The organism is Paraburkholderia sp. 40 (assembly GCF_050434105.1).
Classification (GTDB): Bacteria; Pseudomonadota; Gammaproteobacteria; order Burkholderiales; family Burkholderiaceae; genus Paraburkholderia; species Paraburkholderia tuberum.
The window spans coordinates 461,371-576,393 of the sequence record NZ_JBNPVY010000003.1; the positions used below are offsets into that span (position 1 = coordinate 461,371).

General features: G+C 60.2%; 103 protein-coding genes and 16 pseudogenes (2 of these 119 cut by a window edge). 56 read left to right on the forward strand and 63 right to left on the reverse strand.

Annotation, left to right across the window (positions count from 1 at the left end; translation table 11 throughout):
* The 3 genes and pseudogenes from OKW28_RS17455 to OKW28_RS17465 all read right to left on the reverse strand — a co-directional run.
* On the reverse strand, window positions 1-1,302 hold the 5' portion of the coding sequence (locus tag OKW28_RS17455; RefSeq protein WP_429447586.1) for an OpgC domain-containing protein. 30 nt of this gene lie to the left of the window's left edge; only the first 1,302 of its 1,332 coding nucleotides appear in the window; its start codon is at window positions 1,300-1,302; its stop codon lies beyond the left edge, outside the window.
* Between the two features lie 58 nt (window positions 1,303-1,360).
* Window positions 1,361-1,861: pseudogene (locus OKW28_RS17460) on the reverse strand (DDE-type integrase/transposase/recombinase).
* 48 nt (window positions 1,862-1,909) lie between these two features.
* Window positions 1,910-2,986 (reverse strand): aldo/keto reductase, encoded by a 1,077-nt coding sequence (locus tag OKW28_RS17465; protein WP_429447588.1) that lies wholly within the window; start codon window positions 2,984-2,986, stop codon window positions 1,910-1,912.
* Between the two features lie 209 nt (window positions 2,987-3,195).
* Between OKW28_RS17465 and OKW28_RS17470 the strand changes: the two genes are divergently transcribed.
* Entirely contained in the window at window positions 3,196-4,110 is a 915-nt protein-coding gene (locus OKW28_RS17470) for a LysR substrate-binding domain-containing protein (protein WP_018421971.1), read from the forward strand.
* On the opposite strand, the gene OKW28_RS17475 is transcribed toward OKW28_RS17470, so the two are convergent.
* From OKW28_RS17475 to OKW28_RS17490, 4 genes are all read right to left on the reverse strand, one after another.
* The gene (locus OKW28_RS17475; RefSeq protein ID WP_429447590.1) at window positions 4,085-4,342 is read right to left on the reverse strand and encodes a hypothetical protein; all 258 of its coding nucleotides are present in this window, start codon (window positions 4,340-4,342) and stop codon (window positions 4,085-4,087) included. The two genes, OKW28_RS17470 and OKW28_RS17475, sit on opposite strands and share 26 nt — an antisense overlap.
* Window positions 4,343-4,573: 231 nt before the next feature.
* Window positions 4,574-5,455 carry an amidohydrolase family protein gene (locus OKW28_RS17480; RefSeq protein WP_429448756.1) on the reverse strand — a complete coding sequence of 294 codons (882 nt, stop codon included), beginning with the start codon at window positions 5,453-5,455 and terminating at the stop codon, window positions 4,574-4,576.
* A complete protein-coding gene (locus OKW28_RS17485; RefSeq protein WP_429448758.1) occupies window positions 5,365-6,009 on the reverse strand; it encodes an amidohydrolase family protein in 645 nt (214 codons plus the stop codon). The genes OKW28_RS17480 and OKW28_RS17485 overlap by 91 nt, the downstream gene beginning before the upstream one ends.
* Window positions 6,010-6,055: 46 nt before the next feature.
* On the reverse strand, window positions 6,056-6,298 hold the full coding sequence (locus tag OKW28_RS17490) for a hypothetical protein (RefSeq protein ID WP_429448760.1): 243 nt from the start codon (window positions 6,296-6,298) through the stop codon (window positions 6,056-6,058).
* Window positions 6,299-6,353: 55 nt separating this feature from the next.
* Between OKW28_RS17490 and OKW28_RS17495 the strand changes: the two are divergent.
* Window positions 6,354-7,352: pseudogene (locus tag OKW28_RS17495) on the forward strand (glycogen/starch/alpha-glucan phosphorylase); the annotation flags it as partial.
* 18 nt (window positions 7,353-7,370) lie between these two features.
* On the opposite strand, the pseudogene OKW28_RS17500 reads toward OKW28_RS17495, so the two are convergent.
* Together OKW28_RS17500 and OKW28_RS17505 are read right to left on the reverse strand one after the other, a co-directional pair.
* Window positions 7,371-7,558, reverse strand: a pseudogene (locus OKW28_RS17500) (transposase zinc-binding domain-containing protein); the annotation flags it as partial.
* 374 nt (window positions 7,559-7,932) lie between these two features.
* Window positions 7,933-8,172 (reverse strand): hypothetical protein, encoded by a 240-nt coding sequence (locus tag OKW28_RS17505; RefSeq protein WP_429447592.1) that lies wholly within the window; start codon window positions 8,170-8,172, stop codon window positions 7,933-7,935.
* Between the two features lie 841 nt (window positions 8,173-9,013).
* Here OKW28_RS17505 and OKW28_RS17510 point away from each other — a divergent pair.
* Together OKW28_RS17510 and OKW28_RS17515 are read left to right on the forward strand one after the other, a co-directional pair.
* Window positions 9,014-11,692: a DEAD/DEAH box helicase gene (locus tag OKW28_RS17510; protein ID WP_429447593.1), complete on the forward strand. Its 2,679-nt coding sequence runs from the start codon at window positions 9,014-9,016 to the stop codon at window positions 11,690-11,692.
* Between the two features lie 22 nt (window positions 11,693-11,714).
* Complete coding sequence (locus tag OKW28_RS17515) at window positions 11,715-12,737, forward strand: hypothetical protein (protein ID WP_429447595.1); 1,023 nt, start codon at window positions 11,715-11,717, stop codon at window positions 12,735-12,737.
* Window positions 12,738-12,860: 123 nt separating this feature from the next.
* Here the strand turns inward: OKW28_RS17515 and OKW28_RS17520 are convergent, their stop codons facing one another.
* On the reverse strand, window positions 12,861-13,226 hold the full coding sequence (locus OKW28_RS17520) for a hypothetical protein (protein ID WP_429447596.1): 366 nt from the start codon (window positions 13,224-13,226) through the stop codon (window positions 12,861-12,863).
* Window positions 13,227-13,490: 264 nt separating this feature from the next.
* Between OKW28_RS17520 and OKW28_RS17525 the strand changes: the two genes are divergently transcribed.
* Window positions 13,491-14,921 carry an IS1182 family transposase gene (locus tag OKW28_RS17525; RefSeq protein ID WP_429443949.1) on the forward strand — a complete coding sequence of 477 codons (1,431 nt, stop codon included), beginning with the start codon at window positions 13,491-13,493 and terminating at the stop codon, window positions 14,919-14,921.
* Window positions 14,922-15,168: 247 nt separating this feature from the next.
* Here OKW28_RS17525 and OKW28_RS17530 read toward each other — a convergent pair whose 3' ends face one another.
* A complete protein-coding gene (locus OKW28_RS17530) occupies window positions 15,169-15,459 on the reverse strand; it encodes a CopD family protein (RefSeq protein WP_429448762.1) in 291 nt (96 codons plus the stop codon).
* Window positions 15,460-15,553: 94 nt separating this feature from the next.
* Window positions 15,554-15,811: pseudogene (locus OKW28_RS17535) on the reverse strand (IS6 family transposase); the annotation flags it as partial.
* A gap of 54 nt (window positions 15,812-15,865) precedes the next feature.
* Here OKW28_RS17535 and OKW28_RS17540 point away from each other — a divergent pair.
* Window positions 15,866-17,013, forward strand: a pseudogene (locus OKW28_RS17540) (IS3 family transposase); the annotation flags it as partial.
* A gap of 173 nt (window positions 17,014-17,186) precedes the next feature.
* On the opposite strand, the pseudogene OKW28_RS17545 reads toward OKW28_RS17540, so the two are convergent.
* A pseudogene (locus OKW28_RS17545) lies at window positions 17,187-17,669 on the reverse strand (IS6 family transposase); the annotation flags it as partial.
* Window positions 17,670-17,712: 43 nt separating this feature from the next.
* On the opposite strand from OKW28_RS17545, the pseudogene OKW28_RS17550 reads away from it, so the two are divergent.
* Window positions 17,713-17,823, forward strand: a pseudogene (locus OKW28_RS17550) (PDDEXK nuclease domain-containing protein); the annotation flags it as partial.
* Window positions 17,824-17,871: 48 nt separating this feature from the next.
* Here OKW28_RS17550 and OKW28_RS17555 read toward each other — a convergent pair.
* Window positions 17,872-19,659 carry a Rieske (2Fe-2S) protein gene (locus OKW28_RS17555; protein ID WP_429447598.1) on the reverse strand — a complete coding sequence of 596 codons (1,788 nt, stop codon included), beginning with the start codon at window positions 19,657-19,659 and terminating at the stop codon, window positions 17,872-17,874.
* A gap of 276 nt (window positions 19,660-19,935) precedes the next feature.
* On the opposite strand from OKW28_RS17555, the gene OKW28_RS17560 reads away from it, so the two are divergent.
* Window positions 19,936-20,310 (forward strand): DUF7685 domain-containing protein, encoded by a 375-nt coding sequence (locus OKW28_RS17560; protein ID WP_429447599.1) that lies wholly within the window; start codon window positions 19,936-19,938, stop codon window positions 20,308-20,310.
* Window positions 20,311-20,606: 296 nt separating this feature from the next.
* On the opposite strand, the gene OKW28_RS17565 is transcribed toward OKW28_RS17560, so the two are convergent.
* The 4 genes and pseudogenes from OKW28_RS17565 to OKW28_RS17580 all read right to left on the reverse strand — a co-directional run.
* Window positions 20,607-21,218, reverse strand: coding sequence for a LysE family translocator (locus OKW28_RS17565; RefSeq protein WP_429447601.1), 612 nt, complete (start codon window positions 21,216-21,218; stop codon window positions 20,607-20,609).
* On the reverse strand, window positions 21,215-21,886 hold the full coding sequence (locus OKW28_RS17570; protein ID WP_429447603.1) for a B3/B4 domain-containing protein: 672 nt from the start codon (window positions 21,884-21,886) through the stop codon (window positions 21,215-21,217). The genes OKW28_RS17565 and OKW28_RS17570 overlap by 4 nt, the downstream gene beginning before the upstream one ends.
* Window positions 21,887-21,976: 90 nt before the next feature.
* Window positions 21,977-22,786 (reverse strand): AraC family transcriptional regulator, encoded by an 810-nt coding sequence (locus tag OKW28_RS17575; RefSeq protein WP_429448763.1) that lies wholly within the window; start codon window positions 22,784-22,786, stop codon window positions 21,977-21,979.
* Window positions 22,787-22,824: 38 nt separating this feature from the next.
* Window positions 22,825-23,067: pseudogene (locus OKW28_RS17580) on the reverse strand (transposase); the annotation flags it as partial.
* Between OKW28_RS17580 and OKW28_RS17585 the strand changes: the two are divergent.
* A complete protein-coding gene (locus OKW28_RS17585; RefSeq protein WP_429447605.1) occupies window positions 23,066-23,461 on the forward strand; it encodes a hypothetical protein in 396 nt (131 codons plus the stop codon). The pseudogene OKW28_RS17580 and the gene OKW28_RS17585 sit on opposite strands and share 2 nt — an antisense overlap.
* Before the next feature lie 117 nt (window positions 23,462-23,578).
* A complete protein-coding gene (locus tag OKW28_RS17590) occupies window positions 23,579-23,854 on the forward strand; it encodes a hypothetical protein (RefSeq protein WP_429447606.1) in 276 nt (91 codons plus the stop codon).
* Window positions 23,855-23,931: 77 nt separating this feature from the next.
* Here OKW28_RS17590 and OKW28_RS17595 read toward each other — a convergent pair whose 3' ends face one another.
* The 9 genes from OKW28_RS17595 to OKW28_RS17635 all read right to left on the reverse strand — a co-directional run bounded on the left by OKW28_RS17595 (window position 23,932) and on the right by OKW28_RS17635 (window position 31,735).
* Entirely contained in the window at window positions 23,932-24,714 is a 783-nt protein-coding gene (locus OKW28_RS17595) for an ABC transporter ATP-binding protein (protein WP_429447608.1), read from the reverse strand.
* The gene (locus OKW28_RS17600; RefSeq protein ID WP_429447610.1) at window positions 24,711-25,589 is read right to left on the reverse strand and encodes an ABC transporter ATP-binding protein; all 879 of its coding nucleotides are present in this window, start codon (window positions 25,587-25,589) and stop codon (window positions 24,711-24,713) included. The genes OKW28_RS17595 and OKW28_RS17600 overlap by 4 nt, the downstream gene beginning before the upstream one ends.
* A gap of 1 nt (window position 25,590) precedes the next feature.
* The gene (locus OKW28_RS17605; protein WP_429447612.1) at window positions 25,591-26,505 is read right to left on the reverse strand and encodes an ABC transporter permease; all 915 of its coding nucleotides are present in this window, start codon (window positions 26,503-26,505) and stop codon (window positions 25,591-25,593) included.
* Window positions 26,506-26,569: 64 nt separating this feature from the next.
* Window positions 26,570-27,640, reverse strand: a complete 1,071-nt coding sequence (locus tag OKW28_RS17610) for an ABC transporter permease (protein ID WP_429447614.1) — start codon at window positions 27,638-27,640, stop codon at window positions 26,570-26,572.
* 55 nt (window positions 27,641-27,695) lie between these two features.
* Window positions 27,696-29,303, reverse strand: coding sequence for an ABC transporter substrate-binding protein (locus OKW28_RS17615; RefSeq protein WP_429447616.1), 1,608 nt, complete (start codon window positions 29,301-29,303; stop codon window positions 27,696-27,698).
* 64 nt (window positions 29,304-29,367) lie between these two features.
* A complete protein-coding gene (ddpX, locus tag OKW28_RS17620) occupies window positions 29,368-29,931 on the reverse strand; it encodes a D-alanyl-D-alanine dipeptidase (protein WP_429447617.1) in 564 nt (187 codons plus the stop codon).
* 33 nt (window positions 29,932-29,964) lie between these two features.
* On the reverse strand, window positions 29,965-30,852 hold the full coding sequence (sapR, locus tag OKW28_RS17625) for a sap1 transcriptional regulator SapR (protein ID WP_429447619.1): 888 nt from the start codon (window positions 30,850-30,852) through the stop codon (window positions 29,965-29,967).
* A 300-nt stretch (window positions 30,853-31,152) separates the two neighbouring features.
* Window positions 31,153-31,287 (reverse strand): hypothetical protein, encoded by a 135-nt coding sequence (locus tag OKW28_RS17630; RefSeq protein WP_429447621.1) that lies wholly within the window; start codon window positions 31,285-31,287, stop codon window positions 31,153-31,155.
* Window positions 31,288-31,405: 118 nt separating this feature from the next.
* Window positions 31,406-31,735: a trehalase family glycosidase gene (locus OKW28_RS17635; RefSeq protein ID WP_429447623.1), complete on the reverse strand. Its 330-nt coding sequence runs from the start codon at window positions 31,733-31,735 to the stop codon at window positions 31,406-31,408.
* 165 nt (window positions 31,736-31,900) lie between these two features.
* Here OKW28_RS17635 and OKW28_RS17640 point away from each other — a divergent pair, with 165 nt between their 5' ends.
* From OKW28_RS17640 to OKW28_RS17655, 4 genes and pseudogenes are all read left to right on the forward strand, one after another.
* Complete coding sequence (locus OKW28_RS17640) at window positions 31,901-33,688, forward strand: PQQ-binding-like beta-propeller repeat protein (RefSeq protein ID WP_429447625.1); 1,788 nt, start codon at window positions 31,901-31,903, stop codon at window positions 33,686-33,688.
* 377 nt (window positions 33,689-34,065) lie between these two features.
* Window positions 34,066-34,404: pseudogene (locus tag OKW28_RS17645) on the forward strand (alpha/beta fold hydrolase); the annotation flags it as partial.
* Between the two features lie 442 nt (window positions 34,405-34,846).
* Entirely contained in the window at window positions 34,847-36,013 is a 1,167-nt protein-coding gene (locus tag OKW28_RS17650; protein WP_429447627.1) for a hypothetical protein, read from the forward strand.
* Between the two features lie 151 nt (window positions 36,014-36,164).
* A pseudogene (locus OKW28_RS17655) lies at window positions 36,165-36,306 on the forward strand (UDP-galactopyranose mutase); the annotation flags it as partial.
* Here the strand turns inward: OKW28_RS17655 and OKW28_RS17660 are convergent.
* From OKW28_RS17660 to OKW28_RS17700, 9 genes are all read right to left on the reverse strand, one after another.
* Window positions 36,294-36,596: a recombinase family protein gene (locus OKW28_RS17660; protein ID WP_429448765.1), complete on the reverse strand. Its 303-nt coding sequence runs from the start codon at window positions 36,594-36,596 to the stop codon at window positions 36,294-36,296. The pseudogene OKW28_RS17655 and the gene OKW28_RS17660 sit on opposite strands and share 13 nt — an antisense overlap.
* Window positions 36,597-37,056: 460 nt before the next feature.
* Window positions 37,057-38,169, reverse strand: a complete 1,113-nt coding sequence (gene glf, locus OKW28_RS17665; RefSeq protein ID WP_429447628.1) for a UDP-galactopyranose mutase — start codon at window positions 38,167-38,169, stop codon at window positions 37,057-37,059.
* Window positions 38,159-39,424: a flippase gene (locus OKW28_RS17670; protein WP_429447630.1), complete on the reverse strand. Its 1,266-nt coding sequence runs from the start codon at window positions 39,422-39,424 to the stop codon at window positions 38,159-38,161. The genes glf and OKW28_RS17670 overlap by 11 nt, the downstream gene beginning before the upstream one ends.
* Window positions 39,425-39,634: 210 nt before the next feature.
* The gene (locus OKW28_RS17675; RefSeq protein WP_429448767.1) at window positions 39,635-40,615 is read right to left on the reverse strand and encodes a glycosyltransferase family 2 protein; all 981 of its coding nucleotides are present in this window, start codon (window positions 40,613-40,615) and stop codon (window positions 39,635-39,637) included.
* A gap of 71 nt (window positions 40,616-40,686) precedes the next feature.
* Entirely contained in the window at window positions 40,687-40,917 is a 231-nt protein-coding gene (locus OKW28_RS17680) for a hypothetical protein (RefSeq protein ID WP_246530000.1), read from the reverse strand.
* Window positions 40,918-41,149: 232 nt separating this feature from the next.
* On the reverse strand, window positions 41,150-41,593 hold the full coding sequence (locus tag OKW28_RS17685; RefSeq protein ID WP_429447632.1) for a hypothetical protein: 444 nt from the start codon (window positions 41,591-41,593) through the stop codon (window positions 41,150-41,152).
* Complete coding sequence (locus OKW28_RS17690) at window positions 41,593-41,796, reverse strand: galactose oxidase early set domain-containing protein (RefSeq protein ID WP_429447634.1); 204 nt, start codon at window positions 41,794-41,796, stop codon at window positions 41,593-41,595. Before OKW28_RS17690 ends, OKW28_RS17685 begins: the two co-directional genes overlap by 1 nt.
* A 153-nt stretch (window positions 41,797-41,949) precedes the next feature.
* Window positions 41,950-42,372 carry a hypothetical protein gene (locus tag OKW28_RS17695; RefSeq protein WP_429447636.1) on the reverse strand — a complete coding sequence of 141 codons (423 nt, stop codon included), beginning with the start codon at window positions 42,370-42,372 and terminating at the stop codon, window positions 41,950-41,952.
* 322 nt (window positions 42,373-42,694) lie between these two features.
* Entirely contained in the window at window positions 42,695-44,224 is a 1,530-nt protein-coding gene (locus OKW28_RS17700; protein WP_429447637.1) for a class I adenylate-forming enzyme family protein, read from the reverse strand.
* Window positions 44,225-44,611: 387 nt separating this feature from the next.
* Here OKW28_RS17700 and OKW28_RS17705 point away from each other — a divergent pair, with 387 nt between their 5' ends.
* The 13 genes from OKW28_RS17705 (at window position 44,612) to OKW28_RS17765 (ending at window position 60,105) form a co-directional block, all read left to right on the forward strand.
* Window positions 44,612-45,193: a flavin reductase family protein gene (locus tag OKW28_RS17705; RefSeq protein WP_429447639.1), complete on the forward strand. Its 582-nt coding sequence runs from the start codon at window positions 44,612-44,614 to the stop codon at window positions 45,191-45,193.
* 45 nt (window positions 45,194-45,238) lie between these two features.
* Window positions 45,239-46,462 carry an acyl-CoA dehydrogenase family protein gene (locus OKW28_RS17710; RefSeq protein ID WP_429447641.1) on the forward strand — a complete coding sequence of 408 codons (1,224 nt, stop codon included), beginning with the start codon at window positions 45,239-45,241 and terminating at the stop codon, window positions 46,460-46,462.
* Window positions 46,463-46,908: 446 nt separating this feature from the next.
* Entirely contained in the window at window positions 46,909-47,601 is a 693-nt protein-coding gene (locus OKW28_RS17715) for an alpha/beta hydrolase (protein WP_429447642.1), read from the forward strand.
* 619 nt (window positions 47,602-48,220) lie between these two features.
* Window positions 48,221-50,413, forward strand: a complete 2,193-nt coding sequence (locus OKW28_RS17720) for a 3-hydroxyacyl-CoA dehydrogenase NAD-binding domain-containing protein (RefSeq protein ID WP_429447643.1) — start codon at window positions 48,221-48,223, stop codon at window positions 50,411-50,413.
* A 29-nt stretch (window positions 50,414-50,442) separates the two neighbouring features.
* On the forward strand, window positions 50,443-50,736 hold the full coding sequence (locus OKW28_RS17725; RefSeq protein WP_429447645.1) for a hypothetical protein: 294 nt from the start codon (window positions 50,443-50,445) through the stop codon (window positions 50,734-50,736).
* The gene (locus OKW28_RS17730; RefSeq protein ID WP_429447647.1) at window positions 50,729-51,850 is read left to right on the forward strand and encodes a thiolase family protein; all 1,122 of its coding nucleotides are present in this window, start codon (window positions 50,729-50,731) and stop codon (window positions 51,848-51,850) included. The genes OKW28_RS17725 and OKW28_RS17730 overlap by 8 nt, the downstream gene beginning before the upstream one ends.
* Before the next feature lie 777 nt (window positions 51,851-52,627).
* Entirely contained in the window at window positions 52,628-53,998 is a 1,371-nt protein-coding gene (locus OKW28_RS17735) for an MFS transporter (RefSeq protein WP_429447649.1), read from the forward strand.
* 395 nt (window positions 53,999-54,393) lie between these two features.
* The gene (locus tag OKW28_RS17740; RefSeq protein ID WP_429447650.1) at window positions 54,394-55,632 is read left to right on the forward strand and encodes an ABC transporter substrate-binding protein; all 1,239 of its coding nucleotides are present in this window, start codon (window positions 54,394-54,396) and stop codon (window positions 55,630-55,632) included.
* A 104-nt stretch (window positions 55,633-55,736) separates the two neighbouring features.
* On the forward strand, window positions 55,737-56,555 hold the full coding sequence (locus OKW28_RS17745) for an ABC transporter ATP-binding protein (protein WP_429448768.1): 819 nt from the start codon (window positions 55,737-55,739) through the stop codon (window positions 56,553-56,555).
* Window positions 56,539-57,255, forward strand: a complete 717-nt coding sequence (locus OKW28_RS17750) for an ABC transporter ATP-binding protein (RefSeq protein ID WP_429448770.1) — start codon at window positions 56,539-56,541, stop codon at window positions 57,253-57,255. Before OKW28_RS17745 ends, OKW28_RS17750 begins: the two co-directional genes overlap by 17 nt.
* Window positions 57,256-57,257: 2 nt before the next feature.
* Window positions 57,258-58,130: a branched-chain amino acid ABC transporter permease gene (locus tag OKW28_RS17755; protein ID WP_429447651.1), complete on the forward strand. Its 873-nt coding sequence runs from the start codon at window positions 57,258-57,260 to the stop codon at window positions 58,128-58,130.
* Window positions 58,131-58,132: 2 nt separating this feature from the next.
* Window positions 58,133-59,122 (forward strand): branched-chain amino acid ABC transporter permease, encoded by a 990-nt coding sequence (locus OKW28_RS17760; protein WP_429447653.1) that lies wholly within the window; start codon window positions 58,133-58,135, stop codon window positions 59,120-59,122.
* 203 nt (window positions 59,123-59,325) lie between these two features.
* On the forward strand, window positions 59,326-60,105 hold the full coding sequence (locus tag OKW28_RS17765; RefSeq protein WP_429447655.1) for an SDR family NAD(P)-dependent oxidoreductase: 780 nt from the start codon (window positions 59,326-59,328) through the stop codon (window positions 60,103-60,105).
* A gap of 179 nt (window positions 60,106-60,284) precedes the next feature.
* Here the strand turns inward: OKW28_RS17765 and OKW28_RS17770 are convergent, their stop codons facing one another.
* The 7 genes from OKW28_RS17770 to OKW28_RS17800 form a co-directional block, all read right to left on the reverse strand.
* Entirely contained in the window at window positions 60,285-60,671 is a 387-nt protein-coding gene (locus OKW28_RS17770; protein ID WP_429447657.1) for an NADPH-dependent F420 reductase, read from the reverse strand.
* 57 nt (window positions 60,672-60,728) lie between these two features.
* The gene (gene tnpC, locus OKW28_RS17775; protein WP_116117423.1) at window positions 60,729-62,309 is read right to left on the reverse strand and encodes an IS66 family transposase; all 1,581 of its coding nucleotides are present in this window, start codon (window positions 62,307-62,309) and stop codon (window positions 60,729-60,731) included.
* 30 nt (window positions 62,310-62,339) lie between these two features.
* Entirely contained in the window at window positions 62,340-62,696 is a 357-nt protein-coding gene (tnpB, locus tag OKW28_RS17780) for an IS66 family insertion sequence element accessory protein TnpB (protein WP_090812713.1), read from the reverse strand.
* Complete coding sequence (locus tag OKW28_RS17785; RefSeq protein WP_429442848.1) at window positions 62,672-63,235, reverse strand: transposase; 564 nt, start codon at window positions 63,233-63,235, stop codon at window positions 62,672-62,674. The genes tnpB and OKW28_RS17785 overlap by 25 nt, the downstream gene beginning before the upstream one ends.
* A 28-nt stretch (window positions 63,236-63,263) precedes the next feature.
* Complete coding sequence (locus tag OKW28_RS17790) at window positions 63,264-63,692, reverse strand: NADPH-dependent F420 reductase (RefSeq protein WP_429447659.1); 429 nt, start codon at window positions 63,690-63,692, stop codon at window positions 63,264-63,266.
* Window positions 63,693-63,916: 224 nt separating this feature from the next.
* The gene (locus tag OKW28_RS17795; protein ID WP_429447660.1) at window positions 63,917-65,344 is read right to left on the reverse strand and encodes an aldehyde dehydrogenase family protein; all 1,428 of its coding nucleotides are present in this window, start codon (window positions 65,342-65,344) and stop codon (window positions 63,917-63,919) included.
* Between the two features lie 183 nt (window positions 65,345-65,527).
* Window positions 65,528-65,938 (reverse strand): winged helix-turn-helix transcriptional regulator, encoded by a 411-nt coding sequence (locus OKW28_RS17800; RefSeq protein WP_429447662.1) that lies wholly within the window; start codon window positions 65,936-65,938, stop codon window positions 65,528-65,530.
* 100 nt (window positions 65,939-66,038) lie between these two features.
* On the opposite strand from OKW28_RS17800, the gene OKW28_RS17805 reads away from it, so the two are divergent.
* Both OKW28_RS17805 and OKW28_RS17810 read left to right on the forward strand, forming a co-directional pair.
* Complete coding sequence (locus tag OKW28_RS17805; RefSeq protein ID WP_429447664.1) at window positions 66,039-67,157, forward strand: NADH:flavin oxidoreductase; 1,119 nt, start codon at window positions 66,039-66,041, stop codon at window positions 67,155-67,157.
* An 81-nt stretch (window positions 67,158-67,238) separates the two neighbouring features.
* Window positions 67,239-68,000: an SDR family NAD(P)-dependent oxidoreductase gene (locus tag OKW28_RS17810; protein WP_429447665.1), complete on the forward strand. Its 762-nt coding sequence runs from the start codon at window positions 67,239-67,241 to the stop codon at window positions 67,998-68,000.
* A gap of 550 nt (window positions 68,001-68,550) precedes the next feature.
* Here the strand turns inward: OKW28_RS17810 and OKW28_RS17815 are convergent.
* On the reverse strand, window positions 68,551-69,228 hold the full coding sequence (locus tag OKW28_RS17815; protein ID WP_429447667.1) for a nitroreductase: 678 nt from the start codon (window positions 69,226-69,228) through the stop codon (window positions 68,551-68,553).
* Window positions 69,229-69,498: 270 nt separating this feature from the next.
* Here OKW28_RS17815 and OKW28_RS17820 point away from each other — a divergent pair, with 270 nt between their 5' ends.
* The 12 genes and pseudogenes from OKW28_RS17820 to OKW28_RS17875 all read left to right on the forward strand — a co-directional run bounded on the left by OKW28_RS17820 (window position 69,499) and on the right by OKW28_RS17875 (window position 81,151).
* Window positions 69,499-71,034 (forward strand): class I adenylate-forming enzyme family protein, encoded by a 1,536-nt coding sequence (locus OKW28_RS17820; protein ID WP_429447669.1) that lies wholly within the window; start codon window positions 69,499-69,501, stop codon window positions 71,032-71,034.
* 566 nt (window positions 71,035-71,600) lie between these two features.
* Complete coding sequence (locus OKW28_RS17825) at window positions 71,601-73,217, forward strand: flavin-containing monooxygenase (RefSeq protein ID WP_429447671.1); 1,617 nt, start codon at window positions 71,601-71,603, stop codon at window positions 73,215-73,217.
* A 24-nt stretch (window positions 73,218-73,241) separates the two neighbouring features.
* Window positions 73,242-74,207, forward strand: coding sequence for an NAD-dependent epimerase/dehydratase family protein (locus tag OKW28_RS17830; protein WP_429447673.1), 966 nt, complete (start codon window positions 73,242-73,244; stop codon window positions 74,205-74,207).
* Between the two features lie 555 nt (window positions 74,208-74,762).
* Entirely contained in the window at window positions 74,763-75,473 is a 711-nt protein-coding gene (locus OKW28_RS17835; protein ID WP_187637104.1) for a TetR/AcrR family transcriptional regulator, read from the forward strand.
* 834 nt (window positions 75,474-76,307) lie between these two features.
* Window positions 76,308-76,823, forward strand: coding sequence for a porin (locus OKW28_RS17840; RefSeq protein ID WP_429447675.1), 516 nt, complete (start codon window positions 76,308-76,310; stop codon window positions 76,821-76,823).
* Window positions 76,801-77,887: pseudogene (locus tag OKW28_RS17845) on the forward strand (DNA-binding protein). Before OKW28_RS17840 ends, OKW28_RS17845 begins: the two are co-directional and overlap by 23 nt.
* 5 nt (window positions 77,888-77,892) lie before the next feature.
* The gene (locus OKW28_RS17850) at window positions 77,893-78,108 is read left to right on the forward strand and encodes a hypothetical protein (RefSeq protein WP_429447677.1); all 216 of its coding nucleotides are present in this window, start codon (window positions 77,893-77,895) and stop codon (window positions 78,106-78,108) included.
* 23 nt (window positions 78,109-78,131) lie between these two features.
* Entirely contained in the window at window positions 78,132-78,752 is a 621-nt protein-coding gene (locus OKW28_RS17855) for a hypothetical protein (protein WP_429447679.1), read from the forward strand.
* 25 nt (window positions 78,753-78,777) lie between these two features.
* Window positions 78,778-79,026, forward strand: coding sequence for a hypothetical protein (locus tag OKW28_RS17860; protein WP_429447680.1), 249 nt, complete (start codon window positions 78,778-78,780; stop codon window positions 79,024-79,026).
* 178 nt (window positions 79,027-79,204) lie between these two features.
* Window positions 79,205-79,525 (forward strand): toxin-antitoxin system TumE family protein, encoded by a 321-nt coding sequence (locus OKW28_RS17865; protein ID WP_429447682.1) that lies wholly within the window; start codon window positions 79,205-79,207, stop codon window positions 79,523-79,525.
* Window positions 79,518-79,886, forward strand: coding sequence for a MarR family transcriptional regulator (locus OKW28_RS17870; RefSeq protein WP_429447683.1), 369 nt, complete (start codon window positions 79,518-79,520; stop codon window positions 79,884-79,886). Before OKW28_RS17865 ends, OKW28_RS17870 begins: the two co-directional genes overlap by 8 nt.
* Window positions 79,887-80,081: 195 nt before the next feature.
* A pseudogene (locus tag OKW28_RS17875) lies at window positions 80,082-81,151 on the forward strand (IS5 family transposase).
* On the opposite strand, the gene OKW28_RS17880 reads toward OKW28_RS17875, so the two are convergent.
* The 3 genes and pseudogenes from OKW28_RS17880 to OKW28_RS17890 form a co-directional block, all read right to left on the reverse strand.
* A complete protein-coding gene (locus OKW28_RS17880; protein WP_429447685.1) occupies window positions 81,130-82,152 on the reverse strand; it encodes a YncE family protein in 1,023 nt (340 codons plus the stop codon). The pseudogene OKW28_RS17875 and the gene OKW28_RS17880 sit on opposite strands and share 22 nt — an antisense overlap.
* A gap of 223 nt (window positions 82,153-82,375) precedes the next feature.
* Window positions 82,376-82,567: pseudogene (locus OKW28_RS17885) on the reverse strand (LysR substrate-binding domain-containing protein); the annotation flags it as partial.
* A 233-nt stretch (window positions 82,568-82,800) separates the two neighbouring features.
* The gene (locus tag OKW28_RS17890; protein ID WP_429447686.1) at window positions 82,801-83,094 is read right to left on the reverse strand and encodes a DUF4148 domain-containing protein; all 294 of its coding nucleotides are present in this window, start codon (window positions 83,092-83,094) and stop codon (window positions 82,801-82,803) included.
* A gap of 249 nt (window positions 83,095-83,343) precedes the next feature.
* Between OKW28_RS17890 and OKW28_RS17895 the strand changes: the two genes are divergently transcribed.
* Entirely contained in the window at window positions 83,344-84,699 is a 1,356-nt protein-coding gene (locus OKW28_RS17895; RefSeq protein WP_429447688.1) for an integrase catalytic domain-containing protein, read from the forward strand.
* A gap of 233 nt (window positions 84,700-84,932) precedes the next feature.
* Here the strand turns inward: OKW28_RS17895 and OKW28_RS17900 are convergent.
* A protein-coding gene (locus tag OKW28_RS17900; protein ID WP_429447690.1) for an IS6 family transposase occupies window positions 84,933-85,651 on the reverse strand; the annotation gives its coding sequence in 2 pieces (ribosomal slippage) (window positions 84,933-85,447 and window positions 85,447-85,651; 720 coding nt in all).
* Between the two features lie 343 nt (window positions 85,652-85,994).
* Complete coding sequence (locus tag OKW28_RS17905; RefSeq protein WP_429448771.1) at window positions 85,995-86,783, reverse strand: hypothetical protein; 789 nt, start codon at window positions 86,781-86,783, stop codon at window positions 85,995-85,997.
* A 994-nt stretch (window positions 86,784-87,777) separates the two neighbouring features.
* Here OKW28_RS17905 and OKW28_RS17910 point away from each other — a divergent pair.
* From OKW28_RS17910 to OKW28_RS17965, 12 genes and pseudogenes are all read left to right on the forward strand, one after another.
* On the forward strand, window positions 87,778-88,800 hold the full coding sequence (locus OKW28_RS17910; protein ID WP_429447692.1) for a hypothetical protein: 1,023 nt from the start codon (window positions 87,778-87,780) through the stop codon (window positions 88,798-88,800).
* Between the two features lie 234 nt (window positions 88,801-89,034).
* Window positions 89,035-91,200 (forward strand): TonB-dependent receptor, encoded by a 2,166-nt coding sequence (locus OKW28_RS17915; RefSeq protein ID WP_429447694.1) that lies wholly within the window; start codon window positions 89,035-89,037, stop codon window positions 91,198-91,200.
* 175 nt (window positions 91,201-91,375) lie between these two features.
* A complete protein-coding gene (locus OKW28_RS17920) occupies window positions 91,376-92,161 on the forward strand; it encodes a YncE family protein (protein ID WP_429447696.1) in 786 nt (261 codons plus the stop codon).
* Entirely contained in the window at window positions 92,142-92,438 is a 297-nt protein-coding gene (locus OKW28_RS17925) for a hypothetical protein (RefSeq protein WP_429447698.1), read from the forward strand. Before OKW28_RS17920 ends, OKW28_RS17925 begins: the two co-directional genes overlap by 20 nt.
* Before the next feature lie 62 nt (window positions 92,439-92,500).
* On the forward strand, window positions 92,501-92,794 hold the full coding sequence (locus tag OKW28_RS17930) for a hypothetical protein (protein WP_429447699.1): 294 nt from the start codon (window positions 92,501-92,503) through the stop codon (window positions 92,792-92,794).
* 46 nt (window positions 92,795-92,840) lie between these two features.
* Window positions 92,841-93,248, forward strand: a complete 408-nt coding sequence (locus OKW28_RS17935) for an ExbD/TolR family protein (protein WP_429447701.1) — start codon at window positions 92,841-92,843, stop codon at window positions 93,246-93,248.
* 125 nt (window positions 93,249-93,373) lie between these two features.
* The gene (locus OKW28_RS17940) at window positions 93,374-94,063 is read left to right on the forward strand and encodes an energy transducer TonB (protein ID WP_429448772.1); all 690 of its coding nucleotides are present in this window, start codon (window positions 93,374-93,376) and stop codon (window positions 94,061-94,063) included.
* A gap of 51 nt (window positions 94,064-94,114) precedes the next feature.
* Window positions 94,115-94,705: a MotA/TolQ/ExbB proton channel family protein gene (locus OKW28_RS17945; RefSeq protein WP_429447703.1), complete on the forward strand. Its 591-nt coding sequence runs from the start codon at window positions 94,115-94,117 to the stop codon at window positions 94,703-94,705.
* 240 nt (window positions 94,706-94,945) lie between these two features.
* Window positions 94,946-95,740, forward strand: coding sequence for a TetR/AcrR family transcriptional regulator (locus tag OKW28_RS17950; RefSeq protein WP_429447705.1), 795 nt, complete (start codon window positions 94,946-94,948; stop codon window positions 95,738-95,740).
* Between the two features lie 464 nt (window positions 95,741-96,204).
* Window positions 96,205-97,611: a sensor histidine kinase gene (locus tag OKW28_RS17955; protein WP_429447707.1), complete on the forward strand. Its 1,407-nt coding sequence runs from the start codon at window positions 96,205-96,207 to the stop codon at window positions 97,609-97,611.
* On the forward strand, window positions 97,608-98,342 hold the full coding sequence (locus OKW28_RS17960) for a response regulator transcription factor (protein ID WP_429447709.1): 735 nt from the start codon (window positions 97,608-97,610) through the stop codon (window positions 98,340-98,342). The genes OKW28_RS17955 and OKW28_RS17960 overlap by 4 nt, the downstream gene beginning before the upstream one ends.
* 82 nt (window positions 98,343-98,424) lie before the next feature.
* Window positions 98,425-98,734 (forward strand): annotated as a pseudogene (locus OKW28_RS17965) (IS110 family transposase); the annotation flags it as partial.
* 226 nt (window positions 98,735-98,960) lie between these two features.
* Here the strand turns inward: OKW28_RS17965 and OKW28_RS17970 are convergent.
* The 3 genes and pseudogenes from OKW28_RS17970 to OKW28_RS17980 form a co-directional block, all read right to left on the reverse strand.
* Entirely contained in the window at window positions 98,961-99,344 is a 384-nt protein-coding gene (locus tag OKW28_RS17970; protein WP_429447710.1) for a hypothetical protein, read from the reverse strand.
* Window positions 99,345-99,738: 394 nt separating this feature from the next.
* Window positions 99,739-100,894 (reverse strand): annotated as a pseudogene (locus OKW28_RS17975) (IS30 family transposase); the annotation flags it as partial.
* 291 nt (window positions 100,895-101,185) lie between these two features.
* Window positions 101,186-101,896 (reverse strand): endonuclease NucS domain-containing protein, encoded by a 711-nt coding sequence (locus tag OKW28_RS17980; RefSeq protein WP_429447712.1) that lies wholly within the window; start codon window positions 101,894-101,896, stop codon window positions 101,186-101,188.
* Window positions 101,897-102,322: 426 nt separating this feature from the next.
* Here OKW28_RS17980 and OKW28_RS17985 point away from each other — a divergent pair.
* A pseudogene (locus tag OKW28_RS17985) lies at window positions 102,323-102,379 on the forward strand (AAA family ATPase); the annotation flags it as partial.
* 107 nt (window positions 102,380-102,486) lie between these two features.
* Here OKW28_RS17985 and OKW28_RS17990 read toward each other — a convergent pair.
* Window positions 102,487-103,002 carry a transposase gene (locus OKW28_RS17990; RefSeq protein WP_429447714.1) on the reverse strand — a complete coding sequence of 172 codons (516 nt, stop codon included), beginning with the start codon at window positions 103,000-103,002 and terminating at the stop codon, window positions 102,487-102,489.
* Window positions 103,003-103,130: 128 nt separating this feature from the next.
* On the opposite strand from OKW28_RS17990, the gene OKW28_RS17995 reads away from it, so the two are divergent.
* Window positions 103,131-104,036, forward strand: coding sequence for a LysR family transcriptional regulator (locus OKW28_RS17995; RefSeq protein ID WP_429447716.1), 906 nt, complete (start codon window positions 103,131-103,133; stop codon window positions 104,034-104,036).
* A gap of 72 nt (window positions 104,037-104,108) precedes the next feature.
* Here the strand turns inward: OKW28_RS17995 and OKW28_RS18000 are convergent, their stop codons facing one another.
* The 10 genes from OKW28_RS18000 to hydA form a co-directional block, all read right to left on the reverse strand.
* The gene (locus OKW28_RS18000; RefSeq protein ID WP_429447718.1) at window positions 104,109-105,608 is read right to left on the reverse strand and encodes an amidohydrolase family protein; all 1,500 of its coding nucleotides are present in this window, start codon (window positions 105,606-105,608) and stop codon (window positions 104,109-104,111) included.
* A gap of 39 nt (window positions 105,609-105,647) precedes the next feature.
* Window positions 105,648-106,496, reverse strand: coding sequence for an ABC transporter permease (locus tag OKW28_RS18005; RefSeq protein WP_429447719.1), 849 nt, complete (start codon window positions 106,494-106,496; stop codon window positions 105,648-105,650).
* Complete coding sequence (locus OKW28_RS18010; RefSeq protein WP_429447721.1) at window positions 106,489-107,340, reverse strand: ABC transporter permease; 852 nt, start codon at window positions 107,338-107,340, stop codon at window positions 106,489-106,491. The genes OKW28_RS18005 and OKW28_RS18010 overlap by 8 nt, the downstream gene beginning before the upstream one ends.
* 6 nt (window positions 107,341-107,346) lie before the next feature.
* Window positions 107,347-108,405, reverse strand: a complete 1,059-nt coding sequence (locus tag OKW28_RS18015) for an ABC transporter substrate-binding protein (protein WP_429447723.1) — start codon at window positions 108,403-108,405, stop codon at window positions 107,347-107,349.
* A gap of 86 nt (window positions 108,406-108,491) precedes the next feature.
* The gene (locus OKW28_RS18020; RefSeq protein ID WP_429447725.1) at window positions 108,492-109,679 is read right to left on the reverse strand and encodes an ABC transporter ATP-binding protein; all 1,188 of its coding nucleotides are present in this window, start codon (window positions 109,677-109,679) and stop codon (window positions 108,492-108,494) included.
* Window positions 109,676-111,034 (reverse strand): amidohydrolase family protein, encoded by a 1,359-nt coding sequence (locus OKW28_RS18025; RefSeq protein ID WP_429447727.1) that lies wholly within the window; start codon window positions 111,032-111,034, stop codon window positions 109,676-109,678. Before OKW28_RS18025 ends, OKW28_RS18020 begins: the two co-directional genes overlap by 4 nt.
* 21 nt (window positions 111,035-111,055) lie before the next feature.
* Window positions 111,056-111,889: an amino acid ABC transporter ATP-binding protein gene (locus tag OKW28_RS18030; protein WP_429447728.1), complete on the reverse strand. Its 834-nt coding sequence runs from the start codon at window positions 111,887-111,889 to the stop codon at window positions 111,056-111,058.
* 22 nt (window positions 111,890-111,911) lie between these two features.
* Window positions 111,912-112,559 (reverse strand): amino acid ABC transporter permease, encoded by a 648-nt coding sequence (locus tag OKW28_RS18035; protein ID WP_018421907.1) that lies wholly within the window; start codon window positions 112,557-112,559, stop codon window positions 111,912-111,914.
* Window positions 112,560-112,572: 13 nt separating this feature from the next.
* Window positions 112,573-113,430, reverse strand: a complete 858-nt coding sequence (locus OKW28_RS18040) for a transporter substrate-binding domain-containing protein (protein WP_429447730.1) — start codon at window positions 113,428-113,430, stop codon at window positions 112,573-112,575.
* Window positions 113,431-113,539: 109 nt separating this feature from the next.
* Window positions 113,540-115,023 carry the 3' portion of a dihydropyrimidinase gene (gene hydA, locus OKW28_RS18045; RefSeq protein WP_429447732.1) on the reverse strand. 7 nt of this gene lie beyond the right edge of the window, so 1,484 of the gene's 1,491 nt are visible here — the last part of the coding sequence; the start codon falls outside the window, past its right edge — the gene reads right to left on this strand; its stop codon occupies window positions 113,540-113,542.

Genomic DNA, 115,023 nt, shown 5'->3' on the forward strand with positions numbered 1-115,023 from the left:
GCGCTCTGACCGTAACCCGGGGCGACCCACGCCACGACCCGAAAGCTCTCTTGGAGACCGGCCGGCTGGGCGCGATACCCCGCGGAACTCGAACCGATACCGTGAAGAAGAAGTGCGGCGCGTCTCCCAGACACGGCGCCCCGCTATTGACCGTTCTTGTTTCGGAGCAACGGCTCGGCATCCGTATTGTCCAGTTCTGTGCTGCCGCTGTGATATCGGGCGATTCGCTTTGAGCCTGGCAGTAGCGATGGCGACGGCGAGTACCGCTGCGATCGTCAGCAAGTCGGCCGATAGCGCCGCGGCAACCGCTTGCGTGCGTGTATGGAAGGCGGACGCCGCGACCTGCAGCGCGGTGTCGGCAACGATCGAAATGAGCGTTCCCCAGATAAAACAGGTCAGCCCCTGGCGACCGACCGTGACCACTGGCGGTAGCGCCGCGGCCAGCCGGTCGATCCAACCGAGCCGGCTCAACTGGGCGACCAGCCAGGCGATCGAGACGAAGCTGACAACTCTCAGGGAACTCAGGTGCTGTTTCAAATAGCCGGGTTCCGGCTGGTTGTCAATCAGCAACCTGTAAGTGGCAAAAGCCAGCGCGACGACAAGCGCGATCCAGGTCAGCCGCAGTCCGGCGCGCGAAGCCTGGAACACGGCGGACACCGGATGCAGTCGGCATAGCATGCCAAGCACAAACATCAACTGCCACGCGAACGGATCGAATGACCAGCCGATCGGGTCGGCGCTCGGCAGCAGATGCGCAAGCGAAGGTGCGCACAGCCACAACGCCAGGCTCGCCAGCAACGCGGTGGCCGGCTGGCGGCGAACGACCGGCGCGACCAGCGGCACACACAGCGCGAACCCGATATACATCGGCAGCACCGCAGCCAGATCAGGCTGGCGCCGTAGTGTGGCGATATCGAGTAGCGTTTGGAACGGCCGGACCAAAAACAGTGGCGCATCGGTGTAGGTCAGTACGGCGGTGTGAATGTGCAACGCGATCATTGCCAGGCCGCACAGCAGCATCAGAGCGGCCGTCAGGAGATAGCCACGATAGATTTCCCAACTGCGTTTTAGAAAGCGGCGCTGAGCCTGCGCTGCGCCACCGCGCGCTGTCATCGCGCAATAAGCGGCGGCGCTCGCATAGCCGCCGAGAAAGACGAAGACTTCGGCCGCGTCGCAAAATGCATAGGTATGCAGTGTCAGATGCGAGAGAGCGCTGTGCGAGACGTGGTCGAGTGTAATCACGATCAACGCCAGGCCGCGCAGGAAATCGACGCTCTTTGAACGAGTGGAATCTCGACTCACGGTGGTTTTGTCGCAGTAAGGAATGCTGGGCGAAGGAGATCGATATGCACAGTACTGCTTATATTGCGAGGTCGTAAAATGGGCCGGCGGTGGACAGATGGGTTCGGCGAGCACACTTCATCTGTGCCTTGCCGATCATGTGCGTTACTTCGATGCCGCCCAGCAGGATCCGGGCGCAGCGGAATGTCTTGAATCCCAGCATGGATCGCGTGCGTCGCCTGATCGCCCGACGGTCCTGTTCGACGAGGTTGTCGAGGTATTTGGACTGGCAGATCTTGATGGACGTTTCATACGCACGGGCCTTGTCGACGGCGCGGTACAGATATTTCCATTGGCCCTTGACCTTGATGTAGGTTTCATCGAAACGTCAGCTCTTGCCGACGGGACGCTGCGATGGCGAAACGACTTCTCCACAGCACCGGCAACAGTTTTATCGCCCAGCGGTGCGCGGTGCGAATGATGCACCGAGATTCCACGCTCAGCCATCATTTCAGGATTACATCCAACCGATAGTGAAGGCGTTTGAGCAACTTGCTACGCCGGCGTTTGGCGTCTTCATCGTCGGTTACATCGTTCGTTTCAAGGACGCTCACCATCGCAGATCGTCTTACTGCGACAGAGCCCGACCCTGTGCGTCGAGATACGGTCCCAGTAACGACAGGTCAGGCGCCCCAAGGCGATCATGGGCCGTCTGTAGCTGATGCCAGTATGGATAGAGCAGGGGCGGCGCGCTCACCGTGTCGAGCCGCTCGCGCTGCTGGGCGGTCAGCGTAAGATTCGCGGCGCCGAGGTTGTCGAGCAGTTGTGCTTCGTTACGTCCGCCGATAATGACCGAGGTGACGGCGGGGCGTCCGAGCGTCCACGCAAGCGCGACCTGCGCGGCCGAGACATCGTGCTCGCCGGCAATCTCGACCAGTGTGTCGACAATCGACCACAGGCGCTCCGCGTCGCGGATCGGCGGCTCGGTCCAGCCGGCGAGCTGGCGCGTTCCCTCGGGCGACGTGTCGCGGCGATGCTTGCCGGACAGCAGGCCACCTGCGAGCGGGCTCCAGACAAGAATGCCGAGCCCTTGATCGAGCGCGATCGGCGCGAGTTCGTATTCCGCTTCGCGTGCTTCGAGCGTGTAGTGAATCTGTTGGCCCACAAAACGCGGCAGACGATCGCGTTCGCTCACGTGCAACGCCTTCATCAAATGCCAGCCGGAGTAGTTCGAGCAACCGACATACCGGATCTTGCCGTGCCGAACCAGCAGATCGAGCGCTTCAAGCGTTTCTTCCAGCGGCGTGAGTCCGTCCCATTCGTGCACCTGATAGAGGTCGATCACGTCGGTCTTGAGGCGCCGCAGGCTCGCTTCGCAGGCCTCTATCAGATGATGCCGCGACAGACCCCGATCGTTCGGACCGTCGCCCATCGGGAAGCGGGCCTTCGTGGCGATCAGCACGCCGCCTTTGCGTTTGCCGCCGAGCGCTTCGCCGACGATTTCCTCCGACGCGCCATTGGAATAGACATCTGCCGTATCGATCAGGTTGACGCCCGCGTCGATGCACATGTCGATCTGCCGGCGCGCATCGTCGAGGCCAACCTCGCCGACGCTCGCGAATTTGCCCTTGCCGCCCATCGTCATCGTGCCTAGCGTGATGGTGGACACCTTCAGGCCCGAACGGCCCAGTTGACGGTATTCCATGATGAAGCAATCTCCATAAATGTTGCCCGGAATCCACGGCCGCGGTGCGGTCGTTAAGTCCCCACTGCGCGAGCACTTCGTGCCCGGTGGTCCTCTGACGCTCCGGAGCATCCGACAATATCGAAGATCGGCTTAACATTCCAATAGAAAGATATGATCCAATTGTGCGGTTTTCGTGATTAATCGTCTGTGGTGAGAAGGGTGCTAACGTGGACTTGAAGCAGCTGGAACATTTCGTAGCGGTCGCAGAAGAGCGGCATTTCACGCGCGCGGCGCGGCGACTTAACCTCGTTCAGTCCGGCTTGTCCGCATCGATCCGCTTACTGGAGGACGAGCTGGGCGGACCGTTGTTCATCCGCAGCACGCGGCGAGTCGACTTCACCCCTGCCGGCGAAGTGCTGTTCGCGCAAGCGCGGCGGGTGCTCGCGGCCGCACGCGACGCGCGCCACGCCGTGACGCAAGTGCATGGGCTCGCACGCGGCCGGCTCAGCATTGGCGCCATTCACGGTCTCGCGCCTTATGTCGATCTGCCTGCTACCTTGGGGCGGTTTCGGGCCGCGTTCGGCGGGATCGATATCCACCTGACACTCGATGGCTCGCGCGCGTTGATCGACGAGGTGCGGGAAGGACGTCTTGACCTCGCTTTTACCCAGCCCTCGGATTCGCCACCGGACGGTCTCGGATCGCAAATGTTCGCGTGTGAGGGAATGGTCGTCGTCTGCGCGACGCATCATCGACTGGCGGGGGCTAACGGGCTAAAGCTCGCGGATCTTTGCGAAGAAACGTTCGCCGATCTGCGTCCAGAATGGAGCGTGCGACGGCTCGTCGATCGAAGCTTTGCCGCCGCGGGGCTGCAGCGGCAGATCAGCTTCGAGGTCAACGACATGCCGATGTTGCTTGAATTGGCGGCGCAGGGGCTTGCGATAACGATCGTGCCGGAATCTGTCGCCTCCGCCAGGGTGCGCGACACGCGTGGCGCGCCGATCGCCACGGCGACTCTGCGCGAAGCCGAGGAGCCGTGCTGGGAACTCGCGGCTGTTTTCAAGGGCAGCGCCGCAGAACCACTCGTGCCCGTCGCCCGTGCTTTTCTGGATTTGCTCAAATTACCCGCAGTGGCGACCTGACACTCCACTGCATCAGGGCAATTATTGGGAATGTTCGCAAGCAAAGCCAGGCAGCAACACCGTATCGGGCGAGGCGCAAGGCTTCGATGTGATGGGTTCGAAGGCGGTCCAGGATCGCATCGATCAAGCCGAGATTTAATCGGCTGCTCGTCGTATCGTAGCGAATCAGTTCGTCGGCCAACGCGAGATAGGCGGGGCGTTCGTTAGTATCCAGTGCTGGCTTATCAAACATGACGTGCGCCCTCGGGCTCTCCTGGCAACATCGAGCGATTGTCGGCGGACGAAATTCACAACATGCACGTGGTATTCGAGTCCAGCGGCGGGGAAGAAGGCCGTGGCCAAAGCGGGCGGGGCGAACCGATGCGTGGAGCGCACTATCAATCGTTCGGCGCGGAGCTACATTAAGAACTCCGACGCAGACCGGCAAACTTACGCTCGCAACTCGCGCCTGCCACATCGCACATCAGCGAGCTAGCTTCGCCGCACAGGTTTTCCAGTCCGCATGCAGCGTCTGGGCCCGCGCGTACACCTTTTCCATTTCGGCGCGCAGCGGCGCGACCGATTCATCGGCGAGATCAAACTCGGCGCTGAGCGCCCCGTAGGCTGCGCTGATTTCACGCAAAAGCGCCGGCTCGTCGACGCGGGTGAGCCTTCCGTTGCGCAATACGGCGTCGCTTGCGACGAAGACGCTGTCGATCGACGCGCCACGTTCGGCGTAGACCAATTGGCGCACCGGGTCCGTCAGCGGCGTGAAGCTGATCGTATCGGTGCGATACGCCACCAGGTCGGCACGATAACCCGGCGCAATCGCGCCGAGCTGGCCGCCGAGTCCGAGCGCGCTCGCTCCGCCCCCCGTGCCCGCGCGCAGCGCTTCGGATGCCGATAACCAGCGCGAATGGTCGTTGCCGCGTATCTTTGAAAGCGCTGCGGCGCTGCCCAGCACGTTGAGCATATTGCCGGTGACGGTCGACGCGCAGCCGTCGGAACCCAGGCTCACGTTGACGCCTGCGTCGAGCAGCGCGCGCACCGGTTGCACGCCCGAGCCGAGCATCAGGTTGCTCCACGGGTTGTGCTGCACGCTGGCGCCCGGCTGAGCGAGGCACTCGATCTCGGCATCCGAGAGCCACACCGCGTGAATCAGCGAGGTGCCGGCCGCAGAAAGCCGAGTTCGGCGAGACGCATCACCATGGGTTTGCCGTAAAAGGCCTGCGCCGTGACCACCTGCATGCAGCCATGTTTCCTGCACATGGATAATCACCGGCAGCGCATGCGCATCGGCAAACGCGCGGCAACGCGCAAGAAATTCAGGCGTGCAGCGCTGCGGCGCCGAAGGCGAAATCGCAATGCCAACCCGGTTGTGGTGCGGATGGTGTTGTGCGAGTCGGGTTTCCAGCAGAGCAAAGAACGCGTGTCGACGTCCGGGAAGTTGTCGACGATCGCACGGTCCATCATCGAAAAGCCGACCAACGCGCGAATGCCCGCGTCTTCATAGGCCTGGAAAATCGCTTCGACGGTGGCGGGGTCGATCGACTGGCCGAGGCTTACGTCATCCACCAGTGTGGTCGCGCAGCTGCGCAGCGCCTCGAGCGCGCACACCATTGTGCGCAGATAGGCCTGGCGCGGCGTGAGCCTGGCCGGACGAGGCGCGCGGACATAGTGCATCCACAGTTCGAGCGGCAGGTTTTCGAGCCGTCCTTTATGAAAATGCTCGTGCGAATGCTGGTGGCCGTTCACGAGCCCCGGCACCAGCAGGCAGCCGTCGAGCGGCACGCGCTCGCCGTCGGTGGCGCTGCCGCCGGCCACGACCGCTGCGATCCGCTCGCCTTCAATCACAACGTCGACGGGACGCGGGACGTAACGCTGCTCGGCGCCGAGCACAGCCTTCACGTTGGAGAGCATCTTGCGCACGTTTTTCACCTGATTGGACAAAGACTCGTTGCAGCGGTTAGCGAAACTGCCGGGACAGTCCGGCGAGCCGCTCCATCAACAACATCGAAATCAAGGTCACGACGATCAGCACACCCGAGGCTGCGGCCACCCGCACGTCCAGGCTGTCCTCGATGATGTGCCACAGATGGATCGGCAACACTTCGGAGCGCGCATCGGAAAGGAACAGCGACAGCGCGACGTTATCGAACGAACTCATGAACGCGATGAATGCGCCCGACGCGATGCCGGGCACGAGCACCGGCAATACGACGAGCCGGAACGTGAACCAGCCGCTCGCCCCGAGGCACCTGGAGCTGGCGATCGAGGAAGAGCCGGGATTGGGCAATGGAGGTCTCGGGAGGCTTGCTGCCTGTTACCTGGATTCGCTTGCGACGCTCGAAATCCCTGCCATCGGGTACGGCATCCGCTATGAGTTCGGCATCTTCCACCAGGATATCCGTGACGGTTCACAAGTCGAGTTGACTGACAAGTGGCTCCAGTGGGGAAATCCATGGGAATTCGTTCGCCCGGACGTGAGCTTCTATGTTGCCTTTGGCGGGCACACCAAAAACGAGATCGACGCGCAGGGCCGTTTTGTCGTTCGGTGGATACCGGCGCATCAGGTCAAAGGCGTGGCCTGCGACATGCCCATACTAGGTGACCGGGTCAACACGTGTAACGCGTTGCGTCTGTGGAAGAGCGAGGCGGTCGAATCATTCGACCTGCAGGATTTCAACGCCGGCGACTACTATGAGGCGGTACAGGAGAAGGTGATCTCCGAGACGCTCTCAAAGGTGCTGTATCCCAACGATGAGCCCGAGGCCGGCAAGCGATTGCGCCTGGCCCAGCAATATTTCTTCGTATCCTGCTCGCTGCAGGACATGCTGCGCCTGCTTGACCGCAGGCGGGAACCGGTGGAGCACTTCGCGAACATGTTCATCGCGCAGTTGAACGACACCCACCCGTCCATCGCGGTAGCCGAACTGATGCGCCTGCTGGTGGACGAACGTCTCGTGCCATGGGACGAGGCGTGGGACATCACCCGCCGCACGTTCGCCTATACCAATCACACACTGCTACCTGAGGCACTTGAGACGTGGGGAGTACCACTGTTTCAAAGCCTGCTGCCGCGGCCGCTCGAGATCATCTACGAGATCAACCGCCGGTTCCTCGACGAGGTTCGGCAAAGGCATCCCGGTGACGATGCCCGCGGCGCGCGAATGTCGCTGATCGACGAGAGAGGGGAGAAGAGGGTCCGCATGGCCCATCTGTCGACGATCGGCAGCCATGCTGTCAATGGTGTGGGCGAGCTTGCAGAGCGCGATTCGTCCGCGATTGCAACAGGAGTTGTAGGCGACCTCGATCTGTGCGTAGCCGGAACAGCGCAGCAAGTGTCCCCCCAGCGCCGCGCTGCGGCACAGTTCGATGGCCGACATGACCTTCAGCTGCCCCAGGCTCAGCGACACCGTGCGTCGCCATACTGGCCCTGGGCGCGGAAGATGTCCGCGACCTCCAGCATGGGGTACTACACTGCGCCCACGTTACTCGGAGGGCGGACGCTCCAGCGGACTGGTAACTTCGCGCAGCAGGTCGGTGGCCACCTGCACGTACTTGAAATGTGCCGCAGCGCATTTCATCTACCTGCACGGAGATGATGTCAAGCGGGCACGACAGATGGCTGGCATTCGGCACCAGAAAAAGAGGTTGCGGACGTTCGAGGGGCGAAGTCCACAGACGGATCATCGGCCAAACCCGCCATTCGGGTAACCATAAACTTGACGCGCGTGAGTGGCAGCTTACGCGAGGACCGTATGATCTGATCGCCGTTGCCCCACCTTCGACACTCGAGAGAATCGACAACTCGATGACGCAGAGCAGCCTTTGAGCGACCGCTTACAGGTGTCGGCATTGTCGTTGGCCCAACGCGGTCTGATCTATGACGCGCGCCAAAGCGCGTGACGGAACCCATTGGCCTCCCTGTGCAATGAATCGGGAAGTCGCGTCGACGACCGTTTGATAGATGTCTTCATCGAATACGTCAAAGACAGGTGCGACGACCGACTCCGCGAGGGCAAATTGCTGCTTTTCGAATCTGCTCGCGTCGATGCGACCTTCCGCATCGAAAGTGAGCATGGAAAACGTGCTCCGAACGACGCGCACCGGGTTTCTGGCCACGAGTTCGACTACGACGCTGGCCATTCGCGCTCGTTGCCCCGCAAAAACGGGCAGACTGTGGCTTGCCGGATCTCGCAGCATCCTGTTGAACCTGGTGCCTGAGAGCCGCGAGAGGGTATCGTCGCGAGCGATCAGAAACGTTCGGCAAGAAAATCCCATGGTTCTGCCCCTTGCATTAACGGTGATGCTCACCACGCCCGGCGAGATTCCGCAACGCGCATCCGAGCAGGCTATTCGCCGCTGTACCTTACACCGCGCGCGTGACCAGGCTTCGGGGCGTCCGGGTCGATGCCCGGCTCCGGAGGTTCAAGGAGCAGCGTTGAACGTCCGCAGGTCCAACAGGACACTCTGCCATTTGGTCGTTTGTAACAAGCGCAACTGATTTTCGGCGGGCGGGTGGGAGCGCCATCGGCATCCCATCTCGTATGAGTCAGGTTTTGGTACCCTTTCATCGTGAGCCCTGCTTCCCTAGCCGGATTCGAAAATTCACGGGGACCGCCGTGAAGGTTGAAGGTCGGTCAGCCGGTGGCAGAGCGGGGGCGAGCTTCCGTGAGTTGATACGTAGCAATCAGGTTGTCCTACAGCAGATGAAAAGACAGTTCACAAGACATGCTCAACGCAGCGACCAGGCATACCCCGGACGCTTGGCCCGCCCCACAATCCCGGCGAACCAGGCGCAGACGGAACTTCGCCCAGTTCGCACTGGGCCGGCGGGCCTGCCGGTTGTTTCCGAGGCCGCTTTCCGTGAAAACAGGCCGCTTCAGCGCTTGTTGCAACAGTGCCATGAGGACGGGCGTTTTTGACTGCTTCCGACATTCTCGCGCCACACCTGACGCCCGGTGGTCACCTGCTTGCAGTTCCAGAGGACGACGCGCCACTATTGGCGGATGAAATACGACCGCGGCTAGGCAGTTCTTTTGCGCTTGGCGCAGGACATGGCCTGCTGCATCTGGGAACGGCGGAAATCGGCCGCGTTTTGCCGCCCGCCTGGGCCTGGTGGCGAGATTTTGCCGCGCGCTATGTCACCGCCTTGTGCGCCACACCCGAGGGCGGCGAGATTGCGGTCGTCACGCCCGCTGCCAAGGACTTCGATGCCCTGATTGCCGATGCGCCGCCGATGACGGGCGGGGAGTATCTAACGCCAGATGTGCTAACCACGCTGTGGGGCGAGATCGATACTGCCTTGCACCAGGAACTGGCGACCGCAATGGTCTCGCTTCAGGATTTCCTCAAGTTGCGCCACCCGGCCTGGAATCTGGTCGGCCGTGTGCATTTCAACCTCGCTGAGAACCGCAAGGACACGGAGTCACCGTTCGCCTTCCTTGCGACTTACACTTCGCGCCTGTCGGCCCATGGCAAAGCGCAACACCAGCCACTGTCGCAAGCCCTGGCGGAATTTTCGGGAGCCAGGAGCAAGGCGCAGCTCCTGTCATTACTGCTGCCGGTGCAGCGCGCCGCGGAACACTGTGATTGGCTTCGCGAAATGGTGGATACCGGCGAGATATACCATCCGCTGCGCTGGACGCCGCTTGACGCCCATCGCTTTCTCTCGGACCTGTCCCAACTGGAGGCCGCCGGGATTGTCGTACGCACGCCAGGCGTCTGGCAGGCGGGCCGCCCTGTTCGCCCCGTTGTGAAAGCCAGCGTCGGAGCACGACCGCCTTCGCTCCTGGGCAAGGATGCGTTGCTCGATTTCAGCATGGAGGTCTCCCTCGACGGCGAGCGTCTCAGCGCCTCCGAGGTCAGGGATCTGCTCAAAGGCGCCGATGGCTTGCAACTCATCCGTGGTCGCTGGGTCGAGGTGGACAAGAAAAAGCTCAGTCGGCTCCTGAAGCGATTCGAGGCCATGGAAAAGGCGGCACAAACCGGTCTGCCTTTTAATGAGGCCCTACGCCTTCTGGCGGGTGTTTCGCTCGACGATAACGCCGACCCCGCTGACCTCGACTGGTCGCAGCTTGTTGCAGGGCCCTGGCTGGCCGACATGCTGCAGGAATTGCGTCAGCCGGAGGGGTTGGCGCAGATCAGTCCGGGACCGGAACTCAAGGCGAACCTGCGGCCCTACCAACGGGCCGGCGTGCGGTGGTTGTACCTGCTCACCCGGCTCGGACTGGGCGCTTGCCTGGCGGACGATATGGGCCTGGGCAAGACCATGCAGGTACTCTCGCTGCTGCTCGTGCTGAAGCGTGAAAGCACCGAGGTGCGGCCCAGCTTGCTGGTCGCCCCCGCATCGCTGCTGGCCAACTGGGCGGCAGAGGCCGAGCGCTTCGCCCCGGGCTTGCGCCTGCTGATCGCCCATCCGTCGGTCATGCCGGCGGCCGATTTGCGTGCGCTCGACGCCGCGCGGCTTGCGGACATCGATCTCGTCATCACCAGTTTTGGCTCGCTGCTTCGCCAGCCGGTACTGGGGACCATCCAATGGCGCCTTGCCATCGTTGATGAAGCACAGGCGATCAAGAATCCGGGCGCCAAGCAAACGCGACAGGTCAAGCAACTCCAGGCACAATCGCGCATCGCGCTGACTGGCACCCCCGTGGAAAACCGCCTGTCGGACCTGTGGTCCATTTTCGATTTTACCCACCCCGGTTTGCTGGGCTCGGACAAGGTCTTTGCCAAATTTACCAGGCGGCTGGCGAAGGCCGAGCACTTCAGCCCGCTGCGAACGCTCGTACGGCCCTACATCCTGCGCCGCCTGAAGACCGACAAACGGGTAATCGACGACCTTCCGGACAAGACCGAGCTCAAGGCCTGGTGCCACCTGAGCCCGACCCAGGCGGCGCTTTACCAGCGTGCGGTGAAGGATCTGGCCGCCGCGCTTGAGGACGCCGAAGGCATCGGTCGCAAAGGTGTGGTGCTGAGCTTCCTCATGCGCTTCAAACAGATATGCAACCATCCGTCGCAGTGGTTGGGTGACGCGGCCTGGAAGGCGGAAGACAGCGGCAAGTTCGCCCGCCTGCGCCAACTGGCCGAAGTCATTGCCGCCAAGCAGGAAAAGGTGCTGGTATTCACCCAGTTCCGCGAGACCACTGAGCCGCTGGCGGCATTTCTGGGTTCGATCTTTGGCCGCGAAGGTCTGGTGCTCCATGGCGGCACCCCCGTAGCCCGGCGCCGGGAGCTGGTCAAGCGATTCCAGGACGATGAGTTGACGCCCTTCTTCGTGCTCTCGCTCAAGGCCGGTGGGGCGGGGTTGAATCTCACCGCTGCTTCGCATGTGATCCATTACGACCGCTGGTGGAACCCGGCCGTGGAAAATCAGGCGACTGACCGTGCGTTTCGTATCGGCCAGCAGAGGAACGTCCTGGTGCATAAGTTTATCTGCCGTGGCACGATCGAGGACCGTATCGACCAGTTGATCGAAGTGAAGCAGCAATTGGTGAAGGATGTGCTGGAGGGCGGCGCGGAACTGCTGCTCACCGAGATGAGCGATCGTGAATTGCTCGATCTCGTGAAGCTCGACGTTTATGCCGCGCAAGAAAACTGATCGTCAGGAGAGAGGAAGCGCAATGGGTTACGGTTACGGGGGATGGAAGCCCTATGTCTCGGTCGCCGAGCGCAGAAAAAAGGCTGAACGGGCCGCCGCGAAGGCTAGGAAGGCTGGTGCGGTCCTGTCGCCAATCGCGTCGTATCGAGGCGCCATCGCCAGGACCTTCTGGGGCAAGGCCTGGTGTGACAATCTGGAAGGCTATAGCGACTATGCCAACCGCCTGCCGCGCGGCCGTACCTATGTGCGCAACGGTTCCGTGATTGACCTCCAGATTACGGCAGGCGAAGTGCGAGCGCAGGTAATGGGTTCGAGCCTCTACACGGTCGGCGTGAGCGTGAGGGCGTGTCCGGCAAAGCAATGGCGAACAATTGGTGCCGACTGCTCGGGGTCGATCGATTCGATGGTAGAACTGCTGCAGGGCAAATTCTCGACTGCCGTGATGGAGCGCATCTGCAAACCCGGAACGGGTCTTTTCCCAGTGCCGAAGGAAATCAGGTTCAATTGCAGTTGCCCGGACTGGGCGTCGATGTGCAAGCACGTAGCTGCCGTACTCTACGGCGTCGGCGCGCGGCTCGACCAACAGCCGGAATTGCTCTTCGCCTTGCGCCGCGTCAATGCCAATGATCTCGTCAGGCAGGCCGGCGCTGGCCTGCCCAAATCCACAAAACGACCCGCTACCAGCAAGGTGCTCGACGACGCGCTGGTGGCCGATGTGTTTGGCATCGAGATGGCCGACGCCTACTCACCGCCGAAGCCTGTTGCCGGACGTAACAAGCCACCGGCAGGTAAGGTGACAGCAAGGAAGGCGACCAGGTCGGCTGTCTCGACAACCCGCAAGCCACCGGCGAACGCAAAGACCGCGGAGGACAATAAATCGATAACAAAGAAGTTACCAGTCAAGCCATCCGCTGGGCCACGTAAATCAACATCGGGCAACATCGTTGCAGGTAAAGCAAACGTGGCGAACTCGCCTGCAACCCCGAAAGAGGCTGCAACAAGGAAACGCGCCATTACTAGACCGGTGAAAGGTACGTCCCGCTAAACTCGGATTCCATCTCGCATGGCTACGCGCGAAGCGATTGACGTCGATGAATGAAATTCTTTTCATCGATGCATCTAGGACTGCGCATCGTCATCGCGTCAACTGACCTGATCTCATAACTCGTTAGACGCCCAATAGCCGAATCCGACCATCATAGTTCATCTGGATGAGCACCTCTCGCATGGCCTTGACCTCTCGCTCGTCGACCTTTCGAATATCCAGATCATAGTTCCGCAGGCTGGTTGTCAGGCGCACTACGGCTGATTTTCTGTCAAGGTGGAGTTCCTCCAGCAATTCCTCCTCGTCTTCCACGTACCGTTCAAACGAAACTGTCACCCCTCGCTCCCAATCTCCCAGCAGGTGTTCGTATTTCGGCGTGCGCAGAAGGGTAAGGCTTTCGATCTCAGTCGCATCCGCGGGGGCGATGACCGCAAAGGACACAATCAAGTCGTCCCCGTACTCAGTCGAGATAAACGCGACAGTTTCCATAATCTTCGGTCCATGATTTCCGCAGTCACAACGCACAATCATCGCGCCGCGATGATCTTTTTCCGACGAGGAGGTCAAGCACCAGCAACGATAGCATGGCGCATGACAGCGGGCGGCCGTCTGACTCGATCGCCCCAGCTTCTTTGAGTTACCTCGGATTGACCGGCGCCCACCCCTCATCTGGGGCAGTAACCGGCCCAGACTGTGTCAAAACGCCATTTTGACAGGTTAAAATGGCTCATCCGATAGCGGAGGATGGGCGAGATGAAGCGGTTCGTTCAAGGCGACAGTCGTACACAAAGCTTTCTCCTCCCTGAAGCACTTGACGACTACGTGACGGACACCAATCCCGTGCGTGTAGTCGATGTTTTTGTAGATGAGCTTGATCTTCAGAAGCTTGGGTTTGAAGGTGTTGAGCCAGCGCTGACAGGGCGGCCTTCGTATCATCCGGAGGTGATGCTCAAGATCTACATCTACGGTTACCTGAACCGTATTCAATCCAGCCGTCGCCTTGAACGCGAGGCTCAGCGCAACGTCGAACTGATGTGGCTCACGGGCCGCTTGGCGCCGGACTTCAAGACCATTGCTCGGTTCCGTAAAGACAACGGCAAAGCAATCCGCAGCGTCTGTCGTCAGTTCGTCATGCTATGCCAGCGTCTGGACCTTTTCGCTGAAGCGTTCGTTGCGATCGACGGCAGCAAGTTCAAGGCGGTGAACCATCGTGATCGCAACTTCACAAGCGCCAAGCTCGAACGACGCATGCGCGACATCGAGTCAAGTATCGCTCGCTATCTCGAGGCGATGGACACAGCCGATCGTCAGGAGCCTGCAATCGCGAAGGCCAGAACAGAGCGACTGCAGGACAAGATCGCGGCCTTGAAGGAACAGATGCGAAGCCTCAAGGAAATCGAGGTTAAGCTGAACGAAGCACCGGACCGACAGGTGTCGCTCACGGATCCCGATGCCCGTTCGATGAAGACACGAGGAACGGGAGTCGTCGGCTACAACGTCCAGACGGCGGTTGACACGAAGCACCATCTGATCGTCGCGCACGTCGTTACGAATGATGGCATTGATCGTGATCAGTTGACGTCGATGGCGAAGCTGGCGCGTGATGAGATGGCCGTCGACAAGCTCACCGCAGTTGCGGATCGCGGCTACTACAAGAGCGAGGAGATACTCGCATGTCATGAGGCTGGAATAAGCGTGCTCGTTCCCAAACCGGTGACATCGAGCGCAACGGCTAATGGCCGCTTCGGCAAGGATGACTTCATTTACAACGCACAGACGGACGAATATCGGTGCCCGGCGGGCCAGCGGCTCATCTGGCGATTCTCAACTGTTGAGCGCGGTCTGAAGATCAGTAAATACTGGAGTTCAAATTGCCAGCAATGCTCACTAAAGGGGGATTGCACGCCGGGTCCTCAACGTCGCGTGACACGCTGGGAGCACGAGGCTGTTCTCGATGAGATGCAGGCGCGACTTGATCATGCGCCTGAGATGATGCGCATCCGGCGACAGACTGTCGAGCACCCGTTCGGCACGATCAAGGCATGGATGGGCGCCACTCATTTCCTGACACGGACCATCGAGCGGGTGAGTACGGAGATGAGCTTGCACGTGCTGGCGTACAACATGAAGCGAGTGATCAAGCTACTCGGTTCAGAAGCGGTTATGAAGGCGATGCGGGCGTGATGCCCGTACGGGGTTGTTGAGCCTTTGCGATATGTTCGGTTGTGGTTTGCGTTCAGATTGCCGCAAACGACAAGCCGCGACATGCGCCGGAACAGGTTTCGTCAATTCCCAGTGGCCACGCGTTTTGACACAGTCTGGGCCAGTAGGTGTCACTCAGACCGGACCTGCGGCCATCCCTTCTCACTCCGACATGGAACGGTCGCCGGGAATGCTCATTTGCACCCTTGATCCCGGCCGGCCAATCCCCTTAGCTGCTCAAAGGCGACGTGTGCCCGAGCACAGCGGCCAACATCAGCACAGCGACCATTGCAAGCGCTTCCACGGCCAGCAGCCGGTTGAAGCCTCGCTGTGCACGGCGAAAGGCTGCGATGTCGCCAGTCACCGCCGACTCCAGGCGTGGCAGATAGATCATCCGGTTGTGCCCCCCCAGCAGCACCGCCAGCGTGACGAACACGAGTTTGAGCGTCAGCATCTGGCCATACAGCACGCTAAACAACGGCGCGCCGAGGTGAGCCGTATTCCGCATCGCGTTATAGATGCCCGGTCACGATCACCACACCGAGCGCGACGGTCGCCAAGGCGTTGTCACATTACCGATCACCCGGCGAATCATGGGCAGGTGAGTCAATCACTCAGAAGACTGCAGACGGATTCTGGGCAGTCTCGGTGAATTCGCGCCATGCGACAAACCGCGCGGCGAGCCGCTTGCGATAAAACGAAGCGCGCAGCAAATGACGCTTGAGCGCAAAGTGTTGCCGGATTGGTCCGAAGCACGAGAGGAAGACCTGCGTGCGTTCGGGTAGCCGGAACCCTCTCATGCGTCGCTCGCGTTCGCGCGTCGGCTGATGGCTGTTCTCTGCACGGTTGTTGACGCGGGCAGCCGCCTTGACTGAAGTTGACCCAGAAAAACGGACATCTATCCTTTGGAGAAGGAGGTGCCGATTATGGGCAAGCATCGTACCCCGTACCCGGCGGAATTTCGGGCGCAAATAGTCGAGTTGGTGAAGGCCGGACGCAGGCCGGAGGAACTGGAAAAGGAGTTCGAGCCGACTGCACAGACCATCTACAACTGGGTGGTGCAGGCTGATCGCGACACAGGTGTGCGGTATGACGGTCTGACCACAGCCGAACGGCAGGAGCTCACACGGTTGCGTCGTGAAGTCCGGCAACTGAAGATGGAGCGCGACATCCTCTCTCACGCGGCAGCCTGGTTCGCGAGGGAGACGGGATCCATTCCACCGAAGGGCGGTACGGGTTCATGAAAGCGAACCGGGCCCGCTGGCCCATTGCGATGATGGCGCGGCTGCTCGGCGTCTCGACGAGCGGCTATTACACGTGGCTGGTGCGTGAGCCCGCGATGCACACACGCAGCGATGCGCAACTGCTCTCGCGCATCCGCACGCTACATGCGAGCTCGCGCGGCACGTATGGGGCACCGCGTATCCATGCGCAGCTCGCGCGCGAAGGCGTACACGTGGGGCGCAAGCGGGTGGCGCGCCTCATGCGTATGGCGGGTCTGTGCGGGGCAAGCCGGCGGCGCTGGCCGCGCACCTCACGGCCACGCGCAGGCGCCCGGCGTGCGCCTGATCTGGTGCGCCGGCACTTCAGTGCCGACGCGACAAACGTGCTGTGGGTCGCAGATGCGACCTATGTACCCACGGGCGAAGGATTCCTCTATCTGGCGGTCGTGCCGGATGTGTTCAGCCGTCGCATCATCGGCTGGGCGATGTCCAGCCATCTGGATACCGAACTGATGTTACGCGCGCTGGACATGGCGTTGCAGCAACGACGCCATGACGGTGTGATTCTACATTCCGATCAAGGCTGTCAATACACGTCCATTGCCTTTGGACGGCGCTGCCACGAAGCAGGCGTACAGCCGTCGATGGGCACGGCCGGCGATGCCTATGACAACGCGATGTGCGAGTCGTTCTTCGGCACACTCGAAGCCGAACTGCTCTGTCGCGAACACTTCGCGACTCACGAACAGGCACGGCGGCGTCTGTTCTCGTTTCTGGAGAGCTGGTACAACATACGCCGCCTGCACAGCAGCATCGGCTACTGTTCGCCGCTCGAGGTCGAAAACCTGCATGCGCAAGGTCAAAGCTTATCGACGCGCGGGTTGTCCACCGCCAGGCAGCGTCGTGGTCGTGACAGGCGACCCGCCGCCCGACCGTGGACAACCCGCATTTCAACCTTATCGGGAGGTGCCACACCGAATTAAAACTCAACTGCAAATCTATCCGTCGAACCGGGTCAACCTCAGACGAACACATGCTTTATGTTCGCGAGTTCCGGGATTTCGGCCTTTTCCGCAGGGTAGCTGCGCAACTGGTCGGTGACGATTTTCTTCGGCACCTTGTGACAGGCCGCCAGTACGCGTTTGAAGAAGCGTTTGGCCGCAGCCTTGTCGCGGCGCTTTTGCAGGAGGATGTCGAGTTCGATGCCGTGCTGGTCGACCGCGCGCGACAGCACATAAGGCTCGCCGCGTAATGTCACGAACACCTCGTCAAGATGCCAGGTGCTGCCCGGCTGGCGCCGCGCAGCCTTGACGCGATGTGCGAAGCCGGCGCCGAACTTATCGGCCCACCTGCGGATCGATTCATGGCTGACGACCACGCCACGCTCGAACAGCAATTCCTCGATGTCGCGCAGGCTGAGCTGGAAGCGAAAGTACCACCGAACGGCGTGGCTGATGATTGACACCTGGAACCGGTGACCGTGATAGAGCGATTTCGTCTTCTTCATCACGACGTCTTAGCGACCGGCCCCGCGAACGTGACAACGCCGGGTGGCCGAGTACCAGCTGCTTCGGCAGGTGCCAGAATCATGGGGAACGAAGCTGCCGTCAATCGACCAGATTGAAGCCGAGCTTCGGCCAGATCTGCACTACGACGCGTAGCAGACACTGCCGATGGACGAGCCCATGCGAAAGCCAGGACGGTTAGCGTCACGCGTTACGCGATCCAGCTACCTGATGTATTTCTCCGCCCCTCATCAGGCGCCGCGCGATGTCGGCCGTTTGCAGCGTTGCGCGTTCGGTCGGTGAATGGGCCGCGAGATAGCGGGCGACCGCAATGAGAACGTGCCGTCCCTCGGCAGTATTGCCGCATGCAGCAAACTGGCGGACGCCGGCCTCCAGCATCTGATAGGCATGAAAGCCCGCATCTTCGCGCAGTACCGCAACCGCAAGTGTGGCGATCAGTGCCTGGGGCGGATGGCCACGCGTGAGATGGCGCGCCACGAGCCTTGCCGCAAGATCGACCTGTCGCTGCCGGTCGAAGGCGTCGAGCAGGGCGGTCCGGATCGTCTCCTCATCGGCAGGAAGGTCGTCGAGCGGATCGTTGCCGTCGCCCGGGATTCGGGCCGGTGGCACATTCAGATACCGCGCAAGGTAGAGCGCCATGGCGGCGTGCAAGATGCCGCGAGCGGGCGCGGCGTCACTGTCGATACCCGCGGTCCCAATGCGCCTGAGCATCTGGTGGAGCGCGTTGGCATGGGTAAAAACGTGATGCGCGGTCTCCCAGTCGGCGTGCTCGTTGGCATCGCCGAAGCGAGCCATGCGAAGCGCCGCTCCATACGCGAGGGATTGTCCCAGGTCAGCCGGAGCGGCGCCTGCGAGAATCGCCGCCTTCAGCGCGTCAATAATCTTCGCCGGATCGTCTCCAAGCAGTTCCCGGGCGAGCGCGGCGTGCTGCGACCAGCCTTGCAGAGCGCGCCCGGCAGCGAAAAGGCGTGACATCTGGCTGGCTGCTTCGTCGCACAGCGCGACAAGATCAGCGGGCTGGCGCCAGGCGGTCGACTCCTCGGCGCCACGGGCGCTCACCATCTGGGCGACAACAGTGGGCAGCAAGGCTGACGCGTGCTGCCAGCCGATCAGGTCGAGGCACTCGAACGCCTTGTTGATGAAGTCGAGCAGATGACCGGTGTCGGCAAAAGCCCGCTCGGTCCCGGCGGACAGCAGGGCATCGGCGAGCACGGCCGGTGAAAGACCGGCGGCAATCGCCGTCAACAGCGTGCGCTCGGCCGCCTCGCGATGGCGCACGCTGGTCCAGAGGCGCTGCCAGCGCCTGAGCACGGCGAGCTCCGGCCGACTTCCCAGTGGTGCGCGCTCCCGCCGCGGTGCTTCGCCGTTGCAGTCCGCCGCCACATGACGCGCGCCGTGAAATAGGGCGAGATAGGCATCGTCCGCTGGCAGTACGGACAACAGGTTGGCGAGCGTCGTCAATATCGTGAGACCGACGCCCCAGCCATCACGGTTCTGCGCGCCGAACAGCGCGACCTGTCGCACAATATCGGCCACGGGGACGCCGGCCGCGAGCTGACCCTGCACGGCTTTGGCGATGACTAGTCCGAGCTCGTGTGCGAGCCCGTCCGCAAGTCGCTGATGCCAGTGCGTTGCAGGATCGGAGTATCCAAACGTGGTCGCCACCCAAACGTCGCCATTGCGGACCTCGACCGCGCAGGCCGGTACGTCGTCTGCCCAGAGGTCGAACGTGCAGCCGCTTTCCAGATCGAAGCGGGCGTGGTGCCAGTGACAGGTCAGGATGCCGTCTTCAACAGTGCCCCGCTCGAGTGGGAAGCCCATATGGGGGCAACGATTGTCGATGGCGAAGACGCGCCCGCGCTCATGGATAACGAGGATGGGACCATGGCTGCCCTGCACAATGCGCCGCCCCTTCGCTCGCAGCTCTTCAAGGCTTCCCGCGAGCACGAATCCGTCATCGGGTGCATCCATATTCGGCCTCCGGCATTCCTCCTTGCACGGGCGTCACAGGTACGTGCGCTCGCGTGCAAACACAAGCATACTCCGGGCAAACGCCGAGACGTGCGTGAGACCGGAATGCGAACGCTCCGTTTCCAGAGCCGGAGCGAATGTAAGCTTATCGAGTACCGCGATACTGGCTTGAGTGCCTGGCGGCCAGCCGTTGGGTAGGGCGCGCGTCAACGGAAATCCCATTATTGGAGATTGGACAATGCTTGCCGTCCAGTAATTGCAGCCAAAGGAGTGCCGATGACCGATGTCACGTGTGCCCAGTGCGGAGCAGCCACGTCACCGCACGACGTTGTCAGCGTCGCGTCACCGGATGGCACCTTCCGGTTGCTCTGCAGCCGCTGTTTCAACACCGAAATGGCCCGTCTTGCGGATGTCGACGCATTCGAACATCCGGAATTCACGCCCGTGCGCCTGCCCGATGCAGATGGTGTCGCTCACGAGTTTCATTTCCGCAGCCTGCTATTCGGCGATCGGCTTTCACTGGAGGCGTTCGAACTGGCTTGCGGTGACGAAGACTGCGGGGGCTTCCGCTTCCAGCTTTTGGGCGATCCGCGGACTACTCTGTTCGCCGCCGCGTCCGATCAAACATTTTTGCTATTCGGCCATAACTGACGTTGGACCGGGCCGGGTTCTATGTTAGCTATGCGGCGGCTTGCCGACGTTGGCGGCATCGAGCAGAGGGCCGATAGCTTCCTGCATCGGGAACTCACACTTTCGACCCAGTTCGGTCGGTCAACTTTCTACAAACCAGCCATTCAATTGCCGTAGCGAGAATCGTCGAATAGTGGGCACTCCAGATTGAGCCGGAAGGTAGTCGCTCAATGGACCCCTCGCCGGGGATCTCATTGGAGCGATCACGCTCCGATGCCCGATGATGCTCAAATGCTGACGCACTGCCGGGAAGGGGCCTATCGCGACACAAGGGCCAGCTTGACCCCGACTGCGACGAACGCCGCGGCGAAGCTCCGGCGCATCCACTTGAGAACTCGGGGTCGCGAAAGGATTCGGTCACGAACACTCGCCGCAAATACTCCATATGCCCCGAATACGACGAACGTCATCGTCATGAAGACGAGCGACAATTCCAGCATACGAAACCCGGGCCGGGTTTCGCCGCGATCAATGAATTGCGGCAGAAACGCAAAGAAGAAGATCGACAATTTTGGGTTGAGTATATTTGCCAGGATCGCGTGCGAGATCACTGGCCCATCAGAGTGCTCGGGGTCGTGCAACTCGATCTTCAATGGTCCATCTTCCTCGAGCGTCTTCCACGCCATATAGAGTAGGTACCCTACGCCCGCATACCTGATCGCTTCGAACGCGACGGCGCTCGCATGCAGGAGCGCAGCCAGACCGGTGATCGCCACCGCCATATGGGGCAGGATGCCCAGTGTGCAGCCCAATGCTGCGACAACCGAAGCACGCGCCCCACGCGACAAACCTGCGGCCAGAGTAATGAGAGTACCTGTTCCGGGCGAAGCTACGATGATCAGCGAAGTGAGCAGAAATCCGACGTTCATCCCGCACGCAGCTCCAACACAGATGCAGAAGGCCAAAGCTCAGAGACCGTCGCTCGAAGCGTCAAGATTAGCCGCGCGACGTCTGCGTGTGCGGTTTCGTGCGTGGCTTCGGCAATGACGAGCGCAGTCATGGTCCTTTCTCTCACCGCCGAAAAGCCGCTCTGACGGTTCGTCCATCGCCGCGCGTGGGCGCGATGACTATCGTCGGCGAAGATAACCTCGCCCACGTCCGGATACTCCAAATCACCCGCGAACGTCTCAAACGTCTCCGTACCTAGCGCGGGTCGCACCTGAAGATCGCCAGTCACCCTGTCGAGGTCTATGGCAGCTATCGGAATGGCGAAAGCCATCGACATGGCGTTGCACAGGTCGACCAGCGGATGAACCGAGGGCAGGTCTCCCGTTTGACGCAACCGGCGAAGCAGCGCCTCCGAGGCGCAGCGATATTGCGTTGGCTTCAGGCCCATCTTTGCGAAAGTTCGCCGCCACGCCCGGATTTCCGGCAAATCGCTTTCCATTGCAGGCGCAATGCGCTGCCTGGCGAGGGTGACGAGTTCAGTGACCGGATTTGATATTGGCGCGACAGGCCCCAACTCGTCCAGAAGAAGCAAGCCTGTTGCAAGTTCCGGGAAGTCGCGATGAATAGAAGGTGCATAGGAGAACTGCAAGATCGTACCTCGCGTCAGGAAAAGAGATTCTGTCTCGATTCTCAGCCTCCGTTTTCCGATCGTCTTGAATGAAATTGCACGCCTGCGCGGTCAGCCAACCACCTTCGCGTACGCACCCGGCGTCACGCCGAAACTGCGGACAAACAACCTCGTCATGTGACTTTGATCGGAGAAACCGCTCTGCGCGGCCGCATCGGCGAGCCGCGTGCCGCAACGGATCAGTTGCCGCGCTCGATGAATGCGGCGCTGCAGGATGTAGGCATGGGGCGTGAGGCCGGTCGCTCTCGCGAAACTTCGCAGAAACTGATAGCGGCTCAACCCGGCTTCGTCTGCCAGTGCGGTGAGCGTCAGAATCGCCAGGGGATCGTCATCGATCAAGGCACGCGCTGAAGCGATTCCAATCGGAACGGATCGCTGCCTGGGGGATCCGGGCTGCAGCAAGCTACCCAGCACGAGTAGCAAGGTCTCGTCCGCCTTGAGTCCGTGCGGGTCTACAATGCTGCTGGTCATTGCCCGGAAGAGCTGATCAAATTGGCCTGCAATGCGCTTGTCGCTGACTTTGGGTTGAGTGAACTCGCAAGCCATTCCTCCCCGTCCTTCGGTGATGTCAATGGCTAGTTCAGCAACGATCGGAGGGTCCAGGTACAGCATTCGCCATGAGCGCCCGCCGTCGCCGATCGGTGCCCCGTCATGCACTTCACCAGGGTTGACAGTGATCACGTCGCCCGCACCGGCTTCGACGAGACCACGGCCGCTCGCCGATTTCTGCGCGCCGCGCTCGATCAGACCCACACCGAATTGCTCATGGGTATGGCGCCCAAAGACGAGTGTCGTGTTCGCCTCCACGGCTTCGATGCCGCTTCGCCGGCAGTTCGACAGTCTGAATCCAGTGCCTTTCATTTCTTTCATGTCCTCCGGGGTGCCTATCGATTAAATGGTTCACATAGCCGTCGCTCGGACCGGACGCCGAAGCAGTAACCCACAATCAGCATGCGGATCATGAGCTCAGGGTCGATCGATGGACGACCCATTGAGCTATAGAACGGTGCGAGGTGCTGGCGCAGATCTCGAAGGTCAAGGAAGCGATCGATGCCTCTCAACAGGTGCGATTGCGGGACGTGGTCGTCGAGGTTGAAAGAGTAGAAGAGCTTGTCCTGTCCGCTATCCAGTCGACCCATCATGACGATTCACCCCCGTCGCTTGATGTTTCCCAGGATACCCAACATTTCGCGTCTACAGCGACTTTTTCAACAGAATCGGCCGGTTGTACGCATTCAGCCCCCTTCATCGGCAGCCGCCGGCTCGGTCGATCTGCGAGAGCTGCAGGCGTTTCAGTTCATCTGCTGGCTGGCGTGGGGGCCGAGCATTCCGATTTGCACGTGCTCGCGGTGGCGAGGAAAAGTCGGGTTTCAGTTCGGTTACGGCGACGAGAATGACTCGATTCCGTTGTTCAAGTCAGAAAATGACGACGGCTCGTGGGCCGTTCAATATCTGAATCGGTCCGTCAACAAGCACTCGGAGAACGGTGCCAGCCCGCTGGCGTTCCAGGCCTCGGTGACCGGGCAGTTGCGGTGAGACTCGCACGACGCGATCCTGCCCGATGCCCAGCGTCACCATTCGAATGCCGACGGCAAGCGCGGGCGGCTGCTGCTCGAATGCCTGCATGGGCCCGTCCAGCCGCGACCGGACGGCGTGGCATCGACTCACCGCTATTTCTCGGCCTACGTGTGGGTCCTGTTCGTGATCTGCGACAAAAAAGGTGACGCGGTCTGGCCGCGCGCCCCGAGGGCGAGCCCGGTCCACGCGGGGAGCGAGGCGCAGGTTTGGCGTGGGCTGCTGCCGTTCTTCGGGCATGCGAATAGCGACAACGGCGACAACTACCCGCTACTCAAGAAACAGGTCGCAAGAAAGGCGCTGGCCGTGTCGCCGACGTTTGCGGCGACAAGCGGTGGGACGCCGTTGCGCTGAAGCGGCGTTCCTGGTGACTGTTGAACGTGCTCAGTTCGCGAATACGCACGGCGACGAAACCTCGCCGCTACTGACATTTATGACAGCGCGTCCGCTCCGTCTACCGCGACCGACTTGCGCCGGTAGCCCGTGGTCGCGAGCAGCAGGCTGCGCGTGTATTCGTGCTCGACCTGCTGCGCGCGAATGGATGCGATATCGCGTTGCTCGACAATCTCACCATTACGCATGACCGCGACGCGCGAGCAGAGAAAGCCCACCACCGCCAGATTGTGGCTCACCAGCATCATTGTCAAATTGCGTTCGCGATGAAGCCGTCGCAGCAGGTTGAGGATTTCGGCCTGCACGGACACATCGAGCGCGGACGTCGGCTCATCGAGCAGCAGCACGCGCGGTTCGACGATCAGCGCCCGTGCAATTGCGACGCGCTGCCGCTGCCCTCCCGACAACTGATGCGGATAGCGGAAACGATACGACGGACCCAAGCCGACTTCGCGCAGCGCATCGACAATGCGTTCTTCCTGCCCGCCGATGCCGTTGATGGTCAGCGGCTCGCGCAAGGTCTGATCGATCGTGAAGCGCGGATGCAGCGAGCCGTACGGGTCCTGAAACACCATCTGCACGTCGCGTCGGAAGGAGCGGTCGAGTTTTTCTCCCAGCACGTGCGAACCGATTTTCATACGGCCGCCGGCGACGGGCGCGAGACCGGTCAACGCGCGCAGGATCGTCGACTTGCCGGAACCGGATTCGCCGACCAGCCCGAACACCTCACCTTCGCCGACATGAAAGCTCGCCTCGCGCACTGCGTCGAAGTGACCGGTCCTGGTTTTAAAGCGTACCGTCAAAGCGTCGACATCGATCATGCTGATTCTCCTGCCGGTTGTGTGAGCCATGCCGCGTCCCGCTTCAGCACGGGCAGTTGCTCGGGCGGATCGATAAGCGGTGGATTCGCCGCGAGCAGGGCACGCGTATAGGGATGCTCGGCGTGGACGAGATCGCGCGCCGCGCAGGTTTCCACGACACGTCCCGCGAACATCACGACGACGCGGTCGCAGAACGACATGACGAGGGGCAGGTCGTGGCTGATAAAAATGAGGCCGGTGTCATGCTTTTCGATCATCTCGTCGAGAATCCCGAGCACCTGCATCGAGACGAGCACGTCGAGCGCGCTGGTGGGTTCATCGGCGATCAGCAGACGCGGCCGGGACGACACCATCATGGCGATCATCACGCGCTGCCCCATGCCACCCGACAACTCGTGCGGGTAGGAATCGGCGACACGCTCCGGATTGCGGATATGCACCGCTGCCAGCGCCTCGATGATCTTCTCGCGTATCTCGCGGCGGCCGAACTTCGGTCCGTGCAGTTCAAACGCTTCGCGCATTTGCTGCGCGACGGTCATCACCGGGTTCAGTGAGTATTTCGGATCTTGCAGGATCATGCCCATCTGCTGGCCGCACAGTTGCCGGCGCTTGCGCACCGGCATGGCAAGCAGATCCTGACCGTCGAACTTCATCGCCTTCGCATGACATTGCGCCTCGGGCGGCAGCAGGCCGAGCAGCGCACGCCCGGTCAGCGACTTGCCGGAACCGGATTCGCCGACGATGCCAAGCCGCTCGCCGCGCTGCAGCGTCAGCGAAAGGCCACGCACCGCCTCGGTCAATTCGCCGCCATGACCGCGAAAGCCGATTCGCAGGTGGTCGATTTCACACAAAGGATGGGCCATATAGACTGGCATGTCAGCCTCCATGGCGTGGATCGAAGACGTCCCGCAGACCGTCGCCGAGCAGGTTGAAGGCGAGACTCACCAGCAGAATGGCGAAGCCGGGAATAGTGGCCACCCACCACGAATCGAGCAGCACGTTGCGGCCCGACGCGACCATGAAACCCCACTCGGGGCTGGGCGGTTGCGCGCCGAGGCCAAGGAACCCGAGGCCCGCGACAGTGAGAATGATGCCGGCCATATCGAGGGTCGCGCGCACGATCACCGACGACGAGCAGAGCGGCATGATATAGAGCAGGAGGATGCGCTTGCGCGAGGCGCCCTGCAAGCGCGCGACGTGAATGAAGTCGGCTTGCACGAGCCGCAGCGTTTCCGCCCGCGCGAGGCGGGCATAGGCCGGCCAGGCCGTAATCGAAATGGCGATCACCGCGTTGATCACACCGGATCCCAGCGCGGCCGCGAAAGCGAGCGCGAGCACGATCTTCGGAAAGGCGAGCGCCACGTCAGTGATCCGCATCAGCACGTTGTCCACCCAGCCGCCGAAGAAGCCGGCGGTGGTGCCGATCAAAAGCCCCACCGGAACCACGATCACCACGACGAGAATCGCAATCGAGAGCGTGAGGCGTGAGCCGTAGATCAGACGCGAGAGGATGTCCCGGCCAAGCTGGTCGGTGCCGCACCAGTGCGATGGCGAACCCGGCGGCAGCAGGCGGTCGGAGAGGACTTGCTGCAGCGGATCGTGCGGTGCGATCAGCGGCCCGATCGCCGCGATGATGATCAGCAAGGCCAGGATCACGAGGCCGAAGGACGACAGCGGATTGCCCGCGAAGCGTCGCCAGCGCCGGTAAGCGAGGCCGAGCGCGGCCTGCATGCGTGACGCGGGCGTGTCGCTCAGCAGCCAGTCTTTCCATCGTCGGGGCGCGGCATTCATCGGCCAGTCCTGTGTTTGCATAGATTCATCGGTAGGGGGAAGCACGAAAGAGACCTCTGCAGTGTCAGCGGGCGCGTGGATCGAACACGCGATAGAGCGCGTCGGTCAACAGGTTGAGCGCGATGAACGTGACGCCGATCACGAGCGTGCTGCCGAGCACGGCGTTCATATCGGCGTTCAGGAGGGCGCCCGTCAGATACGAACCGATACCGGGCCAGGCGAAGACGATTTCGGTCAGCACCGAGCCTTCGAGCAGATAGCTGTACGTGAGTGCGATCACGGTCAGAAGCGGCACGGCGATATTGCCGAACGCGTGGCGCCAGATCACCCGGCGCTCGGGCAAGCCTTTCGCGCGCGCCGTGGTGATGTACTCCTGGCTGAGTTGATCGAGCATGAACGAACGCGTCATGCGGCTCAGATAGGCGACCGAGTAGTAGCCGAGAATGGCCGCGGGCAGCGAGATATGCGAGAACGCATTGAAGAACACGTCCCATTCGCCGGCGATGAGCGAGTCGATCAGCAGGCTGCCTGTGCGCGTATCGACCATGCCGTCGAATACCGGATCGACGCGTCCCGGCCCCGCCACCCAATGCAGCTTCGCGTAGAACAGCAGGAGGCCCATCAGCCCGAGCCAGAACACCGGGACCGAACTGCCGACGAGGCCGACGAAGCGCGCGACGTGATCGATCCAACGGTTGTGGCGCACGGCGGCGATCACGCCCAGCGGCACGCCGATTAGCACGCCGATGATGGTCGACAGGGTCGCGAGTTCGAGCGTCGCGGGAAACACCCGCTGGATGTCTTCGATCACAGGATGCGCAGTCAGCAGCGACATGCCGAAATTGCCATGCAGCACATCGCGCACATAGATCAGGAACTGCACTGCGAGCGGCGCGTCGAGCCCGAGTTGAAGACGCGCCGCCGCGTAGGCTGCGGCTGACGCGCGATCGCCGAGAATCGCCAGCACCGGATCGATCGGTATTTTGCGGCCGATCACGAACGTGACCGCCAGCAACCCGGCGAAGGTGATCACCAGCGTGATGATCCAGCGCACGAGGCGCAAGGTCCAGCGCACGCTGGGGCTTTCAACCGAAAGCGCGCGCATGCGCTCGAAAGTCGTGAGGGGAGTGGACATGGTGAGTTCCTCGGTCGAAGGCGAAGCCCGGACAGTCTCGCCTTCGCCGCAAACGTTACTGCTTCTTCAGATCACGATACGACACGAGGTCGTTGATCGGACCCACCTCGAGACCCGTCACGCCCGGTCGCGCGGCCACCTGCGAGACCTGCTGGAACATGATCACGAAGGGGGAGTTCGCGAGCACCTGCTTCTGCATGGTCTGGTACAGCTCGGCGCGCTTCGCTGACGACGATTCGGCGAGCGCCGCGTTGGTTTCCTTCGTCAGGCCGGGGATGTCCCATGAATTGCGCCACGCGAGCATCTTATAGGCCGACTTGTCGGAATTGTCGGGATTCCAGGTGAATCCTTGGGCATTGCTGTGCGGGTCGATGTAATCGGCCGACCATTCGCCGATATAAATGTCGTGCGAGCGCGAGCGGTACTTAGCGAGCGTCTGCTTGTTGTCGCCGGGGATGATCTGAACCTTGATGCCGCCCTGGGCAAGATTGGCCTGCACTGCCTCGGCGATTTCGCTGTAGGGGTAGCCGTTACGCACGTCCATCGTCACGGAAAAGCCGTTCGGAAGCCCGGCTTTTGCCAGCAGTGCCTTGGCCTTGGCGACGTTCTGCTGGTAGGGGTCGGTGTTCAGCGCGCCGAGGAAACCTTCGGGGAGGAAGGTTTCGTGCACCTTGTAGGTGGTTTTCGCGACGTTGCTCTGAATACCGTTGTAGTCGATCAGCCACTTCATCGCTTGCTGGACTTCTGGTTTGGCCAGATTCGGATTCTTGACGTTCAGGCCGAGGTACAGAAGCGTCGCTTGCGGCACCGCGCTCACATGCGCCTTGCCGGACTTCGTCAGGGCGACGAGATCATCCGGACTCAGGTTGCGCGCCACATCGACGTCGCCGTTCTCGAGCAGCAGGCGCTGGCTCGATGCTTCCGGCACGTGACGCAACACGATACGCTTCATCGCGAGCGGTAAGCGATAACCGTCGAAGCGCTGCAGTACGATGCTGTCGTTGGCGGTCCATTTGACGAGCTTGTAGGCGCCGGAGCCGGCCTCGTTGGTGCGCAGCCAGTCGTTGCCGAAATCATTGCCTTTCTGGTGCGTGAGCAGCAACTGCTTGTCCACCACCGATGCAGGCCACGCGCCGAGTACGTTCAGGACGAACGTCGGCGCGTATTTCTGGTCAGTCGTCACACTGACGGTTGTGTCGTCAACCTTGTTCACGTTGGCCAGCACGTTGTCTTTGGTCAAACCGATGCCTTGCAGCACGGCCGCCGCGCCTTTGTCGAGCAGGACGGTGCGCTGGATCGACCACGCGACGTCGTCGGCGCTCAACGGGTTGCCCGAGTGGAACTTGAGACCCGGACGGATCTTGAACGTGAAGGTCAGGCCGTCGGGGCTCACGGTCCATGATTGCGCGACATCGCCGTTGAATTTCGACGGGTCTTTCAGATCGACCCGCACCAGCCGGTCATAGGTATTCGCCACATATTCTTCCGGCACCAGTTCGTAGACTTCGCCCGGATCGAGCGTGGTGAATTCGTCGAGGAACGTGGCCATGACGAACATGTCTTTCGGCGTCGCCGCCGCAGCGGGGCCGGCGGCTGTGAACGACAAGGTCAAGGCGGAGGCGATCGCCGCCGCCGTCAGTGCATTGCGCAATACCAGTTTCATTGCCGCTCCATAAGGAATGGGATAGAGCCTGTCAGGGAACAACGGATGGAGAAATCGAACGCCACTACATGAGACGCAACGGACCGCTTTCGCTGTTATCGATCAACGGCAGCGCGCGGGAGGCAGGCAACTCGTAATGCCACCATTCGCTCTTGATGTGGATGAAGCCGGCGGCGTGCATGATGCCGAGCAGTAACAGGCGGTTGCGCTGCACATGCGCGGGCAGGCCGGTATGGAAGTGTTCGGACTCGATCGTCATGGCGTCGAAGCCCGTGCCCATGTCGAGTTCGTTGCCGTCGGCGTCGAGCAGCGTCAGATCGATCGCCGTGCCGCGGCTATGGTTCGAACCACGGCCAAGCTCTGCGATGTAGGTGGGGTCGGGCAGAAAATCCCACAGCACCTGTTGCGCCTGGGGCGGACGGTACGCATCGAAAATCCGCACGGTCAGGCCGGCGTTGCGGGCAATCTCCACTGCCTTGCGCAAAGCGGCTTCGGCGGGTTCGAGCAGCAGGCAGTGAGCTTCCTTGTAGATGGGCTTGCCGGTCAGGTTGCGCTCGGTGGCATAGACGAGGTCGATGTCCACGCTATGCGTGGCGGCGGTGATTTCGATGAGTCGCGGTTGTGTCATGGCGGGCGCGTTGAGATGCCGGATGTGAGAGGTTTAGAGATCGAACTGGTTGAATTCGCCTTGCAGCTCGCGATTGCGTGCGACGCGTTCGTCGATCGTGGACCCCAGTTGTGCAACGATCGCGGTAATCAGCAGGTTGAACAGACAGCTGAGTGGCGCCAGCGAGTCCCAGAACTGGCCGACATCGGTTTTGACCTGCAACAGGTCGCAATCGAATTCACGAGCCCACGGGCAATAGATGTCGGTGACCAATGAAAACGGCACGCCACGATGCGCCGCGGCTTCACAGTAGCGGCGCGCGATCATCGAGTAGGCGCGCGTGTCGGTAATGACGAGGTACGGTGCGGCAAACTCCGAGTTCAGCGAATCGACGTATGAGCCGGACATCCCGTCGGAGTAGAACACGCGCGCACGGATGTATTCGAGGTAGCTGTAGAACGCGTTGCTGATGCCGCGCGTCGACTGGATGCCGAGGATATACACGGCGTCCGCATAGGAGATGCGCTCCGCGATGCGGGCGAACATGGGCGATAGCGCCAACTGGTACACATGCTGGATCGCGTCGATTTCGAGTTGCAGCGAGCGGGTCAGGGCGCCGGTTTGGACGTTTTCGCCGTGGTGCGGGGTGTTGGCGAACTGCCCGAACACACGCCGGTATTCGTCGAGCCGGTCGGTAATCATCCACGGGCGCCCCTGCGCGCCGCGCAGTTCGCGCTTGAGGTCGTCGAGATTGCGATAGCCGACGCTGCGCAGGAAACGCCCCACGGAAATTCCGCTGGTGGCCGTTTGCTGCGCAATCTGATCAGCCGTTTCGAGGCCTAGTCGCTCGAGATTCGCCAGCATGTAACTGGCAATGCGCTGGGACGTGGGAGTGAGGTCGGCAAAGTGGGCCTCGACGGTCTGTGCGAAAGCGGTCGGCATGTCAGCGCGTGTGGATTTAGGTAGTTACCTGTCATTTATTTCGTCAATGACATACATCTAACAAAGCCAATAAAGTCAGCGCCAGCTTAAAAAGTCAATTGGATGCCGCTGTCCGATAGTTTTGGGCGCGACTTCCGCTCACGGTGCTCCGCGCGCTGGTTTGATGCCGCTATTCGATGCCCTCATTCTGTGGCTCTAAAGTTTTGCCCACTGTCAGGGGCGGAGCCGCCGCCTGAACGTCGTGACGACGGGGCGGGCGAACGGCTCCTCGTGGAGCCGACTGTACGCGTCGGACTCCGTTCATCGGAAGCCGCAGTTCGCAAACACGCATACGCCAAGATTGCGCTGCCAGTGCGCGGTGGCTTCTTCGGCCGTCGTGGCCTGCGCTTGCGGCGGCAGCAGTTCCGCCGATGGGACGTCGAGCTTGCGATTCATCTTTGGGAGTTTCCAGGTTGACTAGAAGCCGGTCGAGCTATCGAAAGCATCGTAACGGCGTGCGGTGCCATCAGGCAGTCAACCCGTCATCCTGGTATCGCTAATACCTCCTCCATAACTAATGGCCCGCGCGCGACGTACTGTGCGACGTCTGCGGCGCGGCCGCCGTCGATACCGCCGCATCCGATACCCCGACCGCACCGCCCGGCAGATCGGCCCGCTTCGTCGAACTCACCGCATCCGGATAGAGCTGCATCAGCACGCGCAGCACGCCATTGGTCCAGCCGAAACCGTCCTGTAACGGATACTCGCCGCCGCCCGCGGACTTGTCGCTCGCGTCGCCGCCGAAGCGGGTGTTTATTGCCCCCATTTCTTTAAAAGCGCTAGCGACTAGCGCTCGGGACGGGGTCGCCGGGTGTGCCGATCTGCTTCCAGCGAAATCGCGCATTCGGATGAAGCAGCCGAACGGTGTGTGAGCCTTGCATTACTCAATAGGGACAATTCTTTGTCCGCCAGATCGTAGTCCTTAGCGGACATTTCTTGCGCTTGATTTTTGATGGCCTAGGAGTAACCTCACGTTATGCTAATAGCAATATTTCCAAGAGGTGGCTACATGAATAACGCACACAACGTTATCGGCGCTTCTCGGCTCGTTGCAGCTTTGATCCTCGCCGGCATGGCGGCCTCGGGCGCACAAGCGCAAAGTTCGAACGCGGCACCGGCTGCGGCATCTGCGCCGGGTCTTGCAACAGCCGCTCAGGCGTCGTCAAACGCACTGAACCCATTCCCTCATGGCAGGCACCCGTCTGGCGTCGGACCGAAAGTGCCGCCAGCCTTCGCCCTCGATGGATCGGACGTAGACAAACAGAACGGCGGAGACAAGATCAATCCGAATAAATTCCTCGACGATACCGGGCCGGCGGTGGATACGCCGTACCAAGCTCCCGAAGCAGCGACTAAAGCTACATTGAGCCGGACACCAGGGGCCGTCGCCGCGCCAACCTTTACGACGACCGACTGGCCGACGTATGGCATGAACAGGCAGCGGACTGGGTATAACTCAGTCGAGACGGTGCTCACCCAGACCAACGTGGGGACGTTGACAGAGCACTGGTCACGTCACCTGGACGGTGCCATCCTGACTCAGCCGGTACTGGCTACCGGGGTGACAATCAAAGGGGTGCCAACCGATGTCGTCTATGTTGCGACAGAGGGGAACACTACATGGGCACTGAATGCCGCGACAGGGGAGGTCATTTGGCAAAGCGCCCCTATCCCTCAAGCTATCTTGACGTCGAACTGCACCGGGCTGTTCCAAGGCAAGATCGGGGTGCAGGGCACGCCCGTCATCGACCATGCCAACAACCGGATTTTCGTTGTGAGCGGGCGAGGCTACCTGCATGCGTACGACCTCCAGACCGGCGTGGATCTCCCGGGCTTCAACCTGCCACTTCTAGACGCAGCCAACGCTTCTCCAACAACGATGGTCTATGGCGGCTTGACGCTCAGTCCCGATAGTTCGTCGATATACGTGGCGACAGCCGGCGACCCCTGCGATACGACGCCGTACCATGGACAGGTCGTCCGCGCGTCCACCACCAACCCAGCTGCGATTCTGCAACGCTGGTACCCAGACGGCGCAAGCGGGCCAGACGGGGGCGGTATATGGGGTGTGGGAGGCGTATCGATTCCGCCTGATGGGACGGTCGTCTATGCACTCACGGGCAACGCATTCGCCATTCCGGAAAATGCCGCGTTCGCGGAGCACGTCGTGAAGCTCACGCCGACCCTGCAGGTAGCCGCGTCGAACTCGCCGCTTTCTCCGCCCAGCACGGACTCCGACTTCGGCGCTACAGCATTGCTCTTCCAGCGTCCCACCTGCCCGACGATGCTCGCGGCCTACAACAAGTCCGGCGACCTCTTCATTTATAACCGAGCCACTATTCAGCGGCAGGGCCCCATTGAAAAGTTGACGATTTCCGTTAGTTCAGTCGAGGGCAGCAACATAGGCCTTCCTGCATTCGACCCGGTGCTAAATCGGCTTTACGTCGTGTCCCCTGCGAGCAACAACTTATACCAACACGGGGTCATTGCACTGTCGGTCGACAGCAACTGTACTGTGAACCCCAAACCCGTGTGGACGGCGCAAGTCGGCTTGGACCAATCCTCGTTCAACCCGGCTATCCCGCCCGTCGCCGCAAATGGTGTGGTGTATTACGCAGACGGTTTGGGCAACGACTTTTACGCATTGGATGCAGCGAACGGGCACGTACTCTTCCACCGCCAATACACGCCAGTTCAATCCGGCGAGGGTAACTTCGCGTCGCCGATGGTCGTGAACGGGCAAGTCTTCGTCGCTGGTAGCGACCACGTGGTTCATGCCTATGGCCTCCCCCCCTGACTGCTAAATTCGTTAGGAATACGGTACCTTTTTCGCAAGAGTAACCACTCTGCCCTTATTGCGCGCAGTGATTCGCAGTATCGCGCCGCTGCGCGCGTCCTGCGGACACATCGCAATTCGATGTCGTCGACGCAGGCATTGCCGCGAGCGCTTCACGACATCGCGAATCTTTTTTAATAGTTGATAGCAGCGCGTTCCTTCGCGCTCGGGTCCTTTATTCACAGTGCCCTGACATCGAGTTCGACGAGCCTATCGTCTTAGCTCACTTTGTGGCTGCCATGAAAATGGAAGAAATATTTCGATGTACGAATAACAGCGTCGCAGATTTGACTGCACTCCTTAAAAATCAGATTGAAAAGATAATTTCTCCAACCGATACCGGTGGGACCAGCACGTTCGTTCCCCAGCCGACAGAAGGGATCAAGCTACTGAATTTCGTTTATCGAGAGCCCACGCTGGAAAACGTCAAACGCATGATGAATGTGATTGTTTATGATCCTTCGGCACTGACCGATGACCTGCTGCAACAGCGTGTCAATAACTTGCAAGCCAACAAGCACCACGTCGAAAACTGGGTGGCGAGTATGGCAGCAAACCCCAGGCAGTTCACAGACTACCAACTGCGATTGTCGGAGATCAAGGCGCCGACACTGATCGTCTGGGGTAGAGAAGATCGATTTTTGCCCTTTGACATCGGGTTGCGTCTGCTATCCGGATCGCAGGACGGGTCGCCGGCCCGAAGCGTGGGTAGCATCACGGGTAGGAGGCGGTCGGGAACGGTTGAGGTGGCACATGGCGACGCTTTCCGGGCGGCAGTCGGCGTTTGCTGCCATCCGCCATGATGGTTTGGCGGATTTTAGCGCACTGAAATGTCCGATAATTCATAAAACGTCCTCCCCGCAGTTGATTGGCTTAGAACAGCGACGCGCTATGGAATACGGCTTCACTTCATCTTCGCTTGTACTATGATGAACCGGTGTGTTCCGTCCTGTCTCTTGAGTAGTCGCGATCGGTGCTGCGACCGGAGGCGCGGTTATAGCATCGGCACCGTTGGTGTTGGCATATTCGTGATGCACGTGATGCCAGGTTCGGTGCCTTCCGATATTCGCATGTATGTTCCTTGGGCAATGTGCTCGTCGCTACCTACGAAGGAGTAGCATGACTGCATCCGGTTCTAACGTGGCATCGAGGCGAGTCGCCATTCTGGTCCTGCTCTGTCGCGACTACGCAGCGCTCGAACTCACCCTCGCCAGTCACATGGCGTACCGGCCAACAGGCGTCGAGTTCATCCTGCTTCAGAACTGCCGGGGCGGCTATGACGCGGAACGCACGCTTGCCGTCGCGCGGCGCTACGCAAGACTTTTTCCGGGCATCGTTCGGGTCGTCGACGACATTCCGCCTGGCCCACCCTATCGCACGATCAAAAAACTACTCTCGCAACCGGCGCTCGCCGAAATCGACTTGATCTGCAAGGTGGACGACGACGCGTTCCCGATCGCCGGCGAGTGGCTCGACAAGATGCTCGCCACGTACGACGCGGCGGAAAATGAAAGCGCGAACGAGCTTGCCTACGTCACCCCGCTGATCAACAACAACAACTGGGGCTTCCCTGAGGTGATGCGTGTGATGAACCTGGAGCGCGAGTACTTCACGAGCCAGGCGCATCCCCATTTCGTCGGAGCCGACGGGGACAAGCGCTTTCCGATGCGAATCATCCCTGCGGAGCAGATCGAGATCGGCACCAATGGCACGATATGGGGCTATCCGCACATCGCGCGCTGGCTGCATGAACGGACCACGCTTCAGCCTGATGCTTTCATCGCTGCCACGCGGGACCTCGAACCTTGCGAAGTGCCGTCAGAATCGCGCTATTCGATCGGCTGCATTCTTTTTCGCAAGCGGTTATGGGACATGATCGACGACGGTGGGCAAGACGACGAGCACATGATGCATGTCTACTGTGCGCGGAACCGGTTGCGAATCGTCTGTGCGCGCAGCGTGCCATTCGTGCACATCGCGTACTTCTCCCAGCGCGAGGAGAACCGCGATATCGTCGATGCCGCTCGCGCGCTTTACGACGCGAGGCTTGGCCATCCCTTCCCGATTGCACTCTACGCGGACCGTGAACGCGATATCGAAGCACGGCTGCGCTGGCTCGAAGATCACCCGCCGCAGGCCACCAAGGGGACGCTTGAAGCGTCGAAGCGTGTGAGCCGCGCGATCTATCGGCGAGTGCGCGCGCTGTTGAAAAACGGTCGCCGAGCGTGGTATGTCGTGACTGGCAAGCGCGATGCGACGAGCGGCCGACGCTCTCCGTCGCCATGACGATGCGCAAGATCCATCCCCGGATCTTCTATTGCTTCGTGAGAAGCCTCGATAGCCGCTGACCCTGCGAAATGCGCCATCTGGCACATAACGCAGAGCGCGCTGCTATCTATCGAATCGAGTGCGCACTGCGCTTGTTCATGGCGGTGACTCTGGTGCCGTCAACTATCCGAAACGATCACGAATACACGAGGATTACGGAGTTCAAGTACCTCACCGGGCAGCAGCATCAGGGAACCTCGATCGTCAGGGAGTATCCGCGAGCCGAAGGCGAGTCGTACTATCCGATTCCACTCTGGCGGCTCAGGCGGTCAAGGTTTTCGACGATCAGCGTATCGCCGGGTACGACGTCACCGGCCTTGATACGCTCGATGAACGCGCCGAGCGCGCCGCCTTTCTTTACGTGCTCGCCCTTGTGAGCGGACTTGCCGCGGTCCTCCATGCGTAAAGAGCGATCGAGTATCAGGCCGTGCTGCTTGGCCCACGCTTCCGCGTAGGCATCCTGCCGCGCGATCGAGCTACCGTCTGCCTGCTGTGAACTCGAAAAACGGGCGCATGTATAGATTCCTGGCGTGTTGCTTATCGCGCTTTGCGCTTTCGTTGACCTGGTTCATCTATCCTGTGGCGTATTAGGGTCTGTTTACATATGGAACGCACGTGCGTTGCCGCGAGAAGGGCCGCTCGCAAGGACTGCGACGCCGCGAATACTCGACGTATTCGCAAGGAGCATGACGTAGCGAGCGGCCCTTCTCGCGGCAACCCCATTGCCTGGATTTCATTCCAGGGGAATGCCCGCTATCGGCCGCATGGCGGCGTCGCGCGTCGCTCACGTGGCGCGGCCACGCAGCGCTCCTTACTCCTTGCCCTGCGGCCGATAGCGGGCATTCGCACGTGCGTTCCATATGTAAACAGACCCTAGCTATATTCAGCAAATCTATTCGCGGCAATCGAGCTTCGTCGAACTCATCGCGTCCGGATTTCCGAACTCCCTATGCGATGCTCCGAATCTTCCAGTCAGTCCCAGGAAAGCTCTCAGGTGCCCGCTAGCACTCGCTGATTGCTGCGCCCTGGATGAGCCCTTCCGCAGCTTTAAGCGCTGCACCAACGACCTGGTCCATGTTGTAGTAGCGATACTGCGCGAGCCTGCCCACAAAAGTAATATCGGCAACTGTCTCCGCAAGCGCGTTGTAGCGCAGGAACAATGCCTCGTTTTCCTTGCGTGGAATCGGGTAGTACGGCTCACCTTCGGCTCGCGGATACTCCCTGACGATCGAGGTGCCCGGATGCTGCTGCCCGGTGAGGTGCTTGAACTCCGTAATCCTCGTGTATTCGTGATCGTTCGGATAGTTGACGGTACCTGTCGTCTGAAAGCGCTCCACGTCGCTCAGATGCTGGTGCTGAAAATCCAGGCTGCGGTACGGCAGCTTGCCGAAGCGATAGCCGAAATACGCGTCAATCCGTCCTGTGTACACAAGGTGTCCGCATTCGATACTCGCTTTCACCTCGTTATAGTCGGTCGACAGACGTACCTCGATGTCCGGACTGCCAAGCATCCTTTCGAACATCGCGGTGTAGCCTTGCGCCGGCATGAATTGATACGTATCGGTGAAGTACCGGTCGTCGTCGTTCGAACGTGTCGGGATTCGCGCAGCGACACCCGCGGACAGTTCAGAAAGATCGAGTCCCCATTGCTTGCGCGTATAGCCACGGAAAAACTTCTCGCACAGATCGCGGCCAACGCTGCTGAGCACCGCGTCTTCGCTGGTGGAGACGGTTCCTCGCGCTTCACGTACCGACTCGAGAAACGCCACGGTGGCCTGCTCGTTCAGGTCGAGGCCATATAACCTGTTGATCGTCGTGCGATTAATCGGTATTGGATAGAGGCCCCCGTCTACATAGGCCTTCACGCGATGCTCGTAGAAGCGCCAATCGGTAAAATCCGACAGGTATTCGAATATCCGCTTGCTGTTGGTATGAAAGATATGCGGACCGTACGGATGGATCAGCACGCCGTTCTCATCGTGCCGGTCGTAGGCGTTGCCGCCTATATGATTCCGTTTGTCGACGACGAGCACGCGTTTTCCGCTTGCCGCGAGGCGTTCGGCACAGACCGCGCCCGCAAAGCCGGCGCCTACGATAAGGAAGTCATATTTCATCTGTGCGCACCCTCGTTTGGAAAGCCGGAACCTTGCATTTGATCAGGTAAAGCGCCATCGAGGCCGTGACGAGAAACTCGGTGGCCAGCGCTGACATTGCCGCGCCCTGAGCGCCGTGAAACCATACAAGCGGCACGAGGATGGCAAGATTGAACAGGCCGGCGACGATCAGGATCTCGCTGACCTTCTTCTTCATGCCGAGCGGCAGCATCAGCTGAACGCCGAATACACCGCTCAGCCCGATGAGCAGTGGCATCGGCGCCATCCACTTCAGGACGATCACGGCCGGTTCGTACCCGGAGCCCATCGCGATACGAACGATCAACTCGGCGCCGCCCCACAGCGCGACCGAAGCCAGCAACATGGACGAGCCCGCCAGGTAAAACATCTTGCGCACCAGCGCAAACGCCTTGGCGGAGTCTTCGGAAAAGAGCGCCGTCACGCGCGGGTACACCGCGTTGGCGACCGGTCCGAGCGGCGCCTGGGCGAGGTTGCGGATCTTGTCGGCGACGCCAAAGTAGCCGACAGCGGCGTTTCCGGCAAGAAATCCGAGCACCACGCTATTGGTGGTGGTGTACAAACTGATCGCTGCGGTGGAAATGAACGTGTGCCAGCCGTCACGAAGCGTCTCCAGGATCTCCGCCTTGCCCGGCACCATCGCGACAATCATCCGGTCTTTTACGATCAGGAACGAGGCGACGAGTCCGGCAGCAACCACGCTCATCGAACTGATAAGCGAGGCGATCCACGTGTCGGCCGGCGAGTGCACCAGGACGAACGTGAGCGGAAGCAGCAGCAGCCGCGCGCTCAGCATCGAAACGGTAGTCAGCGTCATCTGCTCCAGGCCCTGGAACAGCCACTGCGGAAACAGCACCGTTCCGATCACGACCGGATAGGTCGCCAGCAGAACCGGCAGCAATTCGCGCAGTCTTGCCACGCACAACGCCGCTAACAGCAGCATCGCGAGGCAGACCACCGCGATCAGCGCCTTGGCGCCTTGCGTCGCCCAGAAGATCTTCGACACCGCGTACCGGTCATTCTGGACCCGTGCGACGTGGGCAGTCGATGACCAGTTGAAACCGTAGTCGGTCAGCAGTACGAGGTAGCCAATGATGGCTTGTGCGAAGATGTATGCGCCAAAGTGTTCCGGGCGCAGCACGCGCAACAGGTAGGGAACGGTTGCAAGCGGCAGCAGCATGTTAGCCGCCTGCAGGATGGTCAGCGCGATGATGTTCTGTCGGAGTGGATTCGCCATGGTTAGACCGTTTTCAATACTTCGATGAAAGTTCAGGACAAGCGCGGCATAAGCATAAGTCCATCATATATGTCATACGCACAGGGTCACCAGATATCGTCGTCAGTAGGCGCGGCCCGTTGGGGTACGCAAACGCCGTGCCTTTCAGAGGGTTAAACGGATACTTCCAACGCGCTCTGCGTTATGTGCCAGATGGCGCATTTCGCAGGATCAGTGATGATTGAAGCGTCTCACGAAGCAATAGAAGATCCGCGGATGGATCTTGAGCATGGTCATGACGACGGACAACTTCGGCCGCCCGTCGGCATATATGCCGAGCAGGTGCTTCACGCGCAGTTTCTTCGAAACGCTGTATAGAATCGGGCTCGCGAGTTGGTAGCTCGGCGCGGTGGTGGCCGCTTGAAACGCGATCGCGCGGTATCCGAAGACGTATTTGAGCCGGAAGAAGAGACGCTTGTAGTCGGGAATCGGGAGGGCCGCGGTACGCTTTTCAACACGGTCCATGATGACAAAAAGATCGACGACATGCGGGTTGAAGCGTCTCGAGATTGCCGATTCGCGGAACATGTATGAGTAAAGGCTGTCCGAAATGAGCCGCACGATTTTCGCGGTGGCGAGCGTCTGCACCGACACGCAAAGGTCCTCGTAGATGAGACCACACGGATGGTCGGCTGCGACGAAGATCGAACGGCGCACGAGTTTGTTCCAGCAAAAAGCTTGCAGCTTCAGTTCCATAATTTTCTGGACGGCTTCCACGCCGGTGATGATGCAGTCGCCGGAGTCGATGCGATCGTTGACGGCGCCATCGGGGCTGACGTGTTCGGCGGCGAAAATGACGACATCGGCGTCGTGCTGGTCGGCTTCGCGCAGCACGGTGCGAATGGGATCGCGATGGACGTGGTCGTCGCTGTCAACGCAGAGCACGTACTCGCCCCGCGCTTCCGATGCGGCGATTTTTCGCGTTTCAGCGAGCCCTTTATTGTCGGTGTTTCTGATCAACTTCCACGGAATGCGATCCTGTTGTGCGAGAAGGCGGGCGGCGATTTCACCTGAGCGATCGGGGCTGCTGTCGTCGACGGCGATGATTTCGAAATCAGTGCAGGTTTGTGACAGCAGGGAATCCAGACAGTCTTCGATATAGTCCTCGACCTCGTAGACCGGCAGCAGAACGCTGATTCTCGGCGCGGACATGGACAGGCTCCTGGAAGCTTCGGTTTCTCCGGGCCAAGCGATGCCCGTTGTTTTGCTCTGCAACTCTGACCTCAATCTTCGTCACCATCGTTGCCGTCAAGGCCGTAGCGCCGTTTGTCCCGGCAATCCCAGCGGTGACGACCTGGGAGTCCGGTGATCTTGCGGATCCTGAAACCATCGGCGACATACAGCGCTCCGTCACGCCCGAACGCGAGCCCCCTTGGACCCGACAGCATCGCCTGAACCGCGAGACCGCCGTCACCTGCGTAGCCCGCCGCACCAACCATGCACGAATGGGACATCTCATGACACACACCCTTGGATCTGTCCTGACGCAAGTAGTCGACGGAATGATCCGTCGACGCCCGTAGCGGGCGATCAGCCGGAAGGCAAAGTTTGAATATAGTCCTTGGCGCGAGGGCATTTGAAACACTGACCCGAAGCGCTGAAGATCTGGCGCGTTTGTTCGAGTGTATGCGTCATCCAGTTCAATGAGCCATGCGAGAAAACTTCACATGTCCAGCGGGCGAAGCCCTACCGGGCGGTGACAAAGCTCCAAAGCGCTGCGCATTCTGTATCGCTGAACGTGTATTGCGGCATCGCTTTCTTCAGCACGATTCCTGTCGGATCGACGCCGACATTCAGGACACGGCAGAACGAGCCCAAATCGTCACGACTCGGCGGGCCGCCGCGTCGGCGGGTATCGCTGAGCAGATACTGGCTTGTCAACGGGGGCGCAAAAGACGCTGCGTTGTCCGCGTGGCCGTGGCAATTGATACACCCGACCGCATTGTCAGGCAGCGTACGATTGTCGTCGCGCAAGTGCGCGACCAGCGCGTGCTGCCCGCTAAAGATCTCACGTCCCAGTTCGATGGATCGGGACGAATCGACGCCATTTGCCGCGGGTTCGACCGCAACCAGAAATATGGCCGCCACCACGTATATCTTGAAGGCGGCCCGATTCGAGGCGCGCGTCATCAATGGATTCGAATCGTGGTCGAGACGCTCGGTACGCCGTTCGCGTCGAGCGCGAATAACATGTAATAGCCGGGCACGGCGACTCCGGAATCGCCCGGAATCTGCAGCTCATACTGGCCTGGCTTTTTGCTCGCGCCAAAGCTTAACGGAACACGTCGCTGCTCGTTGTTGAGCGAATGCGTTGCCGACGATAGGCGCATCATCGAAAAAGCGCCACGACGACTTCGCCGTCGGGTAAGGCAACGCTGTTGGCATACGCGCGCTGATAATTCATTGGCGCTACCGTGCGCGTGCTCGCCCCTCCGTTGCTGATATCGATCAATGTTGCGTTCGACGTCGCGTAGTCGTTTCCGTAGTTAGGCGCACCACCGACCGAGAATTCTGCGGACGTCATACATGACCGCGTTGCCGGTCATCGCGTCATTGTCAGCCCCTCGATTGACCGGCGCCGATATGCTGCCGGTGCCCGCGGTGTTAATCTCCGCCACAGCGAGCCCGGGAATCCCGAGTCTGGGAATGCCCGGGATGTATCCAGCACCATCCACCCCTGGCGGAAAAGGTCCTCCGAGGCCGAAAACCGGAAAGCCAGTCCCGTGCACCAACTGGAGCTTTTCGTCGGTGGTCATCTGGGAGACGAGTGCGGCGGCCCGCTGATCGGCGACCGTGTCAGAATCAGTTGGCGCGTTGATGTCGTCGCCGCTGCCGCATGCAGCGATCATAAGGGCGACAGCGCACGCGACTGCCGTCGCGACGCAGGGGAAAAGCAGCCTCTTCTTCATTGTCGTCTCACTCCAGTTTATGTCTGATTCCGAAATATATGGCCTGCATCCGTCCGGTCCTTTTCTCAATCGACACGACCGTTCACCCGCTGACCGGCCGGATCATCCGGTCACGGCAGGATCGATTCAAACCGCCAGAATTTGCACGAAAAGTACGACAACCCCTTGATAAGGATTGCAAGGCTAGGTGGTCCAGGGCGTCGCTCGCCGAGGTGCACCCGACGAGCGTGCAGCACTGCTTGTCGTCGCCCTGGCGCAGCAATAATGTGCATCCGCTTGCCAGTCTGTCCGACTAATGGCGATCGGCTTTTCAATCATTGTGTCATCGCGTTCGCTTGCTGATTCCGAGCCATTCGTCGCGCAGTCTGTTTTTTAGTATTTTTCCTACTCCAGATAGCGGCAGTGGCTCGGTGCGGATGTCATATCCGCGTGGCACCTTGTAGCCTGCAATGTGGGCTCTGCAGTGGGCGTCCAGTTCGGCGGGGGTTGCAACGGAGCCGGGTTTGATGACGATAACGGCATGCACTCGCTCACCCCAACGCTCATCCGGCACCCCGATCACTGCGCATTGGCTGACCGCCGGGTGCATGCTCAAGGTCTTCTCGACTTCGGCGCTATAGATGTTCTCGCCGCCGCTAATGATCATGTCCTTAATGCGATCTGCAACAAAGAGAAACCCTTCTTCGTCCATGTACCCCGCGTCACCCGACCGCAACCAACCATCCTTGATCGTGTCCGACGTTCTCTCTGGGTCCCGCCAGTAGCCCCGCATGACGGCAGGGCCGCGGATCTGGATCTCGCCTACCGTCCCGGTCTCGCAGAGGCAGCCCTGCTCATCGACGATCCGTATCTCGAAGCTTGACGTCGGTTGTCCGACTGACGTCAATTTCCCTGCTTTCGGACCGCTCGTTGAATGCCACTCCGGTAACAGGCATGTGCATGCGCCGCTGCACTCTGTCATGCCGTAGAACTGTTGAATTCGCACGTTTCGAAAAGCATTGAGTACCCGATCTAGCAACTCCTGCGAAATGGGTGCTGTGCCATAAGAGATGGTTCGGACCCGCCTGAGCAAGCTATCGTCACGCTCCGGTGCGTCAAGAAGCATTGAAAGCATGGTCGGCACGAGCTGAAGGTGCGTTATGCCGTCGGTGCGCAAGCGCGAAAAGACCTCGGCAGCACTGAAATGCGACAGGAAACTGTGGGCTCCTGCAGCCAGGGTTACGCCAAGACCAATGCCAAAGTCGGCAAGGTGGAATAGCGGCGTCGTATGAAGGTAGACCGTCTCACTGTCATGGTGCAGGTCGCGCTGCATGTTTGATGCCGCGAATGCCAAGTTCGAATGAGTCAGTTCTACGCCTTTGGGAAGGCCCGTTGTGCCACCGGTATAGAAGATGCACGCGAGCTCATCTAAGGCCACCTGGGCGTCGTCAATCGGTGAGGCGGCAAGCATGTCGCTGCGGCGATCTTCGTCCACGACGATAACGCTGCGGAGCGATCCCACAGCCTCACGGGTGCGCTCAGCCGTCGCGCGAAAGCTATCGTCGGTAAGAAGAAAGCGAGCTTCGGAATGTTCGAGGATATAACGCAGTTCGTCGTAGGCGAGGCGGGTATTCAGCGGTACCAATACGCCGCCGCCCCACCACACCGCAAGCATCAATTCAAAGTAGAGCGGTGAATTCAACGCGAGCGTTGCTACGCGGTCGCCGGGCCGTAGTCCCGCAGCGTTAAGTGCGGAAGCGAGTGATGCGATTCTCCTGGGCATTTCGCGCCAGGTTGTTCTTTCGGTACCACTGATAATGGCCCATCCATCCGGCCGTACAGTTGCGGCACGGCGGATTGCGACAGTAAGCATGAGCGTGCCTCCGTTGTGTAGTGTGGTGGATGGGTTGGGCGAACCTCACGTCGACCATTCCGATCTCGAGTTTGCATTCGCAGATAGGACTCGCGCGCAAGGTGGTAGAAGCGATTGCGCGCACGATCAGGTTCGCCTCGTCCGCGGCTTAGCCGTGTTAAAGCTCGGCGCGGGCGAACCCGATGATGTAAAGAAATTAAAGCACGGCCATGTGAAAAAGTGAACGGCTATTCATGCAGTGTTTACCCTGCCGATGCCTGTCATGCAGGCTAGTCAACCGGCCATCGCCGGATTGCAACGTTCGGGTAAACTAGAGATGAAGCGAAATTTACTTCTGTGCGAAGATCGGCTTTAATCTCATCAACGCCGACCTTTTGAGGTTCAACCATGAGTCATCCACAGGGGAGCATCGGCACAGGTCAGCAGGCAGAGTGGGATAGCGTCACCGGTGAGGCATTGTCTGCCAGTGAGTTCAGAAGGGCGATGGGGCGGTTCGCCAGTGGCGTGACAGTGCTCAGCGTTTCGCATGCTGGCGGTGTGCGCTCAATGACTGTAAATGCCTTCATGTCCGTTTCCCTCGACCCGCCGCTCGTGGTGGTCTCCATTGCGCGTACCGCCGGTTTCCTAGCGTTCTTGAATTCTACGGATGCGGGCTTCGGCATCTCATTTCTTTCTTCAAAACAGCTTGCGGAGTGCACGCATTTTGGAGGTAAGCCCTCTGACACGTTAGACCCGAGATACGACTGGTATCGCAATGTGCCGGTGCTCCAGAATTCTCTGGTTCAATTTGCAGTAAAAGTTCACTCCACCATGGACGCTGGAGACCACCGGCTGATCGTGGCTCAACTGCAGTGGATGAAAAGCGCTGAAGGCAAACCGCTGCTTTTTTACGGCGGCAAGCTCGGTAGCCACCATTGGCAAGAACCCTTGGTCACTGAGATGATGCTCGACTTTGACAGTTGGGGCTGATGAATCGGCTTCTTAACTTGAGCCTACAACCCTATAGGAGTAAAAATGTACGTTTCGAACGCCAAGAGAAGACTTGGTCGGGCGGATTTGTCCTTTCAGGATCTCATCAAACAAGTAAAAGAACTGCGGCCACTGATTGAAGAGAGCGCGCCAAGCAATGAAGCTCGCGGAATGCTGGCACCTGCGGTGGTCGATGCCTTCGCCGAAATGGGTCTGTTCGGATACTTCGCGCCGAAGGAAGCCCATGGGTGGCAGTTGTCCCCAGTAGAGGCATTGGAGTTGATCGAAACGGTTGCCGAGATGGACGGCCCCACCGCCTGGGTTTTGTTTGCAACCGGGCTGTGCACATCTGCGGCCGGCGCTTTTCTGGGTGATTCTGCTGTGGAGGCGATGTTTGGTAGTGGACTGACCGTCGCGGCCGGGCAAGGGATCCCGAATGGGAAAGCAACCGCTGTCCCCGGGGGCTATCGGCTCACAGGTAAATGGAGTTACGGCAGCGGTATTAAGCATGCCCATTATGTGCACGCTGGTGCGATCGTCTATGAAGAAGGGCGTCCGCGAATGTTGCGCAATGGAACGACAGAGACGCTGATTCTGAACGTGCCAAGGGAAAATGTAAATTTTCACGATAACTGGGATGTTATCGGGCTCCGAGCGACCGGCAGCATTGACTACTCAATAGATGATGTCTTCGTCCCTGAAGATTTCTGCTACACGGCACGCGTGGTTGAACCCCTACGCGGCGGGTGGACGTACCGGACTGGAGCCATTGGCATCGGCACCGCCGGGCACACTGCATTTGCTCTCGGCCAGGCCAAGCGCATCCTTGATGAAACCGCCGCTTTAGCACGTGCAAAGGCTGCAATCCCGAATTCAATTGCTAGCTCGTCGAGTTTCCTCGAAGGATACGCATGGATGGAAGCGAGGGTCAAAGCGGCACGCGCGCTGGCGTTCGAGACCTGGGCGAGCGTCGAAAAGTCTCTTCGCGAGGGAGAGCCTTTCACAACCCGGCACGTCACGCTGATCAGGCTTGCATTGAATCATGCAACCTGGACGGCTGTGGAAGCATGCGACTTTGCCTTCAAGGCAGCGGGCGGTGTTTCGCTGAGAAATGGAATCATCCAGCGGATCTACAGGGACATGCACGCCGGTTCCCAACACATCACCTCGTCGCCCGTGATGCTCAGCGAGTGCGGCAAGGAATTGGCTGGATTGGCACCGGGCAAGCAATGGAGCTTCTTGGGACTTGTTGATGCCGTTGCTGAATGACATCCACCAAAATGTGGCTCGAAACTGAGGCCGCTGGAACGGAGCAACCGGTCCAGAGCGCTTAACGCGAGCCGCCATCGTTCGGTACAGTCGTGTTGCAGGTGGCTTTACCCGAAGGCCCGAATGACCGTGGCCTCGAGTGGGTGGCTTAGCCGTAAGTAGGCCATTTACATCGGATTTTTCAAACCGTCTCTTGGAGCGCAGCGCTGCGTAAAACGATGTCGAATTTGAGACCTGAGGCTGCGCCACCGCTCACACCTGAGTATCTCGCAGAGATCCGAGGAATTCCAAGGACACTGTCTCCGGAGAGCTTTCAAGCGTCGCTCAGGCTTTGCGCACCGCTCCACTCACACGACGTGGGAGCGCCGTACGGTCCGGTTGCTCTAGATTTGCGCTATGGACCCGATGACCGGCATTGTCTGGATCTTTATCGCACAGTCGATGCAATGGGACCGAGCCAGCCGCTCGTTCTTTTCGTCCACGGTGGTGGGTTTGTCGCTGGGAACCGCCGCATACCAGGAAGTTATCTTTATTCCAACGTTGCTGCGTGGGCCAGTTCTCATGGCTTCGCGGCTGCATTAATGTCGTACCGTTTAGCCCCTTCAGCGCAGTGGCCAGCGGGTGCCGAAGATATCGAGCGAGCGATCGATTGGCTGGCCGAAAATTCCGGGCGACTCGGCATTTCAACCGAACAGTTGGTCGTCGTCGGTCATTCAGCAGGCGCAACGCATCTCGCTTCTTGGCTGTCCGGCCATCATGGTCAAACCCCTGATTCGTCAGCCGTCCGTGGGGCCGTGCTCATTTCAGGTATCTTTGCCCCCTCGTTGCTTCCTTTTCAAGGCGCGCTCGCTTATTACGGCGACGATTTAACGCCAAGCCGCTATTCAACAGTCAATGGCATCGGTGCGACTGAAGCTCCTCTGTTGCTGGTCGCGGCCGAATTGGATCCGCCGGAATTCATTAGCCAATGGAACATGGTGGTCAGCGCCAGAGCAGTGACACCAGGCGCTAAGACGGCGACGTTTCTTGTTCCAAACCAAAATCATTTCACGTCCGTCCAGCACCTCGGTGTCCAGTTGGATGACTTGGGCGCTGAGATGGCGAAGTTCGTGCAAAGTTGTGTAAAGCGGCTCGATTGAATTTCCCTACGCAGCACCCTCGTAAAAACGCCGACTGACGAGACTAGTCGCCTGCAAGCGTCGGAGTCGATATCGCGGACACGGCGCAGCTATGACTGAATAGGTTTGCCTTGGCCTCCGACCGCTGGCCACCGGCCAAGGTTGCCGTTCCGCGACAAAGTGTTCTCTGCGCAATCCCCGGGATCGACTGGATGCCGCTGCGCCGGACAGAGAGCTCCGGAAAGTTCTGCAGGGTGTGGACGTCCGCAAGGAGTCCGCCGAGTGCGCTCGCCAGGCGCGCGGTCGTCCTGCTCGGGTTCAAATAATTGAACGCAGATTCACAACCAAAATTCCCGGTTTGGCGCCATGCGAGCAGTCCTCGATCGCCTGTCCGGCGAGTTCGATTTCGCCCAGGGCGGGTGGCTGCGCGCCCTAGCTGGGCACGCTTGACGGCACCGCGCTTTGAAGGGAAAACCCTACGTGAAACACCATTTACTTTCATTGGTGAATCATGGTTTACTTCTATCCAACAGACCTGCCAGCCTCATGGCCGTTAAGCGCAGAGCAATGCTCACGAGAGGCCCCGCTCAAAGGACATCACGTCATCGGGTTGGCGTCAAAGGGATCGCTTTTATGCGCCATGCCGCTGTCCGAATTGAGTTTGTCCGCACCGGGACCTGCAACGGCAACGAACAAAGGGAACGAAGAAGTGATCGATTACGAACTAGACAAGGATGGCATCGCACACATCATCTGGAACAACCCGGACGGTCCTGTGAACGTCAAGACCCCGGCGGCTATCGATGCGTTCGCACGCGCCGTCGACCGCGCCATCAACGATGACGCAGTGAAAGGGGCATTGATCCGGTCGGCAAAGCGCGACTACGTCGCGGGCGGCGACCTGACGGCGCTTTACGCAATCCAGACGCCGGAGGAAGCTCAGGCTATGGTGGCTCCGGTTGGCGCGTGCCTACGCGCGATCGAGCGCTCGTCCAAGCCGTTCGTCGCAGTCATCACGGGCTCGGCGCTTGGAGGAGGGCTCGAAGTTGCGCTCGCCTGCCACCGAAGAGTGGCAAGCGACGACGCGCGGGTGCAGCTTGGCTGTCCGGAAGTCAATCTCGGGCTGATCCCGGGTGCGGGTGGCACGCAACGGTTGCCGCGGCTCATAGGAATCGCGCCCGCGACAAAGATGTTGCTTGAAGGGAAGCCCATAGGCGTGCAGGAGGCACTCGGCTGCGGCCTCGTGGATGAGATCGTTCCCGCGGACCGGGCATTGGATGCCGCCCGCAGGTGGGTGCTTGATCACCCATCAGCACAGCAAGCGTGGGATCGCGAAGGGTTCCAGTACCCGGGGTTCCAGCCGCACTCGGCCGAAGGCCAAGCATTCTTCGCCAAAGCGTGCGCGGAGCGACAGCGCAAATCGCCTCCGGAAGATGTCGCGCCCCACGCCGTCCTGGAGGTGCTGCGGGAGGGATTGGCTGTCGACATCGATGCAGGGCTCGCGATCGAAGCCCGCCGTTTCGGGACGGTGGCGATTTCTCCCTCCGCAAAGAATCGCATTCGTACACAGTTCATCGCAACGGGCGCAGTCAGGAAAGCAGGCCGGTCCGGAGCCGGTGTGGCGACGTTCACTCCAACGCGCATCGGGGTCGTGGGTGCCGGGACAATGGGAGGCGGTATCGCTCTGGTGTGTGCCAGGTCCGGCATAGAGACCGTGCTCATCGACCGCACAGACGAAGAGGCGCGCAAGGGACTTGATCGCATCACCAAGACGCTGGACGCTGCAGTGGCGCGACAACTGATGGGGCAGGAGGAACGCGACGAGGCCCTCTCCCGCATCGAAGCCACGACGGACTTCGGGCGCCTCGAGGGATGCCAGGCCGTCGTCGAAGCAGTAGCGGAGATCGCGGAAGTGAAGAACGCGGTGTTCAGGAAGATTTTCGACGCGGCGGGTCCGGACGTCGTCGTGGCGAGCAACACCTCGACCCTATCGATCACGAAGATGGCCGAGACGGTTCAGACACCTCGAAACTTCATCGGCTTGCACTTCTTCGCCCCGGTCGACCGGATGGCACTCGTGGAAGTCGTGATGGGCAGTCGGACGAGCGCTGAGTCGCTCGCTCGCTCACAGTCCCTGCTGAAGTTGCTCGGCAAGACGCCTGTCGTGGTCAACGATGGGCCAGGCTTCTATACATCACGGGTGGTCGCGGCCTACTCGCGCGAAGCGCTGCAGATGCTGGGCGAAGGTATCTCGCCAGAGTTGATCGACAAAGCGGCGGCGATGGCCGGGTTCCCCATCGGACCTTTGGCCATGGGCGACCTCACTTCCTACGATCTGCTGAAGGACATCTTGACCAGCCTTGCGAAGGCCGGACGGGGCACGGCCGTGCAGTCGCAGCCGGCGCTGGATGTGATTGATAGGTTGCTGCGGGCTGGACGAGTTGGACGCAAGGGTGCCGGGGGCGTCTACAGCTATGGGCCCACGGGCAAGACCGTGTGGGACGAACTCCCGTCTGTTTTTCCCCCGCAGCAGCAACAACCCGACGCGAGCGTGGTGATGGAGCGACTGCTGAACATGCAGTCTATCGAAACCACGCATGTGGTCGCCGAAGGCATCGCGAGCGATCCACTCGCACTGGATCTCGGTGCGGTGCTCGGGTGGAGCTATCCCGCATTCCGAGGTGGCGTGCTGGCGCATATCGACCAGGTGGGGCTCCGCCAGTTCGTGAAACGCAGCGATGAGATGGCGACGGAGTTCGGCCCTCGCTACGTTGTTCCCGCACTCCTGCGCGAGATGGCCGCATCGGGCGCTTCGTTTCACGCCTCGCACTAATCGGTTTTATCGGAAACAGGAGAAACAACTTGCCAGTCGTACAACTCAAGGCGGCCCGCGACTCCAGTACGAGCCAGGTCTATGTGCCGCCCCGCAGCCTGGTTGCCGACGGCTCCCTCCGGGAGCCGGACCTGATCGAAGTTCCCGCGCGGGGGCTGTTGTATAGCGCCACCACCTTCAATGGCCAGGCCTATGGGATCGTGGATCTCGACTGTGGCGCTCGTATCCAGGCCCTTCTTGCGGCAGGCACCGATCGTATCGGAGATCGCGTGATTGCGAAAACCAGCGACACCAACAATGAGACGAGATTCTCCCATGAATGACGTTTTGATCGCAGGCGTGGGCATGGTCCCGTTCGGCAATCACGGACCGGGCGTTGGCGTGAAGCTCGGGCGCGATGCTGCTCTCGCGGCATTGCAGGATGCCCATTTGACCTACGCCGAGATTGACGCCGTGGTTGTCGGTACCGCGCATCCCTTGTCGCCGCGAGGAATCTTTGTCGCTAAAGAACTCGGGCTAACGGGCGTGCCAGTCCAGCACGTCACCAACGCGTCCGCCACCGGGCTGTCGGCGATGCACTGCGCTCGGCAGGCAATTCTCTCGGGCGACGCACGACGGGTGCTCGTCGTGGGCATGGACTCGCCGCAAAAGGCAGTACCGGTGGAGGACATCATCGTGGCTGAAGGGAACTTGCCACCGGTCGTTTCGTTCGCCCTCTGGGCCAAACGTCGCATGCATGAAGCGGGCACCACGCGTGAGCACCTTGCCGCCATCACGGCAAAGAATTGGAACTATGCGCGGGAGAACCCTTTCGCTGCCCGCCGCGCTCCCGAGCCGGTCACGATCGAGCGGGTGCTGGGCAGCCGCATGATCGCTGATCCGTTCACGTCGATGATGTGCACGCCTTGGGGAGAAGGTGCGGCGGCGGCGGTGCTGTGCAGCGACGACAGTTGGCCGGTGGGCGCGACGCAACCCCGGATACGTCTGGCCGGCAGCGCATTCGGAAGCGACGCGTACTCCCCTGAATTAATCCTCGAGGGCGCGATTGTGGGTCCGCCGGAACTTTCGCAGCGAACCGCGGCCCAGGCGTTGACCCAGGCATCAGTGAAGCGCGCCGATGTGGACGTCGTGCAGGTGCACGATGCATTCGCCGTGGAGGAACTGATGTATTACGAGCTCCTCGGGTTCTCCAAACCGGGCCAGACGGAAGCGTTAGTCGGCGAAGGGGCATTCGGACCCGCTTCGCGGGAGCGCTTTGGCCTGCCGGAGTTTTCAACCGACGGCGGGCTGCTTGCGCGTGGTCATCCGGGTGGACCGACCGGCCTCGCACAGATTTGGGAAACAGTGCGGCGCCTGCGCGGCAAGGACCGTGTGGGGATGTGCCATCTGCTTGGAGCCGGCTCCGTCTGCGTGGTTCAGGTGCTGGTGCGCGACTAAGGATTTAAGCGCGATAAGTAGTGTCGGTTTAATTTCGCATATTCAGTTGGTTAGCGGATTGCGGCATTTCCGGGAGTGATGGATCGGGCCGCAAAGCGCGCGAGATCTCCGTTTTCTCGCACATCGGAGGCCGAAAGAATCTGTAGCAGGGCGCAGAGCAATTCGATTCCCTGTCCTACAAATTGCATCGCGGCTACGTAATAGGATCGATCCCGATCAAGGGAAATGAAGGAAGAGACGATGGCTAGCACAGGAAAACCTCTGCGTTTGATGGTCGAAAATTGGCTCGCACCGAATCGGGCGATGGCGGTTCGAGTCATCGAGTTCGGGCACTTCCGCTCACATCGGGGGGGCTATGTACGCGTCGAGGCACTTTGGCCGACGGGCTCGGTTTCAATGTTTTTCTTTCGCCACCGTGACGGCACATGGAACGTATTCCCGCCTAACCCCGAACGGCCTGCGATGGGTGTTTACTTGCACGCAGCGTGATTGCGGTACATGCGGGGACTCCTGTTAAGGTCTACCGCCCCAGGTCGCCCAAACCGGAAAGGATCGCAAATGCTGAATTCGAAATTCAAATCGTGGACACCCATGAAACCCTCGAAACCCGCATCTCAGGTGCTCACCGGCCTGGGGATCTCAAATAAACCGGACACTACTGAAGTGCGACCCAAATGATGTGCAAGCTAAGTCGGAGAAATTCGGCGTCAGCTATTGCTCGTGCCCCTGAGAGGTCCTCGATAACTGTACGTCACTATCAAATAATGGAGACAAACGGTGCCAGGCATAGATGGAAGATCTGCGGGGGGCGTAGTAAGCGGAATTGCAGTCCCGAGTTCGACAAGTCGCGTCGGTCGTTTTCAGGCCATTGTCGTTCTGATATGTGTCCTCGTAAATGCGGTCGACGGATACGACATATTGGTGATGTCCTTCGCCGCTCCGGCTATTGCGAAGGCGTGGTCATTGTCCGGCAGCCAGCTTGGGATGGCGTTTAGCGCGGGCTTGTTCGGCATCTTGATCGGCACTGTCGTACTTTCGCCCTGGTCGGACCGGTTCGGGCGCCGTCCACTGGTAATCGGCTCGCTGATCCTGGTTTCGATCGGGATGGTCCTTTCCGCGCTCGCGCCGACGTTGATAATTTTTTTGATGACACGTGCGCTCACTGGAGTCGGCGTTGGAGGGTTGCTTTCGAGCACCGCCGTGCTAGTGGCGGAGTATGCGCCGGATCGGCACAGGAGTAGTGCAATTAGCCTTCTCGGTGTCGGTTACTCAATCGGTGCGATGGCCGGCGGCCTTGTTGCGCGGTGGTTGCTGGAAACCTTCGGCTGGCGATCCAGTTTTCTTGCAGGAGCCTGCTTGTCAGCTTTCATGCTTGCACTGGCTGCCGCATTCCTGCCGGAATCGGTGGATTTCCTGCTGGCCAGAAGACCGAAAAGAGCGCTGCGGCTGCTTAACCGCATTCTGCGCCGCATGAAGTGCCATGAAATATCGACGCTTCCTCCACGCGTCGCAACAGTGATGAAAAGTAGCTCAGGCGTCGGGCGATTGCTTGATCGGAAGTACCGCACCAGGACTCTCCTTATCTGGAGCGCGTTTTTTCTGCATCTGATGGGTCTTTACTTTCTTCTCAGCTGGACACCGAAGCTTTTGGCCGTGTCGACCTCGACGCAATCCGTGGCAGTTCACGCAGGCGTTGCGTTGAACATTGGAGGAATTATGGGAAGCCTAACATTCAGTGTCCTCTCTCCATTTTTCGATCTGAGGAAGCTAACAGTATTTCTGTTTGGGATAACCGCTATCGCAACGGTCTTATTCGGAAAGGGTATGACAAATCCTGCGCTGGTTCTGCCTCTTGCCGTTGCGGTGGGAATGCTTTCGTTTGGGGCGCTGGCAGGCATCTACTCGCTAGCACCGACTGCCTATGAGACTGAAAGTAGGGGGACAGGAGTGGGATGGGCGCTCGGCATGGGACGCGTCGGTGCCATGATCTCGCCATTTGCCGCTGGAGTGCTGCTCGACACCGGCAGCGGCGGTCACGCGCTCTACACTGTTTTTGCCGTGCCCTTCGCGCTCGCCGCGGTGGCGGTTTTTATGCTCGGTAGATCCGGTCTTCAAATAGCAATGAAACAAGAAATCAGTCCCGGTTAAAGGCCTTCATTCGATTTCGGTGTCTTCGAGCATTGGCGGTCCCGAGATCGCGAGCGGCCGGTGCTCGAGGCGGTGGAACCGTGGGCCGCCTTCGCGGCAAAGGTTGCATGGGCATGTGTCCTCAGTCGCTCGGTCTCGGCTTCGGTTGCGCGACCTAGGTGCCTGTGCGCAAGTAGGCGATACGCCCTGCAATAGGTGAATGGCCGTTAAAGCGCTGTTGCGCGGCAGACGGTCGACCTCGTCATGTCATGAAAGCAAGATAGACATCGGGTAAATGCCGGGTAAATCGCGATTTACTTTTAGACATGGCCGTGGCTTACTTTAACCAGTCGCACATGGCCGGATCAAGGCGGCACCGACCGCCGGCGAAGCTTGCCGTCAACAAGGAGACAGACATGCATTTTCAAATCAAGGGTTGCTTAGGGGCTTTGACTGCCGCGTTGGTAGCGGCACTGCTCAGTTCGCATGCCATGGCAGAGAAACGCTATGACAGAGGTGCGAGCGACACCGAAATCAAGATCGGGCAGACATGGGCGCTCAGCGGTCCAGTCGCATCGGAGGCCTACGAAACGAAAGTGCAGGCCGCGTATTTCGAGCGCCTGAACGAGAAAGGCGGTATCAACGGCCGGAAAATCCGCTTCATCACGTTGGACGATGGCTACAGCCCGCCGCGAACCATGGAGCAGACGAGAAAGCTGGTAGAAGAGGATGGCGTTTTGTTCATTGCCCTGCCTTTTGGGTCGCCGACCAATGCGGCAACTCAACGTTACCTCAACGCTGCCAAGGTGCCTCAGATCCTCGTGACGAGCGGAGGGTCTCGATTCGTTGACGCAAAGACGTGGCCCTGGACGACCGCCGCATTGCCCGCTTATCAACGGGAGGGCGCCATCTATGGGCGCTACGTTGCCCAGATGGCGGCAGACCCGGCTTCCTCCTTGCACGCTCCGAAGGTTGGAATCCTCTATCAAAACGATGATTTCGGCCGGGATTTCGTCAAAGGCGTGAAAGCGGGCATGGGCGCCAAAGCCGCCTCGCTGATCGTAAAAGAAGTGAGCTACGAGCCCACTGATCCAACGCTCGACTCGCAATTGATTTCGCTGAAGGCATCCGGCGCCAACGTCTTTATGAACTTCACCACGGGACGTGCAACGAGCCTGTCCATCCGCAGAGCATATGAAATCGGCTGGAGGCCGCTGCAGATCCTCGACTCGCCCTGGGCATCGATCGAAGCGGTGCTGAAACCCGTTGGCCTCGAAAAGTCCACAGGCATCATCACTGCGAGTTACTTCAAGGAGCCGAGCGATCCTGCCTACTCCAACGAACCCAGCATGGTGCAGTTCGTTGAGTTCATGAAGAAGTATGTGCCGGACGTAAATCCCCGGTCCAGGAATGCGGCCATCGCCTATTTTGATGCCTCGCTTCTGGCCAGAATCATCGAGCAATCCGGCGACGACCTCACTCGTGCCAACATCATCAAGCAGGCTACCAGTTTGAGCAAAGTAGCCAGTCCCTTCTTGCTGCCTGGGATCACCGTGAACGCCAGCGATTCGGATCGCGATCCCATCAAGCAATTCCAGATTGTTCACTTTGATGGGACCAAATGGGTGCCGCAAGGCGCGCTTCTTTCGAATTGAAATACAGCGGCGTATGGATTCAGATGAATGATCACGACCACAGCACAGTCGAACGCGACGGAGCGATCCGCCAACAAGTGCCAAGCGTTCTTGGAGGGGCGGTGATGGACGCTGAAAACATGGCGGTGATTGGCTCTTGCCTACCTCTTCTGCGCATCAGGGATGTCAGCGTCCGATTCGGAGGCGTCGTCGCCCTCGACAAGGTCTCCTTCGACGTCGAAGCCGGACAAATTTGCGGGCTCATCGGGCCGAACGGAGCAGGCAAGAGCACGTTATTCAACTGCTTGTCGAGACTGTACGACTGCAACGAGGGAAGCGTCGAAGTCGGCGGAATATCCACACTTTCGAAGCCCAAGCACGAGATCGCGCACATGGGTATAGGTCGCACGTTCCAGAACCTTGCGCTCTTTAAGACCATGTCTGTGCGTGAGAACGTGCTTCTCGGCGTGCATGGCCGGGTGCAACCGCGTTTCTTGGCAAGCGCTTGGCGATTTCGTTCTGAACGCGTTGTCGAAGCGGACCATCAGCGGCGCGCGCAGGACGTTATCGATAGCCTGGGGCTGGCGGCCGTCGCGGAGCGCACAGTGTCGGAGCTGCCCTTTGGCACACAGAAAAGGGTGGAGATGGCGAGGGCTCTCATATCGCGTCCCCGCTTACTTCTACTTGATGAGCCCGCGTGCGGTCTGAATCACGAGGAAGTCGAGGCGCTGGGGGGGCTCCTGCAAGATGTACGGCAGCGGTTCAAGCTCGCGGTGCTGCTCGTGGAACACCACATGGGTTTGGTGATGTCAATTTCCGACAAGGTGGTCGCGCTGAATTTCGGCCGCAAGATTGCCGAAGGCACGCCGGAAGCGGTACGCAATGATGGTCGAGTTATCGAGGCCTACCTGGGCAAGTCAGCGGAGCATTCCTATGTTGCTTGACGTGAATCGGCTCGCGGCCAGGTACGGCTCAACAAGCGTGCTCCATGGTGTTGATCTTCAGGTGGATAACGGCGAAATCTGCGCTCTGCTCGGTGCCAACGGAGCGGGCAAAACAACCACCTTGCGTGCCTTGTGCCAGTTGATGGTGAAGACCGAAGGCACGGTGACTTTAGGCGGGCAAAGAATTGATGGCTATGCAACCGAGCGAATCGCAAGGGCAGGAGTGGCTCATGTTCCAGATGGACGAGGAACGTTCCTTGGACTGACCACCGAAGAAAACCTGCTACTTGGAGCAAGTTCCCGGGGCGGGGCGCGGGCCATCGCTTCCGATATCGAGAGAATGTATGGCTACTTTCCGCGCCTTCGCGAGCGCCGTAAGCAGCAGGCCGGCACGCTCTCCGGCGGCGAGCAGCAAATGCTGGCGATTGGGCGGGCGCTAATGGGGCGTCCAAAACTGCTGATGCTAGATGAACCCTCGTTCGGCCTGGCCCCCCTCGTCGTTCAGGACATCTTCAACATCATGCGGCGGATCAACAGGGAGGAGGGCATGGCGATCTTGTTGATCGAACAGAACGCCAACATCGCGCTGGATCTAGCGCACCGCGCTTACCTGATTGAACAAGGCCGCATCGTCATGAGCGGCAAAGCGGACGACCTGCGTATGAACGAGCGCATTCGTCAAGCCTATCTAGGGGACTGAGAATGGAAGCATTTGGCCAACAGCTTCTTGCTGGGGTAGGCACAGGCAGCATCTATGCGATCGTGGCGCTCGCGCTCGCAGTGATCTATCAGGCGACCCATCACGTGAACTTCGCTCAGGGGGAAATGGCGATGTTCTCGACGTATCTCGCATGGGTATTGATCCAGGCTGGCGTTCCGTACTGGGCCGCGTTCTTCGTGACTGTCGCAGCTTCCTTCGTCATGGGGGCGGTGTTGGAGTTGGCCGTGATTCGACCTCTTCGTGACGCCCCGGATCTGTCCATGGTGGTGGTATTCATCGGCCTGCTGGTGACCTTCCACGGCATGGCCGGCTGGCTCTTCGGCTATGACAGCCACGACTTCCCCAGTCCGTTTGCCAACCTGCCGTGGGGATTTCCGCAGTTGTTGTCGGCTCATCAGGCCGGCTCGATTGCCTTGACATTCTTCTTGGTCGCCTTGTTATTCGCCTTTTTTTACAGAACGAGCCTCGGATTGAAAATGCGTGCGGTTGCGCAAAATCGCGTTTCCTCTCAGTTGGTCGGCATTTCTGTCGGCAAGATGCTGATGCTAGGGTGGGGCCTCGCCGGAGCGATCGGCGCTGTATCGGGCTTATTGGTCGCGCCGATGGTTTTCCTGGACCCGTCCATGATGATGGGGGCGGTTCTCTATGCATTCGCCGGCGCCTTGTTGGGCGGGATCGGCAATCCCGCTGGCGCCGTTGTCGGAGGATTCCTGGTCGGAATTGCTGAAAATCTGTTGGGGACCTATGTCGTTGGCACCGATCTAAAGCTATCGATAGCCCTGTTGCTAATTGTGGTCGTTCTGATTTTTGCGCCGGACGGCCTGTTTGGCCGCCGTGTCGTCACGAGGGTTTAATCATGAGCAATTTCCTCGATCGTGCATATACCGCACAGCGCGCCGTTGGCGTTCCGTTCCGGCTTTGCTGGGCGGGATTGTTCGTGGTCGCAGCGGGCGTGCTCTTTGTCGGAAACGGGTATCAGCTTTTTCAAGCGACGATGTTGCTGGCGTATGCGGTCTCTCTACTCGGCCTAAACCTGCTTACCGGCTACAACGGGCAAATCTCCCTCGGACATGGCGCATTCTTTGGCATTGGTGCTTACACAGTTGCGATTCTCATGGATCGATTGGGTCTGCCCTACTGGCTAGTGGTACCGCTGGCCGGAATCGTCTCGCTGGTCATTGGTTACGCATTTGCCTGGCCAGCACTCAAGCTCGATGGAATCTACCTGGCGTTAGCCACTTTTGGCCTTGGCGTGGCTACTCCACAGCTTTTGAAGTGCCGCCTACTCGAACAATGGACAGGCGGTGTTCAAGGCATTGCAGTGATCAAGCCAGAGGTGCCACTGGGGTTGCCTTTGTCGCAGGATCAGTGGCTGTTTCTGTATGCGGTTTTAATCTGCGCGATCGTGTTCTGGATGGCCAACAACCTTCTTCGGGGGGCTGCCGGTCGCTCCATGCGCGCGATCCGTGACCATGCACTGGCGGCCGAGGCAACAGGTCTTAACATAGCGAGCCTCAAAACGAAGACCTTTGCCTTGTCCGCTGCTTATACGGGCGTAGGTGGCGCCCTTTCAGCATTGGCCGTGCAGTTCGTGGCTCCCGATTCGTTCTCCATGTTTCTGTCAATCACTCTCCTGGTCGGGATTGTCGTGGGAGGCGTCGGAAGGCTGTGGGGCGCCGCTTTCGGCGCGGTCTTCGTTATGGTCATACCTGCTTTTTCGGAGAGCGTTTCCAAGTCTGCCCCTTGGGTCGTGTATGGGGTGCTCCTGATCGTCTCCGTCTATGTTCTTCCTGGTGGCATCGCGGCCTTGGCCAACCGCTATCGCCTGATGCGGTCGCAGCCCTAATGGCCGTGCGCCGAGTCCAACGAAGGCAAGGAGAAAGTGACATGAAGAAGACAGACGCAGACGGTTTCGCAGCGTCGGCAATCCGCGTCGCATTGGCTCGATCCAGCGTGTCACGCTGCGAGTCGATTCGTCGTGACTGTGAGGGCGTTGCGCGATGACGTCGACGGATCGCACACCACAGAGCGGTCTGCCCGGCGCCCTCTTTGACCTGGTCGGCCAGGAAAGTTGTCGTTACCGGTGCGGCATCAGGACTGGGCCGTGTCTTTGCCGAAGCGCTCTCGCAATCTGGCGCAGCGGTGGCTTGGGTCGATCGCGACGCGGAGGAACTTGCGGCCTGCGAGGCCGTAGGCGTCTGCGATTGCCGCGTTGTGGCTGATCTTGACGACGAAGCGGGCGTTTCACAGATGGCAGAAAAAGTCCTTGCCTGGTGTGGCGGAAAGCTAGACGTGCTGATCAACAACGCTGGCATCGCAACTCGGCCCGGGCGTTTGCTGGACGTCCAGGTGAAGGACTGGGATCGTGTCTTCGCGATCAACTTGCGCGGCGCCTTCCTGGTTACGCAGGCACTGCTGCCGGCGTTGATTCAGAGCGGTCGCGGTTCAGTGGTGAACATCAGTTCTTATCTCGGCACCGTCGGTGTTTACCCAGGCTTCGCAGTCACCGCGATTCCCTATGCGGCATCGAAAGCCGGACTGATTGGCTTCACGCGACAGCTCGCAATCGAGTATGCGGCCGAGCGAGTGCGGGCGAACGCGATCGCGCCGGGCTGGCATAGTGGCACACGCCTCGGACGTGAGCGAGACACGACGGGTGGCGCCGCGGGCGTCGCGCAGATGGACGCCTTCGTCGAGAGAGAGGTGCCGCTCGGCTATAGAGGTAGACCGGCTAACCTCGCCGGCCTCGTCATCTACCTTGCGAGTGATGCCTCGAGCTATGTCACGGGTCAAGTATTTGTTCATGATGGCGGCATAACCGCCCGCTAACTCAGTGAGGTGAGCCGCTGGCGCAGCCGGAGACTCGCCCTGGTTTGACCTATACGATGGTCATTGCAAATGCGTGGTTGGCTCTTGCTGCACGCAGCGATGGCCTGTTCCGTTGTCGGCACGTCGAAGCGCCCGCCATTGCGTTCCCGCTGATCGGCGTCATCGGCTCAGTGCACCACTTAGCTCCCGCGATTGAGTTCGCGGTTCAGCGCGGTCATTTCGTCAGTGCTCGGGAAAGCGGGGTACGCGCCGAGTCGGTCCATGAGCGCCTGGAGGTTCCGCGGCGCACGGGCCTTGTCCGCTGCCGCCAGCGCTTTGCGCAGGTCATGCGCCGTCAGGGAGGTGCAATAGGCCGGCGTGCCCGGCTGCTGGCGCCAGGAGTCGGCAAGGCTTCCCGCATCGACCGGCTCGAACCCGGTTTCGTCCACCAGCGTCTGCGCGATCGCCTTGGCGGCCGCGTCATCGCCAGCAACCGGTACGGCGATGCGATCGGCTGCGCCGCGCGGTTTTCCCCCGTCCGCAAGCACGCCCGCCAAAATGGCGTTAAACGTTTGTACGCGATCCATTGACGACACCCCTCAGAGTAAGGGCGCGGTTCTCATGAGATGTGTTACAGGGCTCAGTCAGCGGAGATCGATGGGCATCTTCCAGGGCAAGAGCGCGTCGTAGTCGTCGACGGTCTGTGCCAGCGGGAGACGCTGTAATAGCCAGGTGAGATAGCGATACGGATCAATGCTGTTCGCCTTGCAGGTTTCGACCAGTGAGTAGAGATTGGCGCTCGCGTTTGCGCCATCGACGGTGTCAGCAAACAACCAGCCGCGGCGTCCCAGGCAGAACGGGCGAATGGAATTTTCGCAAGGGTTGTTCGATATGGGCCAGTTGCCGTCTTCAACGTAACGGATCAGCTTCGGCCACTGCCCGTGCAGATAGGTCAGCGCCTTGCCGAGCAGACTGTTGGGCACGACGCCAGGCGAGTGCTCAAGCATCAGCTTTTCGATAACATCGAGTACGCACGCGCTGTATCGTCGTCGCAATCGCTGTCGTCGCCCAGCCGTCCACGTCTGGCTTCGCGCTTCGGCCGCGAACAGTTTTCCGATCAGGCTGATGAAGCGTGTCGCGAGCAGATCGGGCGGGCGCGCTGCTTTGGGGACATTGTCTTCCGCCTTCACAAAGTACCGTCTTGCGTGCGTCCAGCATCCGAGGTGCACGAGCTGGTACTGTTCAGCGATGCCGTTGTAGGGTTCGTATCCATCGGTCATCAGGGCGGCACCTTTACGGACACCGGCAAACAGCCTGTCAGCCAGCCTGGCGCCACGACCTGGCGTATAGGTGAAGCAACGGATGGGGATGCCCGAACCGGTCATCTGCGCCCACAGATAGCTTTTCGTTTGCGGCTTTCGCCCTTGCTCCTTCAGGACCTGGAACGTCGTCTCGTCGCCGTAGATCAGTTCGGCATCGAGCAGCGCATCGCGCATCAGGTTGATGACGGGTTGCGTCGCAAGACCGACGCGGACCATGCTCGCGGCAATCGTGTTCGACGAGATGTCGCCGCCGAAGCGACGCAGCAGACCGGCCTGGCGATAGAGCGGCATGCCGAACTGGTACTTGCCGGTGGCGATCCACGCGAGCGCCGATTCACTCAGCAGCCCACGCGGGATGATACGGGGCGGTGCCGGCGTAACCTTGATGCCGAGATCGCAACATGGGCAGGCGTACTTGATACGCTGATGCTGGGTGACTCGCAACTGCTCGGGAATGACATTGAGCTGCTCACTGATCTCGACGCCGATCTCGACGAGCGCGTGTCCGTCGTGATCGCAGAAGCGCTCTGCCTCAGGGAGTTCGTGTCGCACGACATCACGCGGCAGATTGGGATCGAGAGGCTTGCGGTGGCCGCGCTTCTTGCGCTTGTGGGCCGCGACCTCGGTTCCGGGGGTATCTTCCTGCGCGGGAGTGGCGTTCGCGCCGAGCGCTTCGGCTTCGTTGAACAGGCCGAACTGGTCCGAGGCGCGCGCTTCGCTTTTCGCGCCAAACAGTTCGCGACGGTAAGCGCGCAGTCGTTCCTCGGCGAGATCGCGCTCAGCTGTCACGAGGCGCAGTGCGCTGCGAACCTCCTCATGATCGCGCTGAAGCGAACCATAGGCCTCTCGCATCGCGAGCAGTGCCTTGAGTTCGTCGGCGTCGATGATCACGTTGATCGGCATACCGCTTAGACCGGCACGCCGGTGACGTGTTCAGCTCACGCGTGCATAATTTCGACTGGGATGTCGCTGGACTGCGGCAATGTCGATGCCCTCGATAAGCCAGTGCAACTGCTCGACGCTCAGTGTCGCGACCCGGTTCGCGCTGTCAGGCCACACGAAGCGATCGTTTGCCTCGAGTCTCTTGAGCATGAGCCAGAAACCGTTGCCCTGCCAGCCCAGGATCTTGATGCGATCGCATCTCCGGTTGGTAAACACATAGAGCGAGGAATCCATCGGGTTCAAATGCATGGCCTGCTCCACGAGAATCGACAGGCTGTTCATGCCATACCGGAAGTCGACGGGTTCCCGATGCAGGTAGACCTTCAGGCCTTCGTCGAACCGGAACACGGCATCCTCCCCAGCATCTGGACCACGGTGGTCAGTTCGTCGATGCTCGCCTCGCCGAGATCAAACTCGACGCCGTTGGACAGTCGCACATGCAGTGCGAGCGTCAGCGATGGCGATGGCGATGGTGACGGCGGTGCGGTTGGCAGTGCTGGTGGTGCTGCAACGACAGGCACGAATGCCGTGGGCGAGGCGACAGGTGGGGAGCGTTTGCGCGAACCCGGGATGTCAATGGGCGCGCCATCAATCACCGCGAGCGCGCCCTCCAGTACGATTTCCTCCGGGGCATGCGGACGTTCCTGTTCGCCGGTAGCATCATCCTGCGATGCCGGCGAGATGCCTTTCTCGCGCTCCAGAAGGTACTTCGTGATCCACTTGCGTAGCAGGTTGGCGTTGATCCCGTGCTCCTGCGCCAGGCGGGCAACCGACACGCCAGAACGCAGCGCTTCCTCAACGAGCGCACGCTTGCCTTTATCGTCGTAACGACGGCGACCGTCGCTGCTGCGTCGAACTACTCTTAACTCTGGATCTTTGTCAGCCATAGGTGTCCACCTCCGGATAGGTGGACACCTATGCTCCTCGCTCCTGTCCCCAGCGGCTAGACGCCGAAAATGGATCGCTTACAAACGTTTTCACGACCGGGCGGCCGAACTGAGCGCTAGACCAGACGCTCTCGGGCTTGCCGTCGTCGACTTCGGCGATATTGCCATCTCGCACGGGATAGTAATTCGAGGTGTCTATGACGACGAGGTCCGCCGGCACATCGGTGAACAGGCCGGCGAGCTCCGGGTTGTTTTTGAAAGGAATGGAAAGGACTACGACGTCGACGTCCTTGACCGCTTCGGCCGGGGTGACCGATTCCGCGCCCACCTTTTGGGCCAACTGGCGTAGTTCGTCGGGCATGCGGGTTGAGGCCAGCTTGATGCTGTGCCCGTTCGCGGAAAATTTTTGTGCGAGCGTTGCGCCGATGTTGCCTGCGCCGATGATGCCTATTTTCATGTTCGTCTCTTCCTAAGTGTGGCGAGTGTCGGCTGCAAGCCAACGAGGGTGAAGTTGATCGCAGGCGGGGTGAGGCTGTGTCCGGTCGCGGCTGGCTGATAGGCTTCGCATTCGCTTCTCGACACTGGACGTAGTAGGTCTTGTGTCGAGAAGCCCGCCGACCAGAGCGCCGATCCCCTTCGAAGTTGAGCGGACGTCAGCCTCCGGATCGGCGGCTTGTTACGTCAGACAGTCCGGCGCGAGCCGATGATCGCCTTGGTCTCCAGGTATTCGCCGAAGGCAACCTCGCCCCATTCGCGTCCGTTGCCCGATTGCTTGTACCCGCCAAACGGCGCCGCAAAGTCCATGTCGGCATAGTTCAGCGTGACCTGGCCGGCGCGCAGCCTGCGCGCAATCCGTTCGGCCTGGACCGGCTCGCCCTGGACGTAAGCCGCCAGCCCAAACACCGTATCGTTGGCGATGGCGATGGCGTCGGCTTCATCGGCATAACCGATGATTGCGAGAACCGGACCGAAGATCTCCTGCTGTGCGATCGCCATATCGTTCTTCACATTGGCGAAGACGGTCGGGCGAACATAGAAGCCCGTTTCCAGTCCCTCGGGTCGGCCAAGACCGCCGGTGACGAGCGTCGCGCCTTCATCGATGCCGGACTGGATCAGGCGCTGGATCTTGTTCCACTGCGCCTCAGATACGACCGGTCCAATCTTCGCATTGCTAGCCGGATGCCCCACGGTCCACTGCTCGGCTGCGGCCCTGGCCAGCTCGGAGGCCTCCGTCATCCGCTCGGCGGGAACCAACATCCGCGTGGGCGCACCGCAGGATTGACCGCTATTGATCATGACGCCCGCGACGCCCGCCGCCACAGCAGATGCCAGATCGGCGCTGGGCAGGAGGATGTTGGGCGACTTGCCGCCCAGTTCCTGATGCACGCGCTTCACCGTCTGGGCTGCATTGCGCGCCACCTGGATGCCGGCCGGCGTGGATCCGGTGAACGAGACGAGATCGACATCGGGATGCGCGCTCAGGGCATTACCCACGCCTGCTCCATCGCCTTGCACCAGGTTGAACACGCCCGCAGGCGTCTGAGCCTCGTGCATGATCTCGGCGAAGATCGTCGCCGAATAGGGGGAGATTTCCGACGGCTTCACGACCATCGTGCAACCGGTCGCCAGCGCCGCGGCGACCTTGCAGGCGATCTGGTTGAGCGGCCAGTTCCAAGGGGTGATCAGCGCACAGACTCCGATCGGCTCACGCACGATGTGTGCAGTGCCGTGGGGGTCCTCGAAGCTATAGCCCGCGAGCGCAGTCCGACCGATCTGAAGGTGGCCGAGGCCGACAGGCACCTGATACTGCTCGGCCAGCCAAAGCGGCGCGCCCATCTCCTCCGAAACCGCGTGGGCCAGGTCTCCGGCACGCCGTTGGTAGGCGGCGATGATACGGTCGAAGAGCGCAAGACGGTCCTCGACCGAAGTCAGCGAGAAGGTCTCGAACGCAACTCGAGCTGCGGCCACCGCTCGGTCGACGTCGCGGGCGTCACCGATCGCGACTCTGCCGGAGACAGATTCATCCGCCGGGTTGATGACATCAATCACGGTGTCGCCGGCAGGCTCAACCCACGATCCGTTGATATAGAACTGAAGATTGTTGCGCATATCTGGGCTCTCCATCGTCGTCAAAGGAGGCCAAGGTATATGCCGTAGACTTGGACGTCAATTAGGCACCTGGAGTAGCTCTGGTAGGCTTGAGGATACCGGGTGCCGTGGGCCAACCCGTTCGGCGGTAGTGTCCCCGGTCGCCCTCGCAGGTCCTGGTCGACAAGAGCCTGCAGGCGCCCGTCAAGCAAACTGCCGATGTTCTAATCCTTCCGCCAACGCGCTTCCACCCGCCGCCGCGTCGAACGCCTGACGTGCGGCCTCGACCTCGGAAAACTTGACGAGCGTCCACTCATGCAGTGCGCGCAATGGCGGCTGCAATGTGCGCCCAAGTGGCGTGATCTGATACTGCACCGCCACCGGAGACAGCGAAACGACTGTCCTCGAGATCAGGCCGTTGCGCTCGAGCCGGCGAAGACTCTGAGTGAGCGCCTTCTGCGTGACGCCTTCGAGGCGCCGCCGGATGGCGTTGAAACGCTGCGGCCCGTCGTCCAGCACGGCCAGCACCATCATCGACCACTTGTCCGCAATCTGGTCGAAGAGTGCGCGGCTGGGACAGTCAGACGAAAAGCATTTCAGTTCGAGAACGGGCATGGTGGTTTCCTTTGATACACCTAGGCGACTTCAGGTGCCTAATTGACGGCAGGTATCAAACATATACCATGAGGGCTTTGTTTGCAACGGAGCCTGTTCAATGTCTCACCCCGATACCAGCACCCTGTTTCGTCCCTTCTCAATCCGCTCGCTCAACCTGAAGAACCGGATCGTCATGGCCCCGATGACGCGGCTCTTTGCCCCCGAGGGCGTGCCTGGCGACGCGAACGTCATCTATTACCGGCGCCGGGCGGAAGGGCGCGTGGGGCTTATTCTGTCTGAAGGGACGGTCATTGACCGTCCTGCATCACGCAACGACGGCGGCATTCCGTTGTTTTATGGCGAGGCCGCGCTAGCCGGTTGGAAAGATGTGATCGATGCTGTCCACGACGCAGGCGGCCGTATGGCGCCCCAGATCTGGCACACCGGTTCCACCCGTTACATCAACAACTGGGAGCCCGATGCGCCGGTCGAAAGCCCATCCGGGCTAGTCGCGCCCGGCGACCCTCGCGGTGTGGCTATGAGCGAAGAGGACATCGCGGATACGGTCGCCGCCTTCGCGAAGGCGGCAAGAGACGCCAAAGCGCTCGGCTTCGACGCGGTAGAGATCCATGGCGCCCATGGCTATCTGATCGACCAGTTTTTTTGGTCGGGCACCAACCAGCGGACCGATCGCTATGGCGGGCCGACGGTCAAGGAGCGGTCCCGCTTCGCAAGTGAGATTGTCGCTGCCGTGCGAGACGCCGTCGGTCCGGATTTCCCGATCATCATGCGGTTCAGTCAGTGGAAGCAGCAGGATTTGAGCGTGCGCGTCGCCGAGACCCCGGCGATCATGGAGGACTGGCTACTGCCGCTGGTTGAAGCCGGCGTCGATCTCCTGCACTGCTCGCAGCGACGCTTCTGGGAACCCGAGTTTCCTGAGATCGATGGCGAAAATGGGCTAAATTTTGCCGGCTGGGCCAAGAAGGTGACGGGTGCCGCGACGATCAGCGTCGGATCGGTCGGGCTTGAAAAGGATTTCGCCACCTCTTTTGCCGGCGAGGGATCGAGCCCTGCGAGCCTGGACCGTCTCGTCGAGCGAATGGAACGCGACGAGTTCGATCTGATCGCCGTTGGCAGGGCCATTCTCAACGACCCAAGCTGGGTCAAAAAGGTTGAACACGGCGAATACGGCGCGCTGAAAGGGTTCGACGCAGCGGCGCTCGCCGAATTGGTCTGATGGTGAGTTCGAGGACGGGAACATTCTTCAAACCCGTCCTCTTCGTTATTCGGACTTCATACTTTCCTATGGATGAAGGAAATGCCCAACCTTTTGGACTACACGGATAAAGTTGTGCTGATCACCGGCGGCGCTACCGGGATCGGACAAGCGACCGCGAAAGCGTTCGCCGGCCAAGGCGCGAAGGTCGTGATCGGAGACGTCAACGAGGGCGCGACCGAAACCGTCGCGCAGATCAAGCGGGCGGGGGGCGAGGCCTTGTTCGTGCGGACCGACGTAAGTGATCCTGCTTCGGTCGAAGCCCTCGTCAAGGCCACGGTCGATACCTACGGCCGCCTCGACTGCGCGTTCAACAACGCCGGCATCCTGCCGACAGCCACCCCCCTCGCCGAAATGTCGGTCGCGGACTTCGACAAAGTCATCTCGATCGACTTGCGTGGCGTGTTTCTCTGCCTCAAGTATCAGATCTCGCACATGCTGACGGCGGGGGGCGGCTCGATCGTCAACACGGCCTCAGTGGCCGGGCTGATCGCCGGCCGGAACACGTCTTCCTACGTCGCCGCCAAGCATGGCGTGATCGGTCTTACAAAGGCAGCCGCGCTCGACTATGCCACTCAGGGCATCCGCGTGAATGCCATCGCTCCTGGCCTGGTCGCCACTGCCATGACCCAAGGCTGGTTGGAAGACGCTGAGTTCAGTCAAAGATTGTTGCAGACCATCCCGCTCGCCCGCCCAGCGGAGCCTGAGGAAATGTCTGGCATGGTGCTTTTCCTGAACTCATCCCAAGCGTCGTTCATCACGGGGCAGACCTTCACCGTCGACGGCGGGCAAGTCCCCCGCTGATCGCGGTGCCGCCCGTTATCCAGAATCATGGATCGAGACAACGTGCTTGGAGAGCGGGGAGGCCAGTTGACTTGGGAGCACTGTTCGATCGGCTAGACGTGAATAGGAATGTGCCCGGTGCGGTCCGGGCGCTCCTCATCGTCGACGGCGCAGGTGGCGTCGGCTCAATCGCCGTCCAACTTGCGCGTCCTGACCGATATCACCGTCATCGCCACCGCCTCGCGGCCCGAGACGATCGAGTGGGTTCGGTCGCTCGGCGCACATCTTGTCGTCGATCATTCGGCATCGCCGGCCAGAGGTCGGGGCGCTGTCGCTCAATGCGCCACCGGCTCTCGTGTTCTGCACGACGAACACCTATGCGCACCTCGCCGACATCGTGGAATGGATCGCGCCGCAGGGCCGCTTTGCGCTGATCGACGCCCTAGCGGTGCTGAACGTCAATCCCCTCATGCCCAAAAGCGTCTCGACGCATCGGAGTTCGTGTTCATGCGGTCGCTGTTCGGAACGGCCGATATCGGCGCGCAGGGGCAGCTTCCCGCTTTCTCCGGCGTCAGTCGATCCAGGTCACCACTTCGTCGAGTGGAGCACGTCCCGTCCTGAAATTGTTCGCTGCGTGAGCGGTGTCTTCGTACCCAAAAGAGATGCCCGCCACCACATTTCGATCGTCGGAAATACCCAGATGGGAACGTATGAACTGTGGATACGAGGCCAAGGCTGCTTGCGGCGCAGAGGCTACTCCAAGATCCTGTGCCGCAAGGATGAAGTTCGCCAGGTAGGCGCCGGCGTCGACGGCACCGTATGTGCCGAGACAACGGTGGGTCGTGATGATCGCCACGTGTGGAGCGCCAAAAAAACGGAAGTTCTCCAGCGTTTGACGCGCCGAGCCTTCACGATCGCCCTTTTTGACGCCCACGCTTTCATAGAGCCGCCAGCCGCATTCCCGACGGCGATCTTTCAAGATACCTTCATAGGACTGCGGAAATTCAAAGTCGGGCGCAATCGGCTCGTTTTTCTGAGCGAAGCGGGTGTACGCCTCTCGGATTGCATCGGCGGCGTCACCCGAAACGATGGTCACCTGCCAGGGCTGCACGTTGCCCCACGAAGGTGTTCGCTGCGCGGCCTCCAGGATGGACTCGATGGTGCTGCGCGCGACGGGAGTAGGCAGAAAGGCTCTGCAGGTGTGTCGACGAGAAATCAAATCGTTTAGTGTGTTCGGCGGGCGGGTCATGACGCTGAAGAATGGTTGTTTAAAGTAAATCAGAATTTACACGCAAATCTTGGCCAGTGCAACGGAGCAACGGCGTCAATGTGATAGGGTTTTCCACGGTAATTCACAATTTACTTTTAAGGATGGATGGTGAGACAATTCGCTGTGGAAGCGGACAAGCTTGCGGCAAACCACCTTTTCGGCTTCGGATGTGCGGCGGGGCTTCGGCCATGAACCCGGGTTCGCCTGTTCGACTGAATCTTCAGTTTTTACGACCATGGAGCGCCATTTATGATGTCGACGGCAGCGCTGCGCAGAGCGGCGAGCATTTGTCCAAAAGGGCTGGCCATTTCCAGTGGTGACGAACGGCGCACCTGGCCCGAGCTGTTGGGACGAGTCTCAGCGCTGGCTGGCGCCCTGCAATCTGCGGGGCTCGAGCGTGGTGACCGGGTAGCCACGCTGGCGAGGAATTCGCCTCGCTATTTTGAACTCCTGATGGCGATCTGGTGGGCGGGCGGAGTGATTGTTCCCCTCAACACGCGTTTGGCCTTCGAGGAGCTTCGTCACATCGTGGAGCACTCCGATTCCGTGCTGCTGTTCAGTGACGAGTCGTTCGAGGAGTTCGGAGCGCGGATGGCTGAGGTTCTGCCGTCTCTAAAGGAATTCATCCGCTTCGACGACGCGCGGTATGCGGCGATGATCGAGCACCCGCGTGTTGAGGATGCTTGCGGTGACCTCAATTCGCTAGCCGGGATCTGCTACACAGGGGGGACGACCGGACTGCCCAAGGGAGTGGAGTTGACGCACCTGAACTTCAGCTTCGCCGCGATGAGCCTGCATCGCGAACTCGAGTACAACCAGGACACGGTCTATCTCCATTCGACGCCGATGTTCCATTTGGGAGACCTTGCAAATGGGCTGGCTGTGACGCTTGGCGGCGGCACGCACAGCTTCATAGCGCAATTCAACCCGGAGGTTTTCTATCGGCGCCTGCGCGACGATGGTGTCACGCACGTTCAGCTCGTCCCAACGATGGTTGCGATGGTCCTGGACGGGCCCGAGCGCGATGACGAGCTTCTATCGCGAATTCGCTCGATCCAGTACGGTGCTGCTCCGATATCGCAGGCGTTGCTTGCTCGAATGCTGCAGGCCTTTCCCAATGCGCGGATCAACCAGTTCTATGGAATGACCGAGGCATGCGGAGGCATTTGTAGCTTGCCCCCCGACCGGCATGTCTTGAGCGGCCCCAAGGCGGGAAAGCTGAAATCGGCAGGGCAGGCGTTGCCCGGCTTTGAGATCCGTATTGGGAGCGATCAATCTCGCCCATGCAAACCGGGTGAAGCGGCGGAGATCCTACTGCGCGGCCCGGCTATCATGCGCGGTTATTGGAAGGCGCCCGAGAAGACCGCCCAGACGCTCGTTGACGGTTGGCTCTATTCCGGTGATGCGGGCTATCTAGACGAGGACGGTTTTCTGTACATCGTCGATCGGATAAAGGACATGATCATCAGTGGTGGCGAGAACATCTATTGCGCCGAAGTCGAGAACGCGTTGGCTTCGCACCCTTCGGTAGACGCCTGCGCAGTCTTGGGTCTGCCCGATGAGCGCTGGGGAGATCGGGTGCATGCCGCGGTTGTTCCGAAACCTGGCGCGAGTTTGAGCATCTCAGAACTGGACGCACATTGCCGGGCGCAGATTGCCGGCTACAAGGTCCCACGCAGCTACGACATCCGCAGCGAGCCGTTACCACTTTCAAGTATCGGCAAAGTTCAAAAGAACCAACTGCGGGAAGAGTGGCTTGCCGCGGAAAAAAACAGAGCCGGTTAACCAGAAAACCACGATCGGACCGAGTCTCTCCCACCGAAGTTACTTCGCCCTCAGGCCTCAGTTGGCTACGGCGTATGACGCGTTGCTGATCGACTCCTTCATCCTGAAATAGCAGGACCACCGGGGAGGGCGAATCCGCCTGCGCCATGACGTCCGCGGCCTTCACGGCGGCAAAGCCATCGACGTCGCCGCATGGCGCGCTGTTTGATCGCCCCTCGCTTTGGACTGCCTGCGTAGCGGCGACTCTCTCGCGGTGAAGTGGAGTCGTGGGTCAGCTAATAAAACGCCAGTTCGACGAAGCTAGATATCACTCCAGATAAGGGTTTCCGATAAATGAATCATAATTTACTTTTTGTGCCAGATGGATTGTAATACGTTTCATGGGCCGCGCTGGACCCGTCACCGTGCACGGAAATCGGAGGATTTCAGGACAGATGTTTAGGCACCGCGTGGGAGGGCTGCTCGAAGATATGGTCGCGCAGGCGGGCTGCATCGAACGCCCAATGCTCCTGTGGTGCAATCGCAGCGCGCTACTGCTTTGTCCACCTGAATCGGAAGACCCTGGAATGAATGCATCAAATCAACAAAAGTCGCTTGATGTCGTCATCGTCGGGGCCGGCTTCGCCGGCCTCTACCAGTTGCACCGTGCCCGCAAGGCGGGCCTGACTGCCCGCGTGATCGAGGCCGGCGAGGGCGTCGGCGGCACCTGGTACTGGAACCGCTACCCCGGCGCGCGGTGCGACGTAGAAAGCCTCGACTACTCATTTTCCTTCGACGAGGTACTCGAACAGGAATGGACCTGGAGCGAGCGCTATGCGACACAGCCGGAAATTTTGCGTTACATCCACCATGTCGCCGACCGATTCGACCTGCGGCGGGACATCCAGTTTCGCACGCGTGTGACGCAGGCGATATTTGACGAACAGCGAAAGCGATGGACCCTGGAGACAGACTCGGGCGAGTCATTCGACGCGCAGTTCTGTGTTATGGCCACTGGATGCCTTTCGATCGCGCAAGCCCCGAATTTCAAGGGCCTAGACAGCTTCGCCGGCACCTGGTATCACAGCGCCGATTGGCCGAAAGAGGGCGTGGATTTCGCTGGCAAGCGGGTAGGGGTGATAGGCACGGGTTCTAGCGGTGTGCAGATGATTCCGTTGATCGCGGAGCAGGCCGACCATTTGACAGTCTTCCAGCGCACCGCCAACTTCAGCGTGCCGGCCCAGAACGAGCCGCTCGACGACGAGGCCGTCCGCCATGCCAAGGCCAACTACCGTGAGCGGCGGGCCCGCGCGCGAGAAGCCAACAACGGCCTGTATCTGGAGGCAGTCGACAAATCGGCCCTTGAGGTTTCTGACGAGGAGCGGCTGCGCGAGTTTGAGTTCCGCTGGCGCGGTGCCGGTGGAGGATTTCGGATGCTCCGAGCATTCAATGACTTGCTGGTCAATGAAAAAGCCAACGAGTATGTCTCCGACTTCGTGCGCTCCAAGATCCACACGATCGTGCGCGACCCGAAAGTGGCCGAGCTGCTTTGCCCCAAGAAGGAGCTGCGGTTCGGCACGAAGCGCCTCTGTGTGGACTCCGGCTACTACGAAACATTCAACCGGCCCAACGTTACGCTGGTCGACGTGAAGACTGCGCCGATCGAGGAAGTGACCCCGCGCGGGCTGCGTACGAGCGCGCAGGAGTATGAGCTGGACGTCCTCGTGTTCGCGACCGGTTTCGACGCCATGACGGGTGCTCTGCGTGCCATCGACATCCGCGGGGTCGGAGGCGTGACGCTTCGGGAAAGGTGGCAGCACGGTCCGCGTACTTACCTGGGCGTATCGTCCTCGGGCTTTCCGAACATGTTCATCATCGCGGGGCCCGGTAGCCCATCGGTGCTCAGCAACGTCGTGCATTCCATCGAAGAGCACGTCGATTGGGTCACTCGGTTGATTCAGCACGCCCGTGAAACCAATAGGGCCTACGTCGCCTGCGAGCTCCAGGCGGAGGACGAGTGGGTTCACCACGTCAACGAGGTGGCCGATCGCACCCTCTACCCACGCGGCAATTCGTGGTACGTCGGCGCCAATATCCCGGGCAAGCCTCGAATCTTCATGCCCTATGTGGGCGGGGTGCCGGCTTACCGCAAGATTTTGAACGAGGTGGCCGATGCCGGATATCGCGGGTTCGTGCTCTCCTGAAAAACGGATAAAAGGAAGTCCTGAATGAAAACGCTTGTTTTGGGCGGAACTGGCTTTATAGGGATGCATGTCGCGCGCGAGCTTGCCGCGAGGGGTGAGGAAATTGTGATCGCAGGTGCCAGAGCTGAACGCTCGCCTGCGGAACTAAAGGAGTTTTTCGGGGAGGCCCCGCAGCAGGAACGAATTGATTTGACGGTCAGCTATGACGTCTTCGATGCGATTGCCCGTATCAAGCCGGATAAGGTATTCGATGCGTCGGGGTATGCCCCAAAATCGATGTCGCCGGCGCGTGAAGTGCATTTACGAACGGCTTGTGCGCTCAATGTGATCGAGGCCTGTCGAATCATGAATGTCGGACAACTTACGATCACCAGTTCCAGCGACATCTACTGGGGCCTGGACTCAAAATACTATCCGTATAGCGAGGCAGGCCCGATCGCCATCACTGAGCAGAAGGACCATCACTACATTCAGGCCGGCCCCAAGAAGTTGCTCGAGGCGATCGCCGCCATCTTTCAGCGCCAGACGGAACTCGACATCCGAATCGTGAGAATCGACGGCACATACGGGCCGCTCTACAACAAGATGATCAATGTCGTCGCGCGGATGGTTCATGCCGCCGTGCGCGGCGTCGCCATGGATCTGACCTCAGACAAAGGGCGCTTGCCATGCGCGGACATGGCTTGGGACTTCAACTATGTCAAGGACCACGCATACGGCATGGCGCTGGTCCACCAGGCGATTGCCCCGGAGCACAAGGTCTACAACGTGGGCAGTGGCAAAACCACGCGGCTGGATGAATTCGCTGACGCAGTCAACGCGCTGTTCCCAGGCGCGATACCACCGTTGCCGCTGCACCCTCATGGGCCTTCGAGCGACCAACGCTATTTGGACATAACGCGCGTGCGTGCGCTCGGCTATGAACCACGATGGTCGGTTGCGACCGGGGTTGCTGATTACGTGCAATGGCTGCAATCCCACGACGTCTGATTTTGGTGCTCGAGGGCAGCGCAAGGCGATGAGGTCAGTGGGCCGCCGGCCCACGCGGTGGCGGTCATGGGCGTTGCGGCCGCCGGGAAGTCGGCCCCGCGCATGACGACCTCGCGCTCGCGCGGGCGGCCGAATTTCTGGACGCCGCCACTTTCGATGGCCTGCGCATCGGGCTTTCCCGACCTAACGACTCCAAGCACCCCACCTGCAAAAGTGAACAATAAATTCTGCGGTGCTCATCCCCCCGTTGCCCCGCCAGTGGTGGCTAGACGCTCTCGGCATGGCCGAAAGGGCCTGTAGGATTTCGATGCCGGAAAAAGTGAATCTGAATTACAATTACGCTTCCCGCGGACCTCAGCGGAAATTCCGGTCCATGCGGCTCAGGCGGTGTTTTGACACCCACTCGGGGGTTGAATCTGGAGGGGGCGGGCGGCCAGGCGTGAACTGGATTCCTTGAGACTGAGTGATGTCGAAAAGCCGTTGAGCAGCGGGAAGCCGCAATTGATGAATGTTCCGGCCAAGTGCCGGCCAGACTAATGGACGATTGTTCTCGTTATGGACGAACTCATCGAGCCGGCGACCCGGCGCACACCGAAAGGCAATACGACGCGAGAAGCGATCAAGCTTGCGGCGAAGCGCGCATTGGCAGCAGATGGGTTTTCGAATGCGAAAATTGCCGACATCATGGCGAGCGCCAACCGCTCGCCGGGTGCATTCTACAAATACTATCCAAGCAAGGAAGCACTGCTACACGAGCTGCTTGACGAATTTCGCACGCGCCTCAAGGCGGAAGTAAACCGCCCCTTGAACACGCGTGGGGACCCGCTCGAACACCTGAAAGAGCGGTTAGGAGCGTTCTGGAAGATCTATCGCGATGATTGGCCTGTGGCAACTGCAGCATTTCAGATGTCGATGGCGGATCGTGAGTTCGCTCGTGCATGGCATGGTGTGAGGCAACAGGGCATACGAGGCATGTCAAGCGTGATCAAGCTCCTCCAAAAGGAAGGCTATTGCCCCGGGCTCGATAGCGAACTGATTGCTTCGGCACTGTGTTCGATGCTCGAATACACCGGCTACAACTGGACTGCGCGCGCCGGTGACTTTCCAGATCGGCTGATCGATGACGGGGCCGCTATTGAGGTACTGACTCGACTGGTCCTGAACGGTGTGAGAGGAGGCCCCGCTGAGACAACAGCCGCGTCTCCCGCAGACAAGGAACCCGGCCGCGATCCGGTACGGCGTCGTGCAAAATCGGAGCGCAGCTGAGCCGGCGAATCTTGTGCAGTGGTTGAGGCCTCGAGAAGCATGGGGGCCAGGGGCGACGCGCGAAGTCGCGTTCAGCGCATGGATGTTTCGGGGTCCGGCTGCGCCACCCAGTTGGTGATCCTCTGTGCCGTCGGCTCGAGAACTCGCGCACCAAATGTCCGGGCGTGCGCCCAGTCTTCGCGAACTCCACATCTCCGCGTGGAGATCCGTCGCATGAGGCTTTCGATGCTTGCCCGTGCCGACATTCCCCTCATCCAAGAGCAGAGTCCGTCTTTCGTGGCTCAACTCAACCTCGACTGACCCCTATCGTTGCGCTTCGTGTATTGGGACGGGCTGCGGTGTCTAACGGTTCACCCCCGATTCTTCGCGTCTGCGCAGCACAAACTCGCAGGTCGTTACTGGAAGCACAGTTCGGGTAAACCAAAAGTGAACTCCAATTTACTTATGGCCACTGATAGGCTCTAATAGCTACCAAAGGGCCGAACTTCCAAACGGCCACTGAGATGACACAGTAGGGTCTCGCTCTTGACCCTTAGCGGCTTGCCGAAGAATGCATGGCGTTCTTGCCAAGGAGGGCTAGGGGTGCGCCGCAAGGGGGGGGGCGGTAACGCCCACGCCAAACAATTGAGGCAATGACGAATTGCGCGGAAGCCGGCACGCGCGAACCGCACTGAACGATAGATGTCGCGCCGGATGGCCATAGACCGCAGGGGGCGTCATCGGCTCATTCAGAACGAGGCGGAATGGGAATGCGTCGGCATAAAGACAGTGGTTAGTAATACTAAATAAATTGAAACGGAGACAGACACGTGAAATCTAAATTGGCTAATCTTCTTGGCTAATCTTCTTGTTGCGTCGTACCTGCTGAGCTTCGCCGGACTGGCGAGTGCCCAGAGCAGCGTGACCCTCTACGGCTTGATCTCGACGGCTATCGCCTATGCGAATAATCAGAAAGGTGGCTCTTCATGGTTCGTGGCGAACGGCCCGATGCAGCCGCCACGCTTCGGACTGAAGGGAACCGAGGACCTCGGCGGTGGGCTGCATGCCATCTTCACGCTGGAGAGCGGCTTCAGCATCACCAATGGATCGCTTTCGCAGGGCGGGCGCATGTTCGGCCGGCAGGCGTTCGTCGGCTTGTCGTCCGATCGTATCGGCACGATCACCGTCGGGCGGCAATACGACCTCGGCGCCGCAACGCTCTGTGCCTATGAGTCGGCGTGCCAGTTCGCCGCCTACGGCACGCATATCGGCGACAACGACAACGTGTTCAACACGTTCCGCGTCAACAACGCAGTAATATTTGTGCAATTCCTGATGAGCCGCGGCCATGTCCGACGTTCTGCCCAATGAAACCCGTCTCGCCGCTGAAATCGACCGCCTGAAAGGCGAATTCCCGAAGACCCGCGAGCTGTACCGCGAGGTCTGCGCGCTACTGTTCTTCCGCTTCGGGATCACGCCGACCGCGAACCGGCTTTACCAGCTGGTGAGGCGGGGCAGCATGAGCACGCCGACCCAGGTGCTCGGTGAATTCTGGGCCGAACTGCGAAAAGAGCCGGGTGCGCATCGACCACCCCGACCTGCCCGCCGACCTGGGGCCGGCTGCCGGCGAACTGGTCGCGGCGCTCTGGACCCGCGCAACCGCCGCTGCCGAAGCCGCGCTCGACGCGCTGCGCGACGAGGTCGAGGCGCAACGCGTTGAGGCGCAACGGTCGGTCGTGGCTGCCCGCGACGAACTGGGTCGCGTCGAGACTGCGCTCGAACAGCGCACGGCGGCGCTCCTTGCCGCGCAGGTCGAGGGGCGCGAACTGGAAAAGGCGCAGGCCGAGGGCCACGCGGCGCGGCAGGCGTGCGAGGCCGAGGTCGTCCGGCTCAAGGCCGAGGCGCTCGCGCGCGACCGTGAACTGGACGAGGTGCGCGAAGGCTTCTCGCGGGATCTCGAGAAGCTGCGCGAGAGCGCGGAGCGCGCCGAAGAGCGCCTGCGAGCGTCGGAAAAGCGGGCGCCGCTGGAGATCGACCGCGAGCGGGGTGCGGCCGCGAAGCTGCAGAAGGAGCTCGATGAGGCGACGAAGCGCGCCGACCGACGCGAGGCGGATCACCGCAGCGTGGTCGAGGCGCTGCAGGCGCAGCTCGGGAACGTGCGTCACCAGGCGGGCGTCCTGCAGGGGCGGCTCGATGCCGTCGAGGCCGCGAACGTGACACTGCAGCATCAGCTCGCAGCAGCGCGTCAGACTGATGCCCGCCCGGCCAGGCCAGCCCGCGCGAAGGCCGCGCCTGCCCGCCCGACCGCGGCACGCCCTGCACTGACGCGCCCCTTGCGGCCGTCGGCCACGCCGGGCCCGTCGCGCAAGCCGTCGGCAACACCGGCGTCACCGGCGACGGCCAGCAAGCCCGTGGTGCGTCGCAAGCGGGGGTAGGCACGATGGAAGACAGGAAAAGCCGCCCGCGGAAAGGGCACAAAGCCCCGGCCTGTCCCCCGATCGGCGCGCTGATGCGTTATGGCGAGCGGACGGTGCGCGTCATCGCCGAAGCGAGCGGCCAGCGGGTGATCATCGGGTCGGTCAACGAGGACGGCCGCGCCTTCCGCAGCACCGTGAAATGGGCTAGTCTGACCGCTCTTCACGATCAACTTTTCTGAGCGCGATGATCCTACCGCAGACCATGCAGCAGCTCGACGTCTTCGCCGACAGTCGTGACGTCATGCTGCGCAACGACGTGCTGGAGCAGTTGCAGCAGCGCGATGTGGCCGCTGCGCGCATTGCACTGGCTCTGCTGGGCGTCGAATACCCGGACGATGGCGCACTGCGCGGGATGGCCGTGCTGGTTCGCGAACTCGGGCGCGAATCGACAGCACCGCTTGCTAACCATGCGGCGCTGGCCATCGCGCGCCGGCACCTGGAGGACGAGCTGGCGCCCGCCGCCTGGCGGGTGCTGCCCCCGCACACCGTTTCCGCATGGCTCGCACCGTGCTGGCGATCGCTCGCCCGGCAGGCCGCAACCCTTCCATTTCAGAGCGCCGATGCCGACAGCCACGCCGCGCCGCTGTGGCTGCTGGCGGCCGCCTGGGCCGCCGCCAGCGAAGCGGTCGAGGCCATTGAGTCCTGGTGGCGCATGCCGGCACCGCTCGCGTGGAGGACCGAGGCGCGCTACAGAATGGGTGGACTGGATGCCGCGTGGCCGTTGCTCGTGGAGCTGGCTGGCGTGGCTGGAGCCCGCGAGGTTCGCGGCATTACTGCCCGTACTGGGCGACGCTTCGCTCGACGCGCTACGCCGGCGCTTTGATGCAGAATTCCCCGGCACCGGCGAAGTGGACGATTACGCCTGGTTTCCAGCATGGCTGCTGGCGGTCAAGCCGGCGCTCACGGGCCGGCTGGGCGAGGCGCGTGTGCGGCGTGACCAGGCGGCGTCACGCGCGACGGCCCTGCTGGGGGAAATCCTGCGCCGGGAGCATGAAGGCGACCAGCACGAACTCGTCAGTCTGCGTCAGGCGTTCAGTCGCCTGCATGCGGGCCTGTTCGATGTGTACATGGCCACGCGGAAAGTGCAGCACCGATGAGTGCGCCTTCTTTGCCGCTGCCAGATTTACTTCCGAAACGCTGCTCATTTTCCTTCGTCGGACGCCTTTTAACCCGTAACCGGGGCATCCCTTGCGTTAGTTGTCATCAAATGATAACATGCAGGCCATGACAGATCGAGACTCAAGCCTAGACACCCTCCTCGAGCTGGATGGAGTGGTGTTCACCGTCGACGACACCGGGTGTTGTTGGGTGAAATTTGAAGTGGCGCAAATCGCAGCGTCACCGGAGCGCCCGCACGGGCTGCGGTATTCGCTGACCTTGCACGACGAAACGGGTGCTCGCCTGTTGGGATTCGATAACGCGCATCCGATTCGAGAGGGTTCGGGCCCCGGCGCACGGACGCGGATCGAGTACGACCACAAGCACGCCGGCGAGCGTATCCGGTTTTACGAGTATGCGGATGCCGCGAAGTTGCTTGAAGACTTCTGGACCGAAGTCGAAACAGTAATGAGGGAAAGGAGCGGGAGCGATGACTAACGAACACATCCTGAAGGTCGGGATTGCCCCGGTGGAGCAATTCAAGGCGCGGACCATGGCAATCGCGCGAGGCGAATACAAGCCCGCCCCCGACGAGCCGAAAATCTGGTTCTCGTCGCCCGAGTCGTTCGCGCAGGTGCTGTCGGGCAAGAATCAGGCATTGCTGGCACTGATCGCGAAAACGAATCCGTCATCGTTGACGGAGCTTGCAGCGACGTCCGGACGCGAGAAATCCAACCTGTCGCGCACGCTTAAGACGATGGAGCGGTACGGCCTGGTGCACTTCGAGAAAGGCGACGGCCGCGAGGTCGCACCACGGGTCAACTATGCCGGCATCAGCCTGGAGATGTCGTTCGCGTAACGCCACACTACGCAGCATCAAGCCCGCGACACGCCGACCGGTGTCGCGGGCTTCTTCATTCTGAGCACCAAAAAGCTACGCATGGAACGCGAATACCGGCTCGTGTTAGGGAAACACTGATTTAATCGACGAGTTTGTAGACGCTGTGACGTAGTGAAGCGTTGTTAGAGCTGGAACGACGACAAAGCGATGCGGATGCGACAAATCAGTTTTGCGAGTGCGGAACACGAAGACAAGAAGCGGCTTACGAGGCGCGAGAAATTCCTGGGAGAGATGGAGCAAGTCGTGCCGTGGGCGCCGCTTGCTGGCAGCATTGGAGCCCCACTACCCGAAGGGTACGAGGTGGCGTCCGCCGATTGGGCTGGAGCGCATGCTGCGACTGTACTTTGTGCAGCAATGGTACGCATTGTCCGACGAGGGGCTGGAAGATGCAGTGAGCGACAGCGCGGCCATCCGCAATTTTGTCGGTATCGACCTGAGGAAGCGCCGGACGCCACCACGGTGCTCAAGTTTCGCCGGCTGCTGGAAGAGCACAAGCTTACCGCCGTACTGTTTGAGGAAATCAACGCCCACCTGCGCGAGCGCGGCCTGATGATGCGCGAGGGCACGATGGTGGACGCCACCATCGTCAACGCGCCGACGTCGACGAAGAACCGCGACAAGGCGCGCGATCCTGAGATGCATCAAACGAAGAAGCGTAATCAGTGGTACCACGGGATGAAGGCGCACGTGGGCGTTGACGCTGAGTCGGGCCTGGTGCACAGCACGCACTACACGGCGGCCAACGAGTCTGATGTGGCACACACCCATGAGGTGCTGCATGGTCAAGAGGATCACGTGTTTCTCGATGCGGGTTACACGGGGGTGCAAAAGCGCGAAGAGATAGTGAAGGCGCAAGCCGACGGTGCCATCAAGACGGAAGTGCAATGGTCGGTGGCGATGAAGCGTGCAGGCTTAAGGGCATGGCCGAAGGGCCGCTGAAGCAGCTGACGCAGGCCCTGGAAAAGGTCAAAGCGCAAATCCGGGCGCGGGTTGAACATCCGTTTCATGTGGTGAAGAACCTGTTCAACCACAAGAAGACTCGCTACCAGTTGATAAAGGAGTTCAGAGCGGCGGCCCAAATCGTGCGCGACGCTGAAGATGCAAACGGCGAACTGCGCGTTGCGAACCGGTGGAGTCTGGCGATGCCGCTCAGAATGACGCGGGGCGCAGTTGAAACTCTGTCCACGCATCAGATCCCGGGTCAGTGGACGCTGAACACCTGAAGTCCGGCTTCCGCTGCCTGGGGACCCTTCGTGTGAACGACGTAGAACCTCTTTAGCGACGGAACATAGATCGAGGTCTTGCCACCGAGAGTGTCAATATGTTGCTCGATCGCATAATGGTTCTGATCGACTTGTTTGACGACATCGAGGCCTTCCGCGCCGGTTACGTACAGTCGATGATGCAGCGGGTCAAAAGTCATGTCGTCCGAAATATCGACGATATCGAGAGACTGTATGACCGAGCCGTTACTCGCGTCCAGGACGAACAGCTTGCCGGGGCCACGCGATCCGATGAACAGGCGCCGCCTCGTCGGATCGAACGCCATAGCCGAGTTTCGGCTTGGGCCGGGAACATGCCAGATGCTCGCTAACTTCCGGGTACCCAGATCGATAACGCCGATTTCGTTTTTATCGCGCATGTTGACGAACAGGCGGTGCGTACCGTGATCGATGACCATGGCCTTCAGTTGTCCCGCCGGAACATCGATTCTATCGAGGACGGAATCATCGGCAAGCGAGATCAGGCTGATGTAGGCATTGTCCCGATGTGCTTGAGCGCCTCCGTTGCCGACAAAAAAGATGCCGCTCTCTCTATCCGATACGCCAGAATCCGGCTGCGGATCGAGTGGAATGACTTTCTTGACTTCGAAGGTTTTCGTGTCGACAACCTTGACGTTCGAGTCGCCCGCATCCGCTATAAGCAATTCCTTACCATCGTTTGCCAATAGTATCTTGTGAGGAGACTTTGCGACCGTCTTGACGCTTGCAAGATGCTCGCCGTTCGGCAATTGGAAAACCTCAATGGAGCCATACTTCTCGGCTGACACGTACAGACGGGAGCGCGACAGATCGACTGCAAAGTGGTCGAAGTCCCCACCGGTGACCTCTGGCAGCGGCGTGGTCGAAAGAACCGTCAGAGGCTCGGTCGATGGTTTTGCGGCAAAGGATGTCGATGCAAAGCAAAGGCAAGCAACGGCAAGTAGATGGGCGATGGTTTGCATGAGTGTCGTCGGGGTGGTTAGGGAGCAGGATCCAAACAGTCATCCTACCGTTCAACTCGCGACCACCCAATGACGAACGGATTACCGAATTGAAATTGACCGTGCATCGCTGGACCATCGAGTTGTGGTCTGTACTGGAGAAAGCATCCGGCCGTCGCAAGCGCCCGGTCGGCAAGGGCTGGCGCATGAATGAAACCTCCCTCAAGGTCGCACGATGCCCGGGTTATGGCGATTCCGCTATCGTCGCGACCGGCGTTCGGAAATGCTCGACCAGAAAATCGATGAACGCCCTCGCGCGCACGGTCTGGTTGCGCTGGCTCGGATAGTAGACGAACAGATCCGCCGACGGCAGCACGAATTCGGGCAGCACCACCCGCAGCCTGCCACTCTCCAGATACCTGGCCAGATCCCACTCGGGGTTATAAGCCGGACGCCTAGATTTGCTGGAAAGCGTTTTTTGTTCAATAGGTTAGCCGATGCTTGCCGGCGGCAAAGGCCTGATTCATCTTGCTCGCGCCATGGCTCGCGTGGGCATTCGGCATCAGTTCTAATGCCATCGCGGTATCCCGGCGCGCACGGGATGCCGGGCAATCCTGCGCCCATGCACGGGACAGTTCATGCATGGGCGTGCGGCCACCTTCATGTGCATCAGTACGACGTTACGTTCGAGCCCGAGCCACTTGCGCTCGTGGAGGTGGATGTCAAGGCACTGGCCGGGTCACCGCTGTGCTGGATCGCGTACAACTCCTTGTTGCGGGCCACCATCGCAGCCGAAGGCGGATAGTCGTTCTTGCGCATCGGCAGGAACCCATCTGCCTCCGCCTGCACCAGTTGCGCACGTACGTCGGCGCGTGTGAGCCCGGAAGTGGAGGTTTGCGCGAAAGCGCTGGCGCCAAATGCCAGACTGAGTGCAGCGACTGCAAAAGAGGTAACGAGTTTCATGGTGTCTCTCCAAAAGAGTTAGTTAGAAGAAGTGGTTGGTTCCACGCACTCCATTCTGGTCATTTGAGCTGTGCCAGCAATGACCATCTCATTACGGTTCTGTTATTTTGCGCGGCTGTCGAACGGCGCAATTGACGTGCGTCGGCGCATTGACTCAGGTTATTTGTTACCAGGCCGGGGTTGTTGCCTCATGTAATTTGCTACCTTCCAGATGGCTGGCGGGGGCGACTTATGACGAGGTGACTCAGCATGGCGACACGACATGAATTGATTGAGGCGGTCGGCGAGCGTTACCGACGTTCGGACCGAGGCGGCAAGCGCCAGATTCTGGACGAGTTTCTCAAATTGACGGGCTATCACCGCAAGCACGCCATCCGCGTGCTGTGCAATGAAGCCCACGCACCGAAGGCAAGGCCGGGCCCACCCCGGCGCTATACCGACGAGGTGCGGGCGGCGCTGATTACGCTATGGGAAGCCGCTGACCGTATTTGCGGGAAACGGCTGAAGGCGGTGATTCCGACGCTGATCGAATCGATGACCCGGTATGGCCATCTCTCGCTGTCGGACGACTTACGCGAAAGCCTCCTCGGCATCAGTGCGGCGACCATCGACAGGCTGCTCGCCGACGTTCGTGAGCAAGCCTTCGGCGGTCAGCGCAAGCGCGCCGGAGGTGTCGGCAACGCGATTCGCCGCGCAGTTCCGATCCGAACCTTCGCCGACTGGAATGACCCACTGCCAGGCTATCTGGAGATCGACTTCGTCGAGCATTGCGGCGGCGTCAAGATCGACGGCGACTTTGTCCATAGCCTGGTGATGACCGACATTGCGACCGGCTGGACCGAATGTCTGGCGATGCCATTCCGTAACCATGCATTTGTCATTGAGTCCTTTGAACGCGTACGGGCCGCACTGCCATTTGCTCTGCGCGGTCTCGACAGCGATAACGACACCGCCTTCATGAACGAAGCCGTGTTCGACTTCTGCAAGGCGACGGGCATTGAACTGACGCGTTCGCGCGCCTACAAGAAGAACGATCAGGCATGGGTCGAGCAGAAGAACGGTTCGATCGTGCGGCGGCTGGTGGGGTACGGCAAACTGCGAGGGCTGGAAGATACGGAAGCGCTGGCATCGCTGTACCGGATCTCGCGCCTGTACATCAACTATTTCCAGCCGTCGTTCAAGCTGAAGTCAAAGACACGTCACGGGGCGCGCGTGACGAAGCGCTATGAGGCACCGCTGACGCCCCTCGAGCGCGTACTGCGTTCACCCTCTGTCTCTGAGGCCACCAAACTGGCGCTGCGTGAGCAGTTCCGCTCGCTCGATCCCGTCGACCTATTACGCCGCATGCGTGAGGCCCAGCGACGTGTTGCTGCATGCCCAGCCACGGACGTTGTCGGAACAGACGCCACACCGGAACAGAACGTGACGATAGGGGACTTCCTGGCGAGCCTGGGGACGGCCTGGCAGGCCGGCGACTTCGGACGCTGCAGCGACGCGTTAAAGCATGGCGATCAAACCGCGCCAGCGAGCTGGTCACCCGAATCCTCGGCGAGCCCGACGCGATGGTGGCTGGCGCCGCTACGCAGCGCCAGCCGCCATCGTTAAACAACCCCGGAGGTGACAATTACGCCGGAGTAACATCCTTCCGTGAGGCAACACGTATGGTCAGGAGCAGTTGCTCCGGCTGCGCTCGGTGGTGGCGCGGGCGCGCTTCCTCAAAGGCACACCCGTGCGCGCCGTCTGGTGCCAGTTCTTCGATACCAAAAAGCAGACGTGGACGAAGCGGTTCTGGTGCAAATAGGCTGTCTGGACGAGAAGGTCTCGATAAAAAGGATACCTTATCGATAAGACAGGACCGCATTCCATACGGTGGGTACAGTGGCATCTTTGAGGCCGAGCTTTGCGAGATTGAATTGGCCTTTGCTAATGCGATGCATCAACTCAATGCCGGCCAGAGTGATCGCGGCGTTCCTGAAACGCTTGAAGCCGAGCATGGCATTGGTCCGGGACTTGATATGGCGATGGTCCTGTTCGATCAGATTGTTGAGATATTTCGAAGATCGAACCTTCGTGCCCTCGGGCATCAGGCCGTCGGCCTTCATCTCGCGCACAGCACGGTGTGAGGGGGCATAGCCATCGAGTGTAATGGTTTGCGGCGGCCGCCCCTGATGTTTGATTGCCTTGTTGAAAAAGGCTTTGGCCGCGTTCACGTCGCGTTTCGCCCTGAGCAGGAAGTCAACCGTCTGACCCGCCCGATCTACTGCCCGATAAAGATAGACCCATTTACCGCGGACTCTCAGGTACGTTTCGTCGACACGCCACGACGTTCCCGCAGGCGTGCCGAAACGGTTCCAGCGCTTGACAAACTCGGCGTGTAACGCTTCACCCAACGAAGGATCGTTGTGTAAGCGAGCGACAGGCCGCGCTCGGCCATCATCTCGACGAGATCACGCAGGCTGAGCTTGTAGCGTAGATACCAGCGCACGCACTGAATGATCACATCGCGGTTGAAGTGACGGCCTGAGAACAGATCGCCCATGCTTTTAAGCTTGCTCATTATCGAATCATGAGATCGGGGAAGCAGCACTCTAACCGATCACATTCACTGTTTGCACCAGAACCATCTGGATAACGTGCTTCGCGCAGCAACGTTGTCGTCGGCATTTACTGGTTGATGCGTCCACGGAATGCTGCATCGCAAAAGCCCGCAATCGTGAACCATAAAATCGGGGGCTCAATTTGACCCCACAGTCGCCGGTCGCGACTGTCCGAACGAGTGAGACTATCTCTCTTTCGAACGAGAGAAGGTGTACCGACGCATTGCCCGCACCGTTGCAAAGGGTCACAGCTTACGGGCGACCATTCCGGTACTGCGATCTCAAAAAAACAATCAAGGGATTTTACTTCGACAGATGCAGCTTCTTCGATAGCACGATACCCCGCTGCGGGCTCACCAGCCAGATGGCGCGAATGTTCGTGTACAGCGTCGAGGTTCTTGTTGTGATGTCTGTGGGCTCGTCGTTGCTGGGATCGCTATGTTCGCGCCGGTCGGTCAGGTAAGGCGGCGCCATGCTACACATCAGCACAATCGCGAAGTCTCCATTCGCTTCGTCGAACGCCGCCTGCGAGAGTGTCACGCGTCCGTGAACCCTGGTTTTGCTCCGTTTGCCGGACTTGAGTTCAATCAGATCGATGTGTTGGATGTACCCCTTGGCCTTCGCCTCAGGCGCCACCACAAGCCCTCGACCGCGTGGTCCGGTTATGGTCTTCTTGAGCAGGATCACTCCCGGATTGTCGTCATCGGATAGATCTACGTCTACCGTCAACAGGTGCGTCTTTGACTGATATCGTATTCCGTAGGGCGCCGGTACGACGAAAGCCAGGTCGCGGTCGAGACTGGCTTTCGGCAAGTCTAGATCGCTTGGCGCCTTAAGGACAGGGACATGGATCAGGTTCCTGATGCGATCGCTCAACGAAGGCGAGTTGGCATTGAAGCTCTGGTCCGCCAAGGCGTCCCTGATGGCAACCGGGTCATCGCCCACGAAAGGCCGAGTCGACAGGACATTTGCAGAGGCAGAAATTTCAGGCTCAGTCGCATGGGTAACAGTGGCTGAGTCTGCCGACGTCCCGGCGTGCGCCAGCAGCGACATGCAAATCAGGGCGCAAGCGGCGTTCGAACGGACCAACATGGTTTTAAGATCAGCCACGACAAACCCCTCCAGGATCAGGGCAGTCTATCGCAAAGCCTTGCACGGTCAACTCGACCGCGCGACAGCGGCCGTAGGCACCGGCTTGATCCGTTCTTCGTCAGCTCAGCAAACCCAACGGCGGCAAAGGCCGAGAACTTCCCGGCCAGGACGGCTGCTCGAATGGCTGTTCCACTTTGGAAGCTGCCGCAACGATCGCGTCGGGTCGAAGGGCAGATGTGGGTCGCGTGCTGTCCCATAGCCGCGATGCAAGTCCGGGTGCGTATGCCCCTTGCATTAGGCAGTGACCGGCCATGAAGAGTCATTCGCTTGCACCGTCGCTCGGACGTTCAAGCGTCGGTTCCACTCAGGAATCGGCCATTCAATTCGCGACGGTGAAGTGCTGCATGTCGGCCAAAGCCGTCATTCGCAGATGCGCCATGAGCGGCGAAATGGAACACCCGCTTTGGGCTGCCTCGATCTTCAGAAAATGATCGCGGTTTCGTAAAGGAAAATTCAACCTCGCGAAGCGCGGCCAAAAGGATACCGCTGCGCCTGCCGTCGGGAATGCTGTCTTTGCAAAACGGCTCTGTCGATCTTGTAATTTTCGATTCACGACCGATTAATTTGCCAAGCTCATCATCCGTCCAACACGAACGCAACCGAAAAAGCTGACGAACTGCAACCCGTTCCTTGCGGTGGCGTCATGAACAGGAGTCAAGGGATGGATCTGGCATTGCCACTGCGCCGAGCTGGAAACGCCGCTGGATCGTTGTAGGCGTTTTCGAGACTCTGGGATGAGGTGAACTATGCTGACTCAAAAGTACTCCTTAGTGAGTTAAGCGAACTTCGTAACGTTCATTTTTTCAAGCATGAATGCGGATCGAAATGCCGCGACGTGGGGTGCCACGTTGTGATCCGCGACATAAAAATGCCGCGGCGGTCGACGATCCTGTCACCCGCTGCGCGGCCAGCAAATAGTTTGGGATTCTATAAAATGAAATTCAATCAGTTTCTCGGTAGCACCGCAATCGCAGTAACTTGCCTCATGGGTCCGGCAGTCCACGCCGCAGAACCCGCCGTACCGGTCCAATTGATCAGGACCATCCCGCTGCCTGACGTCACTGATGGCGATTTCGATCATTTCGCCGTCGACCTCAAGCGCAACCGCCTCTACGTCTCGGTTGAAAAGCACCATTCGATCGAGGTGTTCAACCTCAAGACCGGTGAGCATCTGGCGAGCGGCGGTCCGGTCACAACGCCGCATACGCTGGCACTCAACGTCGAAAAGAACGAGCTGTTCGTGGCCGATGGCGGCGACAACTCGGTCAAGGTCCTCGACGGCGCCGATCTGCACCTCATCAAGCGGATCGACCTGAAGGCCGTTCCGGATGCCGGCGTCTATGACCCGAAGACGGGTTACTTCTATGTCGGCAACAGCCTTGGCGAGAAGGCCGACTATTCGATGATCACCGCTATCTCGACCAGGGATGCCACTGTGAAAGGCGAGATCCGCGTCGAGGCAAACAACGTCGAATCGATGGAAATCGACCAGGCGACCAGGCGCATGTTCGTTAATCTCCGAGACAAGTCCACAGTCGGCGTCATCGATCTGAACAAGGACACCGTCGCGCGGGTCTGGTCGGTGCCGGATCTCAAGCTGAATACACCGATGGCGTTCGACGCCAAGGACCACCGGCTGTTTATCGCCGGTCGCAAGCCGGGCAAGCTGTTCGTCCTCAACTCTGACACCGGTGCGACGATCGCGACCTACGACTGCGCGGACATCGGTGACGACATGACCTATGACGCGCGAACAAAGCGCATCTATGTCAGCGCAGCCGAAGGCCTGATGGCCTATCAGCAGGACGACGCCGACCATTATCATGAAATCGCTCGGGTCGATACCCATGGCGGCAAGACCTCGGTCCTCGTGCCGAGCCTGGACCAGCTTTATGTTCCGCATACCCGCACCTCGGCTCCCGATGCAGGCCTTGAAATCTACAAAGTTCAGGGCTGATTCGCAGTAACCCCTCGTCGTGTTCTGAAAACATCATTGGGCCGTGTTCACGGCGCGTGCTGTCACGCCCGGCGTGGACACTACAACCCCGCATGGAGTAACGCTGTGTTCGCTGTTAGACGTAATGCTCGACCCGGCCCCGCACCGGAGGCCGCTTTGACAAGTCATCATCTGCAGGCCGTCTCCAGGAAACGCCGAGGCGCAGGAAACCATGGATGGAGCTGCCGGAAGTCCGTGCTGTTGGTTGGCGGAGTCACCACCTCTGTGGCGCTCTTCACGCCCACGATGTCCTTTGCCGCGGGCGACGCGACCGATATCGGCACCGTGAGTGCCAGTTCTGCGCCGAATAGTCTGCTTACGCCGCCGGACCCGAATGATACTCAGAGCGCGCCCTATCAGGCGCCGACCAAAACACCGCTGACCGCAATGCAACCGACCGCGGTTATCAGCAAGCAGTATCTGGACAACAACGTCGCGCCGTCGGCCAATTACGACACGGCCATACGCATTGCTCCTAGCGTAACCAGCACCGAGCCGAATGGTCCGGGCCTTTCCGAAGGCAAGGGGCTGACGATTCGGGGCTTCCAGGACGGCCAGTTCAACGTCACCTTCGACGGCATTCCCTTCGGTGACGGCACGAATTTCGCGCATAACAGCGCCGCATGGTTCATGACGAACGATCTGGGGCAGATCTCGGTTGATCGCGGCCCGGGCACGGCATCGACCATCGGTGATGCAACGTTCGGCGGAACAGTCTCGCTGCTTTCGAAAACGCCTGACTCGCAGTTCCAGGTCACGCCGTACGGCTCAGCGGGAAGCTACAATACCTTTATGGGGGGCCTTCAGGTCGATAGCGGCCGCGTGCAGTCGCTCAATGGCGGCAGCGGCTTCATAGATGCAGAACACATCAATTCTGACGGAGCCCAGAGCAATGCCAGCGTAAGGCGCACGAACGTTTTCGGAAAATGGGTGCAGCCCATCGGCAATGACACGCTGCTGACGTTTGCCGCGATGTACGACAACATCAGACTGCACACTCCGATCGGCGCGACCAAGGCGCAAATCAGTAAGTACGGCCCGAGTTACGCCTGGTCGAACGACCCGACGAAGCAGAACTACTACGGATTCAACTACGACAACCTCAATAACGACTTTGAGTATATCGGTATCGACTCGAACCTTGGGAGTGGGTGGTCGGTCCATAACAAGGTCTACACCTATGGCTATTATCGTGACAGCTTGAACGGCTCCGACCCAATGGGCACGAGCCCCAATGGCACTTTCTATAGCAAAACGAACGTCCCGGGGCAAACTTCGGGGAGCTACTATCGGGCGTTCGGTGACACGCTTAGTGTACAAAAAGATACATCGTTCGGAGCGCTCCGCGCAGGGTTCTGGGTAGAACGTCAGTCCAATGACCGGAATGCGTTCAATGTCGATCTTACCCTGAACAATGCGCCGAACCCACCCAACAACCCTAGCAAGCAAATCAGCCAGTTATATAACACCACGCTTACCACCATTCAGCCGTTTTTCGAAACCGAATGGAACGTGACAGACCGACTGAAGGTTATTGGAGGTGTCAAGGAGAGCATCTTCATCCGCGGCATCGATGCTCAGGTGAACAAGAGCAGCAAGAACGCGCTTAACTTTTCCCAGACCTACAGCTCACCGCTTCCTTCCTTGATGGCGCGCTACACGATCAGCCCGGTCTGGTCGGCTTATGCGCAGGTTGCCCGCGGGTTCCTTGCACCGCAGTCAAGCTACTTCAACGTCGTGGATCCGTCGCAGAGCAAAATATCGCCGCAGACAACGTGGAACTATCAGGTCGGCACGACCTGGCAGGCGCAGCGTCTCTCCGCGTCGGTTGATGGATACTATATCGATTTCGGTAATCTCATCGGTAGCCGCACCTCCGGCAACAACACGGTCTTCTTCAACCAGGGTGGCGTGAACTATCTCGGTGTAGAGGCGGAAGCGACTTACTACCTTGGAGACGGACTAAGCCTATACGGAAACGGCAGCCTCAATAGCGCGAAGAACAAGCAAACCGGTCAATGGGTTCCGAATGCGCCCAAGGCCACTGCCGCCGGCGGACTCATCTACAACGCGCACAACGTCTATGCGTCGTTGCTCGACAAGTGGGTCGGTTCCAGCTATGGCGATGTCAACCAGACCCAAGGCATCAATCCGTATAACTCGCTCGATGCGGGTTTCTCATACACGTTCAGGGATACGGGGCTTGGCCTGAAGAATGTCAAGCTGACCGTCGACCTGAACAACATACTCAACAGTCGCAGCATCACGCAGTTCAGCGGCTACACGGCGAGTGGGGACGGATTGTTCTATACCCAGTCGGGACGGAGCGTGTTTGCAACGATCAAGGTGCCCTTGATCTAGGCAGCCTCGCTGCGGCGGGCACGTCGTTCCAGTTGCCCGAGCTGCATCAATTCCGTGTCGTGCTACGGCGGACAACGGTATCGCTGCCGGTCTCGATCGCTACAAGGTGAACGAGGCCCACTAACTTAAACGTCCGCAACTCTGCATTCTAGTTTTTTACATGAAAGGTTGTCACATGAAGAGAACACGTATTTCCACAAGCATCGCACTCGCCGCTACGCTTCTCGTCGCAGGGTTCTCTACCGCGCAGGCGCAGACAGAGCAGGCGCAAACACTCACCTTGAAGCGCAGTGTCGTCCTGCCCGAGATCACCAAAGGCGATTTCGACCACTTCGCCGTCGACATCCTTCACAACCGTCTCTACTCGAGCGCGCAGGGGACGCACACGATCGAAGTTTTCGATCTGTCCTCCGGAGAACATCTGCGCTCGGTGGGTGGCCTCGACAAGAACCACTCGATCTTCTTTGCGCCGAGCCAAAACGAAATCCTGATTGTCGACGGGGGAAGTGAGACTAACGCACCGGCCGTCAAGGCGATCAATGCCGACACGATGCAGGTAGAGCGCACCTATTCTGTCGGTACGGGACCGGACGCGGCATATTTCGACGAGAAGAGCCACCGCCTCTATGTCAAGAGCGGCGGCAAGGCGAATAAGCCGCAGCCCATGGCTACGTCGGTCCTGCACGTCATCGACGTCGATGCGCACAAGGAAATCGCGCACGACACCATTGACTCGGACAATATCGAGGGCATGGTGGCGGACGACCGGACCGGCACGCTCTTCATGAACCTGCGCGACAAGAAGACCGTTGCTCTGTTCGACTTGAAGACGAACAAATTCATCAAGAGCTGGGAGATCCCCGGTCTCAACCAGAATACGCCGATCGGGTTGGACGCCAAGAACCACCGCCTGTTTGTGGTTGGCCGTGCGGCCGGGCAAATTGTTCGTCATCAACAGTGACAACGGCCAGCTGCTCTCGACAGCGGATGTTGCCGACATCTCGGACGACATGACGTACGACCCCCAAGGGGATCGGATTTTCGTCTCCGCTGACAAGGGATTCACGGTTCTGGCACGGGTGGACAAAGATCACTTCGCGCCGGTTCAAACCAATGATCAGGTCGGCGGGAAGAGTTCGGTCTACGTTCCCAAGCTGAAGCAGTTCTACATCGGCCGCACGGCGGAAGAGGGTCATCCTACGTCGCTTGACGTCTACATGGTGTCGAGCAAGAACTGATTTCGGGGCTGCCACACAGGGGCCAATAAGGGGGAGTGGGCCCGGCCCACTCCCTTCCTGGAATGAACCGCAACACCCCGATGGATTTCGATGCCGCCGATCGCCAGCTGTTCGTAGCGGGTCGCGATCTCGGAAAGTTCTACGCCATCGAGAATGTCGCAGACCATCTGATTTGGGACGGCGCGTCCGGGCGAGTCTTCAAGTCTGGAGACGAAGGCATCATCGTCTATAAACGCCAGCCCGACGGGACGTTTATCAAGGTCACGGATTTCTCGCGTTCGGGCAGCAAGCACAGCCTCTATATGTCGTCTCAGCAGAAGCTGTATGCGCGCATGCCATGTGCGCCGGCTTTGTGAAGATAAGTTTTGCCTGGGCTGAATCTTGCCCACGCTGGAGAGTGAAATGAGACAGTTCCCGCAACGCAAGCAGAAACAGTCTCGCATCGAGATCATCCCTATGATCGATGTGATGATGTTTCTTTTGGCCTTCTTCGTATTGATCAGTATGAATGTTCTGCCCGCGCTTGGATTGAAGGTCGCACTGCCACATTCCAAGCAGACCGAGAAAGTGGTCAACCAGAAGAAAATCACGCTGACCATCGCCGAGGATGGCAAAACCTATCTCGACGGACAACTGGTCGAGACAGCCGCTCTTGAGTCGCGGCTGCAGGGGTTGGCGGGGCAGGAGCAAAAGCCGACCGTTATCATCGCGGGTGACGGCGCGTCCAGGCTGCAGAACCTGGTTGATGTGCTCGACGCACTGAAGAAGGCCAATATTCCCGCGGCGTCGATCATTGCTAAGGGGCAGTGACTGTGAGTACGGTAAAGCCCTTTTCTCTACGTGCTGCAACTTTACGGCGTCGCGTTCCAGAGCGCGACCTTATCGAGGTCGTACCAACGGGCCTGGCTCTCGCAGCGACAGGCGTGCTGCTGCTGATGATTGGCCTGCCACGCTTGCCGGAGCCGACCCCGCCGGCGCCGCCGCCCGCACCGGCCGTTACCGTCACGCTGGCCGATAACCCGCCAGAGGCTTCGCCTGCCCCTCCACCTCCGCCGCAAGCTCAACCAGTGCCGCCGCCAGAACCTGTGGAGCCGCCGCCACCGGCGACGAACGTGCCCACCATCCCCGTCCAGGCTCGGCCGCCGAAGATCGTTCGGCCGCGGCCGCACTATCACGAGGAGCCGAAGCACATCGTGGCACCTCAACCGCCGCAACCTGTGCAGCAGGCTCCCGCGCCGGCCGCGCCCCAGGTGAGCCCGCCCGCACCGCCGGCAACGTCCCAGGTCAGCCCGCCAGCACCGCCCGCCGGCTCTCCCAGCGTCGAGGGCGCGTATGTAGGCCGGCTGCGCAGCTACATACGGACTCTGACCCGCTATCCGACCTCGATGGAAGCTCGAATGGAGCATCTGCAAGGCAAGGTAATGGTGCAGTTCGTATTGAGCCGTGCCGGGGACATCAGCGACGTCACCGTGGTCGGCAGCAGCGGCTCTCCCGTACTGGACCAGACGGCGGTAAGCGAAGTTCGCGGTGGCGCCTATGGCGCGCTACCGATCCCTGCGGAGGCGTGGCCTGGTTCGCCTAGCCACACCTTCCAGGTTCAGATGACCTTTAGCGCGCCTGAATAACATGCGCTTTCTTGACCACGCGGTTACAACCGCCCAACCCGCGAGTAGAAAATGATGTTCGATAAAACTACCTTACACAATCTCAGCATCGACCTGCTCTATGCAGGGATCGTGCTTATTACCTTCGTGATCATGGAAAGGCTTCTTTACTACATCTATCTCAGCGTGCAGTCGAAGCGGATCGCTCGAGCAATCCGCTTGACGGAACGCGATACGGCGACCTCCATCCGCGGCATCACCTCCAAGGACGTGCTGGTGCGCTCGATGGTCGAATATATCGACGTTCAAGAAGCGCCTGGCGTGCAGCGTGCCCGGGTCGAGGATGTGTCCGCGGCACTGTTCCTGCGCGTCGATACCAAGGTGAATGCGCGTCTGTGGATGCTCGACACCATCGTGACGGCGGCGCCGCTGCTGGGTCTGCTCGGCACGATTCTTGGCATCATGGACACGTTCAACGCACTGTCCGCGGGTGGCATTTCCGATCCGGGGGCCGTCAGCCGGGGCATCGGCTCCGCGCTTTTTGCGACCGCCATCGGCATTGCAACCGCGCTATACGGACTGCTTGGTCACAACATCCTCCACCGTCGCGCTGAGGGGCTCACGGACGCCTTCAAGAGCTACCTGCTTGAGGCAACGTATTGAGAAATGTTCCAGCCGGCGAGCCCAGCCGCCAACCGGAAGGTGGCGGCCCGGGCTGTCAGGACAACTCCGGTCCCCCAAAAGCCCTACAGTCGACACCGTCAAGTTAACGTGTTGCCGGATAGTGCCTCAGTTTGAACTCGCCTCGGCTATTCTCGTTGTGCGAGCCTCATAGGGGTCACGCGCTTTCGGCGCCCCCGGTGACTATCCGTAAAAGAAGCACTCTCAAAACCAGGAGAGCCAATGAAGGGCATTCACGGAGGCGTAGCAAAAGCGGAGTTGTCGACTGAGGCCAGTCGCGCGACGCGACGTCGGGCCACGCGAGTCGAAGTAGATTCGAATCAAGCAGCCAGCGGCGTGAAGGACATGGAGGCGCCGCCTGTCACCTCGAACCGCAGGAAGCGGTCTGCGATCAAGGCTTCGCAACGCATATCCCGCGCCGAGCGCCAAGCGCGTGTGCTTGCGAAGGCGGCCGAGTACTTTTCCGAGCACGGCCTGGATGCCCAGACACGAGCGATTGCGAAGGCGTGCGGCGTCTCACAGCGACTGCTCTATAGCTTGTTTCCGAACAAGGCGGCGCTGATCGGAGAGGTCTACAACCGTGAAATCGCTGGCATATTCAAGGCGATATGGTTCGCCAATCTCAAGGATCGAAGCATACCGCTGGAGGCGCGTCTCCTCGCTTTCTACCGCGATTATTACGAGAGCTTGCTCACGCGCCACTGGTTGAGGTTATTTCTCTATTCGTCGCTGGCCGGCTTGAGAATGGCACCGAGCTACACGGATGCAATGGTGACGCACGCTCCCGAGATGGTCGTGACCGAGGCAGCGCACGACGCGGGACGGACCGTTCCGCCGACTATGGACGCACTCAAGGAGGTCGGCTGGCTCCTGCATGGCGCGGTATCGCACCTCGCGATCCGCCGGCGCGTCTATGCGAACGAAAACTCGACGCCAGCGGAAGAAGCGATCGCGATGACCGTTCGCGCCTTCCTCAACAGTATTTCGACACTACTCCCACCCTTGCGGTCGGCGTGACGCCGCCGCTTCTCGCCAGGCGGCCGGCGGCAACAATTGCGACAACCCCTCACCTTGTGCGGGGGCCGTTGATCTAATGGGTCACGCTTCTCGCATAGAGTGGCTCTCAAGACTCCGGGAGCAATCAGTTAAACGAAGCTGCCTCCATAACAATCACAAATGAGCCAGCGAACTTCGTAGCGCTCATTTGGTGCCTTCAGAGACGCGTTGCGCGTCATACCAGTGTCACGTCCAAGATGCATTCTCAAATTGATCTTGTTTCCTGCCGCATAAAAGAATTGCGATCTCGCAGATTCCTTCACAGCAACCCAAGCTTACGTGCATACCATCCGTGCGTTAAGACGGGGTTTCGTAAAGACTGTTTAGCTCTCTGTAAGTGGTTTCAGCAGATCAGGCAGCAGCCAAGATCGAAAAGCTTTATGAATGTCAGCGCGCAATATCCGAAACGAAGCTAATATCCTTCAATGGTTTTTTTGAAACGATCTCTAAGACGCACGACAGCCTTTCGTGTCGCAATTGCTTGTCTCTGCTTCTTCGGAATGGTCGCGGCTGGCCTCTTCAGCTATTTGTATTTTTCCATTGGAGGCTTTGCCGTCCATACGTTTGATAGAGAACTAGTTCGCGAGCAGGGCAGCGTAATGAAATTGGAGCCGGCGACGGTCAGCTCCTACTTCGACCACCACACTCGCATTGACGAGCTGGGCATGCGTCCATTTGGTCTGTTTGACAGGAGCGGGAGACTGTTAGCTGGATCATTTCCAGATGCTATGCCAGACGTGCCAGGATACGGCCGCGTCTTCGCGCTCCGTACGGGCACGTCGTCGAATCATCGGGAATTCCGATGCATCGCTTCGACACTAGCCCTCGGTCGTCTTGGCGTGCAATGCCAGGATGTTCGAGAACTTGATGACTTCCGGGAACAGTTGCTTGGCATCCTTGTGAGTGTGGGTAGCGCTACTGTGCTAATAGGCTTCCTCACGGCGGCCTTCGCGGGTGTGTCGTCGACACGCAGGATTCGCGAGGTAACTATTACTACTCAGGCAATCGTGCAAGGAGACTTAAGCCGCCGCCTGCCAGTACATGGTTCCTTTGACGACATCAATCAGCTCAACAGCATTGTAAATTCGATGCTTGACGATATGGAGCGGCTCGTCCACGAAGTCAAGGACGTATGCAACGCCATCGCCCATGACCTTCGTACGCCACTAATGCGTCTTCTCGGAGGGCTCGAAGGGTCGCTCGCCCGTGGCACATGCGCGAAGAGTTATCAGCAGGCGATCGAGGATGCGATCGAAAACACGGGTGACGTCCTTTCTCGCTTTAATGCGATCATGCGAATCGGCGAGCTTGAAGTTGCCCTACGTGAGGAAGGGTTCGAAGCAGTCGATTTGCGGGACGTGGTGCGAGAAGTCATGGAGTATTATGAGCCCGTTGCAGAGGAGCGACGGATTCGTATCACAACTTCTGATTGGAATGAGGTCCTGATTTTGGGAGACACCAGTCTTCTATTCGAAGCGATTGGGAATGTGATTGAAAATGCTATCAAGTACTCTTTTGAAGGTGGCGTCGTCACAGTGCGCGTATTGGATCGCGGCACAAATTTCTCGCTTGAAATTGCCGACCAGGGGCCAGGCATTCCTGTCCATGAACGAAGTCGTGTTTTCAAGCGCTTTTACCGCGCAACGCTCTCCAGGGGGGCGACAGGTACCGGGTTAGGTTTGAGCGTGACTGCCGCGATTGTCCGCATGCATAAGATGACGATCGGGATACCCGACACCGCGCAGGGATGCACTTTCGTCATCACCGGGCTCACTCTGGATTCAAAGGCTTCAAAGCAGAAAACTAACTCTTCAATACGGTCATGCACATGAGTGGTATCGAATCCGTAATAGTAAGGAATGAGGTGAGTGCTCGCGCACGCATTCTGCTGATCGAAGACGACATCAAGATCGCGGGCGAGACAGCGAATGCACTGGAAAAACGTGGATTCAATGTCACTCATGCGGCTACTGGAAGTCAGGGGTTGACGCTGGCGACTACCGGAAGGTTTGACGTCATTGTCCTTGATCGGATGTTACCGGAAATCGACGGTCTCTCTCTGCTTGCGACCTTCCGCAACGTTGGCTTGGCGACACCAGTTCTGATCTTGAGCGCATTGGGCGCGGTTGACGAGCGGGTAATGGGTCTTAGAACCGGCGCCGATGATTACCTGGTCAAGCCATTTCATTTTGTCGAACTGATCGCCCGACTCGATGTTTTGCTTCGAGCCAAGGCCCCGATCGTTTGGGACCTTCAATTATCTCATGGCGACCTTAAACTGGATCCCGGATCGCCGCACATCATGCGCCGCGGGAAGACGATAGAACTTACCCAGCGTGAGAGAACTCTACTCGAGTTTCTGGTTCGATCGGCCGGGGAAGTCGTCACGCAACGCATGCTGCTTGAAGGCGTATGGAACCATAGGAATGACGCAACGCGCAACGTCATAGACATCCATATTGGCCGTCTACGTCGGAAGGTTACGCTAGATTCTACGCTGCCGCAGATCATCCATACAGCGCGTGGCGTGGGCTGGTTTTTTCGTCCAGAAGAAGAATTGTAAATACGCCGTATCGTAATGGCATGGTCCTCCCCACCCGACAGTGAGTTACGCTGGACGGGTTCATCAACCGGAGAATCAAGCGATGCAAGATGTGGCACTCGTTGGAATCGATCTCGGCAAACGTTCGTTTCCGCTCCACGGCCAGGACAAGTCTGGCATAGCGGCGTTTCGCAGGAAGGTATCGCGCCAGCAACTGATCGCAATTCGTACGGCCTTTCGTCAAGGCTAACAAGAACGATTTTGTCGACGCCGAAGCAATCTGCCAAGCCGCCTCACGACCAGCCATTCGATCTGTGACGCCAAACACGGAATCGCAGCAGACGCTGTCCGCGCTACTCCGGGTACGTGATTCACTGATTGGCGATCGCGTAGGCACAACGAACCAGATGCACATCGCGGGGACATGGAGCGCGCGGCGCCGCCGACCGCCGATGAAGTAAGAGCGTGGTTAGAACGACACGGAGCCGAGAAGAAATATTTCACGTTATCTGAGGAAGATCGGTTCCCGCACCGGCGCATAGAAGGCTCACAAGCGTTGCAAGATCGAACTGTTGCAGCCGACGAGCGCAGTAGTTGGTACTAGGTGAAGATTTCGAGCGAGTCTTTGTCAGCCATCGATCAATCCGCTATCCGGTAGGTGTTGTAGAAAATCATGTCGTCCACGATGAAAGTGTCATCATCAAGGAAGCCCGCCAGAGTTCCGTGAGGGCTTGCTATCAAGCTCAGAGAACCTTGTTTGTCCTGTGGTTCATCCGGCCAGATGAGCTGTGCTCTGCGTTCCCCACCAGGGCCACTGGGATCGAAACTCACGCCGTTTGCTTGAACGCTTTTGATCGGGCGCGCAATCCCCTTGATTTCATCAGGAAGTAGCATGTCATTAGCCTTGAGTTGAGATGAGACCAGGGTGATTGTGACTCCGACCTTCGCCCGGCGCTTAATGCCAGCCAAAGTTTTTTCCTTCTTTTTGCAGTTATTGCCAAAAAGCCTCTTTAGGAGTGTCATTTTTGTGTCCCCGGAATCGGTCGGAATCGAAAATTACAAGATCGGCAGAGCAAGTTTGCAAAGACAGCATTGCCTGACGATTTTCGGTTGCGTTCACGTTGGACGGATGATGAACTTGGCAAATTAATCGGCCGTGAATCGGAAATTACAAGATCGACAGGCCCTTTTGCGAACGCCGCATTCCAGACGGCAGGCGCAGCGGGATTTCTGAGACCGAGCTTCGCGAGGTTGAATCGTCCTTTGCGAAACCGCGATCATTTGCTGGAGGTTGAAGAGGCCCAAGCAGTCGTTTCATCTCGCTGCTTATGGCGCATCTGCGAGTGACGGCTTAGGCAGACCACCAGCCAGCTAATGCGACCGACCGAATGGCCGTTGTACCTGGCGGATTCAACCGGGTCGATGCAATAGTTCGATGGAACCGTTCAGCCGGCGTTTCGTAATCCAACGTCTTCCTTGGACGCTCGTTCAGCCTTCGAGCCACGGCATTGAGTTTGGCCTGTGAGTAGACCGACAGATCGATGCCTTTCGGGAAGTATTGTCTTAACAGGCCATTGGTGTTTTCATTCGAGCCACGTTGCCAGGGGTGTTTCGGATCGCAGAAGTACACGGCAATGTCGGTGGCAATGGTGAACTGCTTGTGGTTCGCCATCTCTGATCCCCGATCCCAGGTAAGCGATTTATACAGTTCCTTCGGCAGCTTCCCAGCATGTCTGATCAGCGCATTGACTACTGTTTCGCTGTCCTTGCTGGCGATCTTCACCAGCATCACATAGCGCGTCTGACGCTCTACAAGCGTTGCAATCTGGCTACCGCCACTGCCACACAGGAGATCGCCTTCCCAGTGTCCCGGCACCGCGCGATCTTCCACGGTGGCGGGGCGTTCACTGATTGATACCGCTTCGCGGATCCTGCCGTGATCGTCCGTTTTCTGCGTGTAATGGCGCGAGCGACGCATGGCCCGGGTGCGCCGTAGATGCTCTAGCAGTTCTTTCTTCAGTGCACCCCGTGCCTGAATGAAAAGACTGCGGTAGATGGTCTCGTGTGACACGTGGTAGTCCTCGTTGCCCCGCCAGGCGCGTTTGAGCCATCCAGCAATCTGCTGGGGCGACCACTGCAACTGGAGCTTGTCGGCCACGATATGAGCCAGCTTCCGGTGCTCGACCAGTTTGCAGACTTTCGGGCGCAGCGACCGATCCCATGCCAGCTGGTCGGCGTGGCTGGCCCGATAGTCGGCCTGCCCACTGTTGCGCTTGATCTCGCGACAGACCGTGGACGGTGACCGCGACAGCCGCCGGGCGATTGCCTGAGTCGAATCACCCGCGACGAGGCCTCGCGAAATCTCCTCGCGTTCGGCAAGCGTCAGCGCCAGCCTGGATCGCTGGCGGGGTGCAGGCTGGATTCCTCCAGTTTGCGCCAGAATTCCCTGTACTGACGAATGATTGCGGTCAAATAGCTGGGCGATGTGCTGCAACGACTCGCCCCTACGCCAGCGTTCCCACATCAACGCCTTCTGGGCTTTCGCTGTAATAGATCCGGCGCCTCTGTTTCATTTGCAACACTCCCGCCGCTCATGCGACGTTCATTGTGTTGCATCGACCGGTTGAATCCGCCCTTGGAAGCGGCCGCCAGAGCCGCGCTGGGTCGAAGGACGGCAACGGGTCGGCAAGCGTCCGTGGGGTTTGCTCGTTTGCGGTCATCCGCCCACGGGTGGCACTGCACTTGCGAGATGCTGAGCGCTTCTACGTTTCCGTCCTGCCAACCTAAACACTCCGAGCGACGCTGCTGCCAGCGGTCCCGCGCCGAGCCGACTAAGCTGGGTACCAGATCGATCCATGGGGCCGTTACTCTGCGCCGGGCGCGCGCGCGGGCGTCAGCGCAAATTTGACGCTGTATTCGTACACGGACACCTCCGCCACGGCGACCATCGCATATCGCAGGTACTCGCTCGTCTGGCGGGCGACGATCACGCCACGCACAGGGCGTCCATTGGCGAGGTGTATCCTGACCCAACCCATGTATCGGGCGAGCTGGCCCACAGCGCGATCCGGCGACGTCCCCCGCTTCAATTCGAACACGACAAGCGCGCCATCGCTTTCGTCGCATGCCAAGATGTCGATGTCGCCGACACCGGTTGGATATTCGATGCCGCTACCGCGTTCATCCGAATACAGCTTTAGGCGCTTGCCGCCTACGTCGATCGCGGCGAGATTGCCCGCGACAAACGCCTGCAACTCGCGCTCCAAAGCGAACCACGCGCCCTCAATATCTTCGTCTTCGAGAGTCGTTTCGTCGTGGCCGATAACCCCCAGCACTTCGGCGACGTGTTCTGCCGATTCCGGCGGCGTAATGCGGACCTGATTGCCGAGATCGGCGACGTCCCAGCCTTGCCTGCGGAAATCGTCGCGGATCTTGTGCGTGTTGGTATTCGGATCATCGAGGTCACACCGGCTGCTCCCCGGATGCGCCCGGACCCAAGCCCACATGGGGGTGAGCTTTACGCTGCCATCGCTTTGCGTTTCGGCGATTACGTGAGGTTTTGATGGTTTTCTCATGGTCTGATGGTCTCCTCAATTCGGCGTCGATCATACGGGGTCGCCGTCGTTGAAGTCACGTGAATTGTTTGATGCGCGCTGAACGGCGCGCCCAACGCGGAGTCGACCATACATTGACATTCCAACGACCGGGGTCGGTTTTCTCCCCGAGCGTTACAATCGACGATTTCCAGCCGTAGTCAAAATTTCACATTTACTAAGAAAATGGATCAACTGAAGGCGGACGCCGTAACAAGGCTTCAAAATTTACGAAGCAACGGTACCAGCCAGGACTTGCTCGACTGTTGCAAGGTATCCGAAACCTGGCAGAAGAGAAGTCTTTGGTTCGACCCAATAGGGTGAAGGCTGGTGACTGGACGAAACTTAAAGAGATTACGATTTCCAACTTTAAGACCATCGAAAAAGCTACGGTTGCCGCTAGGCAACGTGACGATTCTGGTCGGGCCGAATGGTTCTGGAAAATCGTCTGTTCTGCAAGCTACCCGTTGGGCAGCACGAGCCGCTAGTTACATCACTCCAAAGAATACGAAAGAGGTCATCTCCTTCGATCGAATTGACTATCTCCCGTCTAGCAAGCCGCTGTCGACCGGTCACTTCGGAGATCTCGGTTCAGGAGAAAAACAGCCCCACACCGCCGTGTCATTCGTACACCGCATGCCAACGGGTATGCAGCCTTTGGCAACGACCTTGTCACTCTTCATGTGCTTGTGGCCGCTGAAGCCAATGTTGTCGCCGCCTTTTTCCGCCGCCGTCGTGGTACCGTCGCCATGGATGATGCTGGTGTCCAGCAATTGGTCGTGGCTAAGCCGCACGACCGACGCGAGGAAGACAGCGTCAAAACATTCGCATGCCTGCCAGCGGCGAAAGGCCCGATAGATGCTCGTGTAGTGGATCTCCGGCCTGCCGTGCCGATCCATTGCAATCGGCAGTGCCTTCCATTGGCAACCCAGGTAAAGCAGTATCAGGATGTAGTTGAAGATGGCGTGCGCGGTCAGTTTGGATGCCGGTCCCCGGCTTCCTGCCGTGAGGTGCGGCAAGACAAATTGTTCGAACTGCCCGAGGCTCAATTCCGTTGGAATCCATTGCCATTGCTGGCTTTGCGCCATTATCGACCACCAAAGATCGGCAATTCTAGCAAATCCGGCAGAACTCGGCGAAAGTCATACCCACAAAGGACTTCAGACAAATTCAGCAGCCTTGAGAAACCCGCAACCAGTTGTTAGGGTCCCTCAACTTGACCGATCGACAGACTCAACGAGCCGCAGCCGCGACCCGTCCCGACTTCAGCGAACGCGATTTGCGCTCGCTGCGGATCTTCTGCGCGGTCGCGCAGGCGAACGGTTTCGCCGCCGCCGAGAAACAGCTGAACATGTCGAAGGCATCGATCAGCCGCCATATCCGCGACGTCGAGGAAACGCTCGGCGCGCGGCTGTGCGAGCGAGGGCCGTCCGGCTTCGTGCTCACGCATGCTGGCAAGGTCGCACTCGATCTCGCGCGTGAGGCGCTGAAGTCGCTAGAGCGCATTCGTCCGGAGATCGACGCGGTACGCGGCGTGTTGTCCGGTACGCTATCGATCGGCATGGTCGAGCACATCGTCAGCGACGAGGGCTGTCATCTGCCCGAGGCGCTCGCCGCGCTGAAGGAGCACGCGCCGGACGTGAACGTCGAATTACGCGTGATGACCTTCAACGAACTCGATCTCGCGATACGCGAGCGGCGCGTGCAGGTGGCGATTCGCGGGATGTATCGGCGCGAAGCGGGCTTTCACTATCTGCCGCTGTTCATCGAGCGTCAGCAGCTGTACGTGGCGCGCCGCCGTTTGCGGGATGCGGCGACGCTGCCGCTCGTCTATCGATCGCAACCATTTGTGCACGAGGCCCTCAACACTCTCGGTATGCAGCGCGGGCCGACGGCGTCGGGTCTTGAAGCGGTCGCGATGCTGACGCTGTCCGGGCACTATGTCGGTTTGTTGCCGCAATTCTATGCAGCCGCATTCGCAAAGCGGCACGCGCTCGTCAAGGTGCCCGAAGGTCCGCTCTTCGAGAACAGGATCAGCGCGATCACCGAGATATCGCGGCCGCGAACGCGTGCGCTCGACCTATTTCTCGATCTGCTGCAGCAATTTCATGGCAGTGAGTGACGCGAGCGTTCATACGCCGACGCGGTCGCGCACTCTTCGCGCTCCATATCTATCGCGTCCGCAAGCGCACCGTCAACCGGGCAGCTTCGCTGTATGAGGTTGCCAGTCGGCCTGCAGCAGCTGGGCGCGCGCGTAGACCTTCTCCATCTCCGCGCGCAGCGGCGCGACGGATTCATCCGCGAGGTCGAACTCCGTGCCCAGCGCATGGTAAGCGGCGTTGATCTCCCGAAGCAGCGCGCCTTCATCGACACACGTGAGTCGTCCGTTGCGCATGACTGCCTCGCCCGCAACAAACACGCTGTCGATAGCGGCGCCGCGCTCGGCATACACCAGTTGCCGCACCGGATCGGTTAACGGCGTGAAGCTGATCGCGTCAGTCCGGTAAGCGACCAGGTCGGCGCTATAACCCGGCTTGATTGCACCGAGCTTGCTGCCTAGTCCGAGCGCCGTCGCGCCGCCAATTGTCCCCGCATGCAGCGCTTCAGCCGCGGACAACCAGCGCGAATAATCGTCGCCGCGTATCTTCGACACCGCTGCGGCGCTGCCAAGCACGTTGAGCATATTGGCGGTGACCGTCGACGCGCAGCCGTCGGAGCCGAGACTCACGTTGACACCCGCATCGAGCAGCGCTCGCACTGGTTGAATGCCCGAACCGAGCATTAGATTGCTCCATGGATTGTGCTGAACGCTCGCACCCGATTGAGCCAGACTCGCGATCTCAGCATCCGACAACCAGACCGCGTGGATCAGCGACGTGCCTGGCCGCAGAAATTTCAGTTCGGCAAGGCGCATCACCATGGACTTGCCGTAGAAGGCTTGCGCCGTTACCACCTGCAGGCGCGTTTCCTGAACGTGGATGATGACCGGCAGATCATGCGTGTCGGCGAATTCGCGGCAACGCGCGAGAAATTCCGGCGTGCAGCGCTGCGGTGCGGAAGGGGCGATCAGCATGCCCACCCGATCATGCTGGGGATGGCGATGCGCCAACTCGCTTTCCAGCAGCGCGAAGAACGCATCGGGAGAGGGCCGCGGCTGCGCACGTAGTTGCGCAAGCAGCGCGGGCGGGAAAATGCTGTCGACCTCCGGGAAGTTATCGACGATCGCGCGATCCATCATCGAGAACCCCACGAGCGTGCGAATCCCCGCGTCCTCGTATGCCTGGAAGATGGCGTCGACGGCGGCGGGGTCAATGGCCTGACCGAGGCTCACGTCGTCGACGAGCGTGGTTGTGCCGCTGCGCAGCGATTCGAGCGCGCCAATCAACGTTCGCAAATAGATTTGGCGCGGCGTCAGCTTCACGGGGCGCGGCGCGCGCACGTAGTGCATCCACAACTCGAGCGGCAGGTTTTCGAGCCGTCCCTTGTGAAAATGCTCGTGCGAATGTTGATGGCCGTTGATGAGCCCCGGCACCAGCAGGCGGTCGTCGAGCGGTATGCATTCGCCGTCGGTCGCGCTGCCGCCCGGCACGATAGCGGCGATGCGCTCGCCTTCGATCACGACGTCGACGCGTCGCGGCTCATAACGCTGTTCGGTGCCGTGTAGTGCCCTGACGTTGGAGAGTATCTTGCGCACGGTTTCTGACTGATCGAAGGAAGGGGTTGACTGCGGCGGCTAGCGAAACTGCCGCGACAAGCCGGCGAGCCGCTCCATCAGCAGCATGGAAACCAAGGTGGCGATAATCAGCACACCCGAGGCCGCGGCCGCCCGCACGTCGAGGCTGTCCTCGATGATATGCCACAGGTGGATGGGCAACACTTCAGATCGCGCGTCCGACAGGAACAGCGACAGCGCGACGTTATCGAACGAATTCATGAACGCAATGAACGCCCCCGACGCAATGCCTGGCACCAACTCCGGCAGTACGACGCGGCGGAACGTGAACCAGCCGCCCGCGCCGAGGCATGTCGAGCTGTCGAGCAGCGCGGGATCGAGCTGCGCATAACTGGCCGACGTCGTGTAAAGCACATACGGTGCGCACAGCATGATATGTCCGGCGAGCAGACTGTAGAACGAGAGCCCCGCGCTTTCGAGGTTGAACAGGATCAGGATACCCAACCCCAGCGCCAGCGACGGAATGGTCAGCGGCGCCATGAAAAACGAATCGAGCAGTCGCGCAGAGAACGTGCGGCGGCGCGCGAGCGTCACCGCGGCGGCGAGCGCCAGCACGGTCGCGCAGGCGGTCGCGGCGGCAGCGAGCTTCAGGCTCAACAGCAGGTCGTCGATGATCTCCGGCGAATCGAAGATCAGCGCCTGATACCAGCGCAATGACAGTCCCGGCGGCGGAAACTTCAGCGAGTAGCCCGACGTGAGCGACGTCGCCAGTACGATCAGCGTGGGCCCGATCAGCATCATCAGCCCGATGCCGCCCATCAGGCCCATCACTGCATTGAAAGACAGGCGACCCGGCTGGGTGCCGCGCGCCGGCATGACGCCCGGCGCGGCAAGCGTGGAATTAGCCATGGACAAACCCTCTGGTCTTGCGGCCGAAATAGTTGAGCAAGGTCACCACGAGCAGCACGCTCACCAGCAGAATCACGGCAAGCGTCGCCGCAAACGGATAGTTCTGCGTCTGGATGGCCTGTTCGTAGATGTAGAACGGCATGTACATCAGCTGCCCGCCCCCCACCAGGGTTTGAACCACGAACGCACTGACCGCGCCGGTAAACACCAGCAAGGTTCCGCTGAGCAGACCCGGCATCGCAAGTGGCACGGTGATCTTCCACCAGGTGCGCCAGCTGCTGGCGCCCAGCGCATGCGACGCCTCGGGCAAGCGCGTGTCGAGCGAGGTGAGCGTGGTGACGAGCGGCAACACCATCAACGGCAATTCGATCTGCGCAAGCGAGAGGATCACCGCCAGCGGCGTGTACAGGAGCTTAACCGGCTGGCCCGAATGCCCGAGCGCCATCAGCAGCGCGTTGACCAGCCCTTCATTGCCGAGAATGACGACCCACGCAAACGTGCGCACCACCGAACTGGTCAGAAGCGGCAGCAGGATCAGCACGATCAGCACACGCCGCCAGTGCGGCGGGCTCACCACGTACAGATGCGCGACCGGATAGCCGAGCACGATCGTCACCAGCGTGGTCGCGACCCCAAGCCAGAGCGTTTGCCAGAGGATGCCGCGGTTATAGCTGTCGCCAAAGAAGACCATGTATTGGCGAAAGCCGAAATGCGTCATGGCAGTGTCGTTGTGCAGGCTGATCAGCGCGACGAGCAACAGCGGCACGCCCACAAACGCGATGAAGAACAGGCCCAGTGGCAGCACGAGCAGCCAGTCGCGCGGCATCCGGTGATTCGCGTTCATGATGCGTCAGGCCTTGACCAGACGGTTGAACCGGTCGATATATTCAGCGCGGCGCGGATTGATGCGTGCCCAGTCGACCTGCACGAACGACGTCATGTCATTGGCGTTATGAGCGACAGCGGCGAGCGCCGCACCAAACGGCACCTTCGTGTTGGTCGGCGCGACGTAGTAGGGCGCGCTCGTCATCTGCTGCTGCACTTCGACGCTCAACGCGGTGTTGATATACGCCGCGGCGAGATCTGCCGCCTGGGTGTTCTTCACGATATTCATCGTGCTGCGCACCATGCCCCAGTTGCTTGCGGGGCGCGCGAGCGCCACCGGCACGCCCTTGGCCTTCAGCGATTCCACATTGTTGATGTAGTGGCAGGCAATATCCACCTGACCTTGCTGGAACAGCGTGCCGAGTGCGCCCGGATTGGCGGCAACCGCGCCGACGTTCGGCATCAGCCGCTTGATGTAATCGAAGGCCGGGTCCATATGATCCTCGTCGCCGCCCAGCATCTTGGCGAGCGCCACCATCCATACCGTGCCCAAGGTGGAGTCGAGACTCACGAGGCCGACGCGGCCCTTGAATTCCGGCTTGAGCAGATCATTCCAGGATTTCGGCGCGGTCTTCACGCGCTCCGCGTTGTACGCGATGCCATAGACCTGCGCGGACACATAGACGCCCAGACCCTTCGGGTCGACGAAGCGCGCGGGCAGATTCGCCAGGTTCGGCACCCGGGCTGCCGGAATGGGTTCGAACACGCCCTGCGCGATGCCCTGCAGGTAGGGACCCTCGTCCATCATGACCACGTCGAACGGCGGGTTGTTGCGCGCGGCCACCAGCTTGGTCAGCGTATCGACCGCTTGCGATGCGGTGAGCACGGCGCTCACGCCCGCAGCCTTGCGAAACGCGGGCAACAGGATCTTGCGTTGCGACTCTTCCCACGCACCGGGAAACGTGGTGGCGGCGAGGGATTGGGACGCGGCCATGGCAAGCGGGCTGCCTAGCGACAGGCCGACAGCCCCCGCTGTTCCCATCAGTTGCAGGAGCTTGCGACGTTGGTGATCGATCAGCGACATAGAACCTCTGGATGGATAGTTAAACAGGATGAACCGGCGATAACGAAGCGGGCGGCAGGTTGGACCAGGACGATCGTGACCATGCGCTAAACACCTGCGGTATTGGATTGCGCTGCCTTGAACGTGCGCACTCGCGCACCCGGGTTGAAATCGAGCGCGACGCGCATGCCAGGGCGCAAGTCGGCACCCTCTGCGCGTGGCACGGAAATCTTCACGGTCTGTCCGGCATCGGTCTGCAGATCGACCACCAGCGTGGGACCGATAGGCATCGCCAATTGCACTGTAGCCAGCAGCTGACGCGCGCTGTCGCCGGGCTGCGGCAACTGCCACGCCCATTGCTCGGGGCGAACCGCCAGCAGCGCCGCGCCGGCGTCGCGCCACGGGCCGGGCTGGGCAACGGTCAGCACCGTGCCATCGTCGAGGGTCGCCAGGCACTGGTTGCCGTGCACGCGCAAGGTGACCGGCAGCAGATTCGCCGTGCCGACGAAGGTGGCGACGAAGGGGGTTGCGGGCTGATCGTAGATCGCGACCGCCGGGTCGTATTGTTCGAGCCGCCCGCGATTGAGCACCGCGATCCGGTCGGCCATGCTCATGGCCTCCTCCTGATCGTGCGTCACCATCACGGTCGTGATGTTCAGTTCGCGCTGCAGACGGCGGATTTCGATCTGCATATCGAGCCGCAGGTTTTTGTCCAGCGCCGCAAACGGCTCGTCGAGCAGCAGGATGCGCGGCTCGACGGCAAGCGTGCGGGCCAGTGCGACGCGTTGCTGTTGACCGCCCGACAACTCGCGCGGATAGCGTTTCGCAAATGCCTCCATGCGCACCATCTCCAGCATCTGCATGGCCTTCTGAGCAGCATCCCGACGCGCGACGCCGTTGGCTTCGAGACCGTAGGCGACGTTGGCGGCGACCGTCATGTGCGGAAACAGCGCGTAGTTCTGGAAGACGATGCCCACGCCGCGCTGGCGTGGCGCGAGGCCGTCCACGCGTTGCCCGCCGATATGCACTTCGCCCTCGGACTGAACCTGCAGACCGGCAAGGATGCGCAACAGGGTGCTCTTGCCGCAGCCCGATGGGCCGAGCAACGCAACCAGTTCGCCTGCGGCGATTTCAAGCGTGACGTCTTCGATCACCGGCACGGCGGCGAAACGATGCTGGATGCCGCGCATCTGCACGGCGGCACCGGTTTGCAAGGTGCGTGCTTGCGAGGCTGCAAGGTGGGCGCCCGCTGCGGCGTGCTTCGACTGTGAAACGACAGTGTGCGGGGTGCTCATGCGCTGGCCCTTTTCCATAGTTGCGTGGCGGCGTGCTTTCCAGCCGCGATGACGGCATCGGCATCGCAACGGATGGGGGCGCCGCCGTCCACCACGATCTCCCCGTCCACGATGACCATCTCGACATCGCGCCCAAGTCCCGTGTGCACCAGCGTGCCCAACGGATTGGGGTGCGGAGTCAGATGGGCGCGCTGGAAATCGAATATGGCGAGGTCGGCGAGCCAGCCTGTCTTGAGGCAGCCGAGTTCGTCGCCAAGCCCCATGGCGTGCGCGCCGTTGTGCGTCGCCATGGTGAGCGCATCGGCGGGTTGCCAGTCCGCGGCGACTTCGCCCAACTGGATGCGCGCGATGGCCAGCGCCCAGCGCATGACCTCGGTCATATCCGCGTGCATGTTGTCGGTGCCTAATGCAATGCGCGCGCCGGCGGCGCGCAGACGCGGCGTGGGCGCCATCGTGCCGCCCGTCGCGTTGCCCTTGGGGATGTGCGCCACCGTGATGCCGGCCCGTCCGACGCGTGCGATGTCGTCGTCGTCCAGATACAGACAGTGCGCTGCCACGAGCCTTTCATGCAGCAGCCCGACCTCGTCTAGCAACTGCGCGGGGCTCTTGCCCGAACGCTTCTTCACCACGTTGACTTCGGTGCGGCTTTGCGCAAGGTGAGTCGTCACGCCGAGCTCATACGTACGTGCCGCCTCGGCGATCAGACGCAGAAAGTCGTCGGAGCAGGTGTCGGGCGCATGAACGGCGAGTTGGACGCCGGTGCGCCCGTTGCGCTTGCGATGCCAGCGCCCGGCCAGCGCCAGTGCTTCGTTGAGCGTGCGCTCGCCGGTCGCGGCATGGTATTCCCAGCGTCCGTCCGCGACGCCGGAGAAATCGACGTCGTGCAGGCGGCCGCATGAATACACCCGCAGGCCGAGGTCGGCCATGGCATCCATGGTCAGATCGGCGTGGACGTAGCTGTCGTTGATCAGCGTCGAGCCGAACAGCATCGCTTCGAGCGCGCCAAGACGCGCCAGCGCGATAGCCTCGTCTGGGCGCACGTCATGGCCGTGGGGAATCCCCGGCGTGTAGGCGGGCGCGAAGCCCAGGTCTTCGGCGACGCCGCGCACCATTGTCAGAATGGCGTGGGTATGGACGTTCACGTAGCCGGGCACGATGACGCGTCCGGCAAGCCGGCGCGTGGTCCGCGTGCGTGTGCGCACCGGGAGATCCTGCGCGCGGCCGACAAAGGCGAGCCGGTTGCCGCGAATGCCGATGGCCGCCTCGTGCAACAGCGGTTGGGCCGGGTCCATCGTCACGACGGTGGCGCCCAGTAGCAACAGGTCAAGGTCAAGCTCGATAGGTGGGGCAGTCATCAGCCAGTGGTCCGGTTCAGTTCAGGTGTGCAGGTGCTGCAGGAAACGCCGCGTGCGCTCTTCGCGCGGACGGCCGAAGACGTCGCCGGGCGTGCCTTGTTCGATGATGGCGCCGGCGTCCATGAACACCACCCGATGCGCCACGTTGCGCGCGAAGCTCATTTCGTGTGTCACCACCATCATCGTCATGCGGGCCGCGGCGAGATCGCGCATTACGTCGAGCACTTCGTTGACGAGTTCCGGGTCGAGCGCCGAGGTCGGCTCGTCGAACAGGATCATCTGCGGCTCCATCGCGAGTGCGCGGGCAATCGCCACGCGTTGCTGCTGGCCGCCCGAGAGTTGCGCTGGCCGCTTGTTGACATGCTGCGCGAGGTGGACTTTTTCCAGGGCAACTTGTGCGCGAGCGCGGGCCGCGTCGCGCGAAAGTCCCCGCACGCGCTGCGGGCCGGCGGCGACGTTATCCAGTGCGCTCAAATGCGCGAACAGGTTGAAGCGCTGAAACACGAAGCCGAAGCGGCTGCGCTGCCGCGCCAGTTCGGCTTCGGGCAGCGCGCGGCCTTGCTCCGACAACCCGATACGCTGGCCGCCAAGGCGGATCGTGCCGCCGTCCGGTCTTTCCAGGAAGTTGAGACAGCGCAGGAGCGTGGTCTTGCCCGAACCCGACGGCCCGATCAGCACCACGGTTTCGCCGTGCCCGACGTCCAGTGAGACGGAGGGCAGGATGACCTTGTCGCCGAAGCGCTTGTGCAGTCCTTCTATGGACAGCAGCGTTGCAGCCCCGCCTTCATGCACGCGCGCGGCGGCGTCCTTAGCGGACGCCGCGGACAGGTCAGAGACGGTAACGGTGGAAGACATGCGGGAACCCGAGCTCATGAAGTCAGTATTGCGGCAGTCGCCGTTCGAGGTAGCGCGACAGCCACGCCAGCGCCGAGATCAATGCGTAGTAGTAGAGGGCGATCAGCAGGAAAATCTCGAACGGCGAAAAATACGTTGCGATGATCTCCTGACCGGCGTGTGTGAGTTCATACACGGAGATCGCGGACAGCAGCGCCGAGCCCTTGATTAACGAGATCAGTTCGTTGGTGAGCGGAGGCAGGATGCGCCGCCACGCTTGCGGGAAGAGCACGTGCAGAGCGATCTGGCCGTGACGCATTCCGATCGATTGCGCGGCTTCAGTCTGGCCGCGATCGACCGACTGCATGCTGGCGCGCACGATCTCGCAGATGAAGCCGCCCGCGTTCAGACTGAGCGCGATGACGCCGGCCCAGTACTCGTTGAAGTTGATGCCGATGACGGGCAGCGCAAAATAGACGAGAAAGATCTGCACGAGCAGCGGTGTGCCGCGCACGAAATCTACATACGCCAGTATGGCGATGCGAACCGCCCTGAAGCGGCTGAGCGCACCGAAACCCAGCGCGAAGCCGAGCACGATGCCAATCGCGATGGCCGCGAGGCAAACCTTCAGCGTGGCGAGCAGGCCGACCGCGAGGATCGGCAACGCCATGACGATAATGCTCCAGTCCATGGACGCCGCGCTCTCAGGACAGCACCGGAATCGCATCCGGCAAGTTCATGTCGAAACCAAACCACTTCTGCTGCAGCGTATGCAACGTGCCGTCTGTTCTGAACTTGCGCAGCTGCTGGTCAATGAAGCCGATCAGCGCAGTGTCATCCGTACGTGCTGCGATGCCTGCCCAGTTATCCGCGCCGATGCCCTTGACGATAGCGTATTTGCCCGGCGCATTCTTCAGAACGAGCGAAAGCGTCGGCAATGTGTTGAGCACGCCGTCCACTTTGCCTTCTGCCAGCGCGATATAGGCGGCCGGATGGTCGTCAAAGGTTTTTACTTCCTTGAAACCCGCCCCGCCCGCTGCTTTCAGTTGCGCATCGAGCTTCGGTTCGAGTATCTGACCCGGCGAGCCGAGCTTGAGTCCGAGCACCTTGCCGTTCATGCCGCTGAGGCTGGCGACGCTCTTCAGATCCGCCGCGCGAATCAGCAGTGCCTGCGAGGCCTCGACGTAAGGCACGGAGAAGTCCACGTGTTTCTCGCGCTCGGCCGTGTAGCTCAGGCTGCTCATCACCAGATCGAACTTCTTCGTGTAAAGCGACGGAATCACACCCGACCAGACCGTGTCGATAAACTGCGCCTTGACGCCGAGATTGCGGCAAAACGCGTTGGCGAGATCCACGTCGTAGCCGATCATCGCGCCGCTCGCGTCGCGATAGGTCAGCGGCGGATAGGTCGCTTCGCAGCCGATGCGCAGCACGCCGGCCTTCTTGATGTCGTCAAGCGTGAGCCCGGCGGCCATCGCAAAGCGGGGCAGGCCAATCGACACCATGGCTGCAGCCGCGGCGGCACGATGGAGGAATTGGCGACGCGAAAATCGTTCGGACATCAGGCTCTCCAGAGAAAATAACAGTACGTACGTTATAAAGACAGCGTGTAAGACGGCGCGGAAGGTGCCGAATGCACTGCACGTTCCGCGCGAGCCCGCAAAGCCATTCCTACCTGCGATAGACGGCGGGAAAGTCAAAGCGCGGTAGCACCCGGTGCGCGTCAAGGCGTGGGTTCAACGGCCGATGCGGTTGCGCCTGTTGCGGGCGCAAGGCCGGCAGGAACTCGCCGCGGCCGCGTATGCCGCTGGGCTGCACGCCATCCCACACTACGTCGCCACGCGACAGCGTCAGCGCTGGCCACGCTTTCATCTGCCAACCCTCGTACGGCGTGTAGTCGACGTTGTGGTGCAGCGCATCGTTGGTGAGCGTGAAGGCACGATCCGTGTCCCAGATCACCAGATCGGCGTCGCCGCCGATAGCGATTGAACCCTTGCGCGGATAAAGGCCGTAGAGCTTCGCCGCATTGGTTGCGGTCAATGCGACGAAGGCGTGAATGTCGATGCGTCCGTTCATCACGCCTTCGGACATCAGCAAGGCCATGCGCGTCTCGAGACCTGGTATGCCGTTGGGCACCTGGTCGAAGCGCGGGTTTTCGCCGGCCACCTGCTTGCCGTGCGGACCGTCGAAGCGGAACGGCGCATGGTCGGAGGAGAGCACCTGAAACGTACCGTTCACGAGACCGTCCCAGACGGCCTGGCGGTTGCCTTCGTCGCGCGGCGGCGGACTGCAGATACATTGATAGCCGCGAGGGCCATCTTCGAGCATGTCTTCGGTCAGCAGCAGATAGTGCGGACATGTCTCGGCGTAGACGGCGAGGCCTTGTCCTTGCGCCCAGCGAATCTGCTCGATCGCCTCGCGGCCGGAGACGTGCACGATCAGCACAGGCGTGTCGACCAGCTGCGCGAGACTGATCGCGCGATGCGTCGCTTCGCGCTCAACCAGCATCGGACGGGACAGCGCATGCCCGATCGGCGCGGTGATGTCTTGCTCCAGCAGCGCTTCGGTGAGCCACGCAATGCAATCGGCGTTTTCGGCATGAATCATCACCATGGCGCCGTGGACGCGGGCCAATGCGAGCAGTTCGATTATCTGACGGTCGTTCAGCTTGAGCGCGTCATACGTCATGTAGATCTTGAACGACGTATAACCCTCTTCGATCAGTTGCGGCAGCTCCTGTTCGAGCACATGCGGCGTGGGATCGGTGACGATCAGATGGAAGGCGTAGTCGATCATCGCGCGGGCGTCGGCGCGTCGGTGGTACGTATCGATCGCCGCACGCAGCGTTTTTCCCTTCTGCTGGCACGCAAACGGAATCACCGTGGTGGTGCCGCCGCAGGCAGCGGAAACCGTGCCGCTCAGGAAGTCGTCGGCCATCACGCTGTCGTCGCCGGTGTCCTGATCCAGGTGGCAGTGGCTATCCACGCCGCCTGGAGTGACGAGGCGGCCGCCTGCATCGATCTCGTTGGCGCCCCGAGCCAGTCCGCTGCCCAGCGCGACGATGCGCCCATCGCGCACGCCGATGTCGGCGGTGAAGCGGTCGGCCGCCGTGGCGATATCCGCGTCGCGGATCACGAGGTCGAAGGCCGCCGCGT

Bases quoted from the DNA above. Each gene is read 5' to 3' on its own strand.
- OKW28_RS17650 (WP_429447627.1), top strand. From the start codon at position 34,847: ATGACTGCATCCGGTTCTAACGTGGCATCGAGGCGAGTCGCCATTCTG.
- OKW28_RS17555 (WP_429447598.1), bottom strand. From the start codon at position 19,659: ATGGATGCACCCGATGACGGATTCGTGCTCGCGGGAAGCCTTGAAGAG.
- OKW28_RS17890 (WP_429447686.1), bottom strand. From the start codon at position 83,094: ATGAAACTCGTTACCTCTTTTGCAGTCGCTGCACTCAGTCTGGCATTT.
- OKW28_RS17930 (WP_429447699.1), top strand. From the start codon at position 92,501: ATGAACCGCAACACCCCGATGGATTTCGATGCCGCCGATCGCCAGCTG.
- OKW28_RS17595 (WP_429447608.1), bottom strand. From the start codon at position 24,714: ATGATCGATGTCGACGCTTTGACGGTACGCTTTAAAACCAGGACCGGT.
- OKW28_RS17935 (WP_429447701.1), top strand. From the start codon at position 92,841: ATGAGACAGTTCCCGCAACGCAAGCAGAAACAGTCTCGCATCGAGATC.
- OKW28_RS17830 (WP_429447673.1), top strand. From the start codon at position 73,242: ATGAAAACGCTTGTTTTGGGCGGAACTGGCTTTATAGGGATGCATGTC.
- OKW28_RS17810 (WP_429447665.1), top strand. From the start codon at position 67,239: ATGCCCAACCTTTTGGACTACACGGATAAAGTTGTGCTGATCACCGGC.
- OKW28_RS17720 (WP_429447643.1), top strand. From the start codon at position 48,221: ATGCCGCTGTCCGAATTGAGTTTGTCCGCACCGGGACCTGCAACGGCA.
- OKW28_RS17505 (WP_429447592.1), bottom strand. From the start codon at position 8,172: ATGCTCACTTTCGATGCGGAAGGTCGCATCGACGCGAGCAGATTCGAA.
- OKW28_RS18035 (WP_018421907.1), bottom strand. From the start codon at position 112,559: ATGGACTGGAGCATTATCGTCATGGCGTTGCCGATCCTCGCGGTCGGC.
- OKW28_RS17600 (WP_429447610.1), bottom strand. From the start codon at position 25,589: ATGCCAGTCTATATGGCCCATCCTTTGTGTGAAATCGACCACCTGCGA.
- OKW28_RS17805 (WP_429447664.1), top strand. From the start codon at position 66,039: ATGTCTCACCCCGATACCAGCACCCTGTTTCGTCCCTTCTCAATCCGC.
- OKW28_RS17820 (WP_429447669.1), top strand. From the start codon at position 69,499: ATGATGTCGACGGCAGCGCTGCGCAGAGCGGCGAGCATTTGTCCAAAA.
- OKW28_RS17745 (WP_429448768.1), top strand. From the start codon at position 55,737: ATGGACGCTGAAAACATGGCGGTGATTGGCTCTTGCCTACCTCTTCTG.
- OKW28_RS17565 (WP_429447601.1), bottom strand. From the start codon at position 21,218: ATGAACGTCGGATTTCTGCTCACTTCGCTGATCATCGTAGCTTCGCCC.
- OKW28_RS17955 (WP_429447707.1), top strand. From the start codon at position 96,205: ATGGTTTTTTTGAAACGATCTCTAAGACGCACGACAGCCTTTCGTGTC.
- OKW28_RS17920 (WP_429447696.1), top strand. From the start codon at position 91,376: ATGAAGAGAACACGTATTTCCACAAGCATCGCACTCGCCGCTACGCTT.
- OKW28_RS17685 (WP_429447632.1), bottom strand. From the start codon at position 41,593: ATGACGCGCGCCTCGAATCGGGCCGCCTTCAAGATATACGTGGTGGCG.
- OKW28_RS17585 (WP_429447605.1), top strand. From the start codon at position 23,066: ATGACGATTCACCCCCGTCGCTTGATGTTTCCCAGGATACCCAACATT.
- OKW28_RS17835 (WP_187637104.1), top strand. From the start codon at position 74,763: ATGGACGAACTCATCGAGCCGGCGACCCGGCGCACACCGAAAGGCAAT.
- OKW28_RS17515 (WP_429447595.1), top strand. From the start codon at position 11,715: ATGGGTTACGGTTACGGGGGATGGAAGCCCTATGTCTCGGTCGCCGAG.
- OKW28_RS18040 (WP_429447730.1), bottom strand. From the start codon at position 113,430: ATGTCCGAACGATTTTCGCGTCGCCAATTCCTCCATCGTGCCGCCGCG.
- OKW28_RS18020 (WP_429447725.1), bottom strand. From the start codon at position 109,679: ATGAGCACCCCGCACACTGTCGTTTCACAGTCGAAGCACGCCGCAGCG.
- OKW28_RS17675 (WP_429448767.1), bottom strand. From the start codon at position 40,615: ATGTCCGCGCCGAGAATCAGCGTTCTGCTGCCGGTCTACGAGGTCGAG.
- OKW28_RS17690 (WP_429447634.1), bottom strand. From the start codon at position 41,796: ATGATGCGCCTATCGTCGGCAACGCATTCGCTCAACAACGAGCAGCGA.
- OKW28_RS17910 (WP_429447692.1), top strand. From the start codon at position 87,778: ATGAAATTCAATCAGTTTCTCGGTAGCACCGCAATCGCAGTAACTTGC.
- OKW28_RS17855 (WP_429447679.1), top strand. From the start codon at position 78,132: ATGCAGCAGCTCGACGTCTTCGCCGACAGTCGTGACGTCATGCTGCGC.
- OKW28_RS17560 (WP_429447599.1), top strand. From the start codon at position 19,936: ATGACCGATGTCACGTGTGCCCAGTGCGGAGCAGCCACGTCACCGCAC.
- OKW28_RS17575 (WP_429448763.1), bottom strand. From the start codon at position 22,786: ATGAAAGGCACTGGATTCAGACTGTCGAACTGCCGGCGAAGCGGCATC.
- OKW28_RS17730 (WP_429447647.1), top strand. From the start codon at position 50,729: ATGAATGACGTTTTGATCGCAGGCGTGGGCATGGTCCCGTTCGGCAAT.
- OKW28_RS18025 (WP_429447727.1), bottom strand. From the start codon at position 111,034: ATGACTGCCCCACCTATCGAGCTTGACCTTGACCTGTTGCTACTGGGC.
- OKW28_RS17880 (WP_429447685.1), bottom strand. From the start codon at position 82,152: ATGCAAACCATCGCCCATCTACTTGCCGTTGCTTGCCTTTGCTTTGCA.
- OKW28_RS17760 (WP_429447653.1), top strand. From the start codon at position 58,133: ATGAGCAATTTCCTCGATCGTGCATATACCGCACAGCGCGCCGTTGGC.
- tnpC (WP_116117423.1), bottom strand. From the start codon at position 62,309: ATGCCGATCAACGTGATCATCGACGCCGACGAACTCAAGGCACTGCTC.
- OKW28_RS17610 (WP_429447614.1), bottom strand. From the start codon at position 27,640: ATGTCCACTCCCCTCACGACTTTCGAGCGCATGCGCGCGCTTTCGGTT.
- OKW28_RS17525 (WP_429443949.1), top strand. From the start codon at position 13,491: ATGAAGCGGTTCGTTCAAGGCGACAGTCGTACACAAAGCTTTCTCCTC.
- OKW28_RS17630 (WP_429447621.1), bottom strand. From the start codon at position 31,287: ATGAATCGCAAGCTCGACGTCCCATCGGCGGAACTGCTGCCGCCGCAA.
- OKW28_RS17770 (WP_429447657.1), bottom strand. From the start codon at position 60,671: ATGGATCGCGTACAAACGTTTAACGCCATTTTGGCGGGCGTGCTTGCG.
- OKW28_RS17905 (WP_429448771.1), bottom strand. From the start codon at position 86,783: ATGTTGGTCCGTTCGAACGCCGCTTGCGCCCTGATTTGCATGTCGCTG.
- OKW28_RS17485 (WP_429448758.1), bottom strand. From the start codon at position 6,009: ATGCTCTCCAACGTGAAGGCTGTGCTCGGCGCCGAGCAGCGTTACGTC.
- OKW28_RS17680 (WP_246530000.1), bottom strand. From the start codon at position 40,917: ATGTCCCATTCGTGCATGGTTGGTGCGGCGGGCTACGCAGGTGACGGC.
- OKW28_RS17710 (WP_429447641.1), top strand. From the start codon at position 45,239: ATGTACGTTTCGAACGCCAAGAGAAGACTTGGTCGGGCGGATTTGTCC.
- OKW28_RS17895 (WP_429447688.1), top strand. From the start codon at position 83,344: ATGGCGACACGACATGAATTGATTGAGGCGGTCGGCGAGCGTTACCGA.
- OKW28_RS17695 (WP_429447636.1), bottom strand. From the start codon at position 42,372: ATGAAGAAGAGGCTGCTTTTCCCCTGCGTCGCGACGGCAGTCGCGTGC.
- OKW28_RS17790 (WP_429447659.1), bottom strand. From the start codon at position 63,692: ATGAAAATAGGCATCATCGGCGCAGGCAACATCGGCGCAACGCTCGCA.
- OKW28_RS17670 (WP_429447630.1), bottom strand. From the start codon at position 39,424: ATGGCGAATCCACTCCGACAGAACATCATCGCGCTGACCATCCTGCAG.
- ddpX (WP_429447617.1), bottom strand. From the start codon at position 29,931: ATGACACAACCGCGACTCATCGAAATCACCGCCGCCACGCATAGCGTG.
- OKW28_RS17635 (WP_429447623.1), bottom strand. From the start codon at position 31,735: ATGCGCGATTTCGCTGGAAGCAGATCGGCACACCCGGCGACCCCGTCC.
- OKW28_RS17785 (WP_429442848.1), bottom strand. From the start codon at position 63,235: ATGGCTGACAAAGATCCAGAGTTAAGAGTAGTTCGACGCAGCAGCGAC.
- OKW28_RS17705 (WP_429447639.1), top strand. From the start codon at position 44,612: ATGAGTCATCCACAGGGGAGCATCGGCACAGGTCAGCAGGCAGAGTGG.
- OKW28_RS17740 (WP_429447650.1), top strand. From the start codon at position 54,394: ATGCATTTTCAAATCAAGGGTTGCTTAGGGGCTTTGACTGCCGCGTTG.
- OKW28_RS17465 (WP_429447588.1), bottom strand. From the start codon at position 2,986: ATGGAATACCGTCAACTGGGCCGTTCGGGCCTGAAGGTGTCCACCATC.
- OKW28_RS18015 (WP_429447723.1), bottom strand. From the start codon at position 108,405: ATGTCGCTGATCGATCACCAACGTCGCAAGCTCCTGCAACTGATGGGA.
- sapR (WP_429447619.1), bottom strand. From the start codon at position 30,852: ATGCCGACCGCTTTCGCACAGACCGTCGAGGCCCACTTTGCCGACCTC.
- OKW28_RS17980 (WP_429447712.1), bottom strand. From the start codon at position 101,896: ATGAGAAAACCATCAAAACCTCACGTAATCGCCGAAACGCAAAGCGAT.
- OKW28_RS18005 (WP_429447719.1), bottom strand. From the start codon at position 106,496: ATGGCTAATTCCACGCTTGCCGCGCCGGGCGTCATGCCGGCGCGCGGC.
- OKW28_RS17475 (WP_429447590.1), bottom strand. From the start codon at position 4,342: ATGTTTGATAAGCCAGCACTGGATACTAACGAACGCCCCGCCTATCTC.
- OKW28_RS18010 (WP_429447721.1), bottom strand. From the start codon at position 107,340: ATGAACGCGAATCACCGGATGCCGCGCGACTGGCTGCTCGTGCTGCCA.
- OKW28_RS17615 (WP_429447616.1), bottom strand. From the start codon at position 29,303: ATGAAACTGGTATTGCGCAATGCACTGACGGCGGCGGCGATCGCCTCC.
- OKW28_RS17605 (WP_429447612.1), bottom strand. From the start codon at position 26,505: ATGAATGCCGCGCCCCGACGATGGAAAGACTGGCTGCTGAGCGACACG.
- OKW28_RS17940 (WP_429448772.1), top strand. From the start codon at position 93,374: ATGATTGGCCTGCCACGCTTGCCGGAGCCGACCCCGCCGGCGCCGCCG.
- OKW28_RS17960 (WP_429447709.1), top strand. From the start codon at position 97,608: ATGAGTGGTATCGAATCCGTAATAGTAAGGAATGAGGTGAGTGCTCGC.
- OKW28_RS17800 (WP_429447662.1), bottom strand. From the start codon at position 65,938: ATGCCCGTTCTCGAACTGAAATGCTTTTCGTCTGACTGTCCCAGCCGC.
- OKW28_RS17950 (WP_429447705.1), top strand. From the start codon at position 94,946: ATGAAGGGCATTCACGGAGGCGTAGCAAAAGCGGAGTTGTCGACTGAG.
- OKW28_RS17755 (WP_429447651.1), top strand. From the start codon at position 57,258: ATGGAAGCATTTGGCCAACAGCTTCTTGCTGGGGTAGGCACAGGCAGC.
- OKW28_RS17825 (WP_429447671.1), top strand. From the start codon at position 71,601: ATGAATGCATCAAATCAACAAAAGTCGCTTGATGTCGTCATCGTCGGG.
- OKW28_RS17640 (WP_429447625.1), top strand. From the start codon at position 31,901: ATGAATAACGCACACAACGTTATCGGCGCTTCTCGGCTCGTTGCAGCT.
- OKW28_RS18030 (WP_429447728.1), bottom strand. From the start codon at position 111,889: ATGTCTTCCACCGTTACCGTCTCTGACCTGTCCGCGGCGTCCGCTAAG.
- OKW28_RS17870 (WP_429447683.1), top strand. From the start codon at position 79,518: ATGACTAACGAACACATCCTGAAGGTCGGGATTGCCCCGGTGGAGCAA.
- OKW28_RS17520 (WP_429447596.1), bottom strand. From the start codon at position 13,226: ATGGAAACTGTCGCGTTTATCTCGACTGAGTACGGGGACGACTTGATT.
- OKW28_RS17990 (WP_429447714.1), bottom strand. From the start codon at position 103,002: ATGGCGCAAAGCCAGCAATGGCAATGGATTCCAACGGAATTGAGCCTC.
- OKW28_RS17945 (WP_429447703.1), top strand. From the start codon at position 94,115: ATGATGTTCGATAAAACTACCTTACACAATCTCAGCATCGACCTGCTC.
- OKW28_RS17795 (WP_429447660.1), bottom strand. From the start codon at position 65,344: ATGCGCAACAATCTTCAGTTCTATATCAACGGATCGTGGGTTGAGCCT.
- OKW28_RS17815 (WP_429447667.1), bottom strand. From the start codon at position 69,228: ATGACCCGCCCGCCGAACACACTAAACGATTTGATTTCTCGTCGACAC.
- OKW28_RS17970 (WP_429447710.1), bottom strand. From the start codon at position 99,344: ATGACACTCCTAAAGAGGCTTTTTGGCAATAACTGCAAAAAGAAGGAA.
- OKW28_RS17715 (WP_429447642.1), top strand. From the start codon at position 46,909: ATGGGACCGAGCCAGCCGCTCGTTCTTTTCGTCCACGGTGGTGGGTTT.
- OKW28_RS17850 (WP_429447677.1), top strand. From the start codon at position 77,893: ATGGAAGACAGGAAAAGCCGCCCGCGGAAAGGGCACAAAGCCCCGGCC.
- glf (WP_429447628.1), bottom strand. From the start codon at position 38,169: ATGAAATATGACTTCCTTATCGTAGGCGCCGGCTTTGCGGGCGCGGTC.
- OKW28_RS17700 (WP_429447637.1), bottom strand. From the start codon at position 44,224: ATGCTTACTGTCGCAATCCGCCGTGCCGCAACTGTACGGCCGGATGGA.